Annotated in this window: 96 protein-coding genes, 6 pseudogenes and 1 riboswitch (2 of these 103 cut by a window edge); of the genes and pseudogenes, 74 read left to right on the top strand and 28 right to left on the bottom strand. The window is 70.2% G+C overall.

Translation table 11 applies throughout. The features are described 5' to 3' along the window. Together QQM39_RS11620 and QQM39_RS11615 are read left to right on the top strand one after the other, a co-directional pair. On the top strand, positions 1-1,353 hold the end of the coding sequence (locus QQM39_RS11620) for an AAA family ATPase (protein WP_301996620.1). 2,295 nt of this gene lie to the left of the window's left edge; only the last 1,353 of its 3,648 coding nucleotides appear in the window; its start codon lies beyond the left edge, outside the window; the stop codon is at positions 1,351-1,353. 216 nt (positions 1,354-1,569) lie between these two features. Continuing rightward, the gene (locus QQM39_RS11615) at positions 1,570-2,985 is read left to right on the top strand and encodes a sugar porter family MFS transporter (RefSeq protein ID WP_301996619.1); all 1,416 of its coding nucleotides are present in this window, start codon (positions 1,570-1,572) and stop codon (positions 2,983-2,985) included. Between the two features lie 127 nt (positions 2,986-3,112). Here the strand turns inward: QQM39_RS11615 and QQM39_RS11610 are convergent, their stop codons facing one another. Then, positions 3,113-3,490 carry a hypothetical protein gene (locus tag QQM39_RS11610; protein ID WP_301996618.1) on the bottom strand — a complete coding sequence of 126 codons (378 nt, stop codon included), beginning with the start codon at positions 3,488-3,490 and terminating at the stop codon, positions 3,113-3,115. A 53-nt stretch (positions 3,491-3,543) separates the two neighbouring features. Next, positions 3,544-4,515, bottom strand: a complete 972-nt coding sequence (locus QQM39_RS11605; RefSeq protein WP_301996617.1) for an LLM class flavin-dependent oxidoreductase — start codon at positions 4,513-4,515, stop codon at positions 3,544-3,546. Positions 4,516-4,621: 106 nt separating this feature from the next. Here QQM39_RS11605 and ftsY point away from each other — a divergent pair, with 106 nt between their 5' ends. Continuing rightward, a complete protein-coding gene (gene ftsY / locus QQM39_RS11600) occupies positions 4,622-5,830 on the top strand; it encodes a signal recognition particle-docking protein FtsY (RefSeq protein WP_302003550.1) in 1,209 nt (402 codons plus the stop codon). 124 nt (positions 5,831-5,954) lie between these two features. On the opposite strand, the gene QQM39_RS11595 is transcribed toward ftsY, so the two are convergent. After that, entirely contained in the window at positions 5,955-6,611 is a 657-nt protein-coding gene (locus tag QQM39_RS11595) for a bifunctional DNA primase/polymerase (RefSeq protein ID WP_301996616.1), read from the bottom strand. Between the two features lie 458 nt (positions 6,612-7,069). Here QQM39_RS11595 and QQM39_RS11590 point away from each other — a divergent pair, with 458 nt between their 5' ends. From QQM39_RS11590 to ftsH, 6 genes are all read left to right on the top strand, one after another. After that, a complete protein-coding gene (locus tag QQM39_RS11590; RefSeq protein ID WP_301996615.1) occupies positions 7,070-8,563 on the top strand; it encodes a hypothetical protein in 1,494 nt (497 codons plus the stop codon). A 337-nt stretch (positions 8,564-8,900) separates the two neighbouring features. Then, positions 8,901-10,253, top strand: coding sequence for an ammonium transporter (locus tag QQM39_RS11585; protein ID WP_301996614.1), 1,353 nt, complete (start codon positions 8,901-8,903; stop codon positions 10,251-10,253). Continuing rightward, on the top strand, positions 10,250-10,588 hold the full coding sequence (locus tag QQM39_RS11580; RefSeq protein ID WP_003997576.1) for a P-II family nitrogen regulator: 339 nt from the start codon (positions 10,250-10,252) through the stop codon (positions 10,586-10,588). Before QQM39_RS11585 ends, QQM39_RS11580 begins: the two co-directional genes overlap by 4 nt. Positions 10,589-10,656: 68 nt before the next feature. Further along, the gene (locus tag QQM39_RS11575; RefSeq protein WP_301996613.1) at positions 10,657-13,104 is read left to right on the top strand and encodes a [protein-PII] uridylyltransferase; all 2,448 of its coding nucleotides are present in this window, start codon (positions 10,657-10,659) and stop codon (positions 13,102-13,104) included. Between the two features lie 106 nt (positions 13,105-13,210). Then, positions 13,211-14,764, top strand: coding sequence for a signal recognition particle protein (ffh, locus tag QQM39_RS11570; RefSeq protein ID WP_301996612.1), 1,554 nt, complete (start codon positions 13,211-13,213; stop codon positions 14,762-14,764). Between the two features lie 156 nt (positions 14,765-14,920). Next, positions 14,921-16,858 carry an ATP-dependent zinc metalloprotease FtsH gene (gene ftsH / locus QQM39_RS11565; RefSeq protein ID WP_301996611.1) on the top strand — a complete coding sequence of 646 codons (1,938 nt, stop codon included), beginning with the start codon at positions 14,921-14,923 and terminating at the stop codon, positions 16,856-16,858. A gap of 27 nt (positions 16,859-16,885) precedes the next feature. Here the strand turns inward: ftsH and QQM39_RS11560 are convergent, their stop codons facing one another. Further along, positions 16,886-17,764 carry a class I SAM-dependent methyltransferase gene (locus QQM39_RS11560; RefSeq protein WP_301996610.1) on the bottom strand — a complete coding sequence of 293 codons (879 nt, stop codon included), beginning with the start codon at positions 17,762-17,764 and terminating at the stop codon, positions 16,886-16,888. Positions 17,765-17,963: 199 nt separating this feature from the next. Here QQM39_RS11560 and QQM39_RS11555 point away from each other — a divergent pair, with 199 nt between their 5' ends. The 18 genes from QQM39_RS11555 (at position 17,964) to QQM39_RS11470 (ending at position 31,740) form a co-directional block, all read left to right on the top strand. Then, positions 17,964-18,239 carry a hypothetical protein gene (locus tag QQM39_RS11555; RefSeq protein ID WP_302003953.1) on the top strand — a complete coding sequence of 92 codons (276 nt, stop codon included), beginning with the start codon at positions 17,964-17,966 and terminating at the stop codon, positions 18,237-18,239. 261 nt (positions 18,240-18,500) lie between these two features. Further along, positions 18,501-19,097: a hypothetical protein gene (locus tag QQM39_RS11550; protein WP_301996609.1), complete on the top strand. Its 597-nt coding sequence runs from the start codon at positions 18,501-18,503 to the stop codon at positions 19,095-19,097. Between the two features lie 377 nt (positions 19,098-19,474). Continuing rightward, positions 19,475-19,894 carry a 30S ribosomal protein S16 gene (rpsP, locus tag QQM39_RS11545; RefSeq protein ID WP_030048919.1) on the top strand — a complete coding sequence of 140 codons (420 nt, stop codon included), beginning with the start codon at positions 19,475-19,477 and terminating at the stop codon, positions 19,892-19,894. Between the two features lie 2 nt (positions 19,895-19,896). Beyond that, the gene (locus QQM39_RS11540; protein WP_003973401.1) at positions 19,897-20,136 is read left to right on the top strand and encodes an RNA-binding protein; all 240 of its coding nucleotides are present in this window, start codon (positions 19,897-19,899) and stop codon (positions 20,134-20,136) included. Between the two features lie 108 nt (positions 20,137-20,244). Further along, complete coding sequence (gene rimM / locus QQM39_RS11535; RefSeq protein WP_301996608.1) at positions 20,245-20,790, top strand: ribosome maturation factor RimM; 546 nt, start codon at positions 20,245-20,247, stop codon at positions 20,788-20,790. After that, positions 20,787-21,620 (top strand): tRNA (guanosine(37)-N1)-methyltransferase TrmD, encoded by an 834-nt coding sequence (gene trmD / locus QQM39_RS11530; RefSeq protein ID WP_301996607.1) that lies wholly within the window; start codon positions 20,787-20,789, stop codon positions 21,618-21,620. The genes rimM and trmD overlap by 4 nt, the downstream gene beginning before the upstream one ends. Positions 21,621-21,754: 134 nt before the next feature. Further along, positions 21,755-22,105 carry a 50S ribosomal protein L19 gene (gene rplS / locus QQM39_RS11525; RefSeq protein WP_190098062.1) on the top strand — a complete coding sequence of 117 codons (351 nt, stop codon included), beginning with the start codon at positions 21,755-21,757 and terminating at the stop codon, positions 22,103-22,105. A gap of 60 nt (positions 22,106-22,165) precedes the next feature. After that, positions 22,166-22,933, top strand: a complete 768-nt coding sequence (gene lepB, locus QQM39_RS11520; RefSeq protein WP_301996606.1) for a signal peptidase I — start codon at positions 22,166-22,168, stop codon at positions 22,931-22,933. Then, entirely contained in the window at positions 22,926-24,017 is a 1,092-nt protein-coding gene (gene lepB / locus QQM39_RS11515; RefSeq protein ID WP_301996605.1) for a signal peptidase I, read from the top strand. Before lepB (QQM39_RS11520) ends, lepB (QQM39_RS11515) begins: the two co-directional genes overlap by 8 nt. Beyond that, a complete protein-coding gene (lepB, locus tag QQM39_RS11510) occupies positions 23,905-24,876 on the top strand; it encodes a signal peptidase I (RefSeq protein WP_301996604.1) in 972 nt (323 codons plus the stop codon). Before lepB (QQM39_RS11515) ends, lepB (QQM39_RS11510) begins: the two co-directional genes overlap by 113 nt. An 87-nt stretch (positions 24,877-24,963) precedes the next feature. Then, complete coding sequence (gene lepB, locus QQM39_RS11505; RefSeq protein ID WP_301996603.1) at positions 24,964-25,740, top strand: signal peptidase I; 777 nt, start codon at positions 24,964-24,966, stop codon at positions 25,738-25,740. Then, complete coding sequence (locus QQM39_RS11500; protein ID WP_301996602.1) at positions 25,730-26,266, top strand: NUDIX hydrolase; 537 nt, start codon at positions 25,730-25,732, stop codon at positions 26,264-26,266. Before lepB (QQM39_RS11505) ends, QQM39_RS11500 begins: the two co-directional genes overlap by 11 nt. Positions 26,267-26,322: 56 nt before the next feature. Then, positions 26,323-26,631 carry a DUF2469 domain-containing protein gene (locus QQM39_RS11495; RefSeq protein ID WP_003965949.1) on the top strand — a complete coding sequence of 103 codons (309 nt, stop codon included), beginning with the start codon at positions 26,323-26,325 and terminating at the stop codon, positions 26,629-26,631. Between the two features lie 161 nt (positions 26,632-26,792). Further along, entirely contained in the window at positions 26,793-27,155 is a 363-nt protein-coding gene (locus tag QQM39_RS11490) for a YraN family protein (protein ID WP_301996601.1), read from the top strand. A 1-nt stretch (position 27,156) separates the two neighbouring features. Next, positions 27,157-28,782 carry a YifB family Mg chelatase-like AAA ATPase gene (locus QQM39_RS11485; protein WP_301996600.1) on the top strand — a complete coding sequence of 542 codons (1,626 nt, stop codon included), beginning with the start codon at positions 27,157-27,159 and terminating at the stop codon, positions 28,780-28,782. Then, complete coding sequence (gene dprA / locus QQM39_RS11480; RefSeq protein ID WP_301996599.1) at positions 28,779-29,939, top strand: DNA-processing protein DprA; 1,161 nt, start codon at positions 28,779-28,781, stop codon at positions 29,937-29,939. Before QQM39_RS11485 ends, dprA begins: the two co-directional genes overlap by 4 nt. Positions 29,940-30,244: 305 nt before the next feature. After that, on the top strand, positions 30,245-31,087 hold the full coding sequence (whiG, locus tag QQM39_RS11475) for an RNA polymerase sigma factor WhiG (RefSeq protein ID WP_147994030.1): 843 nt from the start codon (positions 30,245-30,247) through the stop codon (positions 31,085-31,087). A 95-nt stretch (positions 31,088-31,182) separates the two neighbouring features. Further along, positions 31,183-31,740, top strand: a complete 558-nt coding sequence (locus QQM39_RS11470) for a TetR/AcrR family transcriptional regulator (RefSeq protein WP_302003549.1) — start codon at positions 31,183-31,185, stop codon at positions 31,738-31,740. A gap of 296 nt (positions 31,741-32,036) precedes the next feature. On the opposite strand, the gene QQM39_RS11465 is transcribed toward QQM39_RS11470, so the two are convergent. After that, the gene (locus tag QQM39_RS11465) at positions 32,037-32,648 is read right to left on the bottom strand and encodes a M23 family metallopeptidase (protein WP_301996598.1); all 612 of its coding nucleotides are present in this window, start codon (positions 32,646-32,648) and stop codon (positions 32,037-32,039) included. Between the two features lie 272 nt (positions 32,649-32,920). Between QQM39_RS11465 and rpsB the strand changes: the two genes are divergently transcribed. The 6 genes from rpsB to QQM39_RS11435 all read left to right on the top strand — a co-directional run bounded on the left by rpsB (position 32,921) and on the right by QQM39_RS11435 (position 38,254). Then, on the top strand, positions 32,921-33,859 hold the full coding sequence (gene rpsB, locus QQM39_RS11460; protein WP_301996597.1) for a 30S ribosomal protein S2: 939 nt from the start codon (positions 32,921-32,923) through the stop codon (positions 33,857-33,859). A 154-nt stretch (positions 33,860-34,013) separates the two neighbouring features. Then, the gene (tsf, locus tag QQM39_RS11455; protein ID WP_301996596.1) at positions 34,014-34,850 is read left to right on the top strand and encodes a translation elongation factor Ts; all 837 of its coding nucleotides are present in this window, start codon (positions 34,014-34,016) and stop codon (positions 34,848-34,850) included. Between the two features lie 192 nt (positions 34,851-35,042). Then, positions 35,043-35,801, top strand: coding sequence for a UMP kinase (pyrH, locus tag QQM39_RS11450; RefSeq protein WP_301996595.1), 759 nt, complete (start codon positions 35,043-35,045; stop codon positions 35,799-35,801). A 169-nt stretch (positions 35,802-35,970) separates the two neighbouring features. Beyond that, positions 35,971-36,528 carry a ribosome recycling factor gene (gene frr / locus QQM39_RS11445; protein ID WP_062709224.1) on the top strand — a complete coding sequence of 186 codons (558 nt, stop codon included), beginning with the start codon at positions 35,971-35,973 and terminating at the stop codon, positions 36,526-36,528. Continuing rightward, complete coding sequence (locus QQM39_RS11440; RefSeq protein WP_301996594.1) at positions 36,528-37,685, top strand: phosphatidate cytidylyltransferase; 1,158 nt, start codon at positions 36,528-36,530, stop codon at positions 37,683-37,685. Before frr ends, QQM39_RS11440 begins: the two co-directional genes overlap by 1 nt. A gap of 119 nt (positions 37,686-37,804) precedes the next feature. Then, the gene (locus QQM39_RS11435) at positions 37,805-38,254 is read left to right on the top strand and encodes an SRPBCC family protein (RefSeq protein WP_301996593.1); all 450 of its coding nucleotides are present in this window, start codon (positions 37,805-37,807) and stop codon (positions 38,252-38,254) included. Positions 38,255-38,288: 34 nt separating this feature from the next. Here the strand turns inward: QQM39_RS11435 and QQM39_RS11430 are convergent, their stop codons facing one another. Then, positions 38,289-40,856: an NACHT domain-containing NTPase gene (locus QQM39_RS11430; RefSeq protein ID WP_301996592.1), complete on the bottom strand. Its 2,568-nt coding sequence runs from the start codon at positions 40,854-40,856 to the stop codon at positions 38,289-38,291. 174 nt (positions 40,857-41,030) lie between these two features. Between QQM39_RS11430 and QQM39_RS11425 the strand changes: the two genes are divergently transcribed. From QQM39_RS11425 to QQM39_RS11400, 6 genes are all read left to right on the top strand, one after another. Continuing rightward, positions 41,031-41,159, top strand: a complete 129-nt coding sequence (locus QQM39_RS11425; RefSeq protein ID WP_301996591.1) for a hypothetical protein — start codon at positions 41,031-41,033, stop codon at positions 41,157-41,159. A gap of 103 nt (positions 41,160-41,262) precedes the next feature. After that, positions 41,263-42,369, top strand: coding sequence for a 23S rRNA (adenine(2503)-C(2))-methyltransferase RlmN (gene rlmN, locus QQM39_RS11420; protein ID WP_301996590.1), 1,107 nt, complete (start codon positions 41,263-41,265; stop codon positions 42,367-42,369). A gap of 35 nt (positions 42,370-42,404) precedes the next feature. Further along, positions 42,405-42,510, top strand: a riboswitch (TPP riboswitch). A gap of 79 nt (positions 42,511-42,589) precedes the next feature. Next, the gene (locus QQM39_RS11415) at positions 42,590-43,687 is read left to right on the top strand and encodes a thiamine ABC transporter substrate binding subunit (protein WP_301996589.1); all 1,098 of its coding nucleotides are present in this window, start codon (positions 42,590-42,592) and stop codon (positions 43,685-43,687) included. Positions 43,688-43,707: 20 nt separating this feature from the next. Next, positions 43,708-45,339 carry an iron ABC transporter permease gene (locus tag QQM39_RS11410; protein ID WP_301996588.1) on the top strand — a complete coding sequence of 544 codons (1,632 nt, stop codon included), beginning with the start codon at positions 43,708-43,710 and terminating at the stop codon, positions 45,337-45,339. After that, the gene (locus tag QQM39_RS11405) at positions 45,340-46,386 is read left to right on the top strand and encodes an ABC transporter ATP-binding protein (protein WP_301996587.1); all 1,047 of its coding nucleotides are present in this window, start codon (positions 45,340-45,342) and stop codon (positions 46,384-46,386) included. Between the two features lie 25 nt (positions 46,387-46,411). Beyond that, complete coding sequence (locus QQM39_RS11400; protein ID WP_301996586.1) at positions 46,412-47,209, top strand: maleylpyruvate isomerase family mycothiol-dependent enzyme; 798 nt, start codon at positions 46,412-46,414, stop codon at positions 47,207-47,209. Positions 47,210-47,283: 74 nt separating this feature from the next. Here QQM39_RS11400 and QQM39_RS11395 read toward each other — a convergent pair whose 3' ends face one another. The 7 genes from QQM39_RS11395 to QQM39_RS11365 form a co-directional block, all read right to left on the bottom strand. Then, positions 47,284-47,946 carry an LAETG motif-containing sortase-dependent surface protein gene (locus QQM39_RS11395; RefSeq protein ID WP_301996585.1) on the bottom strand — a complete coding sequence of 221 codons (663 nt, stop codon included), beginning with the start codon at positions 47,944-47,946 and terminating at the stop codon, positions 47,284-47,286. A gap of 180 nt (positions 47,947-48,126) precedes the next feature. Next, on the bottom strand, positions 48,127-49,248 hold the full coding sequence (locus tag QQM39_RS11390; protein WP_301996584.1) for an LOG family protein: 1,122 nt from the start codon (positions 49,246-49,248) through the stop codon (positions 48,127-48,129). A 37-nt stretch (positions 49,249-49,285) separates the two neighbouring features. Continuing rightward, positions 49,286-49,705 carry a VOC family protein gene (locus QQM39_RS11385; RefSeq protein ID WP_301996583.1) on the bottom strand — a complete coding sequence of 140 codons (420 nt, stop codon included), beginning with the start codon at positions 49,703-49,705 and terminating at the stop codon, positions 49,286-49,288. Between the two features lie 128 nt (positions 49,706-49,833). Next, positions 49,834-51,255 (bottom strand): hypothetical protein, encoded by a 1,422-nt coding sequence (locus QQM39_RS11380; protein WP_301996582.1) that lies wholly within the window; start codon positions 51,253-51,255, stop codon positions 49,834-49,836. Continuing rightward, on the bottom strand, positions 51,237-51,977 hold the full coding sequence (locus QQM39_RS11375) for an ABC transporter ATP-binding protein (RefSeq protein ID WP_301996581.1): 741 nt from the start codon (positions 51,975-51,977) through the stop codon (positions 51,237-51,239). Before QQM39_RS11375 ends, QQM39_RS11380 begins: the two co-directional genes overlap by 19 nt. Positions 51,978-52,258: 281 nt before the next feature. Next, positions 52,259-53,632, bottom strand: a complete 1,374-nt coding sequence (locus tag QQM39_RS11370; RefSeq protein ID WP_301996580.1) for an aspartate aminotransferase family protein — start codon at positions 53,630-53,632, stop codon at positions 52,259-52,261. A 19-nt stretch (positions 53,633-53,651) separates the two neighbouring features. Further along, positions 53,652-54,167, bottom strand: coding sequence for an Lrp/AsnC family transcriptional regulator (locus QQM39_RS11365; protein ID WP_301996579.1), 516 nt, complete (start codon positions 54,165-54,167; stop codon positions 53,652-53,654). 192 nt (positions 54,168-54,359) lie between these two features. On the opposite strand from QQM39_RS11365, the gene QQM39_RS11360 reads away from it, so the two are divergent. Continuing rightward, positions 54,360-55,799: a gamma-aminobutyraldehyde dehydrogenase gene (locus tag QQM39_RS11360; RefSeq protein ID WP_301996578.1), complete on the top strand. Its 1,440-nt coding sequence runs from the start codon at positions 54,360-54,362 to the stop codon at positions 55,797-55,799. 109 nt (positions 55,800-55,908) lie between these two features. Further along, a pseudogene (locus tag QQM39_RS11355) lies at positions 55,909-57,098 on the top strand (spermidine/putrescine ABC transporter substrate-binding protein). A 239-nt stretch (positions 57,099-57,337) separates the two neighbouring features. Here QQM39_RS11355 and QQM39_RS11350 read toward each other — a convergent pair. Beyond that, a complete protein-coding gene (locus QQM39_RS11350; protein WP_301996577.1) occupies positions 57,338-57,850 on the bottom strand; it encodes an ATP-binding protein in 513 nt (170 codons plus the stop codon). Between the two features lie 910 nt (positions 57,851-58,760). Further along, on the bottom strand, positions 58,761-60,086 hold the full coding sequence (locus QQM39_RS11345) for an MFS transporter (RefSeq protein ID WP_301996576.1): 1,326 nt from the start codon (positions 60,084-60,086) through the stop codon (positions 58,761-58,763). Between the two features lie 776 nt (positions 60,087-60,862). Between QQM39_RS11345 and QQM39_RS11340 the strand changes: the two genes are divergently transcribed. Next, the gene (locus tag QQM39_RS11340; protein ID WP_301996575.1) at positions 60,863-61,474 is read left to right on the top strand and encodes a helix-turn-helix domain-containing protein; all 612 of its coding nucleotides are present in this window, start codon (positions 60,863-60,865) and stop codon (positions 61,472-61,474) included. 197 nt (positions 61,475-61,671) lie between these two features. Here QQM39_RS11340 and QQM39_RS11335 read toward each other — a convergent pair whose 3' ends face one another. After that, positions 61,672-62,541: an IclR family transcriptional regulator gene (locus QQM39_RS11335; protein WP_301996574.1), complete on the bottom strand. Its 870-nt coding sequence runs from the start codon at positions 62,539-62,541 to the stop codon at positions 61,672-61,674. 227 nt (positions 62,542-62,768) lie between these two features. Between QQM39_RS11335 and QQM39_RS11330 the strand changes: the two genes are divergently transcribed. From QQM39_RS11330 to dmpG, 13 genes are all read left to right on the top strand, one after another. After that, positions 62,769-64,091, top strand: a complete 1,323-nt coding sequence (locus tag QQM39_RS11330) for an aromatic ring-hydroxylating dioxygenase subunit alpha (protein WP_301996573.1) — start codon at positions 62,769-62,771, stop codon at positions 64,089-64,091. Next, entirely contained in the window at positions 64,091-64,444 is a 354-nt protein-coding gene (locus tag QQM39_RS11325; protein ID WP_301996572.1) for a bifunctional 3-phenylpropionate/cinnamic acid dioxygenase ferredoxin subunit, read from the top strand. Before QQM39_RS11330 ends, QQM39_RS11325 begins: the two co-directional genes overlap by 1 nt. Further along, positions 64,441-65,658 carry an NAD(P)/FAD-dependent oxidoreductase gene (locus QQM39_RS11320; RefSeq protein WP_301996571.1) on the top strand — a complete coding sequence of 406 codons (1,218 nt, stop codon included), beginning with the start codon at positions 64,441-64,443 and terminating at the stop codon, positions 65,656-65,658. The genes QQM39_RS11325 and QQM39_RS11320 overlap by 4 nt, the downstream gene beginning before the upstream one ends. Positions 65,659-65,907: 249 nt before the next feature. Next, a complete protein-coding gene (locus QQM39_RS11315) occupies positions 65,908-66,465 on the top strand; it encodes a 3-phenylpropionate/cinnamic acid dioxygenase subunit beta (RefSeq protein ID WP_301996570.1) in 558 nt (185 codons plus the stop codon). A 19-nt stretch (positions 66,466-66,484) separates the two neighbouring features. Next, positions 66,485-67,351 (top strand): alpha/beta fold hydrolase, encoded by an 867-nt coding sequence (locus QQM39_RS11310; protein ID WP_301996569.1) that lies wholly within the window; start codon positions 66,485-66,487, stop codon positions 67,349-67,351. Further along, complete coding sequence (gene hcaB / locus QQM39_RS11305) at positions 67,351-68,193, top strand: 3-(cis-5,6-dihydroxycyclohexa-1,3-dien-1-yl)propanoate dehydrogenase (protein ID WP_301996568.1); 843 nt, start codon at positions 67,351-67,353, stop codon at positions 68,191-68,193. The genes QQM39_RS11310 and hcaB overlap by 1 nt, the downstream gene beginning before the upstream one ends. Positions 68,194-68,254: 61 nt before the next feature. Next, positions 68,255-69,838: a long-chain fatty acid--CoA ligase gene (locus QQM39_RS11300; RefSeq protein WP_301996567.1), complete on the top strand. Its 1,584-nt coding sequence runs from the start codon at positions 68,255-68,257 to the stop codon at positions 69,836-69,838. 7 nt (positions 69,839-69,845) lie between these two features. Next, positions 69,846-70,319 carry a GNAT family N-acetyltransferase gene (locus tag QQM39_RS11295; protein WP_301996566.1) on the top strand — a complete coding sequence of 158 codons (474 nt, stop codon included), beginning with the start codon at positions 69,846-69,848 and terminating at the stop codon, positions 70,317-70,319. 252 nt (positions 70,320-70,571) lie between these two features. After that, a complete protein-coding gene (locus QQM39_RS11290) occupies positions 70,572-71,570 on the top strand; it encodes a zinc-binding dehydrogenase (RefSeq protein ID WP_301996565.1) in 999 nt (332 codons plus the stop codon). Positions 71,571-71,579: 9 nt separating this feature from the next. Further along, the gene (locus tag QQM39_RS11285; protein ID WP_301996564.1) at positions 71,580-72,518 is read left to right on the top strand and encodes a 3-carboxyethylcatechol 2,3-dioxygenase; all 939 of its coding nucleotides are present in this window, start codon (positions 71,580-71,582) and stop codon (positions 72,516-72,518) included. A 5-nt stretch (positions 72,519-72,523) separates the two neighbouring features. Next, positions 72,524-73,354 carry a 2-keto-4-pentenoate hydratase gene (locus QQM39_RS11280; protein WP_301996563.1) on the top strand — a complete coding sequence of 277 codons (831 nt, stop codon included), beginning with the start codon at positions 72,524-72,526 and terminating at the stop codon, positions 73,352-73,354. Then, positions 73,351-74,307 (top strand): acetaldehyde dehydrogenase (acetylating), encoded by a 957-nt coding sequence (locus QQM39_RS11275; protein ID WP_301996562.1) that lies wholly within the window; start codon positions 73,351-73,353, stop codon positions 74,305-74,307. The genes QQM39_RS11280 and QQM39_RS11275 overlap by 4 nt, the downstream gene beginning before the upstream one ends. Continuing rightward, positions 74,304-75,329 (top strand): 4-hydroxy-2-oxovalerate aldolase, encoded by a 1,026-nt coding sequence (gene dmpG, locus QQM39_RS11270; RefSeq protein WP_301996561.1) that lies wholly within the window; start codon positions 74,304-74,306, stop codon positions 75,327-75,329. The genes QQM39_RS11275 and dmpG overlap by 4 nt, the downstream gene beginning before the upstream one ends. A 186-nt stretch (positions 75,330-75,515) precedes the next feature. On the opposite strand, the gene QQM39_RS11265 is transcribed toward dmpG, so the two are convergent. Further along, positions 75,516-76,154 (bottom strand): LysE family translocator, encoded by a 639-nt coding sequence (locus tag QQM39_RS11265; protein WP_301996560.1) that lies wholly within the window; start codon positions 76,152-76,154, stop codon positions 75,516-75,518. Between the two features lie 30 nt (positions 76,155-76,184). Here QQM39_RS11265 and QQM39_RS11260 point away from each other — a divergent pair. Further along, positions 76,185-76,727 (top strand): annotated as a pseudogene (locus tag QQM39_RS11260) (ISKra4 family transposase); the annotation flags it as partial. Between the two features lie 536 nt (positions 76,728-77,263). On the opposite strand, the pseudogene QQM39_RS11255 reads toward QQM39_RS11260, so the two are convergent. From QQM39_RS11255 to QQM39_RS11245, 3 genes and pseudogenes are all read right to left on the bottom strand, one after another. Beyond that, positions 77,264-77,449 (bottom strand): annotated as a pseudogene (locus tag QQM39_RS11255) (ABC transporter permease); the annotation flags it as partial. After that, a pseudogene (locus QQM39_RS11250) lies at positions 77,449-77,679 on the bottom strand (sugar ABC transporter substrate-binding protein); the annotation flags it as partial. The pseudogenes QQM39_RS11250 and QQM39_RS11255, both read right to left, overlap by 1 nt. A gap of 24 nt (positions 77,680-77,703) precedes the next feature. Then, complete coding sequence (locus QQM39_RS11245) at positions 77,704-79,056, bottom strand: diacylglycerol kinase family protein (protein WP_301996559.1); 1,353 nt, start codon at positions 79,054-79,056, stop codon at positions 77,704-77,706. Positions 79,057-79,176: 120 nt separating this feature from the next. On the opposite strand from QQM39_RS11245, the gene QQM39_RS11240 reads away from it, so the two are divergent. Then, positions 79,177-79,716 carry a hypothetical protein gene (locus tag QQM39_RS11240; RefSeq protein WP_301996558.1) on the top strand — a complete coding sequence of 180 codons (540 nt, stop codon included), beginning with the start codon at positions 79,177-79,179 and terminating at the stop codon, positions 79,714-79,716. Here the strand turns inward: QQM39_RS11240 and QQM39_RS11235 are convergent. Continuing rightward, positions 79,706-80,866, bottom strand: coding sequence for a serine hydrolase (locus tag QQM39_RS11235; RefSeq protein ID WP_302003548.1), 1,161 nt, complete (start codon positions 80,864-80,866; stop codon positions 79,706-79,708). The genes QQM39_RS11240 and QQM39_RS11235 overlap by 11 nt on opposite strands. A 418-nt stretch (positions 80,867-81,284) precedes the next feature. Here QQM39_RS11235 and QQM39_RS11230 point away from each other — a divergent pair, with 418 nt between their 5' ends. Beyond that, positions 81,285-82,958 carry an RNA polymerase sigma factor gene (locus QQM39_RS11230; RefSeq protein WP_301996557.1) on the top strand — a complete coding sequence of 558 codons (1,674 nt, stop codon included), beginning with the start codon at positions 81,285-81,287 and terminating at the stop codon, positions 82,956-82,958. A gap of 15 nt (positions 82,959-82,973) precedes the next feature. On the opposite strand, the gene QQM39_RS11225 is transcribed toward QQM39_RS11230, so the two are convergent. Together QQM39_RS11225 and QQM39_RS11220 are read right to left on the bottom strand one after the other, a co-directional pair. Further along, positions 82,974-83,672 carry a glycerophosphodiester phosphodiesterase gene (locus QQM39_RS11225; RefSeq protein WP_301996556.1) on the bottom strand — a complete coding sequence of 233 codons (699 nt, stop codon included), beginning with the start codon at positions 83,670-83,672 and terminating at the stop codon, positions 82,974-82,976. 58 nt (positions 83,673-83,730) lie between these two features. Then, positions 83,731-84,792 (bottom strand): adenosine deaminase, encoded by a 1,062-nt coding sequence (locus tag QQM39_RS11220; RefSeq protein ID WP_301996555.1) that lies wholly within the window; start codon positions 84,790-84,792, stop codon positions 83,731-83,733. A gap of 155 nt (positions 84,793-84,947) precedes the next feature. Between QQM39_RS11220 and QQM39_RS11215 the strand changes: the two genes are divergently transcribed. Next, a complete protein-coding gene (locus tag QQM39_RS11215; protein ID WP_301996554.1) occupies positions 84,948-85,808 on the top strand; it encodes a DUF4190 domain-containing protein in 861 nt (286 codons plus the stop codon). A 209-nt stretch (positions 85,809-86,017) separates the two neighbouring features. Here QQM39_RS11215 and QQM39_RS11210 read toward each other — a convergent pair whose 3' ends face one another. Then, complete coding sequence (locus tag QQM39_RS11210; RefSeq protein ID WP_301996553.1) at positions 86,018-86,572, bottom strand: NADAR family protein; 555 nt, start codon at positions 86,570-86,572, stop codon at positions 86,018-86,020. A 199-nt stretch (positions 86,573-86,771) separates the two neighbouring features. On the opposite strand from QQM39_RS11210, the gene QQM39_RS11205 reads away from it, so the two are divergent. The 7 genes from QQM39_RS11205 (at position 86,772) to QQM39_RS11175 (ending at position 94,557) form a co-directional block, all read left to right on the top strand. After that, positions 86,772-88,307 (top strand): gamma-aminobutyraldehyde dehydrogenase, encoded by a 1,536-nt coding sequence (locus QQM39_RS11205; protein ID WP_301996550.1) that lies wholly within the window; start codon positions 86,772-86,774, stop codon positions 88,305-88,307. Between the two features lie 86 nt (positions 88,308-88,393). Further along, a complete protein-coding gene (locus tag QQM39_RS11200) occupies positions 88,394-89,641 on the top strand; it encodes a PotD/PotF family extracellular solute-binding protein (RefSeq protein ID WP_301996549.1) in 1,248 nt (415 codons plus the stop codon). 5 nt (positions 89,642-89,646) lie between these two features. After that, positions 89,647-90,792: an ABC transporter ATP-binding protein gene (locus tag QQM39_RS11195; protein WP_301996548.1), complete on the top strand. Its 1,146-nt coding sequence runs from the start codon at positions 89,647-89,649 to the stop codon at positions 90,790-90,792. Then, on the top strand, positions 90,792-91,721 hold the full coding sequence (locus QQM39_RS11190) for an ABC transporter permease (protein ID WP_301996547.1): 930 nt from the start codon (positions 90,792-90,794) through the stop codon (positions 91,719-91,721). The genes QQM39_RS11195 and QQM39_RS11190 overlap by 1 nt, the downstream gene beginning before the upstream one ends. After that, a complete protein-coding gene (locus QQM39_RS11185; protein ID WP_301996546.1) occupies positions 91,722-92,522 on the top strand; it encodes an ABC transporter permease in 801 nt (266 codons plus the stop codon). It begins immediately after the preceding gene. Positions 92,523-92,569: 47 nt separating this feature from the next. Further along, positions 92,570-93,988 carry an FAD-binding oxidoreductase gene (locus QQM39_RS11180; RefSeq protein WP_301996545.1) on the top strand — a complete coding sequence of 473 codons (1,419 nt, stop codon included), beginning with the start codon at positions 92,570-92,572 and terminating at the stop codon, positions 93,986-93,988. A 116-nt stretch (positions 93,989-94,104) separates the two neighbouring features. Next, on the top strand, positions 94,105-94,557 hold the full coding sequence (locus QQM39_RS11175) for a hypothetical protein (protein WP_301996544.1): 453 nt from the start codon (positions 94,105-94,107) through the stop codon (positions 94,555-94,557). 280 nt (positions 94,558-94,837) lie between these two features. Here QQM39_RS11175 and QQM39_RS11170 read toward each other — a convergent pair. The 3 genes and pseudogenes from QQM39_RS11170 to gabT all read right to left on the bottom strand — a co-directional run bounded on the left by QQM39_RS11170 (position 94,838) and on the right by gabT (position 98,562). Then, a pseudogene (locus QQM39_RS11170) lies at positions 94,838-96,074 on the bottom strand (IS701 family transposase). A 52-nt stretch (positions 96,075-96,126) separates the two neighbouring features. Beyond that, positions 96,127-96,986, bottom strand: a pseudogene (locus QQM39_RS11165) (phosphatase PAP2 family protein). A 241-nt stretch (positions 96,987-97,227) separates the two neighbouring features. Then, positions 97,228-98,562 (bottom strand): 4-aminobutyrate--2-oxoglutarate transaminase, encoded by a 1,335-nt coding sequence (gene gabT / locus QQM39_RS11160; RefSeq protein WP_301996543.1) that lies wholly within the window; start codon positions 98,560-98,562, stop codon positions 97,228-97,230. A gap of 286 nt (positions 98,563-98,848) precedes the next feature. Here gabT and QQM39_RS11155 point away from each other — a divergent pair, with 286 nt between their 5' ends. From QQM39_RS11155 to QQM39_RS11145, 3 genes are all read left to right on the top strand, one after another. Further along, positions 98,849-101,242, top strand: a complete 2,394-nt coding sequence (locus QQM39_RS11155; RefSeq protein WP_301996542.1) for an ATP/GTP-binding protein — start codon at positions 98,849-98,851, stop codon at positions 101,240-101,242. A gap of 188 nt (positions 101,243-101,430) precedes the next feature. Next, complete coding sequence (locus QQM39_RS11150) at positions 101,431-103,110, top strand: PucR family transcriptional regulator (protein WP_301996541.1); 1,680 nt, start codon at positions 101,431-101,433, stop codon at positions 103,108-103,110. Between the two features lie 292 nt (positions 103,111-103,402). After that, positions 103,403-104,848, top strand: coding sequence for an aldehyde dehydrogenase family protein (locus QQM39_RS11145; RefSeq protein ID WP_302003547.1), 1,446 nt, complete (start codon positions 103,403-103,405; stop codon positions 104,846-104,848). A gap of 98 nt (positions 104,849-104,946) precedes the next feature. On the opposite strand, the gene QQM39_RS11140 is transcribed toward QQM39_RS11145, so the two are convergent. Continuing rightward, complete coding sequence (locus tag QQM39_RS11140; RefSeq protein WP_301996540.1) at positions 104,947-107,784, bottom strand: glycoside hydrolase family 3 C-terminal domain-containing protein; 2,838 nt, start codon at positions 107,782-107,784, stop codon at positions 104,947-104,949. A gap of 372 nt (positions 107,785-108,156) precedes the next feature. Here QQM39_RS11140 and QQM39_RS11135 point away from each other — a divergent pair, with 372 nt between their 5' ends. From QQM39_RS11135 to QQM39_RS11115, 5 genes are all read left to right on the top strand, one after another. Next, positions 108,157-109,851 (top strand): extracellular solute-binding protein, encoded by a 1,695-nt coding sequence (locus QQM39_RS11135; RefSeq protein WP_301996539.1) that lies wholly within the window; start codon positions 108,157-108,159, stop codon positions 109,849-109,851. A 26-nt stretch (positions 109,852-109,877) separates the two neighbouring features. After that, positions 109,878-110,921, top strand: coding sequence for a sugar ABC transporter permease (locus tag QQM39_RS11130; protein WP_301996538.1), 1,044 nt, complete (start codon positions 109,878-109,880; stop codon positions 110,919-110,921). Then, on the top strand, positions 110,918-111,853 hold the full coding sequence (locus tag QQM39_RS11125; protein WP_301996537.1) for a carbohydrate ABC transporter permease: 936 nt from the start codon (positions 110,918-110,920) through the stop codon (positions 111,851-111,853). The genes QQM39_RS11130 and QQM39_RS11125 overlap by 4 nt, the downstream gene beginning before the upstream one ends. A 154-nt stretch (positions 111,854-112,007) precedes the next feature. After that, positions 112,008-114,233, top strand: a complete 2,226-nt coding sequence (locus QQM39_RS11120; protein WP_301996536.1) for a sialidase family protein — start codon at positions 112,008-112,010, stop codon at positions 114,231-114,233. Further along, positions 114,233-115,343, top strand: the 5' portion of a protein-coding gene (locus QQM39_RS11115; RefSeq protein WP_301996535.1) for a beta-galactosidase. It continues 908 nt past the right edge of the window; the window shows 1,111 of its 2,019 coding nt (coding positions 1-1,111); the start codon lies at positions 114,233-114,235; the stop codon falls past the right edge of the window. The genes QQM39_RS11120 and QQM39_RS11115 overlap by 1 nt, the downstream gene beginning before the upstream one ends.

Genomic DNA, 115,343 nt, shown 5'->3' with positions numbered 1-115,343 from the left:
GTCGCCGCCGCCGCGCGGGCGCAGGAGGCGCTCGACAAGGCCCTCCAGGACGTCGAGGAGCTGGCCGAACGGCTCGCCGTCGCCGAGGAGATGCCGGTCGAGGAGGAACCCGACACGTCGGTACGGGACCGTCTCGCCGCTGATGGCGCCAACGCCCGGCAGACCGAGATGGAAGCGCGGCTCCAGGTCCGTACGCACGAGGAACGGGTCAAGGGGCTCGCCGGACGTGCCGACTCCCTCGACCGGGCCGCCCGCGCCGAACGCGAGGCACGCGCGCGTGCCGAGCAGCGGCGGGCCCGGCTGCGCAACGAGGCGGCCGTCGCCGAGGCCGTCGCCTCCGGTGCGCGCCAACTCCTCGCGCACGTCGAGGTCTCCCTCGCCCGCGCCGACGAGGAGCGCACCGCGGCCGAGGCCGCCAAGGCACGGCGTGAGCAGGAGCTGGCCGCCGCCCGGAACGAAGGCCGCGACCTCAAGGCCGAACTCGACAAGCTGACCGACTCCGTCCACCGTGGCGAAGTCCTCGGCGCCGAGAAGCGGATGCGGATCGAGCAGCTGGAGACCAAGGCGCTGGAGGAACTGGGCGTCGAACCGGCGGGGCTCGTCTCCGAGTACGGCCCCCACCAGCTCGTACCGCCCTCCCTGGCCGCCGAGGGCGAGCAGCTCCCCGAGGACCCCGAGCACCCCCGCAACCAGCCCAAGCCCTTCGTCCGGGCCGAACAGGAGAAGCGGCTCAAGGCCGCCGAGCGCGCCTACCAGCAGCTCGGCAAGGTCAACCCGCTCGCCCTGGAGGAGTTCTCCGCGCTGGAGGAACGGCACAAGTTCCTCAGTGAGCAGCTTGAGGACCTGAAGAAGACCCGCGCCGACCTGCTCCAGGTCGTCAAGGAGGTCGACGAGCGCGTCGAGCAGGTCTTCACCGAGGCCTACCGGGACACGGCCCGGGAGTTCGAGGGCGTCTTCAGCCGGCTGTTCCCCGGTGGCGATGGACGGCTGATTCTGACCGATCCCGACAACATGCTCACCACGGGCGTCGACGTCGAGGCCCGTCCCCCCGGCAAGAAGGTCAAGCGGCTGTCCCTGCTCTCGGGCGGTGAGCGCTCACTCACCGCGGTCGCCCTGCTCGTGTCGATCTTCAAGGCACGGCCGAGCCCGTTCTACGTCATGGACGAGGTCGAGGCAGCCCTCGACGACACCAACCTGCAGCGGCTGATCCGCATCATGCAGGAGCTGCAGGAAGCCTCGCAGCTGATCGTGATCACCCACCAGAAGCGCACGATGGAGGTCGCCGACGCGCTGTACGGCGTCTCCATGCAGGGCGACGGTGTGTCCAAGGTCATCAGCCAGCGGCTTCGCTGACGCCGCCGGTCGTTCCCGATCGCGAGCACTTCAAACCCATCACTTCAAGAAGTGAACACATTTCACCTAGTCACGTCTCGAAAGTCACAGCAGCTCGACTATTGACTTCGGAACTTGAAGGAATAGTCTCTGCAACGTTCCTTTTACCTTCAGGTATCACTACTTGGAGCGGCTGACCCCCACCCGGCAGCGTTGCCGGTGGCCCGAGGAGTACACGTGACCAGCACAGCGCAGGCACCGACGTCAGGAGCCAGGACGGCTCACCCCGAGCACCTCGGGCACGTCGTCTTCATCACCGCGGCGGCCGCCATGGGCGGCTTCCTCTTCGGCTACGACAGCTCGGTCATCAACGGAGCCAACGGTGGTATCCAGGCCCGGTTCGACCTCAGCTCCGGCGTCACCGGGACCGTCGCCGCCAGCGCCCTGCTCGGCAGCGCCCTCGGTGCCGCTATCGCCGGCCGCATAGCCGACCGCATCGGACGCATCCGCGTCATGCAGATCGCGGCGGTGCTGTTCGCCGTGAGCGCCGTCGGCTCAGGCCTTCCGTTCGCCGCGTGGGACCTCGCCGCCTGGCGTGTCCTCGGCGGCATCGCCATCGGCATGGCCTCGGTCATCGGCCCGGCCTACATCGCCGAGGTCGCCCCGCCCGCGTACCGCGGCAGGCTCGCCTCGTTCCAGCAGGCCGCCATCGTCATCGGCATCGCCGTCTCCCAGCTCGTCAACTGGGCCATCCTCAACATGGCCGACGGCGAGGAGCGCGGGACGGTCGCGGGCCTGGAGGCCTGGCAGTGGATGCTAGGCGTGATGCTGGTCCCCGCCGTGATCTACGGTCTGCTGTCCTTCGCCATCCCCGAGTCCCCGCGCTACCTGATCAGCGTCGGCCGCGTCGACGACGCGAAGAAGGTCCTCGCCGACGTCGAGGGCGGCGTGGACCTGGACGCCCGGGTCGCCGAGATCGACCAGGCCATGCGCAGCGACCACAAGTCCACGTTCAAGGACCTGCTGGGCGGGCGGTTCGGTCTGCTGCCGATCGTGTGGATCGGTATCGGCCTCTCCGTCTTCCAGCAGCTGGTCGGCATCAACGTCATCTTCTACTACTCGAACCTGCTGTGGCAGTCCGTCGGCGTCGACCCGTCGAGCTCGTTCTTCTACTCGTTCGAGACCTCGATCATCAACATCATCGGCACCGTGATCGCGATGATCTTCGTCGACCGCATCGGCCGCAAGCCGCTCGCCCTCATCGGCTCCGTAGGCATGGGCATCTCGCTCGCGGCGGCCGCCTGGTCGTTCTCCTTCCAGAACGGCAACGACCCGCTGCCGACCGCACAGGGCTATGTGGCGCTGATCGCCGCCAACGCCTTCGTCCTCTTCTTCGCCCTGTCCTGGGGCGTGGTCGTCTGGGTCATGCTCGGTGAGGTCTTCCCGAACAAGATCCGCGCCGCCGCCCTGGGCGTGGCCGCCTCGGCCCAGTGGATCGCCAACTGGGTCATCACGATCACCTTCCCGGACCTGTCGGACTGGAACCTGTCGCTGACGTACGTGATGTACGCGGTGTTCGCCTTCCTCTCCATCCCGTTCATCCTCAAGTTCGTGCCCGAGACCAAGGGCAAGAAGCTGGAGGAGATGGGCTGACCGGCCCCCGAACTCGGGGAGAAGGGCCAAGTCCCCGCTGCCCCTCTCCCCGTAACCCGCCGCCGTCCCGGCTCGGCCACTGCCCGAGCCGGGGCGGCGGTTCTCGTACGTCACCCGATCTCGTGCCTCACCAGACGAGGACGCCGGCCCCGATCTCCCGGGCGCGCAGGGCGGTCGCTTCGATGTTGTCCAGCCGCCTCTCGATCCCGCTCCGGTGTTCGGCGAGTTCTCGCGGGCGGCGCGTGGTGGTGGCGATCAGCTCGATGTTCGCGCGCAGCAGCGCGACCTCGTCCAGGAATTCGGCGACTGTGTCCGCCTCGACGAACAAGTTGCTCACGGCCAGCACGGGCATGAACCGGGCACCCAGCGAGCGCACCGTCTCCGAGCCCCACACCGTTTCGCGCCAGGACTCGAACCCGGCCGAGTCGTTGCATCCCTCCGGGACGTCGAGGACCTGCCACTCGCCGTTCGTGTCCCGCACGAACACATCCACGCACAGACTCATGGGCCCAGTGGACCAGCCCAGGACACAGCGGGACCACCGGATATCGGCGCAGGTCAGCCCTCCAGCGCCGGAAGCACCTCCGCCGCGAACAACCGCAGGCTCCGCCACCCCTCCTCCACCGGCATCCCACCCGACAGCGGGTGCAAGACGTAGTTGGCGTGCCCCAGCGCCACACACTCCTCCGGCGTCACGATCCGGTACACGCCCTCGGCGCGCAGCTCCTCCACCGTCGTGGCCGCCGACTTCACGGCGGACCGTACGTCCCCGGACTGCCAGGAGGCGTACGTCCGCGCCTCGTGCAGGAAGTGCCCGCCGTACTCGGCCCAGGCCCGGTCGGGATCCTCGGCCACGTGCAGCAGAGGCGTCTCTGCGGCCGGCATCATCGTCCAGCCCTCGGTGCCGTACTCGACGAGCCGCTCCTTGTAGTACGACTCCAGCTCCGGCAGATGCGCGCTGGGGAAGAACGGCAGGCCGAGCCGGGCGGCCCGGCGGGCGGCGGCCTTCGAGGAGCCGCCGACCAGCAGCAGCGGGTGCGGATCGGTGTACGGGCGCGGAGTGACCCGTACCGTACGGCCCCGGTACTCGAAGGGCTCGCCGGTCCAGGCCTTGAGCAGGGTGTCGAGGAGCTCGTCCTGGAGCTTGCCGCGCCGCTTCCAGTCAACGTCGAACAGGGCGTACTCCTCGGGCCGGTATCCGATCCCGGCGACCGTCACCAGCCGCCCGCCGCTCAGCAGGTCCAGTACGGCGATCTCCTCGGCCAGCCGCAGCGGGTCGTGCAGCGGGCCGATGATCGCCGAGACGGTGACCGCGATCCGGCGCGTCGCGCCGAAGACCGCGGCCGCGAAGGAGAAGGGGGAGGGGAGCCAGTTGTTGTCGGCGCCGTGGTGCTCCTCGGTCTGCACAGTGCTGATGCCGTGCTCGTCGGCGTACGCGGCCATCTCCAGGGCCGCCCGATAGCGGGCGGCGAGCGAGGCGGGGGTCGCGTCGGGCTCGACGAGGTTGAAGCGTACGACCGTGACGGGCATGGGGGTCCCCCTTCACCGGGCGGGTGTGGGGGAGGACGTTAGCTGACGGTGTGTCAGACATCCAGGTCGGCGTAACCCATATTCCATGGCCGATACTGGACGCGTTATGGACATCCTCATCCTTGCTGTAGTCATCGCCGTGGTCGTGCTCGGCGCGCTCGGCGGGCTCATCGTCGGCAGCCGACGCAAGAAGCAGCTGCCCCCGCCGCCCCCAGCCGCCCCCGACATCACCGCCCCTCCGGCCGAGCCGCACGTCGGCGACGAGGCCGAGACACCGCGCGACGAACCGCGCCGGACCATAGAGGAGGTGGACCTTCCCGGCGGCGCCCCGACCGCCGTCGAGGAACCCCCCGTCGTCGAAGAGCTCCCGCCTGTCGAGATCGAGGTCCCGGAGCCCACCGCCGGCCGCCTGATCCGCTTGCGCGCCCGGCTCTCCCGCTCGCAGAACGCCCTCGGCAAGGGGCTGCTCACGCTCCTGTCGCGCGAGCACCTCGACGAGGACACCTGGGAGGAGATCGAGGACACGCTGCTCACCGCCGACGTCGGCGTGCTGCCCACCCAGGAGCTCGTCGACGGGCTGCGTGAGCGCGTGAAGGTCCTCGGCACCCGCACCCCCGAGGAGCTGCGCGGCCTGCTGCGCGAGGAGCTGCTCAAGCTGGTCGGCACCGACTTCGACCGCACGGTCAAGACCGAGCCGGAGACCAGCAAGCCCGGCATCGTGATGGTCGTCGGCGTCAACGGCACCGGCAAGACCACCACCACCGGCAAGCTCGCCCGCGTCCTCGTGGCCGACGGTCGCAGCGTGGTCCTGGGCGCCGCCGACACCTTCCGTGCCGCCGCCGCCGACCAGCTCCAGACCTGGGGCGAGCGCGTCGGCGCCTACACCGTGCGCGGGCCGGAGGGCGGCGACCCCGCCTCCGTGGCCTTCGACGCGGTGAAGGAGGGCAAGGAGATGGGGTCGGACGTCGTCCTCATCGACACCGCCGGCCGCCTGCACACCAAGACCGGTCTCATGGACGAGCTCGGCAAGGTCAAGCGGGTCGTCGAGAAGCACGCGCCGCTGGACGAGATCCTGCTCGTGCTGGACGCGACGACCGGGCAGAACGGCCTGGTCCAGGCCCGCGTCTTCGCCGAGGTCGTCGACATCACCGGCATCGTGCTCACCAAGCTGGACGGCACGGCCAAGGGCGGCATCGTCATCGCGGTCCAGCGTGAGCTGGGCGTGCCGGTGAAGCTGGTCGGCCTGGGCGAGGGGGCCGACGACCTGGCGCCGTTCGAGCCGGAGGCGTTCGTTGACGCCCTTATCGGGGAGTGACCCCACCTCACCTACGAACTTTCGTATGTGCTCGGCCGAAGAAGCGCCCGCCTCCCAAGGTGCAGTTGGGGGACGGGCGCTTCGCTGTGTACGACTGTGACGGGTGTGCCCTGCGCTACCGCCGTTACGCTCGCGACCGATGCGCCACGTAAGCCAGCGTCCCCAGCACCAACCGCGCCGTCGGCGGCTTCGTAGCCGAATCCAGCTCGGGCGGCCGCAGCCACCGCACCGGCCCCAGGCCGCCCCGGTCGGACGGCGGTGCCGTGATGTGCGTACCCGGGCCGAGGCCGCGCAGGTCGAGGTGGGTCGGGTCGTCCCAGCCCATGCGGTAGAGGAGCTCGGGGAGCTCGGCGGCGGCGCCGGGGGCGACGAAGAAGTGGGCGCGGCCCTCCGGGGTGGCGGTGACCGGGCCGAGGGGGAGGCCCATGCGTTCGAGCCGGGTCAGCGCGCGGCGTCCGGCGGGCTCGGCCACCTCGATCACGTCGAAGGCCCGCCCGACCGGCAGCATCACCGCGGCGCCCGGGACCTCCGCCCAGGCCTTGCCGACCTGGTCGAGTGTGGCCCCGGCCGGGACCTCGGGTGCGAAGTCGAGGGGGTGTGCGCCGGGGGCGTGGCAGTCGGAGCGGCCGCACGAGCAGGCGCCCGCCGCGGCTCGCGCGCCGGGCACGACGTCCCAGCCCCACAGTCCGGTGAACTCGGCGACGGTGGTGCACTCCGAGGAGCGGCCGCGTCGTCGCGAGCCGGAGCGGATCTCCCGGATGCCGCCGATCGTGAAGCCCATGCCCCCTCCAACGGGTCCAGCGCGCCGGTGGTTACGGCGCGGATTCGGATCGTGACCCTGTGTGTCCCTGGATCGCCGGTTACCCGCTGTCCCTGCTCGATCAACGCGGCGCCTGGAAGTACTCAGGGTTGTGGGCCCGGCGACACGCGCCCCTGAGTGCTTCGCTCTGCCCACTTCCGGCCGTCCTATGTCAAGTGAATCGCGTAGAGGCCACCGTTAGTTCATTCGAAGGGGTGGCGAATGGTGGCGATTCCGGGATCGCCATGGCTGGGGGCGTGATCGTAGGATTACTGTGAGTGCACGGCCCCTCGGGGCACATGCACGGGTGGGTATGCCGGAGGCAAGTCGGCTTTCCGTTCGAAGGGTGACAACCGCCGGACGAGCGACCGTATTTACCGGCATTCTGATAGGGCTTGGCGCACTCGGTGACAAGTGGTCCAAGGGATGGGGGCGTTCCAGTGAGCGGCAACAGCGGAAGCGGTACGAGTGCCGGTAGCGCATCGCACGCTGACAAGCGCCCGAACGAGCTGCTCACGTCCTGGTTCGTGCGGAGCGGCTGGTCGAAGGGCGAGCTCGCCCGCCAAGTGAACCGCCGCGCCCGCCAGTTGGGCGCCAACCACATCTCCACCGACACCTCGCGCGTACGCCGCTGGCTGGACGGCGAGAACCCCCGCGAGCCGATCCCGCGGATCCTGTCCGAGCTGTTCTCCGAGCGCTTCGGCTGCGTCGTCTCCGTCGAGGACCTCGGCCTGCGCGCCGCCCGCCAGTCACCCTCCGTGTCCGGCGTCGACCTGCCCTGGACGGGCCCGCAGACGGTGGCCCTGCTCAGTGAGTTCTCGCGCAGCGACCTGATGCTGGCGCGGCGCGGCTTCCTCGGGAGCTCGCTGGCCCTGTCCGCGGGCCCGGCCCTCATCGAACCGATGCAGCGCTGGCTGGTCCCCGCGCCCCCGGCGCCGTACCAGGAGCCCCGGCCCATCCCGTCCTCACGCGCGCGTGGCCGCCTGTCCAGGCCCGAGCTGGACCTGCTGGAGTCCACCACCGTGATGTTCCGGCAGTGGGACGCCCAGTGCGGCGGCGGTCTGCGCCGCAAGGCGGTCGTCGGCCAGTTGCACGAGGTGACCGACCTGCTCCAGGAGCCCCATCCGGAGGCCACCACCAGGAAGCTGTTCAAGGTCGCCGCCGAGCTGGCGGAGCTGGCCGGCTGGATGTCGTACGACGTGGGGCTCCAGCCCACCGCGCAGAAGTACTTCGTCCTCGCGCTGCACGCCGCCAAGGAGGCGGGCGACCGGCCGCTCGGCTCGTACATCCTCTCCAGCATGAGCCGCCAGATGATCCACCTCGGCCGGCCCGACGACGCCCTGGAGCTGATCCACCTCGCGCAGTACGGCAGCCGGGACTGCGCGAGCCCGCGCACCCAGTCGATGCTGTATGCGATGGAGGCCCGCGCCTACGCCAACATGGGCCAGCCCGGCAAGTGCAAGCGGGCGGTCCGGATGGCCGAGGACACCTTCGCCGAGGCCGACGAGTGGGACGAGCCGGACCCCGACTGGATCCGCTTCTTCTCCGAGGCCGAGCTGTACGGCGAGAACTCCCACTCCTACCGTGACCTCGCCTACGTCGCCGGCCGCAGCCCGACGTACGCCTCACTGGCCGAACCCGTGATGCAGCAGGCCGTGGACCTGTTCGCGAAGGACGTCGAGCACCAGCGGTCGTATGCGCTGAACCTCATCGGCATGGCCACGGTCCATCTGCTGCGGCGCGAGCCCGAGCAGAGCGCGGTCTACGCCGAACAGGCCATGCGGGTCGCCAAGAAGGTGCGCTCGGAGCGCGTCACCACTCGTATTCGAAAGACGGTCGACACGGCTGTACGCGACTTCGGGGATCTCGCCGAGGTCGTGGACCTCACCGACAAGCTCGCCGTGGAGTTGCCGGAGACCGCGGAGGCGGTCTGAGCTCCAGAGGATTCCCCGGGAATCCCCAGAACCCCGGCCGCGGCCGGCCCTCTCGAACCGCCCGACTCGGCTCCCCCATGCCAGGTCATCGGAAGGCCGACCGCGGCCGGTTCTCTTACCTCCAGTGAAGGTTGCGCCACGATAACGATCGTGCAGCCGAGCATCTCGCAGTTCATCAACGCGTAACACGCAGGGCGCCTTCGTCACGGCGGCGAAACAACGAGGGGCTTCCATCGAAACTCCGCTGCGTCAATCTCTTGGCGCATAACCGGCCCACCCCTCAATCCGCTCAGGCTTCCGCCCGCACGGGGCCGTACCAAACGACGAGGAGACGCCGATGGCACCAGCCATCACGCTTGCCGCAGAGACGGAGCTCTCTGCCGCCAACACAGGTTTCATGCTCATCTGCTCCGCCCTGGTGATGCTCATGACGCCGGGCCTGGCCTTCTTCTACGGAGGCATGGTCCGCGTCAAGAGCACCCTGAACATGCTGATGATGAGCTTCATCAGCCTGGGGATCGTCACCATCCTGTGGGTGCTGTACGGCTTCTCCCTCGCCTTCGGTACCGACTCCGGCAGCCTCATCGGCTGGAACTCGGACTGGATCGGCCTCAGCAGCGTCGACAAGGGCGAGCTGTGGAGCTCGGCGGGAACGACGTACAACATCCCGCTGCTGGCCTTCTTCGTCTTCCAGCTGATGTTCGCGATCATCACGCCCGCCCTGATCAGCGGCGCTCTCGCGGACCGCGTGAAGTTCTCGGCATGGGCGCTGTTCATCGCGCTGTGGGCCACCGTCGTGTACTTCCCGGTCGCCCACTGGGTCTGGGGCGATGGCGGCTGGGCCTTCGACATGGGCGTGATCGACTTCGCCGGTGGTACGGCGGTCCACATCAACGCGGGTGCCGCGGCGCTCGGTGTGATCCTCGTCATCGGCAAGCGCGTCGGCTTCAAGAAGGACCCGATGCGTCCGCACAGCCTCCCGCTGGTCATGCTCGGCGCCGGTCTGCTGTGGTTCGGCTGGTTCGGCTTCAACGCCGGTTCGTGGCTCGGCAACGACGACGGCGTCGGCACGCTGATGTTCGTCAACACGCAGGTCGCCACCGCCGCCGCCATGCTGGCCTGGCTGATCTACGAGAAGATCCGCCACGGCGCGTTCACCACTCTGGGCGCTGCCTCCGGCGCGGTCGCCGGTCTGGTCGCCATCACCCCGGCCGGTGGTGCGGTCACCCCGATCGGTGCGATCGCCGTCGGTGCCATCGCCGGTGTCCTGTGCGCCATGGCCGTGGGTCTGAAGTACAAGTTCGGCTACGACGACTCGCTCGACGTCGTCGGCGTCCACCTCGTCGGCGGTATCGTCGGCTCGATCCTGATCGGCTTCTTCGCCAGCGGTAAGGGTCAGTCGGATGCGACGGGTGTCTTCTACGGCGACCACAAGTTCGACCAGCTGTGGAAGCAGCTCGCCGGTGTCGGTGGTGTCCTCGCCTACTCCCTGATCGTCTCCGCGCTTCTCGCCTTCGTCCTCCACAAGACCATCGGTATGCGGGTCTCCGAGGACGAGGAGGTCGCCGGCATCGACCAGGCCGAGCACGCCGAGACCGCATACGACTTCAGTGGCGCCGGTGGCGGTGCGGCCAAGGCCGCGGTCACGGCCCCGGTCGCCGCAGCTTCGAGCAAGAAGGTGGACGCATGAAGCTCATCACCGCCGTCGTCAAGCCTCACCGGCTCGACGAGATCAAGGAAGCCCTCCAGGCCTTCGGCGTGCACGGCCTGACGGTCACCGAGGCGAGCGGCTACGGTCGTCAGCGGGGCCACACCGAGGTCTACCGCGGTGCCGAGTACACCGTCGACCTGGTCCCGAAGATCCGCATCGAGGTGCTGGCCGAGGACGACGACGCCGAGCAGTTGATCGACGTCATCGTCAAGGCCGCCCGCACCGGCAAGATCGGTGACGGCAAGGTCTGGTCCCTGCCGGTCGAGACGGCCGTCCGGGTGCGGACCGGCGAGCGTGGACCGGACGCGCTCTGAGGGAAGAACTCAGGGAAGAACTCCAAGAGAACGCGCTCTGAGAGAAGAAGAAGGACAGGAGTCGCTGGGTGTCGAGTACGGACGTTCGTAAGGATGCAGAGGACTCGGGACCCAGCGGCTACGCGGCGGCCCGGCTGCACCTCCTCACCGAGGGGGCGCAGTCCGGGCCGCCGCGCCGTTCGGCGCTCGCGGAGCTGACCGACGACTGGCTGACCGGCCTGTTCGCCGCCGGCGCCGAGGGGCTGCGCGGCGTCTCCCTGGTCGCCGTCGGCGGATACGGCCGCGGCGAGCTGTCCCCGCGCAGCGACCTGGACCTGCTCCTGCTGCACGACGGCAGCGACTCGGACGCGGTGGCCGCCCTGGCCGACCGCATCTGGTACCCCGTCTGGGACCTCGGTCTCGCCCTCGACCACTCCGTGCGCACACCGGCCGAGGCCCGCAAGACCGCGGGTGAGGACCTCAAGGTCCAGCTGGGCCTGCTGGACGCCCGGCACATCGCGGGCGACCTCGGCCTCACCGCCGGACTGCGGACGGCGGTCCTCGCCGACTGGCGCAACCAGGCGCCCAAGCGCCTGCCCGAACTCCAGGAGCTGTCCGCCGAGCGCGCCGAGCGCCAGGGCGAGCTGCAGTACCTCCTGGAACCCGACCTGAAGGAAGCGCGCGGCGGCCTGCGGGACGCCACCATCCTGCGCGCCGTCGCCGCCTCCTGGCTGGCCGACGCCCCGCGCGAGGGTCTCGCCGACGCCCGGCGCCGGCTGCTCGACGCGCGTGACGCCCTGCATCTGACGACCGGGCGGGCGACGGACCGGCTCGCGCTTCAGGAGCAGGACCAGGTCGCGGCCGAGCTGGGCCTGCTAGACGCGGACACGCTGCTGCGGCAGGTGTACGAGGCGGCGCGGGTCATCTCGTATGCGAGCGATGTCACGTGGCGCGAAGTGGGGCGTGTGCTGCGCTCGCGCGCTGTGCGGCCGCGTCTGCGCGCCATGCTGGGCGGCGGCAAGCCCACTGCTGAAAGGTCCCCACTCGCCGAGGGCGTGGTGGAGCAGGACGGCGAGGTGGTGCTCGCCCGCGCCGCGCGCCCCGAACGCGACCCTGTGCTCCCGCTGCGTGCAGCGGCCGCCGCCGCGCAGGCCGGACTCCCGCTCTCCCTGCACGCCGTACGGCGCATGGCTGGCTCCGTGCGCCCGCTGCCCACGCCCTGGCCCGCCGAGGCACGTGAGCAGCTCGTGACCCTGCTGGGCTCCGGGCGGCCCACGGTCGAGGTCTGGGAGGCCCTGGAGGCCGAAGGGCTGATCACTCGCTTCCTCCCCGACTGGGAGCGGGTGCGCTGCCGCCCGCAGCGCAACGCCGTGCACATCTGGACCGTCGACCGGCACCTCATCGAGACGGCCGTCCGCGCCTCCGAGTTCACTCGCCGCGTGCACCGCCCCGACCTCCTCCTGGTCGCCGCGCTGCTGCACGACATCGGCAAGGGCTGGCCCGGTGACCACTCGGTGGCCGGCGAGATCATTGCCAAGGACGTGGCCGCCCGCATCGGCTTCGACCGCGACGACGTGACGGTGCTCTCCACCCTGGTACGCCATCACCTGCTGCTCGTCGAGACGGCCACCCGGCGTGACCTGGAGGACCCGGCCACCGTGCGCGCGGTCGCCGAGGCGGTCGGCTCCCAGGGCACCCTGGAGCTGCTGCACGCCCTGACCGAGGCGGACGCCCTGGCCACCGGCCCGGCGGCCTGGTCGTCGTGGCGGGGTTCGCTCGTCGCCGACCTGGTGAAACGGGTCGCGGCCGTGCTGGCCGGGGACGACCTCGACGAGCCCGAGGCCGCCGCGCCCACCGCCGAGCAGGAGCGGCTCGCCATCGAGGCGGTCGCGACGGGCAGCCCGGTGCTGTCGCTGCGCGCGCAGACCGAGCCGCCGACCGAGGAGCAGCCCTCGGGCGACCCGGAGCCGCTCGGCGTGGAGCTCCTCATCGCCGTACCGGACCAGTCGGGCGTGCTGCCCGCGGTGGCCGGCGTCCTGGCGATGCACCGCCTGACCGTGCGCACCGCCGAACTGCGCGCCCTGGATCTGCCGGACGGCGTCGAGGGCTCCGTCCTGCTGCTGGACTGGCGGGTCGCCGCCGAGTACGGCTCCCTGCCGCAGGCCGCCCGGCTCCGTGCCGACCTGGTACGGGCCCTGGACGGCTCCCTGGACATCGCGGGCCGCCTCGCCGAGCGGGACGCCGCCTATCCGCGCCGGCGGGGCGTGGTGCCGCCGGCGGCGAGGGTGTCGGTCCACCCGGCCGCCTCCCGGCTGGCCACGGTGATCGAGGTGCGCGCACAGGACGCGCCGGGGCTGCTGTTCCGGATCGGGCGGGCGCTGGAGGACGCGAGCGTGCGGGTGCGCAGTGCGCATGTGAGCACCCTGGGTGCGAACGCCGTGGACGCGTTCTATGTCACAGGCCCCGAAGGGGCGCCGCTGCCCAGCGAGGAAGCGGCCTCCGTGGCGCGCAAGCTGGAGGAGACGTTGCGGGGCTGAGACCCTGTTCAAAGGCTCTGCACCCAGGGATCCCGGCAACCTGCGCCGCCGGGATACCCTGGAGGGCGATTCCCAGCTGCCACCGACCCCGAGGACCGCGAGCGCCGTGTTCGATACTCTCTCCGATCGCCTCTCAGCGACTTTCAAGAACCTGCGCGGCAAGGGACGGCTCTCCGAGGCGGACATCGACGCCACCGCACGCGAGATCCGCATCGCGCTCCTCGAAGCGGACGTGGCGTTGCCGGTCGTCCGGACGTTCATCAAGAACGTCAAGGAGCGCGCCCTCGGCGTAGACGTCTCCAAGGCGCTGAACCCGGCTCAGCAGGTCCTGAAGATCGTCAACGACGAGCTCGTCACGATCCTCGGCGGCGAGACCCGTCGCCTGCGCTTCGCCAAGCAGCCGCCGACCGTGATCATGCTCGCGGGTCTGCAGGGTGCCGGTAAGACCACCCTCGCGGGCAAGCTCGGCCGCTGGCTGAAGGAGCAGGGCCACTCGCCGCTGCTGGTCGCCGCCGACCTCCAGCGCCCGAACGCCGTCAACCAGCTGAGCGTCGTCGCCGAGCGGGCCGCTGTCGCGGTCTACGCGCCCGAGCCGGGCAACGGCGTCGGTGACCCGGTCAAGGTCGCCAAGGACTCCATCGACTTCGCGAAGTCCAGGGTCCACGACATTGTCATCGTCGACACCGCCGGCCGCCTGGGTATCGACCAGGAGATGATGCAGCAGGCCGCGGACATCCGCGACGCCGTCAGCCCCGACGAAATCCTGTTCGTCGTCGACGCCATGATCGGTCAGGACGCGGTCAACACCGCCGAGGCCTTCCGCGACGGCGTCGGCTTCGACGGCGTGGTGCTCTCCAAGCTCGACGGTGACGCCCGCGGTGGTGCGGCCCTGTCGATCCGGCAGATCACCGGCAAGCCGATCATGTTCGCGTCGAACGGCGAGAAGCTCGACGACTTCGACGCCTTCCACCCGGACCGGATGGCCTCCCGCATCCTCGACATGGGTGACCTGCTCACCCTGATCGAGCAGGCGGAGAAGACCTTCGACCAGGCCGAAGCCCAGAAGATGGCCGAGAAGCTGGCCTCCAAGAAGGGCCAGGACTTCACCCTCGACGACTTCCTGGCCCAGATGGAGCAGGTCAGGAAGATGGGCTCCATCTCCAAGCTGCTCGGCATGCTCCCCGGCATGGGCCAGATCAAGGACCAGATCAACAACCTCGACGAGCGGGACGTCGACCGCACGGCCGCGATCATCAAGTCGATGACCCCGGCCGAGCGCCAGGAGCCGACGATCATCAACGGCTCGCGGCGCGCCCGTATCGCGCGCGGTTCCGGTGTCGAGGTCGGCGCGGTCAAGAACCTGGTCGAGCGGTTCTTCGAGGCCCGCAAGATGATGTCCCGCATGGCTCAGGGCGGCGGCATGCCTGGTATGCCGGGGATGCCGGGCATGGGTGGCGGTCCCGGTCGTACGAAGAAGCAGCCGAAGAAGGCCAAGGGCAAGCAGCGTTCCGGCAACCCGATGAAGCGCAAGCAGCAGGAGCAGGAGGAGGCCGCACGCAGGGCCGCCGCCGCTCAGGCCGGAGGCGCCTTCGGCGTGCCGGGCCAGCAGGCTCCGCAGGACTTCGAGCTGCCGGACGAGTTCAAGAAGTTCATGGGCTGACGGTTCGTCTCGTACGACCTTCTCGTCTCGCTCCGTACGGCCTGCTCGTCTCGTTTCGGGCGACCGTCTCGTCGCGTACGTCGCTGGGGGCGCCCCTCTCCACGGGGGGCGCCCCCAGCGCATGCCACGGCCGGGTATCTGCCGTAACGTCCAGATATGAGCAATGCCGCGCCGCCGCGCAAGGCCCCTGACCAGCCGTGGCGCACCGAGGGCACGCCGGACGAGCCGTCCGGGCGGCCCGGTGGGCGACGGATGCGCGGCCGCTGGTGGAGCCTGCTCCTCACCGCGGTGATCGTGTTCCTGCTCGCCTATACCGGACTGACGTACCTCGACCGGGGCAATGAGCCGACGATCTCCTACACGGAGTTCAGCCGACAGGTCGATGCCGGCAACGTCGACAAGATCTACTCCAAGGGCGACGCGATCCAGGGCGAGCTCAAGAACGCCCGGGACAACCCCGAGGGCGACGGCGACTACACCAAGTTCAAGACGCAGCGCCCCGCCTTCGCGGACGACGACCTCTGGCAGGAACTGAGCAGCCGCGACGTCACCGTGACCGCGCAGCCGGTCGTGAAGGAGCGCGGTCTCCTCTCCAACCTGCTGATCTCACTGGCGCCGATCGTGATCATCGTCGCGGTGTGGATCTTCGTTGTCCGGCGGCTCGGCACGGGCCGGGGCGGCGCGGGCGGCATGTTCGGGCGCAAGGCGCCGCCCAAGCCGGTCGAGCTGCGGCCGGGGACCCAGCGCACGACGTTCGCCGACGTGGCCGGCATCGACGAGGTCAAGGGCGAGCTGGACGATGTCGTCGACTTCCTGGAGCACCCCGACGCCTATCGCAGGATGGGCGCGAAGCTGCCGCGCGGCGTGCTGCTCGCCGGCTCGCCCGGCACCGGCAAGACCCTGCTGGCGCGTGCGGTGGCGGGCGAGGCGGGCGTGCCGTTCTTCTCCGCGTCCGCGTCCGAGTTCATCGAGATGATCGTCGGTGTCGGCGCGTCCCGCGTCCGGGAGCTGTTCGCCGAGGCACGCAAGGTCGCGCCGTCGATCATCTTCATCGACGAGATCGACACCATCGGACGCGTGCGCAGCGGCGGCGCGTCGGTGAGCGGCCACGACGAGCGTGAGCAGACGCTGAACCAGATCCTCACGGAGATGGACGGCTTCTCCGGCTCGGAGGGCGTGATCGTCATCGCGGCGACCAACCGCGCCGACATCCTGGACCCGGCGCTGACCCGGCCCGGCCGCTTCGACCGGGTGGTCAACGTCTCCCCGCCGGACCGCGGCGGGCGCGAGGCGATCCTGCGGATCCACACCCGCGAGATCCCGCTCGCCGAGGACGTGGACCTGACCCGGCTGGCCCGCACCACCCCCGGCATGACAGGTGCGGATCTGGCCAATCTCGCCAACGAGGCGGCCCTGCTCGCGGTCAAGCGGAAGCAGGAGCAGGTGACCGCCTCGGACCTCTCCGAGGCCCTGGAGAAGGTGCAACTGGGCGCCGAGCGCACCCTCGTGATGCCCGAGGAGGACCGCCGCCGCACGGCCTACCACGAGAGTGGGCACGCCCTCCTCGGCATGCTGCAGCCGGGCGCCGACCCGGTCCGCAAGATCACCATCGTGCCGCGCGGCCGGGCGCTCGGGGTGACGATGTCGACGCCCGAGGTGGAGCGGTACGCGCACTCCGAGGAGTACCTGCGCGGCCGCATCATCGGCGCACTGGGCGGCATGGCGGCCGAACAGGTGGTCTACGGGGTCGTCACCACGGGTGCGGAGAACGACCTGGAACAGGTCACCAACATCGCGCGCGGCATGGTCGCCCGCTGGGGCATGAGCGCACGGGTCGGCCGGCTGTCCGCCCTGCCGAGCGACACCCAGCAGGCGTACGGCCTCGCGGCCGCCCCGCAGACCCTCGACGTGATCGACGCGGAGATGCGCCGGATCGTGGACGAGTGCTACGAGGAGGCCTGCCGCAAACTCCGCGACCACTACAGGCAGTTGGAGGCGCTGGCGGAGGCCCTGCTGGAGAACGAGACGCTGGAGGAGGCGGACGCCTACCGGATCGCGGGCATCACCCGGCTGACCAAGGAGGCGGACGCGTAGCGGGCCCGCTCAGTCCCGTATGCGCTTTCATGGCACGCGCGCGATCAGGTACCGGAAGACATTCGGCATCCACACCGTCCCGTCCGGCCGCAGATACGGATGCAGCGCTTCCGTCAACTCCTTGTCCACCTGCACCTGATCGGTCGCCGCGATGGCCGAGTCGAACAGCCCGGTCGACAGCAGCCCGCGTACGGCACTGTCGACGTCCGCGTACCCGAAGGGGCAGGCCACCCGCCCGGAACCGTCGGGCTTGAGGCCCGCGCGCTGGGCGACCTCCTCCAGGTCGTCGCGCAGGGCGGGGCGCCAACTGCCCGTACTGCGCAAGGGGTCGGCCAACTTGGTGGCGACGCGCAGCACGGACGACGTGGCACAGCGCTCCGGCGGACCCCAGCCGGCGAGCACCACCGGTGCCCCCCGCTCGGCGAGCGGCGTCGCGGCCGCGAGCATCTCACCGAGCCCCTCCGCGTCGCCCGCGAGGCACCCGATGGGCTCGAAGGCGGTCACCAGCGTGTACGCGGCCGTCTCCGCGCGCGTCCCGGCGTCGGCCGCCGCTGCCAGGTCGTCGGGCGAGCCGTCGACCAGCCGGGTGTCGGCACGCGCGCGCGTGCCCCACGCCTCGGGCAGCAACCGCTGCCGTGCGAGTGCCAGTCGTTCGGAGGAGGAGGACTCGACACCGGTGACGGCCGCGCCTCTGGACGCCGCCATCACCAGGGCGAGCCCGCTGCCGCAGCCGAGGCCCAGCAGCCGGGTGCCGGGGCCCGCTTCCAGTCGTTCGTAGACGGCTTCGTAGAGCGGAACCAGCATCCGCTCCTGGATCTCGGACCAGTCACGCGCGCGTGCACACAGGTCCACGCGAGGTGCCGACCCCGCGTGAGGCAGGTGCTGTCGCACGAGCGTAGGTGTCATGTAAAGCGCCCCAATCCGCCGAGAGTTACCGCTGCGTCCGATTCCGTCGCCCCCGTGGCATGCGCTCGCGCTCCCCCCCGTATGCCAGGAAACTCCGCGCCCGTCGCCGCGTCCAGAGGTCGCGGAGCCCTGCTTGTGGCTTCCCTGTGTCCGTGGCGAGAATTCACATTCCGGCAATGTGGGCCCATGCGATCTCGCCGTGGTCGAGGCACCCGTTCCGACGCCGCGGGCGGAGGAATTCCCGCGCGGGTACCAGGAGCTGATCAACAGGGCCGAGCCGGCCGACACGCGCGCTGGGGGCGGGCTCCCCGCGATCTTCGAAGAGGACCGGGCGCCGCTGCTGCTCGGCGAAGAAGGCGAGGCCAGGCCGGCCGAGCGCGCGGTGACCGTACGGTGTCTGGTCGCCGAGGGCGGGGCGGTGCCGGACGCCGACGACGGGCCCGGTAACGTCGCGGTCGTGGCGCGCGCTTACTGATATGACGCCCGTGTGGAACGACAGCGGCCGAATCGCCTCTTGCGCATCCGTGAACCACAGCCGCACCGGCGCGTGGACGGGGCGTACGCGCCGGCGCGTACGTCAGACTACGCACCAGCTTGTGACGAGCTGTGAGGCTTCTCCGCAGATCGGCGCACCCGCCCTCGTCAGGGCGCATCATTCGCAACTGACGGGTACGTGCAAATTATTTGGGATGCCCCGGAATCGGAACACAGCGGCACTCCGGCTCGTTGTCATTACGTGAGCACGACACAGACACCACCTGTTCTCGCCGCAGAACTGGCACAGGCGTGGGCCGACATTCAGCGGTACCACCCCGAGCTGCCGGATCTTGCCGCGCCAGAGTCCCTGATTGGGGAGTCGTCGTCCGCGTGCGGTCACGAGCTCTCCTTCGAGCGACTGCTTCACGAGGCAGTCCATGGCATCGCCGCCGCGCGCGGCGTCCGCGACACCTCCCGGGCCGGCCGTTACCACAACCGCAGATTCCTCTCCATCGCCGAGGAGTTGGGCCTGGACCACCCCGAGGAGCCGCACCCGAGCAGCGGCTTCTCCCTGGTCACGCTCAACCCCGAGGCCAAGCGCCGCTACCGCCCGACCATCGAACGCCTCCAGCGCGCCCTGAAGGCCCACACCGCGGCGACCTCCGCCGACACCAGCCGGACCTTCCGCGGCCCGGCGGCCCGCCACGGCTCCTCCGGGGGCGGCGTCCGCGTCAAGGCGGTCTGCGACTGCGGCCGCAACGTCCGGGTCGTTCCGTCGGTGCTGGCGCAGGCGCCGATCGTCTGCGGCGGGTGCGGGAAGCCGTTCCGGATCCCGGAGGTGGCCGGCGCGGCGTGACGGCGCCCTGCCGAGCACCGGCATCTCGTGGCTGCCGGTCGGAAGGCATGGTGCGTCGGGACGTACGGCGCGCGGACACGCGTGGCGTGGGGGTGCCGTTGTAGTGGGCCCGCGGCACCCCCGTCGGCGCCGGATTGCGCGACCGACCTCAACGGCACCTTCACGCCGGGTGCCTCTCAGGCGTGCCCGAGCACACGGCCGCCCCCCCTCGGCCGGAAGGGACCCGCAGGGTGTGGCACAATGGCTAGCTGTACTCGACAGCCGCACAGGAACCCTCTCGCCTCCGGCTGACGCGTCCATCGGGCACTCGGGTACCGCAACCCCACGCGGCATTCTCGCCGTGCCCAACCACGTCAAATCCAGGAGAACCCACTCCCGTGGCAGTCAAGATCAAGCTGAAGCGTCTGGGCAAGATCCGTTCGCCTCACTACCGCATCGTCGTCGCCGACTCCCGTACCCGTCGTGACGGTCGTGCGATCGAGGAGATCGGCAAGTACCACCCGACGTACAACCCGTCGGTCATCGAGGTCGACGCGGACCGTGTCGCGTACTGGCTGGGTGTCGGCGCGCAGCCGACCGAGCCCGTGCTCGCCATCCTGAAGAAGACCGGCGACTGGCAGAAGTTCAAGGGCGAGCCCGCCCCGGCTCCGCTGCTCGTGGCCGAGCCGAAGAAGGCGCGCCCGTCGTTCGAGGCCCTTGGTGGCGACGACGAGGGCAAGGGTGAGGCGATCACCCAGAAGAAGAAGGCGGAGAAGAAGGACGAGGCTGCCGCCGAGTCCGAGTCGGCCGAGGCCTGAGCATGCTCGAGGAGGCTCTCGAGCACCTCGTGAAGGGCATCGTCGACAACCCTGACGATGTGCAGGTCGCCTCGCGCAACCTGCGTCGCGGGCGTGTGCTGGAGGTCCGGGTGCACCCCGACGACCTCGGCAAGGTGATCGGCCGCAACGGCCGCACCGCACGCGCTCTGCGCACCGTCGTGGGTGCCATCGGCGGCCGCGGTGTCCGCGTCGACCTCGTCGACGTGGACCACGTCCGCTGACGCCGAACGCAGCACCGGCTCGGGCCGGGGAGGGCCACTGGGCCGTCCCCGGCCCGTAGTCGTATGAGCCTCGCGGCTCGTAGTCGTTCCGACAGGAGATCTTCGAAAGTGCAGCTCGTAGTCGCACGGATCGGCCGCGCTCACGGCATCAAGGGCGAGGTCACCGTGGAGGTCCGCACCGACGAGCCGGAACTGCGGCTCGCGCCCGGCGCGGTACTCCTCACCGATCCCGCCTCGGTAGGCCCGCTCACCATCGAGACCGGCAGGGTGCACAGCAGCCGGCTGCTGCTGCGCTTCGAAGGGGTCAAGGACCGCACCGCCGCCGAGGCGCTGCGCAACACCCTCCTGATCGCCGAGGTCGACCCGGACGAGCTGCCCGAGGATGAGGACGAGTACTACGACCACCAGCTGATGGACCTGGACGTGGTCACCGCTGATGGCGTGGAGGTCGGCCGTATCACCGAGATCTCGCACCTGCCCTCGCAGGACCTGTTCATCGTGGAGCGTCCCGACGGCAGCGAGGTCATGATCCCGTTCGTCGAGGAGATCGTCACCGAGATCGACCTGGAGGAGCAGAGGGCCGTCATCACGCCACCGCCGGGCCTGATCGACGACCAGGCGGAGATCGACTCCACCCGGGACGACAGCGCATGAGGCTCGACGTCGTCACGATCTTCCCCGAGTACCTGGAGCCCCTGAACGTCTCCCTGGTCGGCAAGGCACGCGCGCGTGGACAGCTGAACGTCCATGTGCACGACCTCCGCACCTGGACGTACGACCGCCACAACACGGTCGACGACACGCCGTACGGCGGTGGCCCCGGCATGGTCATGAAGACCGAGCCCTGGGGGGACGCGCTGGACTCCGTGCTGGCCGACGGCTACGAGACCGGCTCCGGCGCGCCCACCCTGATCGTCCCCACCCCCAGTGGCCGCCCCTTCACCCAGGAACTCGCCGTCGAGCTGTCCGAGCGGCCCTGGCTGATCTTCACGCCGGCTCGCTACGAGGGCATCGACCGCCGCGTCATCGACGAGTACGCGACCCGGATGCCCGTCCATGAGGTGTCCATCGGCGACTACGTCCTCGCCGGCGGCGAGGCAGCCGTACTCGTCATCACGGAGGCCGTGGCCCGCCTGCTGCCCGGCGTCCTGGGGAACGCGGAGTCCCACCGGGACGACTCCTTCGCGCCCGGCGCCATGGCCAACCTCCTGGAGGGACCCGTCTACACCAAGCCACCCGAGTGGCGCGGCCGTGACATCCCCGAGGTGCTGCTCAGCGGCCACCACGGCAAGATCGCCCGCTGGCGCCGCGACGAGGCGCTCAGGCGTACGACGGTCAACCGGCCGGACCTGATAGAGCGCTGCGACCCCAAGGCCTTCGACAAGAAGGACCGCGAGATGCTCTCCATCCTGGGCTGGATGCCCGACCCGGAGGGCGAGCGGTTCGGTCGATTTTGGCGCAGGACAGACGGCGTGGAAGAATAGCTCGCTGTTGTGCGTCGTCCGGCGTGCGCCCCTGCCACAGGGGGACACGACGCCCGCCCCGACACGGACAGCATCCTCACGAAACACCTAGCTCCCGCCTATGACCTGTGGCATGGGCGAAGAAAGCAGACGAAATGTCTCACCTGCTCGACTCCGTCGACTCCGCGTCGCTGCGCAGCGACGTCCCGGCGTTCCGCCCGGGCGACACCGTCAACGTCCACGTCCGCGTCATCGAGGGCAACCGCTCCCGTGTGCAGCAGTTCAAGGGCGTTGTGATCCGCCGCCAGGGCGCCGGCGTGCGCGAGACCTTCACGGTCCGCAAGGTCTCCTTCTCCGTCGGCGTCGAGCGCACCTTCCCGGTGCACACCCCGATCGTCGAGAAGATCGAGCTGGTCACCAAGGGTGACGTGCGTCGCGCCAAGCTGTACTACCTGCGCGAGCTGCGCGGCAAGGCGGCGAAGATCAAGGAGAAGCGCGAGAACTGAGCGCTTCAGGGGGCTCGCCCCCGCGGGGTCCAAAGCGGGGCCGGATAACATCTGGCCCCGATGGACACCGAAGCACAGCCGACGGAGCGCGACCGCTCCTCCCGCCCTTCCGATTCCGAGGAGATCTCGGACACAGAGGGTCAGGAGGGACGGTCGCGCTTCGCGTTGGTGTCGCGGATCACCCAGTGGCTCCCGGGTGGGCGGATCAGCCTGACCCTGCTGGTTTTCCTGGTGTTTCTGCTGGTGCTCAACACGTTCGTGCTGCGGCCGTTCGAGATTCCCAGCGGATCCATGGAGTCCGGCTTGAGGATCGGCGACCGCGTTCTCGTAAATAAGTTGGCGTACCGTTTCGGTGCCGAGCCGCGGCGCGGTGATGTTGTCGTGTTCGATGGAACTGGGTATTTCGGGGATGCCGACTACATCAAACGCGTTGTGGGTGTGGGGGGAGACCACGTGGTCTGCTGCGACAGGGAGGGGAGGGTCCGGGTGAACGGCCGGTCGGTCGACGAGTCGACATTCCTGTACCCCGGCGACAGCCCGTCCACGGTGCCGTTCGACGTCGTCGTGCCCGACGGCACCCTGTTCGTCCTTGGCGACCACCGCAGCGAATCCAGCGACTCCCGCGACCATCTGGGCTCGCCCGGCGGCGGCATGGTCCCGGTCGGCGACGTCATCGGCCGTGCCGACTGGATCGTATGGCCGACCGCCCATTGGACCCACCTGCACCGACCGGACGCCTACGCGCGCGTGCCCGCAGCTGCCGAAGCCGACCCCGGCTGGAGCGCCCCGGAGGCGGAGGCCTCGAATGGGGCGGGCGCGCATGGGTAACCGTGGCAAGCCGCGTGGAGCGCCCACCAGCGCCGCCGACAATCTGCTGCCCACCGGTGCCCGGCGCGCCGCCAGCCCCGCCGGCGGTCGCACGCGTGCGGAGCGGCGCAAGCTCCAGCGCAAGGTCAAGCGGCGCCGCAGGCGCTCCGCGATGAAGGAGATACCCCTCCTCGTCGGCGTTGCCGTCCTCATAGCGCTCGTCCTGAAGACCTTCCTCGTCCAGGCCTTCGTGATCCCCTCCGGCTCCATGGAGCAGACGATCCAGATCGGCGACCGTGTCCTGGTCGACAAGCTCACGCCCTGGTTCGGCTCCAAGCCGCAGCGCGGGGACGTCGTCGTCTTCAAGGACCCCGGCGGCTGGCTCCAGGACGAGCAGACGACGGTGCAGACGGAGGACCCCGTCGTCGTCAAGCAGGTCAAGGAGGCGCTCACCTTCATCGGTCTGCTGCCGTCCGACAACGAGAAGGACCTCATCAAGCGCGTCGTCGGCGTCGGCGGCGACCGCGTCACGTGCTGTGACACGCAAGGGCGGGTCACCGTCAACGGCGTTCCCCTGAACGAGGACTATCTGTATCCCGGCAACGTCCCCTCGAAGACGGAGTTCGACATCACCGTCCCGCAGGGCCGGCTGTGGGTGATGGGCGACCACCGGGCCAACTCCGCGGACTCCCGCTCGCACCAGGACAGGAACTACGGCGGCACGGTCTCCGAGGGCGAGGTGGTGGGGCGAGCCATGGTCATCGCCTGGCCCCTCGGTCACTGGACCTCCCTGGAAGAACCGAAAACCTACGCTTCCGTGTCCGACTCGGCGACCGGGTCGACCGCGTCCGTCCAGCTGTCGCATAGGGTTGCTTACGACGATTCGAACGGAACGATCCAGCTCCCGAGCCCTGCGGAACTCCCGCTCGTTATGGGAGTGGTGGGCCTGCGCCGCGCATGGGGCAGGCGGCGGCACAGAGTAAGGAGTTGGCGTGGGGGATGTGGCGGTTGGCGCACGATCCGGGCACGACGGCGAGGAGCACCGCGGACACCCCGTGGGAGCAGCCGACCCGGCCGCGGACGGCGCTGTGACCTCCGGGAATGACCCCGGAGCGGCCGGCGACGGCGAAGGGTCGGGCGGACAGCCCCCGACCGACGAGCAGGGGTCGGGCGGGGCTTCCCCCAAGTCGAAGAAGCAGCGCTCCTTCTGGAAGGAGCTGCCCATCCTGATCGGCATCGCGCTCGTCCTCGCGCTGCTGATCAAGACGTTCCTGGTGCAGGCGTTCTCGATCCCCTCCGATTCGATGCAGAACACCCTCCAGCAGGGTGACCGCGTCCTGGTCGACAAGCTCACCCCCTGGTTCGGCTCCGAGCCCGAGCGCGGCGAGGTCGTCGTCTTCCACGACCCCGACAACTGGCTGGCGGGCGAGCCCACCCTCGACCCCAACGCGCTGCAGACCTTCCTCAGCTGGATCGGCCTGATGCCGTCCGCGGAGGAGAAGGACCTCATCAAGCGCGTCGTCGGCGTCGGCGGCGACACGATCGAGTGCGAAGGCACCGGCCCGCTGAAGGTCAACGGCAAGGCGCTGAGCGAGACGTCCTATGTCTACCCCGGCAACACCCCGTGCAGCCAGGACGACCAGGGCGGCCAGTTCAAGGTGAAGGTCCCCAAGGGCTCCATCTGGGTCATGGGCGACCACCGGCAGAACTCCCGCGACTCGCGCTACAACCAGTCCGACAAGAACCACGGCATGGTCCCCGTCGACGAGGTCGTCGGCCGCGCCATCGTGATCGCCTGGCCGATCACCCGCTGGGACAACCTGCCGGTCCCGGACACTTTCGAGCAGAACCTGGACGCCCGGTCCGCCGCTCTGACGGTCGCGCCGCAGGGGCTCGCCCTGGCCGGTGCGGTGCCGCTGGTGCTGTGGCGCCGGCAGCGGATCAAGGCGGCCGAGACGCGCTGACCGCTTGGGAAAGCTTTGCCGAGCGTGTGACCTCGGGCGCTCAGGAGGGCTGCCCGGTGTCGGTACCGCCGGGTAGGGTGCGGACCCATGGGTGGCGAGAGCACGACACGTACGGCGCCGCGCGAGAGTGGCGCGAGCAGTGGCCCGGCGGGCGGCCGGACCGGACAGCGGTTGTCCGGGCTGGCCGTGGCGCTGGGCCTGTTGCTGTTCCTCGGCGGGTTCGCCTGGGGAGCGGTCCTCTACCGGCCGTACACCGTGCCCACCAGTTCGATGGCGCCGACGATCGGCGCGGGCGACCGGGTGCTGGCCCAGCGCGTCGACGGCGGTGAGGTACGCCGCGGTGACGTCGTCGTCTTCACCGACAAGACGTGGGTGTCCAACGCGCCCGTCGTCAAGCGTGTGGTCGCCGTCGGCGGGGACACGGTCGCCTGCTGCACCGACGGCAAGCTGACCGTCAACGGCAAGCAGATCGACGAACCCTATCTGGCCAAGGACAGCCTGGCCGAGATCCAGAACTTCCCGACCGTGACGGTCCCGAAGGGCAGGCTCTTCCTGCTCGGTGACGAGCGCAGCGGCTCCCTGGACTCCACCGCCCACCTCACGGACGCCGCCAGCGGCACCGTCGCGCGCAGTGCCGTCTCGGCCCGGGTGGACGCCGTCGTATGGCCCATGAACGGCATGCCGGAGCGCCCCACGGGCTTCGAACAACTCGGCTCGCTGTCGTCGCCGGGGCCGCTGCGGACGGTCGTCGCGCTGATCGTCGTGGGCGGCGTGCTGGTCCTGGGCGGCGGGGCGTACGGGCCGATCGCGAACAGGTTGGGCAAGCGCGCCAGGCCCCGGCCGGAGCCCGCCGGTGCCCGCTGAGGCGCCGGGTGTGGGGGAGAGCCCGTACGGGGACTCCTACGACGGCGGGCTGCGCAAGGTCGCCCGGGTCGTGCTGCTCGACCCTCGGGACCGCATCCTGCTGCTGCACGGCCACGAGCCGGAGGATCCGGCCGACGACTGGTGGTTCACCCCGGGCGGCGGCGTCGAGGGTGAGGAGAGCCGTGCGGAAGCCGCGTTGCGGGAACTCGCCGAGGAGACCGGCATGACGGACGTCGAACTCGGTCCCGTGCTGTGGCGGCGGATGTGCTCCTTCCCGTTCGCGGGACGCCGCTGGGACCAGGACGAGTGGTACTACCTGGCCCGTACGAGCCAGACGGCGACCCGACCCGTGGGGCTGACCGAGCTGGAGCGACGCAGCGTCGCCGGAGCGCGCTGGTGGACGTGTCGGGAACTTGCCCGGGCACATGAGACGGTGTATCCGACCAGACTCGCCGAGCTGCTGCGCACACTGGTCGACGAAGGTCCCCCCGCCGGGCCCGTGACCCTTGACCCCGAAATCGTCTAGGTGCTGACGGGACTGGCGCACAATGGTGGGATCGCACGGCTGAAGGGGAACATGCCATGAGCGCCGAGGACCTCGAGAAGTACGAGACCGAGATGGAGCTCAAGCTCTATCGGGAGTACCGCGATGTCGTCGGTCTGTTCAAGTATGTGATCGAGACCGAGCGGCGCTTCTATCTGACGAACGACTACGAGATGCAGGTGCACTCCGTCCAGGGCGAGGTGTTCTTCGAGGTGTCCATGGCGGATGCCTGGGTGTGGGACATGTACCGGCCGGCGCGGTTCGTGAAGCAGGTCCGCGTGCTCACGTTCAAGGACGTGAACATCGAGGAGCTGAACAAGAGCGATCTTGAGCTTCCGGGTGGGTGAGGTGCGTGACGTTCGGTGGCGTTCCGTGGCGGTCGGTGCGGTGACTTTCGGTGGTGTTCACCCGCAGGGGTGAGCAAGTTATCCACAGTCGCGGACTTGTCCACCAAGATCCCATAGCTCGCTGAGCCTGTCTCATCGTTGGCGCCGGAGGTGGTGCCGACATGAACGCACGCAGTGCACTCGGCAGGTACGGCGAGGACCTGGCCGCGCGGCGGCTGGTCGAGGCCGGGATGACGGTTCTGGAGCGCAACTGGCGCTGTGGCAGGACCGGAGAGATCGACATTGTCGCCAGGGACGGCGACGTGGTGGTCGTCTGTGAGGTGAAGACCCGCAGGACCAGCGGCTACGAGCATCCGATGGCCGCGGTCACACCCGAGAAGGCACAGCGTCTGCGAGGCCTCGCCGAACGCTGGATCCACGCTCACGGAGGGGCTCCACCCGGAGGCGTCCGTATCGACCTGGTCGGCATCGTTCTGCCCGACCGCGGCGCGCCCGTCGTCGAGCACGCGCGGGGGGTGGCCTGACATGGGATTCGCGCGAACCTGCTCGGTGGCCCTCGTGGGCGTCGAGGGTGTGGTGGTCGAGGTTCAGGCGGACCTGGAACCGGGGGTGGCGGCGTTCACCTTGGTGGGGCTGCCGGACAAGAGTCTCTCGGAGAGCCGGGACCGGGTTCGGGCGGCCGTCGTGAACTCGGGCGGCGAGTGGCCGCAGAAGAAGCTCACCGTCGGGCTCAGCCCGGCATCGGTGCCCAAGGCGGGCAGCGGTTTCGATCTGGCCGTCGCGTGCGCCGTCCTCGGTGCCTCCGAGCGGATCGATCCGCGGGTTCTCGCCGACATCGTGATGATCGGTGAGCTGGGCCTGGACGGACGTGTGCGGCCCGTGCGGGGCATCCTGCCCGCGGTGCTGGCCGCGGCGGACGCCGGCTATGAGCAGGTGGTCGTCCCGGAGTGCGCCGCGGCCGAGGCCTCGCTGGTGCCGGGTGTCTCCGTGCTGGGAGTGCGCAGCCTGCGCCAGCTGATCGCCGTCCTCGCGGACGAACCCGTACCCGACGAGGAACCCGACGACCTGGGCCGACCGGATCCGCTGCTCGCGGGACTGCGCGTGCCGGGGACGGGCGCGGCCACGGGCATCCACAGCATGGGAGCCGACCAGGCCGACCATGGGCACGACCTCGCCGATGTGGTGGGCCAGATGTCGGCGCGTACGGCCGTGGAGGTCGCCGCGGCGGGCGGGCATCACCTGTTCCTGGAGGGGCCACCCGGCGCCGGCAAGACGATGCTCGCGGAGCGGCTGCCGGCCATCCTGCCCCGGCTCGGCAGGGAGGAGTCGCTGGAAGTCACGGCCGTGCACTCGGTGGCGGGCCTGCTGCCGCCGGGCAAGCCCATGATCGACGTGGCCCCCTACTGCGCCCCGCATCATTCGGCGACGATGCAGGCGCTCGTCGGCGGGGGCCAGGGCATCGCGCGGCCCGGCGCGGTGTCGCTGTCCCACCGGGGTGTCCTGTTCCTGGACGAGACGCCGGAGTTCAGCAGTCAGGCCCTCGACGCCCTGCGGCAGCCCCTGGAAGCCGGGCACGTCGTCATCGCGCGCAGCGCGGGCGTGGTGCGCTTCCCGGCGAAGTTCCTGATGGTGCTGGCGGCCAACCCCTGCCCCTGTGGCCGCTTCTCCCAGACGGACGACATGTGCGAGTGCCCGCCCTCGGTGATCCGTCGGTATCAGGCGCGGCTGTCCGGGCCGCTGCTCGACCGGGTCGACCTCCGGGTCGAGGTGGACCGTGTCACCCGCGCCCAGCTGACCGAGCGCGGGGCTCGGGGTGAATCCACCGCCACGGTCGCCGACCGGGTACGCGCGGCGCGTGAGCGGACCTCGGCCCGGCTCTCCGGTACGCCGTGGCGGACCAACAGCGAGGTCCCCGGACGTGAGCTGCGCAGCCGTTGGTACGCCTCGATCGGTGCCATGGACGAGGCGGAACGGAACCTGGAGCGCGGCGTACTGACCGCTCGCGGGCTCGACCGCGTCCTGCGCGTCGCCTGGACCGTCGCCGACCTCGTCGGTCACGACCGGCCCGACGCGACGGACGTCGCCCTGGCACTGCAACTGCGCACCGGTGTGCCGCGGGGCGTGCCCATGGCCATCGGGGCACTGACGTGAACGGAAGCGAGGAGCCGGACGACGAACTGCTCGGCCGGGTGTTTCTCAGTCGGGTCGTCGAGCCCGGTGACGAGGTGGCCGGGCGGTGGGTGCGGGAGTACGGCGTCGGGGAAGTGGTGCGGCGGCTGCGGGAGGGGGCGGAGGCCTTGCCGGGGGTGAGTTACAAGCGGTGGGACGGGTTACGGGCCCGGGCGGTGCGGGCCGACCCCGGCCGGGACCTTGCCGTCGCCCGGGAAGCCGGAGTGCGGTTCCTGTGTCCGGGAGAAGTCGAGTGGCCGGGGCAACTCGATGATCTCGGCGACGCGCGGCCCATCGGGCTGTGGGTGCGGGGGCGGGCCAGTCTGCGGATGTGGGCGTTGCGGTCCGTGGCCCTCGTCGGGGCGCGGGCCTGTACCGAGTACGGCGCGCACATGGCGGCCACCCTCGCCGGCGGGCTTGCCGAGCGGGGGTGGGTGGTCGTGTCCGGAGGTGCCTATGGGGTCGACGGCGCCGCTCACCGGGGCGCCCTCGGCGCCGGCGGGGCCACCGTCGCCGTGCTCGCCTGCGGAGTTGACCGGCCCTATCCACGCGGGCACACGCAGCTGATCAACAGGATCGCGGAACAGGGGCTCGTCGTCGGGGAGCTGCCGCCGGGGGACCATCCGACGCCCAGCAGGTTCATCGTGCGGAACCGGGTGATCGCGGCGCTGACACGGGGCACGGTCGTCGTGGAGGCCGCACACCGCAGCGGGTCGCTGGTCACCGCCCGGGCGGCACAGCGGCTGGGGCGTCACACGATGGGTGTGCCCGGCCCGGCCACCAGCGGGCTCTCCGCGGGCGTGCACGAGCTCCTGCGCGGGGACGCCGTGCTGGTCACCGATGCCGCCGAGGTCGTCGAGCTCGTGGGCGACATGGGAGAGCTGGCGCCCGAGCGGCGTGGGCCCGTCCTGCCGCGCGATCTGCTGGAGCCGGGGGCGCGCAGAGTCCTGGCCGCGCTCCCCGGCGCTCGCGCTGCGCGGGCGGACGAGGTCGCACGCGGTGCGCAGACCACCGAGGACGACGCGATCGCGAGACTGTACGAACTCCGCTCACTTGGTTACGTCGAACGACACGGCGACGGCTGGAAGTTGACACGCCAGGCGATGATCTCTGTTCGCGCCGGTCGGAGTCGCTGTTGACCGAGCGTGTTCGGCCGTACGGGGGAACACGGATGCCCTTGAGAATTCCCCCAGTTGGGGTGTTCGGGTGATCACGTAGAGCGAACGATATGACCTGGCGGGGCGTCCAGCGGAACGTATCTGCGTACGGCTTGTGCTTCGCCCTTCGCGCACCGCGACACTGTAGTCACGCTACGCTCACGAGGATTCCGGCGCAGACCGGCCCCTCGACACCGGAAGATACCCAGAACGGCGCCAGCGCGATTACAGACCGACAGCTCCCCCAAACCACCCCCACTTCACGGCAGAACGGCACAAGGCAACGAATGCCCCAGCACACCTCCGGGTCCGACCGGGCGGCGATCCCCCCAGCCGCCCGTGACGGTGGCAGCGTGCGACCGCCCGCTCCCTCGACGCTCGACGAGCTGTGGCGGTCGTACAAGGCGACGGGGGACGAGCGGTTGCGCGAGCAGCTGATCCTGCACTACTCACCGCTCGTCAAGTACGTGGCGGGCCGGGTGAGCGTCGGTCTGCCGCCCAACGTCGAGCAGGCGGACTTCGTGTCGTCGGGGGTGTTCGGACTCATCGACGCGATCGAGAAGTTCGACATCGATCGGGAGATCAAGTTCGAGACGTACGCGATCACCCGGATCCGCGGCGCGATGATCGACGAGCTCAGGGCGCTGGACTGGATTCCGCGGTCGGTGCGGCAGAAGGCGCGGAACGTGGAACGGGCGTACGCGACGCTGGAGGCGCGGCTGCGGCGGACGCCGACGGAGGCGGAGGTGGCCGTCGAGATGGGGATCGCGGTGGACGAACTCCACGCGGTCTTCAGTCAGTTGTCGCTGGCGAACGTGGTGGCCCTGGAGGAGTTGCTGCACGGCGGCGGCGAGGGCGGCGACGGGCTGAGCGTCATGGACACGCTGGAGGACACCGCCGCGGACAATCCGGTGGAGGTGGCCGAGGACCGGGAGCTGCGGCGGTTTCTGGCGCGGGCGATCAACACGTTGCCCGAGCGGGAGAAGACCGTGGTCACGCTCTACTACTACGAGGGGCTCACGCTCGCCGAGATCGGGAACGTGCTGGGGGTGACCGAGAGCCGGGTGAGCCAGATCCACACCAAGTCGGTGCTGCAGCTGCGGGCGAAACTGGCCGGCTTCGGGCGTTGACCTGGCGTGATGGGGGTGGGGTTCGGCGGAGACACTCCCGTCGGCGGTGGCGCGTCCGTAAAGTGGCTGACGTGCCAAGGATTCGAGCGGCCTCCGTGGCCGAGCACCGGTCGATGCAGCGAGCCGCCCTGCTGGACGCGGCTCGTTCCCTGTTGTCCGAGGGCGGGACGGAGGCGCTGACCTTCCCGGCTCTCGCCGAGCGGACGGGGCTCGCGCGGTCGTCCGTGTACGAGTACTTCCGGTCGCGGGCAGCCGTGGTCGAGGAGCTGTGCGAGGTCGACTTCCCTGTGTGGGCCGCGGAGGTCTCGGCGGCCATGGAGCGGGAGTCGACGGCCGAGGGCAAGGTCGAGGCGTATGTGCGCCGGCAGCTCGCGCTGGTCGGGGACCGGCGGCATCGGGCCGTGGTGGCGATCTCCGCGAGTGAGCTGGACGCGGGGGCTCGGGAGAACATCCGGGCGGCGCACGGCGGGCTGGTCGCGATGATCGTCGAGGCGCTGCGGGAGATGGGACACGGGGAGCCTCGGCTGGCGGCGATGCTGCTGCAGGGCGTCGTGGATGCGGCGGTGCGGCGGATCGAGCTGGGGGCGGCGGAGGAGCCTGCGGCGATCACGGATGCGGCTGTGGCCATGGCGTTGCGGGGGGTTCGGGGCTGACGTCGGCGAGGGCTGGGCGGCGGGTGGGCCGCAGGGTCCGGACTTGACGGGCACCCGGCGTTGAGACTGCGGGCGGGGCGTCGCGCAGCCCGGCGCTGACGGGGTGTGCGCCCACCCGTACCGCCCCAGCGGCACGACTGCCCGCAGCTGTGTCGTGTGAGCGGTGCGGAGCTGTCTGCCTGGGTGGGCGCTGTTCGGCGCTGTTCCTGTGGCACGACTGCCCGTAGCTGGGTCAGTGATGCGGAGCGTTCCGGTGGCCGCGGTCTGTGAGCGCCGCCTGTAGACAGCCACCTCGGCTAAGACGGCAACGGCACCCCCAGCACCGGCAGCAACCGCGACGGGCCCTTGTGCAGCAGCCAGGGCGGGAGTAGCGACAGGGGGTCCAGATAGGTGTCATCTCTCCGCAGGCCCCAGTGCACGCACGCAGCCGTGCAGTGCGACCCATGAGCCTCCACCGTCCCCACCACCTCCCCCGCCTCCACCTCGGCGCCCTTCCGCACCGCCGCCCGTACCGGCTCATACGTCACCCGCAACGGTGGATCCCCCGTCCCCGCCAGTTCCACCGACACGACTCCCTTCCCCGCCACCCGGCCCGCGAAGGACACCCGCCCGGCTGCCACAGCCCGTACCGGCGCCCCGGCCGGGGCCGCCAGGTCCACGCCCCGGTGGCCGCGCCCGTACCGTGTCGCCGGGGGTTCCCAGCCGCGGAGGACCGGGGGGCGTAACCCCACGGGCCACGCTCGGCCGACCGTGGGCACCAACGGGTCCGGGGTCGGTGCGGCGGGCGCGCTCGTGGCGGTCGGGGTCAGTCGTGGGGCCGGTGCCAGCAGGACGGTTGCCGTCAGGATCAGCAGCAACACCAGCCGCCCGCATGTCCTCGCCGTCCTCGCGTATCGCATCTCTCGCATGCCGAAACCGTCCCGCATCCCCGCCGATCATCGCCGGGATCTGTGGACAACTCCCCGGTTGTGGACAGCGGCGTCACCCGGGGCCCCGCGGGTCCCGTACACTTCTTCTGGCGATCCGGGTCACCGGGTCGACTTCGCACGCCCCGATACGACCACCGGAAACGGTCCGTATCAGCGCCTCTCGGTCCTTCGTGGCACGGCGCATGTGGGCGTCAGGCGCGGAAGCCGTCCGGCATCCGCGGCACAACCGAGAACATTCAAGGAGTGCGGCCATGGCCGTCGTCACGATGCGGGAGCTGCTGGAAAGCGGCGTCCACTTCGGTCACCAGACCCGTCGTTGGAACCCGAAGATGAAGCGCTTCATCTTCACGGAGCGCAACGGCATCTACATCATCGACCTGCTCCAGTCGCTGTCGTACATCGACCGCGCCTACGAGTTCGTCAAGGAGACCGTCGCCCACGGCGGCACGGTCATGTTCGTCGGCACGAAGAAGCAGGCGCAGGAGGCCATCGCCGAGCAGGCCACCCGCGTCGGCATGCCTTACGTCAACCAGCGCTGGCTGGGCGGCATGCTCACCAACTTCTCGACCGTCTACAAGCGTCTGCAGCGCCTCAAGGAGCTCGAGCAGATCGACTTCGAGGACGTCGCCGCTTCCGGTCTGACCAAGAAGGAACTTCTCGTGCTCTCGCGCGAGAAGGCCAAGCTGGAGAAGACCCTCGGTGGTATCCGCGAGATGTCCAAGGTGCCCAGCGCCGTCTGGATCGTGGACACCAAGAAGGAGCACATCGCGGTCGGCGAGGCCCGGAAGCTCAACATCCCGGTCGTCGCCATCCTCGACACCAACTGCGACCCCGACGAGGTCGACTACAAGATCCCGGGCAACGACGACGCGATCCGCTCCGTCACCCTGCTCACCCGTGTGATCGCCGACGCCGTCGCCGAGGGCCTCATCGCCCGTTCCGGCGTCGCCACCGGCGACAAGGGTGAGAAGGCCGCGGGCGAGCCGCTCGCCGAGTGGGAGCGCGACCTGCTCGAGGGCGAGAAGAAGGCCGACGAGGCTCCGGCCGCCGCTGAGACCCCGGCTGCCGAGGCTCCGGCCGCTGAGGCCCCCGCCGCTGAGGCTCCGGCCGCTGAGGCTCCGGCTGCCGAGGCCCCCGCCGACGAGGCTCCGGCCGCCGAGGCGCCGGCCGCCGAGGGCGAGCAGGCCTGACACCGTCAGCGTTGACGGCGGGAGCGGTGACATAAAGTCCGCTCCCGCCGTTCACCCGTAGGTCGACGGAAGGTCAGCGGCTCCCGCCTTCATGGGGGCCGTAGACCCCGTAGATCCTTCGATCTTCCAGACTTCGAGAAAGATTCACAGACTCATGGCGAACTACACCGCCGCTGACGTCAAGAAGCTCCGTGAGCTCACCGGCGCCGGCATGATGGACTGCAAGAAGGCGCTGGACGAGGCCGAGGGCAACGTCGAGAAGGCCGTCGAGGCGCTCCGGATCAAGGGCCAGAAGGGCGTCGCCAAGCGCGAGGGCCGCTCCGCCGAGAACGGCGCTGTGGTCTCGATCATCGCTGACGACAACTCCTCCGGTGTCCTCGTCGAGCTGAAGTGCGAGACGGACTTCGTCGCCAAGGGCGAGAAGTTCCAGGCCGTGGCCAACGCCATCGCCGAGCACGTCGCCAAGAGCTCCCCGGCCGACATTGAGGCCCTGCTCGCCTCCGAGATCGAGGCCGGCAAGACCGTCCAGGCGTTCGTGGACGAGGCCAACGCCAACCTCGGCGAGAAGATCGTCCTGGACCGCTTCGCGCAGTTCGCCGACGGCTTCGTGATCGCGTACATGCACCGCACGATGCCCGACCTGCCCCCGCAGATCGGTGTCCTCGTCGAGCTGGACAAGCCGAACGCCGAGGTCGCCAAGGGCGTCGCCCAGCACATCGCCGCCTTCGCGCCGAAGTACCTCTCCAAGGAGGACGTGCCGGCCGAGGTCGTCGAGTCCGAGCGCCGCGTCGCCGAGGAGACCACCCGCGCCGAGGGCAAGCCCGAGGCCGCCCTGCCGAAGATCGTCGAGGGTCGCCTCAACGGCTTCTTCAAGGACGCCACGCTGCTCGGCCAGCCGTACGCGCTCGACAACAAGAAGTCCGTCCAGAAGGTTCTGGACGAGGCCGGTGTCACCCTGAAGCGCTTCTCGCGCATCAAGGTCGGCATCTGAGTCCGTACCGCGATCGACGCCCGACCCCGATAGGGTCGAGGGCAAGTCGTCCGCGGACGCCGTCACCGCGCGCGCGTGACGGACGACAGCAGATCTGACGAGGAGGCCATTGCCGCGCATGGGATGCGAAACACACCCCAACCGGCAATGGCCTTCTTCGTATGTGCACCACGTAACAAAGGCGGGATCTCGATGACCACCAAGGCCCAGAAGAGCGACGACGGCAAAGTACGCGGCCGGTATCTGCTGAAGCTGTCCGGAGAGGCCTTCTCCGGCGGCGGGGGCCTCGGCGTCGACCCCGACGTGGTGCACAAGATCGCCCGCGAGATCGCCGCCGTCGTCCGCGACGGGGCGCAGATCGCGGTCGTCATCGGCGGCGGCAACTTCTTCCGCGGCGCCGAACTCCAGCAGCGCGGCATGGACCGGGCCCGCTCCGACTACATGGGCATGCTCGGCACCGTGATGAACTGCCTCGCCCTCCAGGACTTCCTGGAGAAGGAGGGCATCGACAGCCGGGTCCAGACCGCCATCACCATGGGCCAGGTCGCCGAGCCGTACATCCCGCTGCGCGCCGTACGGCACCTGGAGAAGGGCCGCGTGGTCATCTTCGGCGCCGGTATGGGCATGCCGTACTTCTCCACCGACACCACCGCCGCCCAGCGCGCCCTGGAGATCGACGCCGAGGCGCTGCTGATGGGCAAGAACGGCGTGGACGGGGTCTACGACTCCGACCCGAAGGCCAACCCGGACGCCGTCAAGTTCGACTCTCTCGGCTACGGCGAGGTCATCACCCGCGACCTCAAGGTCGCCGACATGACCGCGATCACGCTGTGCCGGGACAACAAGCTCCCGATCCTCGTCTTCGAGCTCCTGGCGGAGGGCAATATCGCCCGCGCCGTCAAGGGTGAGAAGATCGGCACGCTTGTGGGTGAGCAGGGCAGCCAGGGCTGACGCCCGAGAGCAAACCCGTCCGGGCGACGGACGGGACGGACCCTGACCGGGGGATGGACAATGTCCTGCCGGTCGGGAACCGTGCAGGAAGAAGACGCGACGCAGCCGGCCGCCGCCCCCACGCAGGAACCGCAGCCGGGCCTTTACTCAAGACACGCAGGAGCAAGTGGTGATCGAAGAGACCCTCCTCGAGGCCGAGGAGAAGATGGAGAAGGCCGTCGTGGTCGCCAAGGAGGACTTCGCCGCGATCCGCACCGGCCGTGCGCACCCGGCGATGTTCAACAAGATCGTGGCCGACTACTACGGCGCGCCGACGCCGATCAACCAGCTGGCTTCGTTCTCCGTGCCGGAGCCGCGCATGGCGGTCGTGACCCCGTTCGACAAGACCGCGCTGCGCAACATCGAGCAGGCGATCCGGGACTCCGACCTGGGCGTCAACCCGAGCAACGACGGCAACATCATCCGAGTGGTGTTCCCCGAGCTCACCGAGGAGCGCCGCCGCGACTACATCAAGGTCGCCAAGGGCAAGGCCGAGGACGCTCGTGTGTCCATCCGCTCAGTCCGCCGCAAGGCCAAGGACGCCATCGACAAGCTGATCAAGGACGGCGAGATCGGCGAGGACGAGGGCCGCCGTGCGGAGAAGGAGCTCGACGACACCACGCACAAGTACGTCGCTCAGGTGGACGAGCTCCTCAAGCACAAGGAAGCGGAGCTGCTCGAGGTCTGATGAACGACTCTTCCTGGGGGGCGCCGCCACAAGCCCGGCAAGCCGGGTACTGGGGTGCCGCCGAGCGTGGACCTGTCCAGGGGGCTGCCCCGGCGGGTCCCGCGTACGATGCGCCTGAGGCGCAGCAGACTCGCCCCATGCCCATCGTGCCCGACGTACCCGCGTATGGCGGAGACCAGGATGACGACCGGGGGGCCGCTCGGCTGAGCGGCCCCTTGTTCCGCGACCGGCCGCCGCAGACGCGGCCTTACGACACGCCGCAGGCGCGGCCCTCCGAGGCGGCGCCGCAGAATCCGGAGCCCATGCCCGACGCCTCGCAGCCGGCGCCCCAGCCGCAGAAGAAGAACGCGGGGCGCGACCTGGGTGCGGCCATAGGGGTCGGTATCGGGCTCGGTACGGTGATCATCGCGTCGCTGTTCGTCGTCAAGGCCCTGTTCGTCGGCGTCGTCGCGGTCGCCGTCGTCGTAGGCCTGTGGGAGCTGACCAAGCGGCTCGACGAGCGCAAGGGCATCAAGGCGCCGCTCGTTCCGCTCGCACTCGGCGGTGCGGCCATGGTCGTCGCCGGGTACGTCCGGGGCGCCGAGGGTGCCTGGGTGTCGATGGCGCTGACCGCGTTGGCCGTGCTGGTCTGGCGGATGACGGAGCCACCGGAGGGTTACCTCAAGGACGTCACCGCGGGCGTCTTCGCCGCGTTCTACGTGCCGTTCCTGGCGACGTTCGTCGCGATGATGCTGACCGCCGAGGACGGGGCGTTCCGCGTCCTGACGTTCCTGCTCCTGACGGTCGTCAGCGACACCGGGGCGTACGCCGTCGGCTGGCGCTTCGGCAAGCACAAGCTCGCCCCGCGCATCAGCCCCGGCAAGACCCGCGAGGGCCTGCTCGGCGCGGTGAGCTTCGCGATGGTGGCGGGCGCACTGTGCATGGAGTTCCTGATCGACGACGGATCCTGGTGGCAGGGCCTGCTGCTGGGCCTCGCGGTCGCGGCCAGCGCCACGCTCGGTGACCTCGGCGAGTCGATGATCAAGCGGGACCTGGGCATCAAGGACATGGGCACGCTGCTGCCGGGGCATGGCGGGATCATGGACCGGCTGGACTCGTTGCTGCCTACGGCGCCGGTGGTGTGGTTGCTGCTGGTGCTCTTCGTGGGGTCGGGCTGACGAAGCCGTGACCGGAAGCCCTCGCTCTATTCGGGCGGGGGCTTCTTGCGATGGTGCCGTGGGTCCGCAGGTGGGACGATTCCGGTGTACGTCATCGAAGGCACCCAAAGGGGGTCATCATGACCGCCATCCGAGAAGTCATCGACATAGACCGGTCCCCGGACGAGGTCTACGCGTATGTCACGGACCCCTCCCACCTACCGGAATGGCAGTTGAGCGCCGTCTCCGCGGACCTGCTCGACGAGGGGCCCACGCACCCCGGCTCCCGGGTCCGGGTCACCCGGCGCATCGGCAGTCGCGAGATCCCGATGACCGTGGAGTTCACCGAACTCGACCCACCGCACAGCTGGGATCTGCACGGGATCGAGGGCCCCATCAGGCCACGGGCTCACGGTGAGATCGAGCCGCTCGACGACGGCCGCCGTTCCCGCGTGACGATCGACATCGACTTCGAAGGGCATGGCCTCGGCAAGCTCCTGGTGCCCCTCGTCGTCCGCCCTCAGGTCCGCAAGGAGCTGCCGCGTGACGAGCAACTGCTGAAGGACAGGCTGGAGCGCACGACCGACTGACGCGTTTCCGGTGGCTGGAACTCGACCACAGGTCCTAGCTGCCGTGACGACGACGAATCGGAGCACCACCGCCGCTGGTCAGCAACTGCACATGCGCTGACAATTCATCGCGCTGGCACGGGCGCGTAGTAGGTTCACCCGCCATGGCCTGCATGAGTTCACGCGCCTGATCGCGGTACGGGGCGCCGAGTTCGCTGAGAGCTGCCGCTGCCGCGTACCGATCGTCGAACGGGTTTGTTCTGTCGGTCACCAGCTCCCGCAAAACCTCAGCAACGTGAGACAGATATTCGCTGTCGAAGTCCAGTAGCGACTCCGCCGCGTGAATGCGTGTCCCAGCGTCGGCGTGCGGCGAATTCATGATCTCGAACGTGTGCTGGGTCGCGTGAGCCGCCCACTCAGGAGCCATGGTCTGAAGGGTGTCGATGAGGGCCATGCGGTCCACGACGGACTCGAGTCCCAGGTGGCATACCAGCGAGCAGAACAGGTAGGTGTCATCACCTGAATCCGGTGGGCGGCTACAGCCGAGCGTACTGAGCAGGGACCGGATGACCGGCTGCTCGCGGATGTCCAGCGGCTCGTCGGCGACCGGGTAGGGGGCGACCGGCTCCGTGCGGGCGAGGAATTGCGCGACGGGAAATCGCTCCGCGAGGTATGCGCGGGCCAGGGGATTCGGTATCTGACGGGCTGTGCGCCGGCTCGCCGCGGGCAGCCGAGGCAGGACGGACAGGAACGTCTCCAGCTGAGCGGGCGTGTAGGGGCTGCCCTCTGCCATGAGGACACCCGCGACATGTTGATGCCCTGCGCTGCCCTCCAGCAGCCAGGTCAGCAACGCCTCCGCTGCCAGGGGGTGCCGTTGGGCGTAGTGAACGAGTGCGGCGCGGTGGTCGCGGCCCTTGCGTCCGGTGAGGCGTGCGGCCTCGAATGTGAACGCCTGCCATTCCACGGAGCTTCCGTCGAAACTGTCGGGAAGGTCCATGGCGCGCGCCTCCGCCGCAAGGAATTCGGCGAAGCTCGTATGCAGGAACCGGATCGATCCCTCGCCGGACGCGAGGAGCCCACTCGATATCAGCAGGGTCGCGACGTATTCACCCCACCCGGGAATGCCCGTCTGTGCGCGGGGGCCGACTTTCGGGCGCAGCCACTCCAGCGCGACCGTCAAGAGGTCGAACGAGGCCCGCTGATCGGATTCCTCGGAGCGGCCCGCCGGTTCTGAAAGGTGCCGGACCGCTTCAGTGGCGACATGACGCAAGACATCGTCGAGGTTCTCCTGGAGAAACCGGATGGCTTCCAGGGCCCATGAGGCACTGCCCGCGTGCGTACGCAGCTGGCTGAAGACGCCTTCACGCTGGGTGGCCTTCGCATTCGTCAGATAGGTGCGGTACTGGTCGAAGAGAGCGTACTGATTGTTCGGCAGCCTCTGTTCGGGCCACGCTTCGAACACGGCGGCGGCCACCGCCGCCAGCAACGGGACGGCCACCAGGTCGCGCAGTTCCGGGGTGTCGACCTGCTGAAGGAACTCCCGGGCCTGACGACGCCCGGGAACATGGGTCCCGAACCAGCGCTCGGCGAACGTCTCCAGCTGTGAGCGATCGAACGGGACCATGGTGAAGACGAGGAAGCCGCTCTCGATGAAGCGGTCCCGTTCCACCGGATGCAGTGGACGGCACGATGCGATGATCCTGATACGGCCGACCCGGCCTGCCTCGCTTCTGGCGATGGTGGTGAGGTGGAGCGCCAGTCGGTTACGTGCCTCCATGGGGATCTCGTCGAACCCGTCCACCAGGAGCAGCCAGGAGTAGTCCTCCGGGACCAGTGCTTCCGTGGCGTCATCGAATCGCCGCTCATCGTGCTCAGTCCCGGCGAAGACGAGCCGGGACAACGCGCGGTCCACGCCGCCCGGGCCGGCGGTCAGTTGCTCGGCGGTCGCCCAGACCGGGACACAGGCGTTCTGCGCGAGCGTCGCGTCGAGGAGTTCGGCGGACAGACGCCCGGCAAGTCGGGCGAGCAAGGTCGACTTCCCGCTGCCCGGACCGGACTCCAGGAGGAGACGGCAGCCGTCGGGATCCTCGAGGATGTCCTCGATGTGCCCTCGCTTCGGTTCTGCCCCCGGTTCATCGGCAGAGCGGGATTCGTCCAGCAGTTGCTGAACGTGTACGGCCGACAGCGGTCGTCGCGCGCCCGTGCCACTGTGAACGACATAGGGCCACGCCTCTCCTCGCTCCCTCTGTTCCATCAGCAGCGGGAGCAGGAAAGAGGGAACCGGCGACGACGAAGCCCGGACGGCATGCCGGACGGGCTGGGCCGATTCGAGAAGTTCGTTGAGATACCGACGGCTGGGCTGCTCCCCGGCCCAGCGCGACCAGAGCTGTACCAGGGCCCATAGTTTCGGCTCATTGCTCAAGGTGGGTGCCTGGCGGCTTCGCGGCTCGTCCGTCAGCCAGTTACTCAGCCGGCGAGCATCCAGCTCGACCTGGAACTCCTTGCTGAGGATCTTCGCGGTCTCGCGACGGGAGTACGGCATCCTGTGCCGAAGCCGATTCGCCTTGGCCCTGCGTTCCAGGTCGCGCAGGTACTCGTGGAGCGCGTGGTCCGGATACTCCACGTCCCCCCGTCCCCCCTTGACGACCCTTCCGCTGCCCGCTGCGGGCACCGCCGGGCAACCCCTGACCTGCAGGGTAAGAGCGCGACCGCCCGGTCCGCCCGCACTTCCCCAGGATTCGGTCCACCAGCGCGCACCGTCTGGAGGCGAAACGTACGCCGCCACCAGGGAGGAACCATGAGGCGCGACAAACGCCCCACCATCAAGCGCCTGTATCGAGCCGCGCTGTTCGCAGCGGTCCGCGGAGCAGCCGCCGCAGCCGGGTCGTCCATGGTGGCCATCGCGGTGTGGGCATTCCAACGCTGACAGGTGTGCACTGACGATGACCGGCGCAGATGCCCTTGGCGCCGGTCGGGGGCGGCCGTACGACCGCAGGTCACCGGAATTGATCTGCGACACTGGTACAGCCATGCCTAAGCCCGGAGAACTCACTTTCGTCGCCCCGCGCGGAGCCAAGAAGCCGCCGCGGCATCTTGCCGACCTCACGCCCGGTGAGCGCAAGGACGCCGTCGCTGCTATCGGCGAGAAGCCGTTTCGTGCCAAGCAGCTCTCGCAGCACTACTTCGCGCGGTACGCGCACGACCCGGAGCAGTGGACCGACATCCCCGCCGGTTCGCGCGCCAAGCTGCGGGAGGAGCTGTTTCCCGAGCTGATGACCGTCGTACGGCATCTGTCGACCGACCAGGGCGACACGCGCAAGACGCTGTGGCGGCTGTTCGACGGGACGCTCGTCGAGTCGGTGCTGATGCGGTACCCGGACCGGGTCACCATGTGCATCAGTTCGCAGGCGGGGTGCGGGATGAACTGCCCGTTCTGTGCGACCGGGCAGGCGGGGCTGGACCGGAATCTGTCCACCGCCGAGATCGTGCATCAGATCGTGGACGGGATGCGGGCGCTCAGGGACGGAGAGGTTCCGGGGGGACCTGCGCGGCTTTCCAACATCGTCTTCATGGGGATGGGCGAGCCGCTCGCCAACTACAACCGGGTCGTGGGCGCCATCCGGCGGCTCACCGATCCCGAGCCCGACGGGCTGGGGCTGTCCCAGCGAGGGATCACCGTCTCGACGGTCGGGCTCGTGCCGGCCATCCACCGGTTCGCCGACGAGGGCTTCAAGTGCCGGCTCGCGATCTCGCTGCACGCGCCCGACGACGAGCTGCGCGACACCCTGGTACCGGTCAATACGCGGTGGAAGGTGCGCGAGGTGCTCGACGCCGGGTTCGAGTACGTCGAGAAGTCGGGCCGTCGGCTGTCCATCGAGTACGCCCTCATCCGGGACATCAACGACCAGGCCTGGCGTGGTGACCGGCTCGGGCGGCTGCTCAAGGGCAAGCCGGTGCATGTGAACCTGATCCCGCTGAACCCGACACCCGGGTCGAAGTGGACCGCTTCCCGGCCCGAGGACGAGAAGGCGTTCGTCGAGGCCATCGCCGCCCATGGTGTGCCGGTGACCATCCGGGACACCCGTGGGCAGGAGATCGACGGGGCGTGTGGGCAGCTCGCGGCGACCGAGCGGTAGTCTGACCACCGTAAGACCGCCGTAAGTACATCTTCATATTCCGACAGGGGAGCGCCACAGCGCTGAGAGTGCGGCACCGGCCGCAGACCCTCCGAACCTGGCCCAGGTCATTCTGGGTAGGGAGATCGGTCACCACTCGAGCTGTTGCGCCCTGCCCGGAGCCTTTCGGAGGTTCCGGGCAGGGCCGCGTCTCTTCCTGGTCCACCCCAGGAGGAATTCAGTGAGCATCACCAAGAAGGCCACGGTTCTCGCCGTCGGGTTCGGTCTCGTCGCGCTGCCCGCGTTGGCCGCGTGCGGGTCGTCCGACACCGACGGCGACAGCGGTAGCGGGGGCGGTTCCAAGACCGTCACGCTCGTCAGCCACAACTCGTGGGCCGTCTCCAAGAGCGTCCTCGCCGCCTTCGAGAAGCAGTCCGGCTACAAGGTCAAGGTCCTGGAGGACGGCGACGCCGGGCAGGCCGTCAACAAGGCGATCCTCACCAAGGACAACCCGCAGGGCGACGTCTTCTTCGGCGTCGACAACACCCTGCTGTCGCGGGCGCTCGACAACGGGCTGTTCCAGTCGTACGAGCCGAAGGGCTCCGACCTGATCCTGCCCGAGTACCGGGCCGACCAGGACCAGCACCGGGTCACGCCCATCGACACCGGCGACATCTGCGTCAACTACGACAAGGCCTACTTCAGCGAGCACAAGCTGACCCCGCCGACGTCGTACGACGACCTGATCAAGCCCGAGTACAAGAACCTCCTCGTCACCGAGAACGCCTCCACCTCCTCGCCCGGCCTCGGCTTCCTGCTCGGCACCGCCGCGAAGTACGGCGACGACGGCTGGCAGGACTACTGGAAGAAGCTGAAGGCCAACGGCGTCAAGGTCGTCGACGGCTGGGAGCAGGCCTACAACGAGGAGTTCTCCGGGTCCGCCGGCGGCAAGAAGGCCAAGGCCGACCGGCCGCTCGTCGTGTCGTACGCCTCCTCGCCGCCCGCCGAGGTGATCTACGCCGACCCGAAACCGACGACCGCGCCCACCGGTGTCGCGACCGGCACCTGCTTCCGCCAGGTCGAGTACGCGGGCCTGCTGAGCAACGCCGAGAACGCCGCGGGCGGCAAGGCGCTCCTCGACTTCATGCTCACCAAGACGTTCCAGGACGACATGCCGCTCAACATGTTCGTCTACCCGGTCCGGGAGGCCGCGCAGGTGCCGCCGGAGTTCACGAAGTACGGCCCCCAGGCCAAGAACCCCGAGACCATGGACCCGGCGAAGATCGCCGACAACCGTGACGACTGGGTCAAGTCGTGGACCTCGCTCGTACTGAAGTAAAGGCACCCCGTAAGAGGGTCATGCGGAGCGCGGCGGTGCGGCTCGGCCTCGTCGCCGTGCCCGTCGCGTTCTTCGCGGCCTTCTTCGCCTGGCCCGTCGCCGCGATCGTCGCGCGCGGGCTGAAGGCCGACGGCGTCTGGCAGTTCGCGCGCCTCACGGACGTGCTCGGGGAGTCCGACATCCGGCACGTCCTGTGGTTCACCACCTGGCAGGCGCTCGCCTCCACCGCGCTCACCCTGCTGATCGCGCTGCCGGGCGCCTACGTCTTCGCCCGCTTCGACTTCCCCGGCAAACAGATCCTGCGGGCCGTGGTGACCGTCCCCTTCGTGCTGCCGACGGTCGTCGTCGGTACGGCGTTCCTCGCGCTCGTCGGCCGCGGCGGACTCCTCGACGAGCTGTGGGGCGTACGCCTCGACACCACCGTGTGGGCCATCCTGCTCGCGCACGTCTTCTTCAACTACGCCGTCGTCGTACGGACGGTCGGCGGGCTCTGGGCGCAGCTGGACCCGCGGCAGGAGGAGGCCGCGCGGATGCTCGGCGCGTCCCGCTTCACCGCCTGGCGGACCGTCACCCTCCCGGCCCTCGCGCCCGCCGTGGCCGCCGCCGCGCTCATGGTCTTCCTGTTCACCTTCACCTCCTTCGGCGTCGTCCAGATCCTCGGCGGCCCGACCTTCTCGACGCTCGAAGTGGAGATCTACCGGCAGACGTCCGAGATCTTCGACCTGTCCACGGCCGCCGTCCTGACGATCATCCAGTTCCTGGCCGTCGGCGCGATCCTCGCCGTGCACGCCTGGACGGTACGGCGCCGCGAGAGCGCCCTGCGCCTGGTGGACGCGTCGGTGACCGCGCGGCGGCCGCGCGGGGCAGGGCAGTGGGCGCTGCTGGCCGGTGTCCTGGCCGTCATCGTCGTACTCCTGCTGCTGCCGCTGGCCGTCCTCGTGGAGCGGTCGCTGGACGCGCCGGACTTCGGCTACTACCGGGCGCTGGCCAGCGCCGACGGCGGGGTCTTCCTCGTCGCGCCGATCGAGGCGATCGGCAATTCGCTGCAGTACGCCGTCGTCGCCACGCTCATCGCCGTGCTCATCGGCGGGCTGGCCGCGGCGGCGTTGACCCGACGGGACGCGGGCCGGTTCGTGCGGGGCTTCGACGCGCTGTTGATGCTGCCGCTCGGGGTGTCCGCGGTGACGGTCGGGTTCGGGTTCCTGATCGCCCTGGACGAACCGCCGCTGGATCTGAGAAGCACGTGGATCCTCGTGCCGCTGGCCCAGGCGCTGGTCGGGGTGCCCTTCGTCGTACGGACCATGCTGCCCGTGCTGCGGGCCGTGGACCAGCGGCTGCGCGAGGCGGCCTCGGTGCTGGGGGCGTCGCCGTGGCGGGTCTGGCGTGAGGTGGACCTGCCGTTGGTGCGGCGGGCGCTGCTGATCGCGGCCGGGTTCGCCTTCGCGGTGTCGCTCGGGGAGTTCGGCGCGACCGTGTTCATCGCCCGGCCCGACAATCCGACGCTGCCGGTCGCCGTGGCGCGGCTGCTGGGGCGGGCCGGCGAGCTCAACTACGGCCAGGCGATGGCCCTTTCGACGGTACTGATGATGGTGTGCGCGGTGGCGCTGCTGGTGCTGGAGCGGCTCCGTACGGATCGGACGGGGGAGTTCTGAATGACGTCGAGTCCGCAGGGTCTGCTGAGTCTGCTCAGTCTTCGAGGCGCGACCGTACGGTTCGGTGGACGGCCCGTGCTGGACGGCGTCGATCTAGATGTCGCCGAGCACGAGATCGTGTGCGTGCTCGGGCCGAGCGGCAGCGGCAAGTCGACGCTGCTGCGGGTGGTGGCCGGGCTGCAACTCCTCGATGGCGGGCGGGTGTTGCTCGACGGGCGGGATCAGGCCGGGGTGCCCGCGCACAAGCGGGGCGTCGGGCTGATGTTCCAGGACCATCAGCTGTTCCCGCAGCGGGACGTCGGCGGCAACGTGGCCTTCGGGGCGCGGATGCACGGTGCCTCGAAGGGTGAACAGGCCGAGCGCGTACGGGAGTTGCTCGACCTGGTCGGACTGCCGGGGGCCGCCCGCCGTGCCGTCGCCTCCCTCTCCGGCGGGGAACAGCAGCGGGTTGCGCTGGCCCGTGCGCTCGCGCCGCGGCCTCGGCTGCTGATGCTGGACGAGCCGCTGGGCCAGCTCGACCGGTCCCTGAGGGAGCGGCTTGTCGTCGAACTCCGGGAACTGTTCGGGCGGTTGGGCACCACCGTGCTGGCCGTGACGCACGACCAGGGCGAGGCCTTCGCGCTCGCCGACCGGGTCGTGGTGATGCGGGACGGGCGGATCGCCCAGACCGGCACGCCGTTGGACGTGTGGCAGCGTCCGGTGGACGAGTTCGTGGCGCGCTTCCTCGGGTTCGACAACGTGGTCGAGGGCACGGTCGCCGGGGAGGCCGCGGACACGCCCTGGGGGAAGCTCCCGGTCGGCGAGGGCGCCGCGCAGGGGGCGCGGACGCTGCTCGTACGCCCGGCCGGCGTACGGCTCGTGGCCGCCGACGCGGCGCTGCGCTGCACGGTCGCGGCACGCACGTTCAAGGGCACGCATGTCGCCGTGCACCTCCAGCCGGAGGACGCGCCGCGCCTCGAAGCGGCGTGTGCGCTGCGGGACGCGCCCGAGGTCGGGGACACGGTCGGGGTGGAGTTCGACGCGGCGGAAATTGTGCTGCTGGGCTGATCGCCCGGCACCTAAGGTGCGGGGCATGACGCCACTCCCGCACAATCGCTACTGCGACGAAATCGCCCACCAAGTCGGCCTGTTGAGGGCCGTGGTGACCTCCGGCGCCGATCTGTCGGCCACCGTGCCGACCTGCCCGGACTGGTCGCTGGAAGAGCTCGTACGGCACATCGGCGGCGCCCTGCGCTGGGTGGAGCTGACGGTACGGACGCGAGCCGAGGAGGAGGTCCCGGAGGAGCGGGTGCCCGGCTTCGAGGGCCCGGAGGGCGAGGGGGACGCCGTCGCGCTGGACGCCTGGCTGGCGGAGACCGGCGAGATGCTCGTCGGCACGCTGCGGGAGGCCGGGCCGGACGCCAAGGTGTGGGGATGGGCGGGGATCCTCAACGCCGGGTTCTGGGCCCGCCGTATGACGCACGAGATCACCGTCCACCGTGCGGACGCGACCCTCGCCGCCGGACTGCCCTACGAGGTCGCGCCGGACGTGGCCGCCGACGCGATCGACGAGTGGCTGGAGATCGTGGAGTGGGCCCAGCGGACGCTGCCGGACGACCCGGCGCGGGAGCTGCGCCGGCCGGGGAGCAGCATCCATCTGCACGCCACCGACAACACCCCGGAGGTAGGCGCGGAGTGGATTATCGACCTCGGCGAGGACGTCGTCGCCTGGCGGCGCGGCCATGAGAAGGCGACCGTCGCGCTCCGGGGGCCACTCACCGCCGTACTGCTTGCCTTCTACCGTCGACTGCCGCTGGACAGCGCGGAGTTGGAGGTTCTGGGCGAGCGCGAGCTGCTGGAGTTCTGGCTGGAAAGGGCGACGTTCGGCTGACAGACGAATGGCCCGCCCCCGCGACACGGCGAATTCCAGGGGACGGGCCACACGGATGTTGCTCTACGAGCGCGTCAGCGGTCGCTGCTCGCCCCACGGCGACGCAGGCCGAAGAAGACCGCGCCGCCGCCGATCGCGACCAGGGCGATCGCGATGCCGGCGATGAGGCCGGTGTTGGAGCTCGCGCCGGTCTCGGCGAGGTTGGAGTCACCGGCGTCCGCCGGGGCCGGAGCGTTGCTCTCGGTGCCCGCCGGGGCGGTGCTCTCGCTCTCCGAGGGCGTCGGGGTCGGCGTGTCGGTCTCCTCGGCCGGGGTCGAGGCGGAGTCCGACGGGGTCGGGGTGTCGGTCGGAGCCGGCGGCTCCTCCTCCTTCTTGCAGGCCGTGGAGGGGGTCGTCAGGTTCGGCTTGATGTCCTCGTCGACATAGCCGGCGGCCTTGACGTGGATCCGGTACTCCGCGTCCGGCTTCCAGTCCTCGGCGAAGGTGATGGTGACACCTTCGCGCGAGCCCTTGACCTCCTGCTCGCCGACCTTCTTCAGGTCGGCGCCGTTGTTCTGGAGGAACACGCTGACGGTCGCCGGGACACCGCTGGGGTCCACGTCGGTGACCGTGATGACGCCCTTGTCGCCGTCGCACTTGGCTTCGGCGGAGAATTCACTGATGTCGCACGCGAGGGCGTTGCCCGCGAGGCCGAGCGCGAGCGCGACCGAGGCCGAGGCAACACCAAGAGCGCGCACGGAGCGCGCAACAGTACGGCGGTTTATGGACACTTTTGTCCTTACGAGTTGCACAACTGAGGGGGGTTGAACGAGGCGGTGATGTGTCATCACCGTCCCCAGGAGTCTCACAGGTTTATAAGCGTGGCATAAGCAGTGTCAACGCATATGCAGTCCACGGGCGTTGGCTTTGCCCTCTTATTAATCGCTGAGACGTTTCAACGCCGCCGGAGCCTCCTCGATCCGGTCAACCAGGGCGATACGGGACTCCATCGAGCGGTCCCGGGCCAGGGACTTCAGCAGGGGCCACGTCGGCAGCTTCTCGGTCCAGTGGGCGCGGTCGACCAGGACCATGGGAGTGGGCTCACCGCGCGACTCGTAGTAGTTCGGCGTCGCGTTGTCGAAGATCTCCTGTACGGTGCCGGCGGCGCCCGGCAGGAAGACGACGCCCGCGTTCGAGCGGGCCAGGAGGCCGTCCTCGCGGGTGGCGTTGGCGAAGTACTTGGCGATGTGGGAGGCGAACGGGTTCGGCGGCTCGTGGCCGTAGAACCAGGTCGGGATGCCGACGGAGCGGCCGCCCTTCGGCCAACGGGAGCGCACCTCGAAGGCCGCCGTGGCCCACTCGGTGATGGAGGGGGTGAACCCGGGCGCCTTCGCCAGGAGTTGGAGGGCGTCGGTGAGCATCTCTTCGCCGTACGCGGCGGCGTAAGCGCCGAGGTTCGCCGCCTCCATCGCGCCCGGGCCGCCGCCGGTGGCGACGGTGAAGCCCGCGCGGGCCAGCTCCCGGCCGAGCCGCGCCGCACCCTCGTACGCCTCCGTGCCGCGGCGCATCGCGTGGCCGCCCATGACGCCCACCACCCGGGCGCCGGAGAGGAGTTCGTCGAGGGCGTCGGAGACGGAGTCGTCGTGGACCGCGCGGAGCATGGAGGCGTAGATGTCGCCGTCCGCCTTGGTCTGCTGGAACCAGTCGTACGCGCGGGCGTCGGGCGTGTTCTCGTAGCCGTCGGCCAGGGACGCGAAGAGTTCGTCGGGCGAGTAGACCCGGCCCCGGTACGGGTCGAAGGGCAGGCCGGGGAGCGGCGGGAAGACCAGGGCGCCGTCCGCGCGGATCTTCGCGGCCGCGTCCTCGCGCATCGGACAGCCCAGGAAGACGGCGCCGGCCGTGTCCGTGGCGAGCAGTTCGCGCGTACGGTCCGTCAGATCGACGGCCTGGACCCGGAAGCCGGCGAGGGTGCCGCGCGCCGCGACGGTCGCGTCGAACTCCTCCAGCGTCTCTATCTCACGGTCGTTGTGGTGGGCCGCATGGGCGGGCATCGTCTGCACCCGCCCATGCTAGGCACCCCCCGAGGGACGGCGGGCGTCAGCCCTCGATGGCCGACGGGTCCATCCACACGACCTCCCAGGTGTGGCCGTCGAGGTCGTCGAAGGCGCGGCCGTACATGAAGCCCGGGTCCTGGACCTGGTCCGAGGCCGTGCCGCCCGCGGCGACCGCCTTCTCGACCAGCTCGTCGACCTTCTCGCGGCTCTCGGCGCTCAGACAGATCAGCACCTCGCTGGTCCTCGTGGCGTCCGCGATCTCCTTCTTGGTGAAGGTCGAGTAGAACGGCTTGGTGAGCAGCATCGCGACGATGGTGTCGCTGATCACGACGGACGCCGCGTTCTCGTCGCTGAACTGCGGGTTGATGGAGTAACCGAGCTCCGTGAAGAACTTCTTCGAGGCGTCGAGGTCGTTCACGGGCAGGTTCAGGAAGATCATCTGCTGGTACGCGGGGGCGGTCATCGTGGTCTCTCCCATCGGGGTGGCTGCTGTTCGGTGGGGTAGACCGGGGGGCCGGGCGGAACTCATCGCCGGGCGGAGATTTTTTTCCTGCGAGTTTTTCGCCGGGGGCCGGGGCCCGCTCGACCGCTTCACCGTGCCAGGGGCAGCGCGGCCAGCTGGGCCACGATCAGGGTGAGCGGGCCGAAGAAGGCCAGCAGGATGCCGACGCGCAGGGCGGCGGCGCTGCGGAGCATCGCGGTGGGGGCGCCGAGGCGGAGGAGCGCGGCCGTGGTGTCGGCGCGGGCGTGTTTGGCCTCCACGGCGGCCGTGAGGAGGGTGGCCACCGTGCAGCCGGTGACCAGGGTGACGCCGAGGGTGGTGAGGGGGCCGAAGGGCGGGGTGGCCGCGTTGCCGGAGAGGGGCGCCATGGCGTAAACGGCGGAGGTGACGGCGCAGACGATGCCGAGGGGGCGGCCGATGCGGACGGCTTCCTCCATCAGGACACGGCCGGCCAGGAGGCGGAGGGCGCCCGGTCGTGCGGTCTGCAGGAGGCGGCCGCAGAGGTGGGTGAGGCCGGGGGCGGCCAGGGCGAGCCCGAGGGCGGTGAGCAGCCAGCCGACCACGACTCCGGCGGGGCCGGTGGGGAGGGCGGCGGCCATGGCGACGGCGGTGCCGGTCGCCGCGCGGCCGGCGTAGGCCTCGACGGCGAGGCCCCCGGCGAGGACCGCGATGCCCCAGGGGAGGCCGGCGGGGGGTTTGCGGGGGGCGAGGGGGCGTGCGCGGCCCGAATCGGTCGCGGGAGCGGGGTCGGCCACCGCTTCGGTCCAGTCGGCCGGTGGGTTGTCCGTGGTGGGGTCCGGCCTCCGGGCCGGGTCGCCTGCCTGCGGGGTGCCGCCTTCGGGCTGTCGGCGCCCGTTCGCGTGGGCGTTGCCACGCTCGCCGCGCCGCAGGTGGGTGCCGAACCGACCGTACGCCCCGAACGTCTCCCGCGGCCCCGGCCTGCCGTACGCCCCGAAGCGGACGTACGCCCTGCCCGTGCCCTGGGCGGCGGCGGTGGGTCCGAGTTCCCTCGGGCGCAGCGTCAGCGCCACCATCAGCGACGCGATCGCCGGCACCAGGGTCAGCAGCGTCAGCGTGGCCGGCAGGGGCAGGGGGCTGCCCGCCGCCAGGAACTCCGCGGCCGCGCCGTCGAAGGGCATGCCCGTCAGGTCGCCCCTCAGGTGGAGGAAGACCAGCAGGGCCAGCGTGGAGCCGAGGGTGCAGGACAGGGCCGTGGTGGTGGCCGAGACGGCCATCAGACGGGCCGGGCCCAGGCCGATGGCCGCGAGGCCGGGGCGGGGCCTGGTGCCGGGGTCGGTGCGGGCCACGGCCACGGCGAAGTGGACCGTCGCCGCCAGCGGGGGTGCGCACCAGGCCAGGCGCAGGAGCGACGCGGCGGGGGAGTCGTGGGACATCGCGTAGCCCAGGGCGCAGAGCAGCAGGAAGCCCGTACCCGCCGACGCCGCCGCCACCAGCAGGCGGCGCAGCTGTACGGCCGGTTGGGCGCCGTGGGTCAGACGGAGAGCGAGCACGCGGCCCGGCCTTCCGTCTCCGTGGCCGGGGGCAGGTGCACCGTGTTCACGCGCCGTCCGTCCATGAGCGTGACCGTGCGGTCGGCGAGGGTCGCCGGGTCCGCGTCGGGGCTGGCCAGGACGACCGTGATGCCGTGCGAGCGGGCCGCTGTCGTCAGGGTGCGCAGGATGTGCGCGCGGTCGGCGCGGTGCAGGGGGGCGGTCGGCTCGTCGGCGAACAGGACCGTGGGTGAGGGGGCCAGCGCGCGGGCGATGCAGACGCGCTGGCGTTCGGCGTGGACCAGCTGGTGCGGGCGCTTGCGGGCCGACTCGGCGACGTCCAGGCGGTTCAGCCACTCCAGCGCGGCCGCCTTGGCGCGGCGGCGGCTGGTGCCGCGCAGCATCAGGGGAAGGGCGGTGTTCTCCCAGACGTTCAGCTCGGGGACGAGTGACGGTGCCGGGTCGATCCAGCTGAAGCGGTCGCGCCGGAGCCGTTCGCGGTCCGCCGGGCCCATCTTGTGCACCGGGACGCTGTTGAACCAGACCTCGCCCCGCCGCACCGCGGCCAGACCGGACAGACACCGCAGCAGAGTCGTCTTGCCGCTGCCGCGCGGGCCGATGACGGCGAGGACCTCGCCCTCCTGGACCCCGAGCGAGACGCCGCTGAGCGCGGGCGAACCGTCGTTGTGCGTGAAGTGCAGGGCGCGTGCCCAGAGCACGTCGTTGTCCGGCGGGGCCACCATCGCGTACACCTCGGTTCTGATCCGTTTTCCCAGGCCTGATCCCTCGTGCGGGGGAACGAAGGCTGGGCTGATCGGTCACTGGCACGCTAGGCAGCCGCCGCCCGGAGCCCGGACAGCACACGGCCCCGGGCCGCCGTGTCTCACTCGAACGGGCGGCACCGGGGCCGGTGTGTTGATCATTCAGACGGGAGAACGTCTTCCGTCGACCGCCGGGCCGCTGAACGGTCCGGCGATCGGCTCGGAGATCGGCTCGGAGATCGGACCGGCGATCGGTCCGGGCGTCACAGCTTGGTCCACGCCTCCGACAGCGTCGCCCGCAGGATCTGCTCGATCTCGTCGAACGTCTCCTGGTTGGAGATCAGCGGCGGGGCGAGCTGGACGACCGGGTCGCCACGGTCGTCGGCACGGCAGTACAGGCCGTTCTCGTAGAGCTTCTTGGAGAGGAAGCCGTACAGGACGCGCTCGGTCTCGTCGGCGTCGAAGGACTCCTTGGTCGCCTTGTCCTTGACCAGCTCGATGCCGTAGAAGAAGCCGTTGCCGCGGACGTCGCCGACGATCGGCAGGTCGTGCAGCTTCTCCAGCGTGGCGCGGAACGCCCCCTCGTTGTCGAGGACGTGCTGGTTGAGGCCCTCGCGCTCGAACAGGTCGAGGTTGGCCAGGCCGACCGCCGCGGAGACCGGGTGGCCGCCGAAGGTGTAGCCGTGCAGGAACGTGTTGTCGCCCTTGTAGAAGGGCTCGGCCAGCCGGTCCGAGATGATGCAGGCGCCGATGGGGGAGTAGCCCGACGTCATGCCCTTGGCGCAGGTGATCATGTCCGGGACGTAGCCGAACTTGTCGCAGGCGAACATCGTGCCCAGGCGGCCGAAGGCGCAGATGACCTCGTCCGAGACGAGCAGCACGTCGTACTGGTCGCAGATCTCGCGCACCCGCTGGAAGTAGCCGGGCGGGGGCGGGAAGCAGCCGCCCGCGTTCTGCACCGGCTCCAGGAAGACCGCGGCGACCGTGTCCGGGCCCTCGAAGAGGATCTGCTGCTCGATCTGGTCGGCGGCCCAGCGGCCGAAGGCCTCCGGGTCGTCGCCGTGGATCGGGGCGCGGTAGATGTTGGTGTTCGGGACCTTGTGCGCGCCCGGCACCAGCGGCTCGAAGGGGGCCTTCAGGGCGGGCAGGCCCGTGATGGACAGGGCGCCCTGCGGGGTGCCGTGGTAGGCGACCGCACGCGAGATGACCTTGTGCTTGGTGGGCTTGCCGACCAGCTTGAAGTACTGCTTGGCGAGCTTCCAGGCGGTCTCCACCGCCTCACCGCCGCCCGTGGTGAAGAAGACCTTGTTGAGGTCGCCCGGCGCGTGGTCCGCGAGGCGCTCGGCGAGCTCGATCGCCTTCGGGTGGGCGTAGGACCACACCGGGAAGAACGCCAGCTCCTGCGCCTGTTTGAAGGCGGTCTCGGCCAGCTCGACGCGGCCGTGACCCGCCTGGACCACGAACAGACCGGCGAGACCGTCGAGGTAGCGCTTGCCCTTGTCGTCGTAGATGTAGGTGCCCTCGCCCCGGACGATGGTGGGGACGGGGGCCTTCTCGTACGAGGACATACGCGTGAAGTGCATCCACAGGTGGTCGTACGCGGTCCTGCTGAGGTCCTGAGGGGTGTCGGTGCTCACGGTTATCGGGTCCTCACGGTTATCGGGTTCCCCACATGTAGGTCTGCTTCTTGAGCTTGAGATAGACGAAGCTCTCGGTCGAGCGCACTCCGGGGACGGCCCGGATGCGTCGGTTGATGACGTCCAGGAGGTGGTCGTCGTCCTCGCAGACGATTTCCACCATCAGGTCGAAGGACCCGGCTGTCATCACCACGTATTCGCATTCGGACATGGCGGTCAGCGCGTCGGCGACCGACTCCACGTCGCCCTCGACGTTCACGCCGACCATCGCCTGCCGTCGGAAACCCACGGTGAGCGGGTCCGTGACGGCGACGATCTGCATCACGCCCTGGTCGAGCAGCTTCTGGACGCGCTGGCGCACGGCCGCCTCGGACAGGCCGACAGCCTTGCCGATGGCGGCGTACGGCCGGCGGCCGTCCTCCTGGAGTTGTTCGATGATGGCGAGGGAGACGGCGTCCAGCTGGGGACCGCCCGTCCTGGACTCGCGGGAGTCCCTGTGCTCTGCGCTTCGACTGGCCACGACGTCACTGTGCACGACGTCTCGACAGTTCCGCAAGGCCCTGGCGATGAAATTCGTTGTTTACGAGACTGAGACTTGCGGATTTCGCAGCCATGGCGCGATCGGGGGTGTTGAAAACGTGGCTCGGCCGACTAGGGTGGGTGTCTCAGTAACTGGACAACCAGAACTGACAGCCACAAGCAGTGAAGACCTGACAGGAGGCCGGCAGTGAGCACCGAGCTGCGTCGTCTGCGCAACTACATCGACGGTGAGTTCCGGGACGCCGCCGACGGACGGACCACCGAGGTGGTCAACCCCGCGACGGGCGAGGCGTACGCGACCGCGCCGCTGTCCGGGCAGGCGGACGTCGACGCCGCGATGGAGGCCGCCGCCAGGGCCTTCCCGGGCTGGCGTGACACGACCCCCGCCGAGCGCCAGAAGGCCCTGCTGAAGATCGCGGACGCGTTCGAGGAGCGGGCCGAGGAGCTCATCGCGGCCGAGGTGGAGAACACCGGCAAGCCGATCGGGCTCACGCGGTCCGAGGAGATCCCGCCGATGGTGGACCAGATCCGCTTCTTCGCGGGTGCGGCGCGGATGCTCGAGGGCCGTTCGGCCGGTGAGTACATGGAGGGCCTGACCTCGATCGTCCGCCGTGAGCCGGTCGGCGTCTGCGCGCAGGTCGCGCCCTGGAACTACCCGATGATGATGGCCGTATGGAAGTTCGCGCCGGCGATCGCGGCGGGCAACACGGTGGTGCTGAAGCCGTCGGACACGACGCCGGCGTCCACCGTGCTCATCGCCGACATCATCGGCTCGATCCTGCCCAAGGGCGTCTTCAACGTCATCACCGGTGACCGCGAGACCGGCCGCATGATGGTCGAGCACCCGATCCCGGCCATGGCGTCCATCACCGGCTCGGTGCGGGCCGGTATGCAGGTCGCCGAGTCCGCGTCGAAGGACCTCAAGCGGGTCCACCTGGAGCTGGGCGGCAAGGCGCCGGTCGTCGTCTTCGAGGACACCGACATCGCCAAGGCCGTCGAGGACATCTCCGTCGCGGGCTTCTTCAACGCCGGGCAGGACTGTACGGCCGCCACCCGCGTGCTCGTCCACGAGGCCATCCACGACGAGTTCGTGCAGGCGCTCGCGAAGGCCGCCGCCGACACGAAGACGGGGCAGCCGGACGACGAGGACGTGCTGTTCGGCCCGCTCAACAACCCCAACCAGCTCAAGCAGGTCTCCGGGTTCATCGAGCGGCTGCCCGCCCACGCCAAGGTCGAGGCCGGTGGCCATCAGGTCGGTGAGAAGGGGTACTTCTACGCGCCGACCGTCGTGTCCGGGCTGAAGCAGGACGACGAGATCATCCAGAAGGAGGTCTTCGGGCCGGTCATCACCGTGCAGTCCTTCTCGGACGAGGCGCAGGCCGTCGAGTGGGCGAACGGTGTCGAGTACGCGCTCGCGTCGTCGGTGTGGACGAAGGACCACGGGCGGGCGATGCGGATGTCCAAGGCGCTGGACTTCGGGTGCGTGTGGATCAACACGCACATTCCGCTGGTTGCGGAGATGCCGCATGGTGGGTTCAAGAAGTCCGGGTACGGCAAGGACCTTTCGGCGTACGGGTTCGATGACTACACGCGGATCAAGCACGTCATGACGTCTCTGGACGCCTAGTCGTTCGACTGCGGGTGCGTGAGGGGCTGGTCGCGCACCCGCGGCGGAGCCGCATATCGGGCACCGCCCCGCGCCCCTCAGGGCGTTGCTGCGGTGGCGTGCTGCGGCCATGGCCCTCTCGTCGCACAACTCCGCGCCGGCTCGCCGGAACCTGCTGCGCACCCTTGGCGCGGGTGCGCTGCTGGGCGGTCTCGCCGGTTGTGGTGTGCCCGCCGCCTACGTGCCGCCCAGCGAGCGGGCCGCCGCCGATCTCTCCGCCAGCGACAGGCGGCTGACCTGGGCCGACTGGCCGCTGTACATCGATACGGACGACGAAGACGAGAACCGGCGGCCGACGCTGGAGGCCTTCGAGGAGCGCACCGGCATCTCCGTCGAGTACGTCGAGGAGATCAACGACAACGACGAGTTCTTCGGCAAGATCAGTCCCGCCCTGATGAACCACCAGCGCACCGGCCGCGATCTCGTCGTCATCAGCGACTGGATGTGCGCCCGGTTCGTACGGCTGGGCTGGGTGCAGGAGTTGGACCGGGCGCGCCAGCCCCACGTGACCAAGTACCTGGACCCGCTGCTGCGTTCACCGGCCTTCGACCCCGGACGGAAGTTCACCGTGCCGTGTCAGTCTGGCATCACCGGCATCGCGTACAACCGCCGCAGGCTGGGCCGCGAGGTACACAGCGTGTCCGAGCTGTGGGCGAGCGACCTGAAGGGCCGGGTGGCCCTGCTCTCCGGTCTGGACGAGGCGTTCGCCCTGCTCATGCAGGGCAACGGCGTCGACATCACCCGCTGGACGGCGGGCGACTTCCACACCGTCTGCGACCAGGTCGAGGAGCAGGTGCGCAAGGGCCGGATCCGCCGCTTCACCGGCAACGACTACATCAAGGACCTGTCGAGCGGCGACGTCCTGGCCTGCCAGGCGTACTCGGGCGACGCCATCCAGCTCCGGGCCGACGACCCCGACATCCGCTTCGTCGTCCCCGAGGAGGGTGCCGAGCTGTGGTCGGAGTCCCTGATGATCCCCAACCCGGCCCGCCACCAGGCCAACGCCGAGCGGTTCATCGACTACTACTACGAGCCCGAGGTCGCCGCCGAACCGGCCGCCTGGGTCAACTACGTCTGCCCCGTCCCGGCCGCCCAGGACGTGCTCGCGCCGCCGAGGACGAGGAGACGGCCGCCCTGGCCGAGGACCCGCTGATCTTCCCGGACCGGGCGATGCGCGACCACCTCGCCATCGCGCGGGACATCACGTCCGAGGAGCGGGTGGAGTTCGGGCAGCGGTGGAACGCGATCGTGGGGCTGTAGGGAGCCGCTGACTCCGACTTGTGACGAGGATTTTTAGTTGGCACAAAAGAGGGATAGTTGGCATCAAGATCACGGGCGTTCTCAGAGGTGGTGTGGCTGAGCGTTTCAGTTGGCGAGTGAGTGGTTGAGTCAGCGAGTCGAGCTGCGCCAGCCGCCCGCGGAGACGCGTGTGCTGGCCTGCGGCAACACGACAGCAGCGCCGCAGGCCAGTCAGGACGCTCCCGGACGGGACAGCCGGGTCAGCCGTCGATGCACGAGGGCCAGTGGTCTTCTGCCCACTCCGGCCAGCCCGGCCAGCCCGCCGGTGGGGCGGGGATCTCGCCGCCGTCGAGTTCGGCGGCGTCAGGCACCTGGAACTGCTCCCGCCATTGGTCTACCTCGGTCTCGCTCATCGGGAACGTCTGATGCGGTGCCGTCGCCTGGCGGTGGGTGATGCGGGCGAGCTGGACGTCCTTGTCCACGGGCACGTAGACCACCTGGCATGCTGCCCCGACCGACCGTGCCAGCCAGCGCAGTGCCGACCGTTCATCGCGGCCCCAGAGCCCGTAGTCGAGCACGACGCTGGTCCCCAGCCGCAGCGCCTGCAGGGCGACCGAGATGAGCCGCCCTTCGAGCACCCAGCGCTTGCCGTCGGCCATCGGATCGCCGAACAGCGGGATCATCCAGTGATCTGGGGTCAGCCGCAGCGCCTGGTGCGTTGCGGCGAGCTCTTTGGCCCGGGTGGTTTTCCCGGCTCCGGGGAGCCCGACCATCAAGAGCAGGGTGGCGACACGCGGGTCCCGCGTGACGATGGGGCCGGCTGCATGCGGGCATGGGTATGGGTTTTCGTACTGTGAATCGAAACGCTGCGACTGAGACATGACTTCCCTGATCAGGCAGGATGGCCCGGCAGCACAAAAGCAAGCGTGTGACTGCCGACAGGACACTGATCCGGCGGTACGTCAGCAAGGGGCCGCGGTTACGGCAACCTCGGACACCGCCGCTGAGCGGCGGTACGGGTAGTCATGGGAGCGCAGCAGCACATGCCGGCACCATAGCCGACCCGGACGTCGATCCGTCAGCAACCTGCGTGTCAAGCGAACCGGGCTCGGTCCTGCGGCGCCCTGAACGTGGCTCCGCCAATTCAAGCGCTCATCCGCCAACTGAAGTGCTCAGTCACAGGTGGCGGCGCATCACCTCGATGCACGTGGCCCGGGCCGCGTTCGATCGGTCCCGGGATACGGGATTCCGAGGTTCATGCCGGTGTCGGTGGTGATCGGTGACTGCTGCCAAGCGAGGCTCATCTGTGCGCAGGCTTCCGCGCGGGCCGTGGCCACGAGGGTTGCTTCGGGGCCCGCGACCGTCGTGGCCTCGATGGAGCCATGCCTGGTGGAAGGCCATGCGTGCCAGCAGACCGCTGACCTCGTCGGTGAGTTGTTGTCGTACGGCGGGCGAGGACTCCGGCCGGCGCCGTATGCGGTACGGCATCTCTACCGGCTCGACCAAGGCGGGCGCGACGACCTGTTCGGCCCTGACAGGCTGCTTGATTCGAGGCACGCGTTCGCGAGTGGGCGGTCGCCGTCCGACACCGCAACCTGCGACTGGCGGCGATGAACCGGAAGGTGCCCAACCGGCGCGAGTCGCTGCTCGGCGATCTGCCGGTGGGCACGCCGGCCGTGGCTGTCAGAGGTCGAATTCTCCGTCCCGGGTCTCCGGCAGAGCCAGGACACATACCAGGCTGACCAGGCACAATCCGCCCGCGTAGACCCCCAGCGCCAACGGCGACGCCCAGTGGCTGTTCAGCCAGGTGGCGACCAGCGGGGCGAAGCCGCCGCCGAGCGTGTTGGCGAGGATGAATGTCGCGGAGGCACCCGTGTAGCGCAGACGGGCGGGGAACAGCTCCGGCAGGAACGCCGCGATCGGCGCGAACATCAGCATGAACAGCACCAGGCCGACCGTGAACGCCCCCGTGATGACGAGTCCGTTGCGGGTGTTCAGGGCTCCGAACATGGGGAGCGCCCACAGCACGCATCCGATCGCGCCTGCCAGTATCACCGGCCGTCTGCCGACTCGGTCGGCCAGCCGGGCGGCGGGGATGGTCGTGGCGGCGGCAGCGACGGCCCCCACGCTCGCTGCGGCCAGCATCGTGTTCTGGGAGATGCCGAGGGCCTTCGGCCCGTACGAGATGCTGTAGACGATCGTCAGGTAGTAGACCGACGAGCCGCCGATGCCGGCGCCGATGCCGAGCAGAAGCCGGCCGGGGTGTTCCTTGAGCAGGGTGCCGAGCGGGAATCGGGGAGCGGAATCCGTGGCGCGTCCCCGCTCTGCGAACACCGGCGACTCGGTGACCCTCGTACGTACCCAGAGGCCGATGACGATCAGCAGTGCGCTCAGCAGGAAGGGCACGCGCCAGGCCCCGGCTGCGAAGCCGTCGCGCCCGGCGATCGAGAGGGTCGGCAGGATCACGGCGCTGGAGAGCAGGAAGCCCAGCAAGGGGCCGACTTGGGGGATCGACGCGAACATCGCTCGGCGCCCCGGGGGCGCGTGTTCGGCGGCCAGCAGCACCGCGCCACCCCACTCGCCGCCCATGCTGACGCCCTGCAGAAGGCGGAGCGTCACGAGCAGGGCGGGGGCGAGAAGGCCGGCGGTCTCGTACGTCGGCAGCAGCCCGACCCCTACCGTTGCCACGCCCATCAGGAGGAGGGAGATGACCAGTGCTCGTTTGCGGCCCAGCCGGTCGCCGATGGTGCCGAACAGGACGACACCCACGGGGCGCGCCAGGAACGCGGCCGCGAAGGTGAGGAAGGCGGCGAGGGTCTGGACCGTGGCGCTGCCGGACGGGAAGAAGGCAGGGCCCAGGACGAGCGCGGCGGCGGTGCCGTACACCGCGAAGTCGTAGTACTCGACCGTGGTGCCGATGAGGCTCGCGACGGCGACCCGGGACACCGTGCGCGTGTCGCTCGTGCGTGTGTCGGGGAGTGTGGGCGGACTGCTGACGGATTCGGACATGGAGCGGCTCGTTTCCGGTTGGACTGTGGCGTCGGATGCCGGTGATCTACACCACAGCGGGGACGTGGTGCGGAGAAAGGTGACGCCTGGCCGAACGTCGTGCACGCAGTCGTGCCGTCCTTCGGCACGCCGGACGTGGTTGCGGAGGTGCACGTCGTCAAACTGCTTGCCGTGACCGAGGCCGTCGGTTTCTGACCCGCGCTTGGATCGGTGGCCTGCCCGAACGAAACGCCGTGGTGGCGCCCGACGTGAGCCTCGCTCTGCCCATGTCGTGGTTCACGTGCGGCTTGGCTGGCGCGGCCGAAGTGACCAGGAGCACCGGAGGAGTTCCTCCGTCTCCCACCGGGGTCGAGCCGCTCAGGGCGGCTCCTGACATCGAGGAGTGAGAGAAAGTGCAGGCGTAGGCCTGAACCGGGCGGTCCTCCAGGGCCGCCCGGTGTGTGGGGCTGTGGGGATACCACGTGCTTGCGCCGACGCGGACGGAGTCAGCTGTTCCAGCGCTCCAGGACCCGCTGCTGGACATCCTGCCGGGCCCTCGACACCGGTGCGTGCGACGGACAGGTGCCCCTCGACACCGGTGCGTGCGGCGGACAGGTGCCCCTCGATGATGATCTCGGCGCTCGCCGATCTCGCCGCGCTGCTGGAGGCTCTGCGCTGGATCAGCGGCACCGGCCGGCGTTCGGACTGAACGGTCGGCGGGACGTTCCCACCGCCCCAGCCCGCAAGGCGACCTGACCGGCCTCGGCCGCTTTCCGACCTGCGCTTAGAGTGGTGGCGTGTCCCAAGGAAACGCCGTGGTGGCGCGCAACGTGCGCCTTCTGAGAGAGCAGCGGGGTCTGTCCCTGGCCGAATTGGCCCGGCAGGCGGGGCTGGCGAAGCAGACCCTGTCGAATCTGGAGCAGGGGGCGGGCAATCCCACGGTGGACACGCTGTTCTCCATCGCGGCCGCGCTCGGTGTGCCCGTCACCAGGCTGGTGGCGGAGCGCGAACAGATGATGACCGTGCAGCGGGGCGACGAGGTCGTCTGGCAGCGGCACGCGGGCTACGAGTCCCGCACGCTGGACCACATCTACGGATCCGGTGTCATCGAGAACTATCTGGTGCGCATCGGCCGGGAGGCGGAGGGCGCGGGGAAGCTGTCCGAGCCGCACCCGGTGGGCACCCTGGAGCACCTGTACGTCATCAGTGGCAGGGTGCGTGTGGGTCCCGCCGACAGTCCGGTGGAACTGTCGGCCGGCGACTTCGTGCGCTATCCGGGCGACCGCCCGCACGTGTATGAGTCGCTGGACGGCGAGAGCCTGGTGCACATCGTGGTGAGTGTGCCGCGGGTGCAGCCCGGTACGGGCGGTACCACCGTCGCGCGTACCCATGGCGGCGGTCGGCACTGAGCGCCGGGGCGGTGTGCCGTCGATCGGCACGTCTGCTTGGTTCGTACGGGCCGAACCGGGAGCGTGGCCGCTGACGGGCAGGTCGGGCCGGTTGGTGGGTTGGATCCCGTCGCGAAGGCGGCCTCGGTGCCGCATGCTTCGGGGTCGTCGCCAGCAGGATGGCCAGGCGGCCGCTGTAGGAGGGGACTTCGTGCGGGTCAGGCCCCGGAAAGCCCGCCCAGCCCGGCCGGTACCGCCTGCCGTGCCTTGGCCGCGGTGATCGTCCGGCCCGCTTCGAAGGCCACGCGGCGCAGGGCCGGGGCGAACCGGGCGGGGTCGAAGCGCCGGTCCGCGCCGGCGATGGACAGGGCCGCCACGGGGCGACCGGTGGGCCCCATGATCGGTACGGCGACGCAGGTGAGGCCGAGGGTGGCTTCCTGACGGTCGTAGGCGATGCCGTCCTGGCGGATGCGGCGCAGGTCGGCACGGAAGCGGTCGGGGTCGGCGAGGGTGTACTCGGTGCGGGCGGGCAGTCCCGCCGCGATGGCCGCCTCGGCGGCGTCGTGGTCGAACGCCAGGAGTGCCTTGCCGACCGCCGTGCAGTAGGCGGGCAGGCGGGCGCCGATCCGGGAGGGTGAACGGGCCGCACGGTGGCCGTGGAGCTTGTTGACGTAGACGATGTGCGTGCCGTGGAGCACGGCGAGGTGCACGGTCTCGTGGGTCAGCTCGTACAGGTCTGCCAGGTGCGGCAGCAGCCGCTCCTGGAGCAGCGGGGTGGTGGGGCCGTAGGCCCGGCTGCCGATGTCGAAGAGCTGGGCGCCCAGTCGGTAGTCGCTGCCGACCCGGTCGACGAGGTCGTTGCGCTGGAGGATCCCCAGCAGCCGGAAGGTCGTCGACTTGCTCATGCGGGTGCGGCGGGCCAGCTCGCTCACGCCGATCTCCCCGTCCAGCTCGGCGAGGGACTTCAGCAGGGTGAGCGCCTTGTCGACGGCGGTCTGCTGCTCCGGCGCGGTGTCGTCCGGCGCGATGGCCGGCGTGCAGCCGGCTGGGGGCTCGCTGTGGTGCGAAAGGGGGGAGTGGAGTGGCATGGCGGGCTCCGATGACGATCAGGCGACACATTAAAATGGACGCATGTCCAATGTAGGTGACCATTTCGGGGTTGTAAACGGGCGAAGCGTGGGTGCTGTTCCACATCTCGGCACGATGGCTGGGCAGGGCGTCGCCGGGCGACGTCTCCTGTGCCCATGCAGCGACATGGCACCGCGGCTCCGACCGCCTCAGCGCCGCAGATTCCTACGTGCGAGGAGGCCCAGCGATGACATCCACCCCTGTCCGTCCGGCGGACCGTCCGGCTCGTGTCCGTGAGCCGTCCGTCGACGTCGGTGCGTACTTCGACCTGGACCGGGGCCTGATCGACCGGACGATCTTCAGCGACACCGGCCTCTACCGGCAGGAGCTGCGCCGCGTCTTCGCGCCGAGCTGGCTGTTCCTCGCGCACGAGAGCCAGTTCAGCAAGCCCGGCGACTTCTTCACCACGTACATGGGCGAGGACCCGGTCATCGTCACGCTGGGCCGTGACCGGAAGCTGCGGGCCTTCCTCAATGCCTGCCGCCACCGGGGCATGCGGGTCTGCCGCGCCGACGCGGGCGCCACGAAGGCGTTCACGTGCAGCTATCACGGCTGGGCCTACGACACCTCCGGCAAGCTGATCAACGTACCCAACGGCGAGGACTATCCGGCCCACTTCGACCAGGACCAGTGGGGACTGATCGAGGTCGCGCAGCTCGACACGTACAAGGGACTCGTCTTCGCGACCTGGAACCCCGAGGCCCCGCCACTGCGCGAGGCGCTCGGCGGCCTCGCCTGGTACCTGGACGCGATGCTCGACCGCGATCCGGAGGGCACCGAGGTCGTCGGCGGGGTGCACAAGTGGGTGCTGGAGGGCAACTGGAAGCTGGCCGCCGAGCAGTTCGCCTCCGACTGGTACCACGTCAACATCTCGCACGCCTCGGCGCTGATGGTCATGTCGCCGACGGGCAAGGGGCCGAAGGCGGAGATCGTGCAGACGCCGGGACGGCAGTACACCGACCCGCTCGGCCACGGGCACGGCTTCCCCACCCACCCGAAGAGCCGCTTCGACGACCGGGTCGTGCACGGCCACTACGACTACGACGCGCTGCGCGAACGCCTCGGTGACGCCCGCGTCGAGGGGCCGATGACCACCGGTCACGGCACCGTCTTCCCCAACTTCTCCTACCTGCCGGTCAACGGCTCCATCCGCGTCTGGCACCCGAAGGGCCTGGACAAGATGGAGGTCTGGGCGTGGACGATCGTCGACAGGTCGATGCCGGACGAGGTCAAGGACGCCCAACGGATCTACAACCTGCGGACGTTCGGGCCGACCGGCATCTTCGAGCAGGACGACGGCGAGAACTGGAGCGAGGTCCAGGCCACCGCCCACGGCTTCGTGTCCGGCTCCATGACCCTCAACTACCAGATGGGCCTGGGACTTCAGACCCAGGACGGCATCCACCCCGGCACCACCGGACACCTCTACAGCGACGGCGCCGCACGCGGCTTCTACACCCGCTGGCGCGACCTGATGAACACGCCCGCCTGGCACGAGAAGGACAGTTGATGAGCACGAGCACCACCAGCACTGGTATTCGCGTGGCCGCCGATGGCGACATCGAGGACGGCGAGGCGCTGAAGGTACCCGTCGAGACCACCGGTCACGGCGACGCGATCGCCGTTTTCCACGACGGTGGCGCTTACTACGCCCTCGACGACACCTGCTCCCATGGCCAGGCCTCGCTGGCCGAGGGCTGGATCGAGGGCGGCGAGGTGGAGTGTCCGCTGCACAGCGCCCGCTTCTGCCTGAAGTCCGGCGAGCCGCAGTGCATGCCCGCCACCGTCGCCGCGCGCACCCATCGGGTCGAGGTCCGTGAAGGCGGCATCTGGCTGTACCCCGGCCAGGAGGCCACCGCATGAGCGACCTGCGGCGCATCGCCGTCGTCGGTGCGGGCCTGGCGGCCGTCTCGGCCTGCGACGCCCTGCGCACCCAGGGCTACGACGGGGAGCTCGTGCTGTACTCCGCCGAGAGCGGGCTGCCGTACGACCGTCCGCCGCTCAGCAAGGACGTACTGCTGGGCAAGGCCCGGCGCGAGGACGTCCTGCTGCGGCCGGAGCAGTGGTACGAGGAGCAGCGCGTCGACCTGCGCGAGGGCACCCGGGTCCGGGCGATCCGCCCGCACGAGGGCGGCCTGGAGCTGATCGACGGGTCGGTCGTGGGCGCCGACCGGATCGTGCTGGCCACCGGTGGCACGCCCCGCGCGCTGCCCGTGCCCGGCGGCGACGACCCGGCCGTACACCTGCTGCGCACCTGGGAGGACGCCGAGCGGCTGCGGGAACGCCTGCTGCCCGGCGCCCGGGTGGCCGTGGTCGGGGCCGGACTGATCGGCGCCGAGACCGCGGCCGTCGCCCGCGCCCTGGGCTGCCGCGTGACCCTGGTCGACCCGGTTCCGGTGCCGCTGGCCGCGGTGGTCGGGGACGACATCGCGGGTGCGCTGCATCTGCGGCACTCCGCCGAGGGCATCGACGTGGTCACCGCCGGTGTCGAGCGCGTCGAGCGCCGCCCGGGCGGTCTCGGTGTCCTGCTGCACCTCAACGGTTACGGCGGTCCCCTGTCCGCCGACACGGTGGTGGTCGGCATCGGGATCCGGCCGGCCACCGAACTGGCCGAGGCCGCCGGACTCGCCGTGGACAACGGCATCGTGGTCGACGCAGGTCAGCGCACCTCTCACCCGAACGTCTTCGCCATCGGTGATGTGGCACGCCGGGACGGGCATCGCGTACGGCACGAGCACTGGGAGGCCGCCCAGCAGGACGGCGAGGCCGCCGCCCACGGCATCCTCGGCCGCCCTGTTCCGGAGCCCGGCGCCCCATGGTTCTGGTCCGACCGGCACGGCTCGCGACTGGAGGCGGTCGGCACGATGGCTGACGCCGAGCGGACCGTCCTGCGCGGCGCGCCTGACAGCGGTGCCTTCACCGTCTTCGGCCTGCGTGGCGACCGGGTGGTGGCTGCGGCCTCCATCGACCGCGCCCGGGACATCAAGGCCGCTCGCCGTCTCGTCGACCGCCGCATCGTGGTCGACCCGGCGCACCTGGCCGACGAGAGCACCGACCTGCGCGCTGCGCTCCGCTGAGGGCGCCGTGTTTCCGGGGCTGCGCCCCAGACCCCCGATCTGGGGCAGCCACGGGATGTTGTCGGTTCACCGCGGGACGTCTGTGGCTGGTCGCGCCCACGCGGCGGAGCCGCATACCGACACAGCCCCGCGCCCCTCAACCGCGCTGCCCGACCCCCTGCTGTGCCATCCACCGGCACGCGTGCTGCCCCGAACCATCCCCTCCGCGCTGGAATGACAGCCGAGCGCGGACCGCAGGAGGACCCACCGATGAGCACCCACCCCCTGGAGTCGACGGCACCCTCGTCCGTCCCGTACGACGACATCCGGCTCCACTTCGAGGTGCAGCGGCTCTACGCCGTCGAGGCGCAACTGCTCGACCAGCACCGCTACGCCGACTGGCTGGAGCTGTTCGCCGACGACCTGCACTACTGGGCGCCGGTGCGCACCAACCGACTGCGCCGCCAGCAGGCCCTGGCCGACGGCTCGCCCGGCGAGGTGGCCATCTTCGACGAGACCAAGGCGAGTCTCGCGTGGCGGATCCGCCGCTTCGACTCGGGCATGGCGTGGGCCGAGGACCCGCCCTCACGGACCCGGCACCTGATCACCAACGTGACGGTACGGCCGGGCGACAACCCCGCCGAGTACGTCGCCGAGTCGGCGTTCCTCTGCTACCGCAACCGTCTGGAGCGCGAGGTCGACATCTACGCCGGCGGCCGCACCGACGTCCTGCGCCGCACCGAGGACGGCGGCCTGCTGATCGCCCGCCGCACGATCCTGCTCGACCAGAACGTCCTGCTCGCCAAGAACATCAGCACCTTCCTGTGATGACCGACCGGAGACCCACGTGAGCACTGCACAGACTGAAGAGCCGAAGCTCGTCGAGCACACCGTGCAGACGACGCTCGGGACCATCGCGGTCAGCGAGGCCGGCGAGGGCCCGGTGCTGGTGATGCTGCACGGCGGCGGCCCCGGTGCGAGCGCGATGGCGAACTACCACCAGAACCTGGCCGCCCTCACCCCGCACTTCCGGGTCGTGCTGCCCGACCAGCCCGGCTTCGGCGGCAGCTACCGGCCCACCGAGGCGGACCTGGACGCCCGCAGCATCACCGAGATCACGGTCGACGCGCTGCTGCAGACCCTGGACGCCCTCGGCATCGACCGGTTCCATCTGCTGGGCAACAGCCTCGGCGGCGCCGCCGCCATCGCCACCGCGCTCGAAGCCCCCGAGCGGGTGGAGAAGCTGGTGCTCATGGCGCCGGGCGGCGGCTGGTTGCCGTTCGGACCGACCCCGACCGAGGGGCAGAAGGCGATGTTCCGCTACTACAACGGCGAGGGCCCGACGGTGAAGAAGATGCGGGACTTCATCCGCGTCATGACCGCCGAGCCGAAACGCTGGGAGGACACCGTCCAGGCCCGCTACGAGGCCTCCTTGGACGAGTCCCACATCGCCTTCTACCACGCCTACAACGCGGCCTTCGCCAAGCGGCACGGCATGGACCCGCTCTGGCAGCGCGTCCACAAGATCAAGGCGCCGACCCTTCTGCTGTGGGGCCGCGACGACCGTACGATCACCCTCGACGGCGCCCAGCTGATGCTCAAGCAGATCCGAGACGTCCAGCTGCATGTCTTCGGCGGTTGCGGCCACTGGGTGCAGTTGGAGCGGCAGCAGGAGTTCGAGCGCCTCGTCACCGACTTCCTCGGTGCCCGGTGATGGGCGGCTGGCTGGAGGGCGAGGTCGCCCTGATCACCGGCGGCGGCTCCGGCATCGGCCGCGCGGTCGCCCTGCGCTATCTCGCCGAGGGCGGAAGTGTTGCCGTCCTCGGCCGAAGCGCCGACCAGCTCCAGGAAGTCGTCGAGGCAGCGGGGGACCTGGGGCAGCGCGTGCTGACCGTCGCCGGTGACGTGCGTTCCCCGGATGATCTGCACCGTGCGGTCGAGGCGACCGTGGAGCGCTTCGGCAAGCTGGACATCCTCGTTCCGAATGCCGGAATCTGGGACTACCACCGCAGTGTCACCCGGCTGTCCGGCAAGGAGCTGTCAGAGGCGTTCGACGAGGTCTTCGGCATCAACGTCAAGGGCTACGTCCTGGCCGTGGAGGCCGCCTGGCGGGAACTGGTCCGCAGTCGCGGGAGCATCGTCATGACCCTCTCCAACGCCTCCTTCCACACCGACGGCGGCGGCTCCCTCTACACCGCCAGCAAACACGCCTGCCTCGGTCTGCTCCGCCAGTTCGCCTACGAACTGGCACCAAGGGTCCGCGTCAACGGCGTCGCCGTCGGCGGCATGCGCACCAAGCTGCGCGGCCCCGAGAGCCTGGGGCTGCAGGACCGCACGCTGGAGGCGTCCTTCGCCAAGAACGAGGCGTCCGGCGACAAGCAGCCGCCGCTCATCCCCTTGTACGACTCCAGCGTCGAGCCCGAGGATTTCACCGGCCCGTACGTCCTGCTCGCTTCCCGCGCCAACAGCGGCACTGTCACCGGAGCCGTCATCCCCGCCGACGGTGGCATCGCCGTACGCGGCTTCCGCACTCCCGCCGGCGGCGCCGGCCTGTAGAAACCCTCCGCCTCCCGTACGACAGTCGTCGAGTACGACAGCCATTGAAGGAGCCGCCGCCATGGCCGCCGTCGACATCAGCCCCGCAGCCGCGCTGCACCGCAGAGCCAAGTACCCCACGCCCACCGCCCTCCTCTACGAGGGGCAGGAGTTCTCCGCCGCCCAGCTCAGCCGCACCGCCATCGAGCTGGCCGCCGGACTCGCCGAGCAGGGGCTGCGCCGCGGCGACCGCGTCGCCTACCTGGGCTTCAACAGCGTCACCTTCTTCCACGCGCTGTTCGCCGCCGCCCACCTCGGGGCCGTCTTCGTCCCTGTCAACTTCCGCCTCGCCGCGGACGAGGTACGTCACCTCCTCACCGACAGCGGAGCCCACACCGTGATCGTCGAGGAGGGGCACCGAGAACTGGTGGAGTCGGTCCTCGGTGACATCCCCGCCCGCCGCCACATCCTGGTCGACACCGACCCCGCCTGCCCCGCCGCCGTCGCGCCCGCGACCGTGTGGACGCCGCTGTCGGAGCTGCTCGGCCCCGGTCGGCCCGAACGGGAGCCGGTGCCGCTGCACGACGACGATCTCGGCGCCCTGATGTACACCTCCGGCACGACCGGTCGCCCCAAGGGCGTCATGCTCACCCACGGCAACCTGTGGTGGAACGCCGTCAACGTCGACAGCATGGTGGACACCCGCTCCGACGACGTGAACCTGGCCGCCGCCCCCCTCTTCCACATCGGCGGCCTCAACGCCCTCACCCTGCGCACCCTGCTGCGCGGCGGCACCGTCGTCCTGCGCCGCGGCTTCGATCCCGCACAGTGCCTGGAGGACCTCGTCCAGCACCGGGTGAGCACCTTCTTCGCGGTCCCCGCCATGTACGCCGCCCTCGCCCGCACACCCGGCTTCGCCGACGCCGACCTGGGAGCCCTGCGCTCCGCGGTGGTCGCGGGCGCACCCGTCCCGCCGCAGCTGATCAAGGACTACGCCGAACGCGGCATCCTGCTCCAGCAGGCCTGGGGGCTCACCGAGACGGCCCCCTTCGCCACGTACCTGCCCGTCGAGCTGACGCTGGAGAAGGCGGGCTCGGCCGGCGCCCCCATGCCGTACACCGAGATCTGCCTCGCCGATCCCGTCACCGGCGCCAGGATCGCCGAGGCCGACACCCGCGGCGAGATCTGCGTCCGCGGACCCAACGTCACCCCCGGCTACTGGAACAACCCGGAGGCGACCCGCGCCGCCTTCGACGACGCCGGCTGGTTCCACACCGGCGACATCGCCCACCGCGACAAAGAGGGCTTCTACTACATCGTCGACCGGCTGAAGGACATGATCATCAGCGGTGGCGAGAACATCTACCCGGCCGAGGTGGAGCGCGTCCTCGCCGCCTGCCCCGGCGTCCTGGAGGCGGCCGTCATCGGCGTACCCGACCCGAGATGGGGCGAGACCGTCCAGGCCGTTCTCACCTGTGCGCCCGGAACCTCGCTCACGCTGGAAGAGGTACGGGAGTTCGCCGGCCGGCACCTCGCCCGCTACAAGCTCCCCACCCGGCTCATGCTCGTCGCCCAACTGCCCCGCAACGCCAGCGGCAAGCTCGCCAAGGGCGAACTGCGCCGACTGGTCGAGGCGGATGCCGAGCCGGCCGCCGACACGGTGTGAGCCCGTCATGACCACGTCCCTCGAAGTGCAGCCGCCGCCCGAGCCCGCCCTCGGCGGCTGGACGCTGCGCCCGCTCGACGACGCCGGTCACGGTGTCCACGCGTACGCCGTCGCCCCGCGCGGCGGCGGCACACCGGTCGAGCTGCGCCTGCACCGCGTCCAGCACCATCCGCTGCGCGCCTGCTATCCGTACGGCGCGTACGACATCGCCGTTGGGCTGGTCCTGGTCGAGAACGCCGAGAACATGGCCGGTCGGCTGCTGAACGACCTCGTCCCCGCGCTGTTCACCGCCGACCCGAACTGCCGCCGTGTGGTCGCGGCACCGGCCGAGGACGACACCGCCACCCAGCGCGTCTTCGAAGCGGGCGGCTTCCGCCGGGTCGCCGAGGCGGACCTGCCGGACGGCAGCGTCGTGCTGTTCACGGCGGAACCGTCCTGGCTGGCCGACCTCCCTACGGCCTTGGACGACATGCCCCACTGACCCCGCTTCCCCTCAAGTCGGCCGACGGCACAGGCACAAGACCTGGCCGTCGGCCGCGGACGTTCACCCCGGGCGTTTTGAGGGGCGCGGGGAACTGCGCGACCAGCCACGTACGTCCCGCAGCAGACAGAAAACATCACGTGGCAACCCCTGATCGGGGGTCTGGGGCGCAGCCCCAGAAACAACGGAGCCCGTGCTGCACAGCGGCACACGCGCTAGGGCCCAGCACCAGGCCGCGGTCAACCTAATCCCGTGCTTGCCGCTATCGCCATCTCCCAGAGCGCCACCGACCCCCTCTCCGGGCTCGCGCTGCGCGACGACGTACCGGAGCCCGCACCGAAGCCCGGCTGGTCCCGGGTCCGTGTCGTGGCCTCCTCGCTGAACATGCACGACCTGTGGACCCTGCGGGGCGTCGGTCACCCTCCCGAGCGGCTCCCGATCGTCCTCGGCTGCGACGCGGCCGGATACGACGAGGACGGCAACGAGGTGATCGTCCACCCGGTGCTCGGCGACCCGGACGCCGGCCGCGGCGACGAGACGCTGGACCCGAACCGGGCGCTGCTGTCCGAGCAGCACGACGGTGCCTTCGCGGAGTACGTCACCGTGCCGACCCGCAACCTGGTGCCCAAGCCCGCGTGGCTGTCGTTCGACGAGGCCGCCTGTCTGCCGGTCGCCTGGACCACGGCCTACCGCATGCTGTTCACCCAGGCCCGGATCACCGCCGGCGACCGGGTCCTGGTGCAGGGCGCCGGCGGCGGAGTCGCCTCCGCCGCGATCAAGCTCGCGGTGGCCGCGGGCGCCGTCGTATACGCCACCAGCCGCAGCGAGGACAAGCGTGCCGAAGCCGTCACCTGGGGCGCGCGCGCCGCCGTACCCACCGGTGAACGGCTGCCCGAGAAGGTCGACGTCGTCGTCGAGACGGTCGGCGAGGCGACCTGGTCGCACTCGCTGAAGTCCCTGCGGCCCGGCGGCACGGTCGTGATCGCCGGAGCCACCAGCGGCACCAACCCGCCCGCCGACCTGGGCCGCGTCTTCTACCTCCAGCAGCGCATCCTCGGCTCCACCGGCTGCACCCGCGCCGAACTCGTCGCGATGCTTCGCATGCTCGACGCGACCGGAGTCCGTCCGGTGATCGACCGGACTCTGCCCCTCACGGACATCCACAAGGGATTCCAGCTCATGATCGACGGCGGGCTGACCGGAAAGCTCGTCATCCACCCGTCGGCTTCCCGCCCCCAGCCCCAGCAGTAAGGAACGCCCATGCCCGCAGCAGCCGTCGGGCTGTCCCACTCGCCCCTCATCGGCAAGAACGACCCGGACCCGGAGGTCCTGGTCCGTGTCGACGAGGCCGTGGACACCGCGAGGACCTTCATCCGCGCCTTCGACCCGGATTTGGTCGTGCTCTACGCACCCGACCACTACAACGGCTTCTTCTACAAGGAGATGCCGCCCTTCTGCCTGGCCACCGAGGCGCACGCGGTGGGTGACTTCGGTACGGCCGCCGGACCGCTGTCCGTCGACACCGTCGCCGCGAAGGCACTGGCCCAGGGCGCACTCGACCGCGGTATCGACCTCACCGTCTCCGCCCGGATGACCGTCGACCACGGTTTCGCACAGCCGCTGGAGGTCCTCTTCGGCGGCATCGACCAGGTACCGGTCGTGCCCGTCTTCGTCAACGGCGTTGCCACACCGCTGGGTCCGGTGAGCCGCATCAGGGCCCTGGGGACCGCGCTCGGGGAGTCCGCCGCCGTACTCGACCGCCGCGTGCTGTTCCTCGCCTCCGGTGGTCTCTCACACGACCCGCCCGTACCGGTGCTGGACGGGGCGCCACCCCGAGTCGCCGACGCGCTCATCGAGGGCCACCCGCTGACCCCCGAGCAGCGTGCGAAGGGCGAACAGCGGGTCGTCCAGGCGGGCCGCGACTACGCCGCCGGGTCGAGCGCGATGACCCCGATCAACCCTGCCTGGGACAACCGTCTCCTCGACCACCTGGAACGCGGCGAGTTGGCGGAGTTCGACTCCTGGACCGTGGACGGGATGGCCAAGGAGGCAGGCGGCTCCGCCCACGAAGTCCGCACGTGGATCGCCGCGTTCGCCTCCCTCGCCGTCTCCGGACCGTACGAGATGACCTCCCGCTTCTACGAGGCCATCCCCGCGTGGATCGCCGGGTTCGCCGTGGCCACGGCAGAGGGGCGGTAACCGGCATGACGCACAGGTCAGTTGACACCCACGCGGTTGCCCGGGCCGCCAGCCTCCTCGCCGCCGCTCTGGACGAGGGCCGGCCCGTCGCACCCGTACGGGACCTCCTCGGCGAACACGACGTCGCCGCCGCCTACGCCGTACAACAGGAGCTCACCCGTCGCAGGCTGGCGGACGGTGCCGTCGTCGTGGGCCGCAAGATCGGCCTGACCTCACCCGCCGTGCAACGCCAACTCGGCGTCGATCAACCAGACTTCGGCGTGCTCTTCGCCGACATGGACGTCTCGGGTCTGCCCGAGGTGCCGTCCGGGCGGCTGCTCCAGCCCAAGGCCGAGGCGGAGATCGCCTTCGTGCTCAAGGAGGACCTGGCCGACGGCGACCTGACCCCGGCACGGATACGGGCCGCCGTCGATCACGCGGTCGCCGCGCTGGAGATCGTCGACAGCCGCATCGCCGACTGGGACATCTCCCTCACCGACACGGTCGCGGACAACGCCTCCAGCGGACTGTTCGTCCTGGCCGAACACCGGCTCACCCTCGACGAGTTCGAGCCCCGCGAGACCTCCATGCGGCTGTACGCCGACGACGTGCTCGTCTCCGAGGGCTCCGGCGCCGCGTGCCTCGGCGACCCGCTGAACGCCCTGGCCTGGCTGGCCCGCACCGCACGGGAGTTCGGTGAGCCGCTGCGCGCGGGCCAGGTCGTCCTGTCCGGCGCGCTCGGCCCCATGGTCCCCACCCCGCCCGGAACCCGGATCCGTGCCGAGATCAGCTCGCTCGGCGAGGTGACCGCCGCCTTCTCCGAAAAGGCCGCCTCTTCAGAAGAGAGCAACGCATGACGAAGACCAAGGTCGCCATCATCGGATCCGGCAACATCGGCACCGACCTGATGATCAAGATCCTGCGCCTGTCGGACACCTTGGAAGTGGCTGCCCTGGTCGGCATCGACCCGGCGTCCGACGGCCTCGCGCGCGCCGCCCGCCTCAAGGTCCCCACGACCCACGAAGGTGTGGACGGCCTGATCTCGATGCCGCACTTCGACGACATCGAGATCGTCTTCGACGCCACCTCGGCCAAGGCCCACCTGGCCAACGCCCACAAGCTGGCGCCGTACGGCAAGAAGATCGTCGATCTCACGCCCGCGGCCGTCGGACCGTTCGTGGTCCCGCCGGTCAATCTCGACGAGCACCTCAATGCGGGAGCCGACAACCTCAACATGGTCACCTGCGGTGGCCAGGCGACCATCCCCATGGTCGCGGCCGTCTCCGCCGTGACCGACGTCCACTACGCGGAGATCGTGGCCTCCATCGCCTCCAGGTCGGCCGGGCCCGGCACCCGCGCCAACATCGACGAGTTCACCGAGACCACCTCCCACGCCATCGAGACCGTCGGCGGCGCCGCGCGCGGCAAGGCGATCATCATCCTCAACCCCGCCGAGCCGCCACTGATCATGCGGGACACCGTGCTCTGCCTCACCGGTGACGTCGACCAGGACGCCGTGCGCGCCTCCGTCAAGGAGATGGCCGAACGGGTGGCCCAGTACGTGCCCGGCTACCGCCTCAAGCAGGAGGTGCAGTTCGCCCCCGTCGCCGAGGACGAACCGGTGCACACCCTGGTGCCGGACGGCGCCGGTCCGGTGACCACCCGCATCTCGGTTTTCCTCGAAGTCGAGGGCGCCGCCCACTACTTGCCGGCCTACGCCGGAAACCTCGACATCATGACGTCGGCCGCGCTGCGGGTCGCCGAGTCGATCGCCCGGCGCAGCACCCTTCCCGCGGAGGCCCACCGATGAGCCGCAGCCTGTACATCCAGGACGTCACCCTGCGCGACGGCATGCACGCCATCCGGCACCGCATCGACCCCGCCGACGTGAGCCGCGTCGCCGCCGCTCTCGACGCGGCGGGCGTCGACGCGATCGAGGTCGCGCACGGCGACGGCCTGGCCGGCGGGTCGCTCAACTACGGACCCGGCAGCCACACCGACTGGGAATGGATCGAGGCGGCGGCGGACGCGATCGAGAACGCGGTCCTCACCACGCTCCTCCTGCCCGGCATCGGCACCATCGCCGAACTGGAGCGCGCCCACGCCCTGGGCGTCCGCTCGGTCCGCATCGCCACCCACTGCACCGAGGCCGACATCTCCGCCCAGCACATCGCCAAGGCCCGCGACCTCGGCATGGACGTCTCCGGCTTCCTGATGATGAGCCACATGGCCCCGGCCGCCGAACTCGCCGCCCAGGCCCAGCTCATGGAGTCCTACGGCGCCCACTGCGTGTACGTCACCGACTCCGGCGGCCGGCTCACCCTGGACGGCATGCGCGAGCGCGTCCGCGCCTACCGCGACGTCCTCGACCCGGCCACCGAGATCGGCGTGCACGCGCACGAAAACCTGTCCCTGTCGGTCGCCAACAGCGTCGTTGCCGTGGAGGAAGGCGTCACCCGGGTCGACGCGTCCCTCGCCGGACAGGGCGCGGGCGCGGGCAACTGTCCCATCGAGGCCTTCATCGCGGTGGCCAACTTGCAGGAGTGGCAGCACGGTTGCGATCTGCTCGCCCTTCAGGACGCCGCCGACGATCTGGTCCGACCGCTGCGCGACCGCCCGGTCCAGGTGGACCGCGAGACCCTCACCCTCGGCTACGCGGGCGTCTACTCCTCCTTCCTGCGCCACGCCGAGCTCGCCGCCGCACGCTACGGCGTCGACGCCCGCGCGCTCCTGTTGGAGGTCGGCCGCCGGGGCTTGGTCGGCGGGCAGGAGGACATGATCGTGGACATCGCCCTCGACCTCGCGTCGGTCGAGGCGACACCGGTGAGCTGAGCACGGATTGACCGCGGCGTCTTGGACGCCGGCAGAAGGCACGGGAACGGGGTCACGCCCGGTATGGGCGTGACCCCGTTCCTGTGGGTCAGTGTCGCTCTGCGCGGCCATCGTCGACCGGCTCACCTTCGGCGGCAACATCATCGAGACTGGCTAGGGACCGGACGCGTGATCGACGGGGAGGGGTCAATCCTTACGGCCAGTCGCGGCGACGGTGACACCGAGACCGATCATGGTGAGCCCACCGATCCCGCCGACCAGGGAGAGCCGCTGCGGTGAACGGGCGAACCAGTCCCGGGCGGTGGCCGCGACGAGCCCCCACACCATGTCGGAAGCAATGGCAATGATGTTGAAGACCAGGCCGAGCATCAGCATCTGAACCGCGACATGCCCCTGACCACGGTCGACGAACTGCGGCAGTACGGCGGCGAAGAACACGATGGTCTTGGGGTTGGTCACGCCGACCGCGAACCCCTCCCCACACGTCCGCAGACCGCCCTGCGCAGCCCCCACACCTGTGACCGCGGCCTGCAGCGAACCCCGCTCGCGCCACGCCTTGACGCCGAGATACACCAAGTACGCGGCACCAGCCAGCTTGAGCACCGTGAAGGCAAGAACCGAGCGTTCCACCACCGAACCGACTCCGAACGCCACGGCCACGATGAGCACATAGGCGCCGATCGTGTTCCCCAGGACCGTGGTCAGTGCGGCACGGCGCCCCTGCGCCAGCGCCCGTCCGATCACGAACAGCACGCTGGGGCCGGGAATCACGATCAGTAGGAACGACATGGCCGCGAAGGCGAGTAAACGGTCGACAGACACCATGACGCTCATGCAAGCACGGGCTGAGCTCGCCCTTCCAGCCAGTTTCCTCATCCGGTCCGGCCTCCCGGGGGTGGGCCAATCTCCCGCCTCCGACGACTTGGCCGCCGTGTTCCTGTCGCTCGGCACCGCGCTGTTCCTGGTCGGCCTCGCCTGCTTCCACCGTCCCCTGTCCCACAGGATGAGTCCGAGCAGTACCAGCGCGGTGGCGACCAGCGCGACCTGCGGCATCTGCGGGACTGGATCGTGCTGGCCGACGGCGCCCGCCACCAACTCGACCTGATCCACGCCGAAGCCGCTCGCCGCGACATCCGGCTGAGCGTCCGGCTCGACTTCGTCCACGTTGCCGAGTACTGCTGGACGGCCGCGCAAGCATTCCACCCGCCGGGCAGCCGCGAGGCCGAGACCTGAGCCGCGGCAAACTCACCGCGATCCCCGTTGGGACACGCCGACTGCGCGGCCACCAAGATGACCGCGCAGGCCGCTGCCCAGCACCTGTCCGCCGCCCGCCGCGACGTCGTCGCCCTCTGCCACCGCTACCTCGCCAGCCACCCCGACCAGCTCCACTACGTCGCCGTGAAGTGCGAGTGTCTCCGCTGCTGTGAAGAGGCTGGTCACAGGACTTCCGTCCCTGGTGACTTGAAGTGGGGCGGGTAGCACTTTGCGCGGAGCCAAGCATCGAGGGCCGGCGCCACGACATCTCCGTGCGGTACGCCGGTGTCGACGTGGTGGCGGCGGACCCGGCGCTGGAGCCGCGCTCGTAGGCTGCTGAAAGGTGTTCCGCCCAGCAAAGGGCGTATCGCTTCGGGGGAGCAGGACGTATCCATTCAGGCCCTCAACCTGCTTGCCGACATCCGCGAACGCACGCACATCTCCTATGTGCTGATCAGCCCTCACCGTTCATGCGCTTGGGTCTGGAACTCGGCATGAAGGTCGGCGTCGGTGCGCCTGGTGGCGCAACGTGCCGCCGTACGCGGCCTGATACGTGCTAAGGCTCCCCCTGGTCTGCCGCGCAGGCAGTCGATACCGGAGTGCGTTCTGGCGTCCGAGGGCGGCGTGTGTCGATAGCTGTCGCGTAGTCGGCGATGCGCCGCAGCAATTCCAGACGTGTGCAGGGGTGGTGCTGTGACGAGGAAGAACACGAACACCGCGATGGCACCGAGGAAGACACCGACCTCGGGACGGGCCGGCAGACGCAGTGCCAGGGGGCGCTGCTGGGTCCGTCCGTCCTTCTCCTCGCTGGGGCCGGGGGGCGGCGGTGTGGTCACCGCCGGCGCTGCCTGTTGGGTCGTGCTCATCACCGGGTGCCCTTCGAGGCGAATTCGGCGACCGCGGCGACGTTGTCCTTGTTGATGAAGGCGGGGCCGGTCAGGACGGGGGCGGTGCCGCCGCCGCTGAAGTTGCCGTTGGTCTTGTACAGCCACAGGGAGTCGACGGAGAGGTAGCCCTGGAGGTAGGGCTGCTGATCGACGGCGGTGAGGGCGAAGGGGGCGCCGAGGGTGACGACCTGGTCGATGGAGGAGTCCTGCCCGCCGACCGTCCTAGCGTCGCGTCAGATGAACGGCCCCCGCCGATGCACCGCCGTACGCCCCACCGTCGCCGCCAGTTTGCGCAGTCGGCGCCAGTCCAGACGGGGGCCGGGCTGTGGGACGCCGGGGCGTTTGCGTGGGACGCGGACGCGCAGGGCGCCGGGGGTGATGCGGCAGTGGACCGGGGCGGGCAGGACGAGGGCCTCGCCGTCTATGCCGGCCTCGATCTCCGCACGGTCGGCCTCGATGACCACGTCGGGCGCGGTGAGGATGGTGAGGCCGCCCGGCGCGGGGTCGAGCAGCAGTCCGGCGGCCTCTGCCGCGCTGTCCACCCTTATGCCGAGGACGCCGAGGACGGCCGCGTCGAGACGGTCGCGGCGGCCGAGTCCGAAGGGATCGTCCGTGCGGTAGGGGTTGTTGCTGACCAGCAAGGCATGCGGAGCGTCGAGCGTGGTGCCGCCTGCACGGGCCGTCAGCCGCGGGCCCTGCTGACGGGTGAGCAGGTCGGGCAGCAGCTCCAGGCTGGTGCCGATCTTGTCGTCGCGGTAGCCGGGGCTCTGCACGATGGCCGCGTACGCCCCGAAGGAGGCGTTGTTGACGAAGGGCCGGCCGTTCGCGAAGCCGAGGTCGACGCGGAGTTCCACGCCGTCGGTGAGCGCGTCGAGGCAGGTGGAGGGGTCGTCGCGGTCGAGGCCGAGGTCCATGGCGAAGTGGTTGCGAGTGCCGGCGCTGATCACCAGGAACGGGATGTCGTACGCGGCGGCGACCGCCGCGACCAGCGCCTGGGTGCCGTCACCGCCCGCGACGCCCAGCAGGTCGGCGCCGTCCGCCACGGCCTTGCGGGCGAGGGCGGTGACGTCCTGGTGCTGCTCCGGGTCGAGCAGGATGACGCGGGCGCCGAGGCGCTCGGCCTTCTCCTGGAGAGCGAAGCGGACCACCTTCCCGCCGCCCGAGCGCGGGTTCATGATCAGATACGGCCGCTGCGGCGGCGGCGCCTTCCGCTCCCGCATCACCCGCACCCGGGGGCTGCCCGTGCCCCGCAGCGCGTACCGGCCGCTCCAGACGGCCACCGCCCACAGCGCCACGGACGCCAGCAGCGCCCAGAAGAGGGTGGCCGCGAACAGGGCCACGACAGCGGCAGGCACCGCCAGGGCCAGGGCGGCCGCGGCCCAGCGCACCGGTCCGCGCAGGGTCAGCGTCCACCACACGGCGACCGCGCTGAGGCCCAGCCCCGCGGCCCCGGCCACCAGCAGCACAACGCCGCCGATGCCGCCGTAGGCGAGTGGCACGAGTACCGCGAGCCCTGCCGCGGCCAATGCCGTCCGCGCCGCCCACCGTTGTGCTCGGTAGGCCCGCCCGGTCAAGTCCAAGCCCATGATTTCTCCGTCCGCCGCGGACATCGTAGGGCCCGGTCCGTCGCGGACCGGACGGCAGCGGTGAGGGGCCTGCCGGACCCCGCTTTCGAACGTGTTCAACTCCAGGCGTACGCTGCCCCCATGAGCGACAGAGCCGCCCTGCTCAAGGGCATCCGCATCTGGCTGGCCTCCTTCGTCGTCTGCCTGGTGCTCAGCGGCGCCACGGCCTTCCCCCTCGTCCACGAACTGCGCTGGACCGAGGACCTGTTGCGCTCTCTGCCCGTGCCGGAGCACCTCCCCGGCCTTATGGACTGGATCGAACGCGTCCGGCACGGACTCGACACCGCCGACGCCGACTACCCCTTCCTCCTCTACGGCACGGACTGGCTGGCCTTCGCCCACCTCGTCATCGCGGTCGCCTTCTACGGCCCTTACCGCGACCCCGTCCGCAACATCTGGGTCGTCGAGTTCGGGATGATCGCCTGCGCCGGCATCATCCCGCTCGCCCTCATCTGCGGGCCGATCCGCGACATTCCCTTCTGGTGGTCGGTGATCGACATGTCGTTCGGCGTCTTCGGGGTGATCCCGCTGTACGTCGTACGGAAGAAGATCAAGCGACTTGAGGCGCTGACCGAAGCGTCGGCACCTCCGGCCGCCGCTGCCGTCGCCGTCAGCGGTTGAACGCCGGGAACGCGAAGCGCTGGGCGAGGGCCAGGCCGTCGCCCTTCGCGTCGGCCGAGTTGACGGAGTAGACGACCGTCCGGGACAGGTCACGGGTGGCCGCGACGACGGTGTGATAGCCGGGGCGGGCGCCCGTCTTGCCCCATATGGCCTTGCCGTTCAGTTCGTAACGCTCCATCCCCGCACTCATGGTGGCCCCGTCGACGGCCGGGACCGTGAACATCTCCTTCAACTGCGGCTCGGGTACGACCTGACCGCGGAACAGGGCGAAGACCAGCCGATCCAGGTCTGCCGTCGTCGAGATCATGTCGCCGGCCGCGAACCGGTCGGACATGTTCCACTCGGTGACGTCGACCAGCCTGCCGTCGATCCAGTCGTACCCGCGGTTGTGCGGGCCGTGGATACGGGGGTCGGGGCCGGCCGGGAACGAGGTGTGCCGCATGCCGAGGGGGCGGAAGATCCGTACGGCCGCCTGGTGGGCGTACGAGTCGCCGGTGACCTTCTCGATCAGCATGCCGAGCACGGTGTAGTGGATGTTGCCGTACCGCTGGTGCTCGCCGGGCGCGTGGTCGGGGTCGGGACCCTTGGCGACCGACGCGGCCACCACCTCCTGCGAGGTCAGCGTCTCGAAGCGGTGCTCGTAGCCGTCGTCGACGTCCTCGCCGAGGGACGCGCCCGGCTGCAGGCCGCTGGTGAAGTTCAGCAACTGCCGTACGGTGATGGGCGCGAAGTCCTTCGTGAGCAGGCCCGGCAGGTACTGCTGCACGGTCCCGTCGAGGGAGATCCGCCCCTCGGCGGCGAGTTGCAGCACGATCGCCGAGGTCACGATCTTCGTCGTCGAACCGGCGCGGAAGCGGGCGTTCTCCAGCGCGGGCGCTCCGGTTCTCATGTCGCGCACACCGGCCACGCCGTGCCAGCTTCCCTTGCCGCCCACGCGGATCAGCGCGGCCGTCGCGTCCTTGTCGGGCAGTCCGGCGAGTGCCGCGCACAGAGCCCCGACGTCGGGGCCGTCCGCCGGGGCGGCCTCGATCGCCCGCGCGCTGCACGACGACGACGCGGGGCGCGCGGAGGCCGTCCCGGCCAGCGGCAGCGCGGTCAGGGTCAGGGCGAGCGCTGAGGTGAGGAGGGCGGGAAGCGGGCGTACGGGCATCTGCTGCTCCTGAGGCGGGCGGGAGGTCCGATGGACGTCCGGTGGGAGGTCCGTGATCATCGTCGGGCCGTACGGCCCCGGCCGAATCGTCGGTGAGGAGGGGCTCGGACCCTGGGAGACCCCGGAGCAAATGCCGTACACAGCAAGGGCGTTGCCAGGGATCGCCCCTACGGGCCGGGTCCGCGGCCCAGGTCGCCGAAAAAAGTGTTATCGCCGCCCCCTTCACCGCGTCTCCACTCGCGTCCCGCCACCCCCCACCCCCGGGAGCCGCCCCGATGCCCCGCCTGCCGTCCCCGCTGGCGTCCCGTCCGTCGTCTCACCCGTGCCGAAAGCGGAATGTGATCTCCGACATAGCCAACAGTGCTGGTCAGGCTGAGAAGGTGCGTACGGGCAGCAAGTGAGCCGGGAGAGGACGTACGTGGACGAGCGAGCCGGCCGGCAGTGGCGCGCCACCATCGCGGCGGCGCAGGCCGGTGACCGGCATGCGCTGGACGAGCTGGTCGAGGGCTGGCTGCCGCTGGTCTACAACGTGGTCGGGCGCGCCCTGAACGGTCATGCCGACGTCGACGACGTCGTCCAGGAGACCATGCTGCGCGCCGTCGACAACCTCGGCTCGCTGCGCGACCCGGACAGCTTCCGCTCCTGGCTCGTCGCCATCGCCATGCGGCAGATCCGGGACCGGGCGCGCCGCAGGCAGACCGCCCAACTGGACGAGTCGGCCGCGCACGAGGCCACCGACTTCGCCGAACTCACCGTGCTGCGGCTGCAGTTGGAGGGGCAGCGGCGCGAGGTCGCGGAGGCCGTGCGCTGGCTGGACGACGAGGACCGGCAACTGCTGTCGCTGTGGTGGCTGGAGGTCGCGGGAGAGCTGACCCGGCGCGAACTGGCCGCCGCGGCCGGGATCAGCCGGCAGCACGCCGCGGTGCGCGTCCAGCGGGTCAAGGAGCGGCTGGAGACCGCGCGCGGCATCGTACGGGCGCTGGACGGCGCCTGCCCCGACCTGCGCGAGCTGACCGCCCGCTGGAACGGCCGCCCCGACTCGGTCTGGCGCAAGCGGCTGGCCCGGCACATCAGGGGCTGCGGCTACTGCGGCGACTCCCGCGAGGCCGTCGTACCGGCCGAACGGCTTCTCGTCGGTATCGCGCTCGTCCCGATCCCGGTCGGTTTCACCCTCTCCCTGGCCCTCGGCGGCAAGACGGCGGCCGCGGCGACGGCCACGGCGACCTCCGTCGGCTGGTCCGCGAAGGTGATGGCCGCGCTCGCCCAGCCCGCCGTGGCGGTGACGGCCGGCGCGACGATCGTCGCGGGCGGCGCGTACGTCGTCACCCAGACCCCGGACGCGCCGCCGCGCGCGGCCGCCCCCACGGCGGCGAGCACGGCCCGCCCGCCGTCGCCCACGCCGTCGGTGACACCGACAGCCACGCCTTCCCCGTCACCGTCGGCGACGAAGGAGGTCGACCTGTACGGCACGGTCGTCGACGCCGTCGACCAGGCCCCGGACCCGAACGCCGAGCCCGCCGCCCTGCCCCGCCGCCCCGAGTCCGGCGTCACCAGCACCGGGGGCGCGAAGGCCGTCATGCAGCACCGGGGCGAGAACGTGACGCTCAGCGGGCAGGGCTATGTCCTGGTGCGCTGGCAGATCTCCCCGCACGACCGGTCCGGCGGGCTGACCATGCCGACCTGGACCGGTCTGAAGGGCGAGATCTTCCACGTCGCCTCGGGTGGCGGCCGCCGTATGGACGACGTCATCGGGGACGGTTCCGACCGGGGCTACGTCACCGGCATGGGCGGCCCGGACATCGGCTACACGGTGCTGCCCGACGGCACCCAGCAGATGTGGCAGAACGAGTACTTCTACCTCGACGGCACCGTCACCCTGAACCAGAACGAGCGCGGCGCCTCCTACGGCCTGACCGTCATGCCGTCGAGCTGGGACAAGGTGAACGAGGACGTGCGGTACGGCCCCCCGCAGGGCGCCCTCCGCTACGGCCTGGTCCGCGACAACGGCAAGGACACCGCGCCGGTGCCGCAGTACGTCACCCGTGAGACGCCGGCCGATCCGGCGGCGGTGGCTCAGCGCTCGCGTGTGTAGCGCCGGTGACCGTGCCTAGGGCCTGTCCGCCTGGGCGGCGCGCAGGCCGAGGAGGACGGCGACCCGATTGGTCGTGATCGAGTCGACGCCGATGTCCAGCAGGCGGCGCATGGAGCGCCGGGTGTCCGGGGTCCAGGCGGACAGCAGGTAGCCGTCGCGGTGGACGCGCTCGGTGAGGGCGTGGTCGACCAGGCCGAAGCGGTAGTTGAGCCAGCGCGGGCGCACCGCGTCCAGCAGCGCGGGGCGCGGCGGCGCCAGCGTCGTCCAGGTCAGGGCGATCTCGGCGGCCGGGTCGGCGGCGCGCACGGCGAGCATGGCGGGGGCGCCCGCGCAGTAGTACACGCGGTCCTGCGCCCCGCACCCGCGCACGACGTCCACGACCCGGCGTGCCGCCCGCACATCGGGCGTGCCCGGCAGGTCGAGCATCACGCGGCTCCCGTCGCACGCCGCCAGCGCCTCCTCAAGTGTCGGCACCCCGCCCGCCGTCAGCCCCCGCACCTCGGCCGCCGACAGCGCGAGCACCGGCCGGTCCTGCTCCCACAGCCGTTTCAGTGTCTCGTCGTGCAGCAGCACCGGCACGCCGTCCTGGGTGAGCCGTACGTCGATCTCCACCGCGTCCGCGCCCAGTTCGAGCGCGGAGCGCAGGGAGTCGAGCGTGTTCTCGCGGACGCGGTAGGGGTCGCCGCGGTGGGCGACGGCGGTCACGTTCTGCATGGACGTCATTGTGGCGGTCGCCGGTGGGGTGGCGTCAGTCCGGGCGCCATTCCGGGCGTCAGGGGGCGAGCCACGTGCTCGTGTACGTGTCGATCTCGGCCTGGATCCGGGCCTTGCCGGGCGCGTCCAGGAAGGACGCCGCCACGGCGTTCTCGGCCAGGTCGGCCAGGCCCCGCTCGTCGAGGTCGAGGAGGCGTGCGGCGACCGCGTACTCGTTGTTGAGGTCCGTGCCGAACATGGGCGGGTCGTCGGAGTTGATGGTGACGACGACCCCGGCCTTCGCGAACTCCTTGATCGGGTGCTCGTCGATGGTGCGGACCGCGCGCGTGGCGATGTTGGAGGTCGGGCACACCTCCAGTGGGATCCGGTGCTCGGCGAGGTGTGCGAGCAGCTTCGGGTCCTGCGCCGAGCTCGTACCGTGCCCGATGCGCTCGGCGCGCAGATGGTTCAGGGCGTCCCAGACCGTCTCCGGCCCTGTGGTCTCACCGGCGTGCGGCACGGAGTGCAGTCCGGCGGCGATCGCCCGGTCGAAGTACGGCTTGAACTGCGGCCTCGGTACGCCGATTTCGGGCCCGCCGAGCCCGAACGACACCAGGCCCTCCGGGCGCACTCGGTCGTCGGTGGCGAGCCGCACGGTCTCCTCGGCGGATTCGAGCCCCGCCTCGCCGGGGATGTCGAAGCACCAGCGCAGCACGGTCCCGAACTCGGCCTCGGCCGCCTTGCGGGCGTCCTCGATGGCGTCCATGAACGCCTTCTCGTCGATGCCGCGGCGGGTGGAGGAGAACGGGGTGATGGTCAGCTCGGCGTAGCGCACCTGCTGGCGGGCCAGGTCGCGGGCCACCTCGTACGTCAGCAGCCGTACGTCCTCCGGGGTGCGGATCAGGTCCACGACGGACAGGTACACCTCGATGAAGTGGGCGAAGTCCGTGAACATGAAGTAGTCGACCAGGGCCTCGGGGTCGGTGGGGACCTTGGAGTCGGGGTGGCGGGCGGCGAGTTCCGCGACGATGCGGGGGGAGGCGGAGCCGACGTGGTGGACGTGCAGTTCGGCCTTGGGCAGTCCGGCGATGAAGGCGTGCAGGTCGCGCGGGACGCGGGCGTCGACGAGACGGTCGGTCAAGGTTCCTCCCCGGGAACGGCGTCCGCGGCCGGGTGTGCGGGTGGCGGGACGCGGGTGATCGGCTGATCGGTTACTCGGGAGCATCGTAGGCCGGGGCCGTGTCGGCGATGCCCGGGCCTTAGCATGACGGCACGCACGACGGAGGGGGCCCGCGCATGTCCGACGACGCGCAGACGCCGGAGGCGCCGGAAGTATCGGGGAGATCGGAAGCATCAGGGGGGTCGGGGACTTCGTCGGAGAAGGGGCCGAAGACGTCGTTGGACAAGCCGGGGGCGGGGGCGGGGGCGACCGGGCCGAGTGATGCGGTGCCGGGTGGGCCGCAGTCCCGAACCGAGCCGGATCCGTGGGCGCCTCCTGCCGCGGGCGCGCAGGCGGCCCCCGCCATCACGCCGGGCGGTCCCGGGCACACCCTCTCCTCGAACGAGCCGCCGGTCTGGCCTGCTCCGTCCGTGCACGATCAGCAGACCGTCACGTCCATGCCGCCCATGGGCGTGCCGTCCGAGCCACGGGACGCCGTGCCGCCGGCGGCGCCGTGGACGAACCCGTCGGCAGGGCCGGGCCCGGCGATGCCGCCGTACGGCTCGACGGGGAACCCCTTCGCGCCGCCGACCGCGCCCGGTCCCTACGGCGCTCATGATGAGCCCGTTCCGCCGCCGCCCATCGGTCCCGACGGGCCGGGGCAGGTTCCGTACGGCTATCCCGTGGGTCACGGGTACCCGGGGGCGGGGCCTGGTGCCGCGGGCTACTACGGCTGGCCCGGTATGCAGGCCATGCCGAGCAACGGAATGGGCACGGCCGCGCTTGTGCTCGGGATCATCTCCGCTGCGGTCTTCTGTCTGTGGCCGGTGGCGATCATTCTGGGTGTGCTGGCTCTGATCTTCGGTTCGATCGGGCGGGGCAAGGCGCGGCGGGGCGAGGCGACGAATCCGGGGCAGGCACTGGCCGGGATGATCTGTGGGGCGGCGGGGGTGGTGTTGGGGTTGGGGATGGTGGCGCTTGTGATCGCCACGGCGTAGGCACCGCCGGGTTTTCCTCGCCCCCGCCGCCCCTACCCGTCCCATCCCTGGGGCTGCGGCCCCCAGACCCCCGCTTCGGCCCTGAACGGGCCTCGTCCTCAAACGCCGGACGGGCTGAGTACGTCAGCCCCTCCGGCGTTTGAGGAGCGGGGTCGAAGGGGCGGAGCCCCTTCAGGACGGGACGGGTAGGGGCGGCGGGGGCGAACCCCCTACCCCCGCAACCGCTCCCGCGCCTCCATCAACGCGAACCCCAGCAAATTCGGCCCCCGCCACCGCTCCGGATCCCCCGCCCCCTCATCACTCGCCGCCAGCCCGATCCCCCACACCCGATCCACCGGACTCGCCTCCACCAGCACCCGATCCCCGGTACCCACCAAGAACGCCCGCAGATCCGCATGCGCCCCGAACTTGCGGACCGACCCCTCGACGACGATCCGGAACCGCTCCCGCTCCCATATCGCGTCGTCGAACCCCCGCACCAGCCGCCCGGCCTTCTTCGCCGCCGACGGATGCCCCGCCCCCAACACCCCTCGCTCGGCCTCGGCGTCCCCGAACAGCCGCGCCTTCTCGGCCATCATCCAGTGCTCGGCGGTCGCGTACGCCACCCCGTCCACCGTGAACGGGGACGGCCACCACTGGCTCAGGCAGCTCGCACCCACCTGGCCGTCCGGCCTCGGCCGGTGCCCCCAGAAGTGCAGATACTTGACCCTCGCCCCCGCACGGACCTCCCTGATCAGGACATCCCAAGAATCGATCTTCGGCATGCCGCCGAGTCTGGCACGCACCACCGACAATCCGTCCCGCGTTTTTCTGGCCAACTCGACACCTGGTCGACAGATTCCGTCGCGTAACCAAAAGGCAACAACGGAATCACTTGTTGGAGTGCTCCTGCTCTGTCAGGATCGGCACTCAAATCGAGCCTGAGCCACGCCGGCCCCACCGCGGGGACACGGAGGGAGCGACATGCACAACCCGGGCACCGCCACCCCGGAACGATTCCCGGCCCAGGACCGCTTCGCGGAGGGCGCGCAGTACATCGCGGGCCGACCGGCGAAGGGGACCTCGGGTCGTACCCACGCCGTCGTCGACCCTGCGACCGGCGAGGAGGTGTACACGTACGACCTGGCCGGCCCCGATGACGTCGACGCGGCCGTCGCCGCCGCGCGCGAGGCGTTCCCGGGCTGGGCCGCCGCGACCCCGGGCGAGCGCTCCGACGCGCTGCACCGTTTCGCCGCCGTCCTCGCCGACCGGGCCGAGGAATTCGCCCGCGCCGAGTCCCTGCAGTGCGGGAAGCCGCTGAAGCTGACCCGTGAGTTCGACGTGCCCGGCACGATCGACAACACCGCCTTCTTCGCGGGTGCCGCCCGCCACCTCGCCGGCCAGTCCGCCGGGGAGTACTCCGGCGACCACACCTCCTACGTCCGCCGCGAGCCCATCGGCGTCGTCGGCTCCATCGCCCCCTGGAACTACCCCCTCCAGATGGCCGCCTGGAAGATCCTCCCGGCGATCGCGGCGGGCAACACCATCGTGCTCAAGCCCGCCGAGCTCACGCCCCTGACCTCGCTGCTCTTCGCGCGGGCCGCCACCGACGCCGGGATCCCGGACGGGGTCATCAACATCATTACCGGCACCGGGAGAGAAGCCGGTGAGCACCTCGTCGGTCACCCCGACGTCGCCATGACCTCCTTCACCGGCTCCACCGCCGTCGGCAAGCGCGTGGCCGAGATCGCCACCGCCACCGTGAAGCGGATCCACCTGGAGCTGGGCGGCAAGGCGCCCTTCGTCGTCTTCGACGACGCCGACCTCGAAGCCGCCGTCCACGGCGCGGTCGCGGGCGCGCTGATCAACACCGGGCAGGACTGCACGGCGGCCACGCGCGCGTACGTGCAACGGCCGCTCCATGAGGCCTTCGTGGAGCAGACCGCCGCCCTCATGGACACCGTCCGCCTCGGTGATCCGTTCGCGCCGGGCACCGATCTCGGGCCGCTGATCTCCCATGTCCAGCGCGACCGGGTCGCCGGGTTCGTCGACCGTGCGCGCGCCTACGCGCGCGTGGTGACCGGTGGCGAGGCTCCCCAGGGCGACCTCGAGAACGGTGCGTACTACCGTCCCACCCTCGTTGCCGACGCGCCCCAGGACAGCGAGATCGTCCAGTCCGAGATCTTCGGGCCGGTCCTGGTCGTCGTGCCGTTCGACAGCGACGACGAGGGGATCAGGCTCGCCAACGACACCCCGTACGGGCTCGCCGCCTCCGCCTGGAGCCGTGATGTCTACCGCGCGAACCGGGCCACCCGCGAGATCAAGGCGGGCTGTGTGTGGGTCAACGACCACATCCCGATCGTCAGCGAGATGCCGCACGGAGGCTACAAGGCCTCCGGCTTCGGCAAGGACATGTCAACCTACTCCTTCGAGGAGTACACCCAGATCAAGCACGTCATGTTCGACAACACCGCGGTCGCCAGGAAGGACTGGCACCGCACTGTCTTCGGGGACCGATAGCCAGATCAGGCGGGAGCAGCCGGCCGCCCGACCCGCGACCAGGCCTCCCCAACCTTTCCGATCTCTCCCGAAAGGGCACCACGCGCATGGAGCAGTACGAGCCCGACCGCCTGTCCCCGGCCCAGGTGGCCGCCATGCGGCGCAGTATGCGCAACGGCCGGGCCGCCATGACCCGCCGTTCCCTGCTGCGCGCCTCCACGGGCGGCGCGCTCGCGCTGGGCGGACTGGGCACGCTCGGCGCCTGCGGGATCCCCGCGGCCGGCAAGACCCAGGGCGGCACGTCCGCAGAGGACCACTCGGCCGAGGAGAAGGTCGTCAACTTCTCCAACTGGACCGAGTACATGGACGTCGACGACAGCGGCAAGCACCATCCGACGCTGGAGCAGTTCACGAAACGCACCGGCATCAAGGTCAAGTACACCGAGGACATCAACGACAACAACGAGTTCTTCGGGAAGATCAAGCCGCAGCTGGCGGCGGGGCAGGACACCGGGCGCGACATCATCGTCCTCACCGACTGGCTGGCCGGCCGCCTCATCCGCCTCGGCTGGGTCCAGAAACTGGACCCGTCCAACCTGCCGCACGCCTTCGCCAACCTGTCCCAGCAGTTCCGCAGCCCCGACTGGGACCCGGGACGGGCGTACTCCTACCCCTGGCAGGGCATCTCGACCGTCATCGCCTACAACAAGAAGGCGCTCGACGGCGTCGAGGTGAAGACCGTCTCCGACCTGCTCGACAACCCCAAGCTCAAGGGCCGCGTCGGTTTCCTCACCGAGATGCGCGACACCATCGGCATGACCCTGCTCGACATGGGCAAGGACCCCGCCAAGTTCAGCGACGACGACTACGACGCGGCGATCGCCCGCCTCCAGAAGGCCGTCGACAAGAAGCAGATCCGCCGGTTCACCGGCAACGACTACACCTCCGACCTCACCAGCGGCGACTTCGCCGCCTGCCTCGCCTGGGCCGGTGACGTCGTACAGCTCAAGGCCGACAGCCCGGACATCGACTTCCTCATCCCGGACAGCGGCTACATGACGTCCAGCGACAACCTGCTGATCCCCAACAAGGCCCGTCACAAGACGAACGCCGAGCGGCTCATCGACTACTACTTCGAGCCGAAGGCCGCCGCCGAGCTCGCCGCCTACATCAACTACGTCTGTCCCGTGGACGGCGTGAAGGAAGAGCTTGCGAAGATCGACGAGGACGCGGCCGACAACCCGCTGATCCTCCCCGACAAGGCCATGCAGGCCCAGTCCCGTGCCTTCCGCTCACTGAGTTCGAAGGAAGAGACGGCCTACGAAGAGAAGTTCGCGAAGCTCACAGGGGCGTGACACCAATGACGAACGACACCAGCGGCGACGTCCGCCTCTCCGGCATCAGCAAGACCTACGGCTCCTTCACCGCCGTACACCCCCTCGACCTGACCGTGCCGCAGGGCTCCTTCTTCGCCCTGCTCGGCGCCTCCGGCTGCGGCAAGACCACCACCCTGCGGATGATCGCCGGCCTGGAGGAACCTTCCTCCGGCACCGTCCACCTCGGCGACCAGGACGTGACCGCTCTCCCGCCGTACAAGCGGCCGGTGAACACGGTCTTCCAGTCGTACGCCCTCTTCCCGCACCTCGACATCTTCGAGAACGTCGCCTTCGGCCTGCGCCGGCGCGGCATCAAGTCGGTGAAGAAGCAGGTCGAGGAGATGCTCGACCTCGTACAGCTCGGCGAGCAGGCCCGCAAGAAGCCGCACCAGCTGTCGGGTGGCCAGCAGCAGCGCGTGGCCGTGGCCCGGGCCCTCATCAACCACCCCAAGGTGCTCCTCCTCGACGAGCCCCTCGGCGCCCTCGACCTGAAGCTGCGCCGCCAGATGCAGCTGGAGCTCAAGCGCATCCAGACCGAGGTCGGCATCACCTTCGTCCACGTCACCCACGACCAGGAGGAGGCCATGACCATGGCCGACACGGTCGCCGTGATGAACGCGGGCCGCGTCGAGCAACTCGGCTCGCCCACCGATCTGTACGAGAACCCGCGCACGACGTTCGTCGCCAACTTCCTCGGCACCTCGAACTTCATCGAGGCCGAGGTCGACTCCAAGAGCGGCGACGACATCGTGCTGAAGGCGGGCGGCGGCAAGCTCGTCCTCCCCGAGGCGCGGTGCGGCGCGCCCACGTCCACCGGCGGCAAGGTGCTGGTCGGTGTCCGGCCGGAGAAGATCTCCCTCACCCACGCCGACGAGGCGGGCGAGATCCCCGAGGGCCGCAACCGCATCACCGGCAGGATCGCGGACTCCTCCTTCATCGGCGTCTCCACGCAGTACGTCGTCGACAGCCCGGTCTGCCCCGACTTCGAGGTCTACGCCCAGAACATCGACCGGGACGCCCGGCTGGTGCCCGGCGCCGAGGTCGTCCTGCACTGGAACCCGGCGCACACCTTCGGTCTGGACGCCACCCAGGACATCGACGCCGGCATCCAGGAAGAGGCGGCGGTCTGATGGCGACACTCACCGAGGCGCCCCCGCCTCTCTCCCCGACGGCTCCCGAGAAGAAGCCCCCGCGTAGACGCGGCCGTCTCGTCCCGTACTGGCTCCTGCTCCCCGGCATCCTCTGGCTGCTGGTCTTCTTCGCGCTGCCGATGATCTACCAGGCCTCCACGTCCGTGCAGACGGGCTCCCTGGAGGAGGGCTACAAGGTCACCTGGCACTTCGCCACCTACTGGGACGCCCTGTCCGAGTACTACCCGCAGTTCCTGCGCTCGGTGCTCTACGCCGGCTCGGCGACCGTCCTGTGCCTGATCCTCGGCTACCCGCTCGCCTACCTCATCGCCTTCCGCGCGGGCCGCTGGCGGAACCTGATCATGATCCTGGTGATCGCGCCGTTCTTCACCAGCTTCCTGATCCGCACCCTCGCCTGGAAGACGATCCTCGCGGACGGCGGCCCGGTCGTCGGCGCCCTCAACACGCTGCACGTCCTGGACGTCACCAGCTGGCTCGGCATGACCTCGGGCGACCGCGTGCTGGCCACGCCGCTCGCGGTGGTGTGCGGTCTGACGTACAACTTCCTGCCGTTCATGGTCCTGCCGCTCTACACCTCGCTGGAGCGCATCGACCCACGGCTCCACGAGGCCGCGCACGACCTTTACGCCAAGCCGATCACCACCTTCCGGAAGGTCACCTTCCCGCTGTCGATGCCGGGCGTCGTCTCGGGCACGCTGCTGACCTTCATCCCGGCGGCCGGCGACTACGTCAACGCCGATCTCCTCGGCTCGACCGACACCCGCATGGTCGGCAACGTCATTCAGACGCAGTTCCTGCGGATTCTGGACTATCCGACGGCCGCGGCCCTCTCCTTCATCCTCATGGCCGCCATTCTCGTCATGGTGACCGTCTACATCCGTAGGTCCGGCACGGAGGATCTGGTTTAAATGACCTTCGTCAACTGGCTCAAGCGCAATCTCGTCGTCATCGCGGGACTGCTGACGCTCGCTTATCTCCTTTTGCCGAACGTCGTCGTGACGGTCTTCTCCTTCAACAAACCGAAGGGGCGCTTCAACTACGAATGGCAGGAGTTCTCCACGGCCGCCTGGCAGGACCCGTGCGGTGTCTCCGACCTGTGCGGCTCGCTGTCGGTCAGCCTCCAGATCGCGTTCTGGGCGACGCTGGGCGCCACGCTCCTGGGCACGATGATCGCCTTCGCGCTGGTCCGATACCGCTTCCGCGCGCGGGGCGCCGTGAACTCGCTGATCTTCCTGCCGATGGCGATGCCCGAGGTCGTCATGGCGGCCTCGCTGCTCACCCTGTTCCTCAACATGGGCGCCCAGCTGGGCTTCTGGACGATCCTCATCGCCCACATCATGTTCTGCCTGAGCTTCGTCGTGACGGCGGTGAAGGCACGCGTGATGTCGATGGACCCGCGGCTGGAGCAGGCGGCGCAGGACCTGTACGCCGGACCCTTCCAGACGTTCGTCCGGGTCACCCTGCCGATCGCCGCCCCCGGAATCGCGGCGGGCGCGCTGCTCGCCTTCGCGCTCTCCTTCGACGATTTCATCATCACGAATTTCAACGCGGGCTCCACCGTCACCTTCCCGATGTTCGTCTGGGGCTCCGCCCAGCGCGGAACGCCCGTTCAGATCAATGTCATCGGTACGGCCATGTTCGTCGTCGCCGTACTGTTCGTCCTGACCTCCATGGTCATCGGAAACCGCAGAAACAAGCAGAAGGCATAAGCCAAAAGGCATAAGCCCAGGGAAAACCCCTGTAGGGAGTTGAAATCATGGCCCCAAGCGCCATGAACAGATGGACAAAGGCACTCTCTGAAGCCCAGCCGGTCCCGTACTGGCTGGACGACCCCGGCAGGCCCCACCCGGAACCCGCCCTCACCACCGCCGAGACCTGCGACCTGCTGGTTGTCGGCGGCGGCTACAGCGGACTGTGGACCGCGCTCCTCGCCAAGGAGCGCGACCCGCAGCGGGACGTGGTCCTGCTCGAAGGCCGCGAGGTGGGCTGGGCCGCCTCCGGCCGCAACGGCGGCTTCTGCGCCGCATCCCTCACCCACGGGCTGCCCAACGGCCTCGCCCGCTGGCCCGACGAGATCCGCACACTTCAGGAGCTGGGCGCCCGCAACCTCGACGAGATCGAGAAGGCGGTCGCCCGCTACTCCCTGGACTGCGACTTCGAACGCACCGGCGAGATCGACGTCGCCACCGAGACCTACCAGGCGTGGGAACTGCGCGACTGGTACGAGGAGTTGCGGGACAAGGGCCTTGCCGAGGGAATCGAGTTCCTGGACGCCGAGGGGGTACGGGCCCAGGTCGACTCACCGACCTTCCAGGCCGGCCTCTACGACCGCCGCGGCGTCGCCATGGTCAACCCGGCCAAGCTGGCATGGGGACTGAAGCGGGCGTGCCTGGACCTGGGCGTGCGCATCCACGAGCACACCCCCGCCCTCACCCTGAAGCCGTACGGCGCCGGCATGGCCGTACGCACCCCCTACGGCCAGATCCGCGCCCGCAAGGTCGCGCTCGGCACGAACATCTTCCCGAGTCTGGTCAAGCGCGTGCGCGCGTACACGGTCCCGGTCTACGACTACGCCCTGATGACCGAGCCCCTCACCGGGGACCAGCTCGCCTCGATCGGCTGGAAGAACCGCCAGGGCCTCGGGGACTCGGCGAACCAGTTCCACTACTTCCGCCTCTCCGCCGACAACCGCGTCCTCTGGGGCGGCTACGACGCCATCTACCCCTACGGCGGCCGGGTCCGCGCCGAGTACGACGACCGTCCGGAGACCTACGCCAAGCTCGCGGGGCACTTCTTCACCTGCTTCCCGCAGCTGGAGGGCATCCGCTTCACCCACGCCTGGGGCGGCGCGATCGACACCTGCTCCCGCTTCTCGGCGTTCTTCGGGACGGCCCACCAGGGCAAGGTGGCGTACGCGGCGGGATTCACGGGCCTCGGCGTCGGCGCCACCCGCTTCGGCGCGGACGTGATGCTGGATCTGCTGGCGGGGGAGCACACGGAACGCACACAGCTCGAAATGGTCCGCAAGAAGCCGCTCCCCTTCCCGCCGGAGCCCTTCGCCTGGACCGGCATCGCGCTCACCAAGTGGTCGCTGGCCCGCGCCGACGCGCACGGCGGGCGGCGCAATCTGTGGCTGAAGGCGATGGACCGACTCGGCCTCGGGTTCGACAGCTGAATGTGACTCAGGTCACCTTGGATTGGTGGCGAGAACCCGCGTAATGCCCGGCAGGTGACCTCCCTCTCCCTCGTGACGCGACCCGCGTTCACGAAAGAAAAAGGGAGGTCACCGTCATGACAGGGGCGAAGACGGCGGTCGAGTGGCTGGCATCCGTTGCGCCGGATCCCGCAGCCTGTCGCTGGGAGTGGGAGCGCAATCCCCTCGGGGTCGCGCTGCTGCCGGCCGGCAAGGCCTGGGACGTACTCATCCTGCCGGGCGAGCTCGGCTATCCGACGCTCGATGTCCTCACCCGCATCCTCGACCAGCCGGGCCCGGTGCTGGTCGACTTCGGCGACTCGCGCATGGGCTTCTTCGTGCCACCGGGCACGGCCGCCCGCTGGCTCGGCACCGGCATCCGTACGGCCGGGGAGGGCACCTGGATCGTCGTCCCCTACCCGGGCCGCGCCTCCGGCGGCACCCGCTGGCTGGTCCCACCGGACGGAACCGGCACCCTCACCGACCCGGCACTGCTCGAACTGGCCATGCACGAGGCGGCGGCGCGACTGGCCGCGGAGGGGGAGGGCTAGGCCCTGTCGTTTGGATCATCCCGGCGTCGCGGGGTCCGGCACGCACTCCCCACTGCCTTAAGGGCGCGGGGGCACCCCCATCGCCCCCGGCTCGGGTCGGCCGGAAGGCACCGCACCTCACAGCCGGCCTGATCCGAACGACAGGACCTAGTAGTGCTTCGTTAGGTTGTGGGCTGTCTGTGGCTGCTCCGAGGGCTGGGCAGGGGGCGTCCGCAGGTGGTGCAGGTACCGGTCCAGCACCTCAGCAGGTCCTGAAGAACGTCGAGGACCTGGTAGAGGGTCAGGCCGGTGTGTGGACTTTTGGGTCGAGCCGCCTGAGGGTGAGGAATGCCTGGGCGGCGGTGACGAGGGTGACGTGGTGGTGCCAGCCGCGCCAGGTGCGGCCCTCGAAGTGGTCCAGTCCGAGGCCATGCTTGAGCTCGCGGTAATCGTGCTCGATCCGCCAGCGCATCTTGGCCCACCGCACCAGGTCAGCGGCCGGTGTGGCGGCAGGCAGGTTCGATATCCAGTAGTCCGTCGGAGCGTCCTGGCCGTCCGGCCATTCGACGAGGAAGTGTCTGGACGGGCAGGACGCCGTCCCACCGGTTGCGGCCGCCGCCCGCCTCCTGCGCTGCGGCCAGGGACTGCTTGCCCGCGGGCCGCACTGTCAGCACCGCGAACCGCGAAGTCATCGCGCCTTTGCTGCCCTGCCTCCAGGTCACCTCGGTGAACCGCTCCGCACCCGCCTCCCCGGCGAGGACGCAGACGGCTCGCGGTGGGGTGCGGTAGCGGGCAAGGGTGGGCGGTCCGAGCCCGCCATACGCAGGCTGGTGCGGCTCAGCATCCTCCGGGTGGGCGACTTCCTTCCCGTTCAGGGCCAGGACATAGGACAGCCCTCGCTCCTGGAGACCGAGCCGGAAGGGGGTGCTGACGCCGTAGCCGGCGTCGGCGACCACGACCGGCGCCTTCAACTGCCACTGGGCGAGTGTGTCCAGGAGACCGAGCGCGAGACGCCACTTCTCCCGGTGCACCACGTCGTCGGGGACTCCTGCCCTGCGGCATCGGTCCGGCTCGTCCGTCCACTCACGCGGCAGATACAACTGCCACTCCAACGGGCACGAGGCAGTGTCGGTGGCGGCATGGACACTGACCGCGACCTGGCAGTTCGCCCGCTTGCCGACCGCTCCGCAGTACTGGCGGGCCACCCCGACCGACGCCTTGCCGCACTTGGGGAACGAGACATCGTCGATCACCCACACCTCGGGCCTGACAACTCCGGACAGCCGCTCGGCGATCCGCTGCCTGACCGGCAGCGGATCCCACGGCGACTGGTTCACGAACTGCTGCAGGGCCTGCATGTTCCCGTCCGGCAGACGCTCGGCCATCGGCTGGATCGACTTGCGCCGGCCGTCGAGCATCAGGCCCCGCAGATAACACTCGCCCCACCGTCGCTGATCCCGCCGCGGAAACGACCCGAACACATCGGCAACGAACTCCGCCAACTCGCCCCGGAGCCGTTCCACTTCCCCCAACCTCACTCCGGGAAGCTGCCCACGATCAGCCGAGATCACTCAACGTAACGAAGCACTACTAGCCCGCGGAACCCTCGATGCCCCTGGGGCCGGGACCGGTGCGGCGGTCGGGAGTGGCGGCGGGCGTTCGGCGGCTGCTTCGGGCGAGGAACAGCCAGAGCGAAGACAGGAGCACCGCGCACAGGCACCAACTGGCCACGACGTCCAGGGGCCAGTGGTAGCCGCGGCGGACCAGGCCGAAGCCGACGGCGGCGTTGACGACCGCGCAGGCGATGAGGAGCTCGCGGCGGGCGTAGGCGGAGCGGAGCCAGGGAAGGAGGAGCAGCGCCGCGGAGCCGTAGGCGACGGCGGCCGTGGCGGTGTGGCCGGAGGGGTAGTAACCGGTCGCCGGGGGACGGCCGGGGTGCCCGGGCGGTCGGTGAGTTCCTTGAGCGGCACGACCAGGGCCGGGACCAGTGCCATCAGGACGGCCGCCGCGGTGGCCGGCAGCCACCAGCGGTCTGTACCAGTGCGCCGGGACCGCCAGGCGGTGTGGACGAGGACCGCGGCGAGGACCGGGACCGCGACCTGGACATTGCCCAGATCGGCCAGGAGATCGGAGGAGCGGTCCGGGTGGATCAAGGCCCGGCTGACCCGCTCGTCCACACGCACGAGCGGCCCGTCCGCGACGACCTGCCAGGTGATCAGGGCGAAGAGGAGAGCCGGAAGGCCGAGAAGGAGGAAGAGGGAGGTCGGGCGCCCCGGAACAGGGGGGGTGGTTCCGAGGCGCCCGTCCGGATCGGATGGTCGGCCGCCCCGGGGGGTTTGGGGCGGGCGACTGTCCGATCGGTGAGGAGATCCGAAGCCGGAGGCTCCGGTTGTGTGCGCGAGGGCACGACCAGGTCGAAGCTGGGGAGGCCTCGGCCCGATGTCACCCAGAGTCCCCTCTGGGCGGGGTGTATCTCTCATCTGCCTAGAACCTACGACAGCGGAAGGGCGTAAGACAGACGGAATCGCGTCCTGCCATCCACCTCGCACACCTTCTTCACACGCTCTGACTACCGCCGCCCCACCCCCGGAACCGCGGGCGGGGTGAGGGGTGGGGCGGATGGGGTTACCGGGCCGGTCGACCGGCGCTCACCAGTGGTTTTTCCGTGATCCCAGTGGTTTTGCTGTGGCCTCAGATGCGGGCGAAGGCCTGCTCGATGATGTCGAGGCCCTCGTTCAGCAGGTCCTCGCCGATGACCAGCGGGGGCAGGAACCGCAGCACGTTGCCGTAGGTGCCACAGGTCAGGACCAGCAGGCCCTCGGCGTGGCAGGCCTTGGCGAGCGCGGCGGTTGCCTCCGGGTTCGGCTCCTTGGTGGCGCGGTCCTTGACCAGCTCGATGGCGATCATGGCGCCCCGGCCCCGCACCTCACCGACGATGTCGAACTTCTCGGCCATGGCGGTGAGGCGGGCCTTCATGATCGCCTCGATGTTCTTCGCCCTGGCGTTGAGGTCGAGCTCCTTCATCGTCTCGATGGAGCCCAGCGCACCGGCACACGCGACCGGGTTGCCGCCGTACGTGCCGCCCAGGCCGCCCGCGTGCGCTGCGTCCATGATCTCGGCGCGGCCGGTCACGGCGGCGAGCGGGAGGCCGCCGGCGATGCCCTTCGCGGTCGTGATCAGGTCGGGCACGATGCCCTCGTCCTCGCACGCGAACCACTGACCCGTACGGCAGAAGCCGGACTGGATCTCGTCGGCGACGAAGACGATGCCGTTGTCCGAGGCGAACTTGCTGATGGCCGGCAGGAAGCCCTTGGCCGGCTCGATGAAGCCGCCCTCGCCGAGGACCGGCTCGATGATGATCGCGGCGACGTTCTCCGCGCCGACCTGCTTCGAGATCTGGTCGATGGCCTGCGCGGCGGCCTCCGGACCCGCGTTCTCCGGGCCGGTCGGCCAGCGGTAGCCGTAGGCCACCGGCACCCGGTAGACCTCGGGCGCGAACGGGCCGAAGCCGTGCTTGTACGGCATGTTCTTCGCGGTCAGCGCCATCGTGAGGTTCGTACGGCCGTGGTAGCCGTGGTCGAAGACGACGACGGCCTGGCGCTTGGTGTACGCACGGGCGATCTTGACGGCGTTCTCGACGGCCTCGGCGCCGGAGTTGAACAGCGCGGACTTCTTGGCGTGGTCACCCGGGGTGAGCTCGGCGAGGGCCTCGGCGACCTCCACGTAACCCTCGTACGGCGTGACCATGAAACAGGTGTGGGTGAAGTCGGCGAGCTGCGCGGAGGCCCGGCGTACGACAGCCTCGGCGGACGCGCCGACGGATGTCACCGCGATGCCCGAGCCGAAGTCGATCAGGCGGTTGCCGTCGACGTCCTCGATGATGCCGCCGCCCGCACGCGCCGTGAAGACGGGCAGCACGGAGCCCACGCCCTGCGCGACCGCGGCGGTACGACGGGCCTGCAGCTCCAGCGACTTCGGGCCGGGGATGGCGGTGACGACGCGGCGCTCCTGCGGAAGTGCGCTCATGAGGGGCTCCTGGGGGTGTTGCGGACGCTTGTCTTCTCTTTTTCGCAGGCTAGGGCGGGCAGTGGGGGGTGGGCATGCTCCATGTGGGCGTTGTCAGCGCGTCCGGTTGTCCGTGGTGGACATAGCGACGCGCCGGCGGAGGTTACGCGCCGGTGGGGCAGGCCGTGACGAGATCCGGAGCACCTCGGTCCGCTCCGTCGGCCGCGTAAGCGGTGAACTCCCCAGGAGAGGGCGTTAGATTGGCTCGCTGATGGTGGACGGAACGGCTGCTCAGGGGGCAAGGGCGATGGACAGCGACGGGACGCAGGACGCGCGGGGCACGCACGCGACGCCTGTGCCACGTCCGGCGGTGCCACCGGAGGCCCCCGTGGCGCCACCGCGGCCGACGCACGCTCCGGGCACGTCTGTGGCTGACTGGCTGAACGAAGCCCGGCCCGAGACCAGGCCAGGCATCTGGCGCTTCGGATACCGGATGCCGAAGGCCGCTGTGACCACGGAGCGGGTCAATCCCACGACCGTCGCCGGCATGCTGATTCCGCTTGTCGTGGCGCTTGTGGTGTGGTCCTTCTGGCGGCGCGGCGCGCTCCCGTACCAGTTCACGATCCTGCGACTCTTCACGCCGGAAGACTGGTGGTGGGGCGGCACGATGGCCTCGCCCAAGCACTTCGAGGGCCAGGCACTGCAGTACCCGGGCGTGGAGGCCCTGGACGTGTACAACGGCCTCTTCTTCGCCGTGCTCGTCTACATGGTGGGCCGGCTGGGGAGTTGGCCCGCTGTCGTCCGGCACCTTGTGGGCCGCAAACCTCAGCCGACCCGTGGCCTGCTGGCCGCCCTGGGCGCCCTCGTCACCCTGGGCTTCGTCTACCCGGACGCCTTCCCCGGCGTCGGCTGGGATCCCCTGCCCGTCGTGAGCCCGTTGTTCTCCCTCATCGTGCTGATCAGCGGTGGGTACGAGGTCTACAGCTCGCCATGGGCCACCGCGCTCCACACCCTCGTCGTCGCCCTCGCCCTGTGGCCCTTCGCCCGGCTCGGTGGCTGGTGGTCTCTGGTCCGGGCCTGGCTCGCAGCCCGTGGTCGTGCCGCGCAGGACCAGGGCCCGTCGCCTGTCGCCGAACAGCCCCGTGCCCGATGGCCCGAGCTGCGGGAGGCCGACCAGCACCAGGCCGCTGACGTACTCACCGCCGAGGTGCTCGCCGGGCAGATGAACGACGTGGACTGCGCCCGCATCGAGTACGGCTGGGTCCGGTCCCGGAACCAGGGCCGGGTGGCCGCCTTCACCGACGCGGTGCTGCGTCAGGGGGGCGCCGCGTTCACCCACCCCTCCGGCGACCGCGACCTGCCCGGCCGCACCGCGCGGCACGACCTGCTCGCCGGACAGGTGCGCATCGGACGGTGGGCCTCCGCCGACCGCACCCCGCCCGCATACGGCGGCGTGGGCGCTGCCCTCGGGCCGGAGACGCTGGGCACCTCGCTGCTGGTCGTCGGGCCGTCGGGCGCCGGCAAGACTCGGCACGTCATCGCCCCGGTGGCCGAGTCCCTCGCGCTCCAGGCTCTCACCGGCAGGTGCGCGGTGGTCGTGGTGTGCGCCGCGGGCACGGCGGTCGGGGCGGACTCGTCGTACGACGTCGTGGTGCGCATCGGAGACCCCGCGTCCGCGCACGACCTCGACCCGTACGCGGACGCCGAAGACCCCGACGAGGCGGCCGGGTTCCTTGCCGAGGCGCTGGCCGGGGATCTCGACACCGTCGGTGCCGAGCGCGCCGCCACCGTCCTCGCTCAGCTTCTGGGCCCCTACCGGGCCGCATACGGCCGATTCCCTGCCCTGCCCGTGCTGCGGGACCTGCTGGAAGGGGGCCGGCCGGCACTCTCCGATCTGCGTGCCCGGCTGGCCGACGACCGGCACACGGTGATGCGCCGCGAAGTCGAGGCCCGCATCCGGCAGGCCGGCGCCCCCGGTGACCCCGGTCCGGTGCTCGCCGACCGGCTCGCCCTGCTGGACCGGCCCGCCTTCGCCGACTTCTTCGGCTCCGGCAGCGGCACGAACCGTCCGTTCTCGCTGCGAGCTGTCGCCCACCACGCCTTGCGTGTCCGTATCGACCTGCCCGAGCGTGGTCACGAGGAGGTCTCCCGCCTGATCACCAGGCTTGTGCTGGCCCAGTTCGCCGAGGTCGCACGGGCAGGATCACGCGACCACTTCGTCAGTCTTGTCCTCGACGACGCCACGGGCACCGTCACCCCCGAGTCGGTTCGGCGGATTCAGCGCCTGCGCTCGCAGAACGCCGGCGTCGTGCTCGCGCTCCGCACGGTCTCCGATGTGCCGGAGGCCCTCCACGGGCCCTTGTACGGGGCCGTCGGCTGTCGGATGGCTCTGTCCGGCGTGACAACCTGGGACGGGAGCCGTTTCGCCGACGCCTGGGGCACCGAGTGGGTGGAGACCAAGGACGTCGCCCAGCACACCGTGTTCGCCGATCAGCCGATGACCCGGGCCATGCACGCCCTGCGCAAGCTGGTGACCGGCAAGGCGGTGACCACGGAAGCCGTCACCGTCCGCCAGGTCGAACGGGAACGCTGGTCCGCCTCCGAGCTGGCGCACTCGGTACCGCCCGGGCATGCGGTGCTGTCACTGACCACCGTGAACGGCGAACACGCGCCGCCGCTGCTGGTGGATCTGCGGGGCTGACCTCGGTCTCCGGTCGGCAGGGCACGCGGTGACCGTACGGTGAGGCAGAATCGGCACAGGTCGTTCATACACGGCGGCTAAAAGATCACAGGGATCACACAGATGATCACCGTGATCGCGCTGGTCACACCGATCACAGCGATCACCTCGATAGCGATCACACCGATCACCTCGATAGTGAAGGCCTCATGCCCCCGACGCTCGCCTCGCTCGTCCACCACTCCGCGCTCAAGCTGACCGTGCGGGCGGGCGAGGACCGCCTCGACGTGCCCGTGCGCTGGGCGCACGTCAGTGAGCTCGCCGACCCCGTCCCCTACATGGAGGGCGGTGAGCTGCTGCTGATCACCGCGCTCAAGCTGGACGCGGAGAACCCCGAGGCGATGCGGCGCTATGTGCGGCGCCTCGTCGGTGCGGGCGTGGTCGGGCTCGGCTTCGCGGTCGGCGTCAACTACGAGGACATTCCCACGGCACTGGTCGACGCGGCCGAGGCGGAGGGCCTGCCGCTGCTGGAGGTGCCGCGCCGCACGCCGTTCCTCGCCATCAGCAAGGCCGTGTCGGCCGCGATCGCGGCGGACCAGTACCGGGCGGTGACGGCGGGGTTCGCGGCGCAACGGGAGCTGACGAAGCAGGCGTTGACCGCCGGGCCGGAGGGGCTGCTGGCCGCGCTGGCGTCCCAGGTGGACGGCTGGGCGGCACTGTACGACGCGTCCGGTGCCGTGGTCGCGACGGCGCCCGAGTGGGCGGGGCGGCGGGCGGCGCGCCTCACCGCGGACGTGGAGCGGCTGCGGGAGCGGCCAGCGCCGGCGTCGTCCGTGGTCGGCGGGCCGGAGCACGAGGACCGGGTCGAGCTGCACTCCCTGGGCACGGGGCGCCGGCCGCGGGCGGCGCTGGCCGTGGGGACGGCGGCGGCGCCGGGCACGGCGGAGCGGTACGCCGTCCACTCGGCGATCGCCCTGCTGACGCTGACGACCGAGCGGTCGCGGTCGCTGCACGCGGCCGAGCAGCGGGTGGGCGCGGCGGTGCTGCGCATGCTGCTCGCCGGGGAGCCGGACCATGCGCGGGCCGTGGCGGGAGACCTGTACGGCGAACTCCTGGACGCGCCCTTCCGGGTGATCGTCGCCGAGGCGGCGTCGGTGTCGGCGGCGCGGGTCGTGGACTCGGGGGCGCGGGTGGCGCTCACCGATGCGTCCGCCGCGGTGCTGGCCGCCGCGTCCGACACGAACGGCGATCCGCTGGGCACCCTCACCGAGATCGTGGAGTCCGCGGCGGCTCGGGCCGGGGAGGCGGTGCTCGTCGTGCCGGAGGGGGAGGGCGAGGCGGCGCGGCTCGTGGTGCTCGCCGCGGACGGGGGTGCGGCGGTGGCGGCGTGCGCGAAGTACGCGGAGGCGTTGGAGGGGGCGCGGGCGGGGGACGTGTCCGAGCAGGCGGTGGGCGCCGACCAGGACGAGCTGGTCGTGGGGCTCTCGGCGCCGGCCGGGCCCATCGCCGCCGCGGCGGCGTACAAGCAGGCCGCGCAGGCCCTGTCGGTGGCTCGGCGGCGGGGGCGGGTGTGTGTGGAGCATGAGCAGCTGGCGGCGGGGTCGGTGTTGCCGTTGCTCGCGGACGATGCGGTGAAGGCGTTCGCGGACGGGTTGCTGCGGGCGCTGCACGAGCATGACGCGACGGGGCGGGGGGATCTGGTGGCCTCGCTGCGGGCGTGGTTGTCGCGGCACGGGCAGTGGGATGCGGCGGCCGCGGATCTGGGGGTGCATCGGCATACGTTGCGGTATCGGATGCGGCGGGTGGAGGAGATTCTGGGGCGGTCGCTGGATGACGCGGATGTGCGGATGGAGCTTTGGCTGGCGTTGAAGGCGACGTCGGCGGAGTAGGGGGTTTCGCCCCCGCCGCCCCTACCCATTCCCGTCCCCTGGGGGCTGCGCCCCCAGACCCCCGCTTCGGCCCTGAACGGGCCTCGTCCTCAAACGCCGGACGGGCTGAGTGCGTCAGCCCCTCCGGCGTTTGAGGAGCACCACCCACCCCGCCAAACCGGCGCACCCCCCAACCCCCACCACTCCACCCCGGACAAGCGCCCCTCCGCCCCGGCACCCCTACCGTGGACCCCGACACACCAGGACACCCCCAACGCGGAAGGGCCGGGAAATCGACATGCCAACGGACAATGTGGCAGCCACCCACGCCTTCTGGATCGCCGGCCGCCAGGTCAGCGGCGAGGACACCTTCGATGTCACCTCCCCGTGGGACGGGCGGGCCGTCGGCAAGGTCAGTGTGCCGACGGACGCGCAGATCGAGGAGGCCGTGGCCGCCGCGTACGCCGTCCGCGAGGACTTCGCCGCGACGCCGGCCCACGTGCGGGCCGCGGCCCTCGACCACGTCAGCAGGCGGCTCGTCGAGCGCACCGAGGAGATCGCCCGGCTGATCTCCGCCGAGAACGGCAAGCCGATGAAGTGGGCCCGAGGCGAGGTCGGCCGTGCCGTGTCCGTCTTCCGGTTCGCGGCCGAGGAGGCCCGGCGGTTCAACGGGGGAGAGGCCCAGCGGCTCGACACCGACCTCGGCGGTCAGGGGCGCCTCGCCCTCACCCGGCGCTTCCCCAAGGGCGTCGTCCTGGGCATCGCCCCGTTCAACTTCCCGCTGAACCTGTGCGCCCACAAGATCGCCCCGGCCATCGCCGCCGGCGCGCCGATCATCCTGAAGCCCGCCCCGGCCACCCCGCTCTCCGGGCTCGTCATCGGTGAGCTCCTCGCCGAGACCGACCTTCCGGCCGGCTCGTGGAGCATCCTCCCGGTGCCCAACGACCGTATGCCCGCGCTCGTCCAGGACCCGCGGCTGCCCGTGATCTCCTTCACCGGCTCCGAGAAGGTCGGCTACGCGATCATGGACTCGGTGCCGCGCAAGCACTGCACCCTGGAGCTGGGTGGCAACGGCGCGGCCGTCGTGCTCGGCGACTACGCCTCCGACGCGGACCTCGACTGGGCCGCCACCCGCATCGCGACCTTCTCCAACTACCAGGGCGGCCAGTCCTGCATCTCCGTGCAGCGGGTGATCGCGGACGCGTCCGTGTACGACCGGCTCCTGCCGCGTATCGTCGCCGCCGTCGAGGCCCAGGTCACCGGCGACCCGAGCGACGACGCGACCGACGTCGGGCCGCTGGTCAGCGAGGACGCCGCCAAGCGCGTCGAGGCGTGGGTGCGGGAGGCCGTCGACGCCGGCGCGGGCCTCCTCACCGGCGGCAAGCGTGACGGCGCCTCCTACGCGCCGACCGTCCTCACCGACGTACCGGCCGACACGACCCTCTCCTGCGAGGAGGTCTTCGGGCCCGTCCTCACCGTGCGGAAGGTCGACGGCGAGGCCGAGGCCTTCGCCGCCGTCAACGACTCCAAGTACGGCCTCCAGGCGGGCGTCTTCACGCACGACCTCCAGGTCGCCTTCCGCGCCCACCGCGCCCTTGAGGTCGGCGGCGTCGTCATCGGCGACGTGCCCTCCTACCGCGCCGACCAGATGCCGTACGGCGGTGCCAAGCAGTCCGGTGTGGGGCGTGAGGGCGTGAGGTTCGCGATGGACGACTACACCTACGAGCGGGTGCTGGTCCTCACCGGTCTCGCTCTCTAGTAAATGGGATCCATTTTCAGTTAGGCTTTCCGAAAGGGGCCCGGCACCGATGCCTTCCGGTGCCGGGCCCCTTCTTTGCGTCGGCCTCTTCCGGACCCTCAACCGGAGAAGCCGACGTGCGCGAGCCGCACCGGGCCGCGCAGCCTGAGGTGGACGTCCCGGACGCCCTCGGCGATGATCTCGGCGCGCTGCGTCGAGTAGTCGTACGGGCTCCCGTCCGGCGCCTGGGACGTCAGTACGGCGAGCACCGCGCCCCCGTCCAGCGACACCTCGACCACGCCGTCGCCGGACACGGTCGCCGTCACCGCCGTGACGCCGCCTTCGAAGTCGCAGCCCCGGTAGACCAGTTCGCCCGACCTGCCCTGCGCCGGTGTCACCGCGTCACCCGACGCCTTCGTGCGGTCGACGATCGCCACGCCGCTCTGCTCGTCGAAGTCGGCCGCGTCCAGGCCGCGTCGGAGGACCGGACGCGGTGCGGGCGCCTCGCCGTCCAGGAGCACGGTCGTGCGCAGCCGGATGTCCTCGCTGGAGGCGCCGGCCAGGATCTCGTACGGGCCCGGCTCGCGGCGCCATCCGCCCCGCGCCACGTCCCAGAAGCCGAAGGACGACAAGGGGACTTCGAAGGTCAGCGTCGTCTGCTCGCCGGGCTCCAGCCGCACCCGGCTGTGCGCCACCAGCTCCCGTCGCGGGCGCGGCACCGTCGGTTCCACGGCACGGGTGTAGAGCTGGGCGACCTCGTCGGCCGGCACGTCACCGGTGTTGGTGACCGTGAAGGAGACGTGCAGCGTGTCGTCCGTCACGCGGATCTCCAGGCCGGCGTAGGAGAAGGTCGCGTAGGACAGGCCGTGGCCGAACGGGAACAGCGGGGTCCCCTCGAAGTACAGGTAGGTCTGGCGGCCGCCGATCACGTCGTAGTCGAGGAGGTCGGGCAGGTCGGCGTCGTCGGCGTACCAGGTCTGCGGGAGGCGGCCGGCGGGGGAGACGTCGCCGGCCAGGACGCGGGCGAGGGCGGTGCCGGCCGCCTGGCCGCCGTGGGACATCCAGAGGATCGCCGGGAGGGCGGCCGGGTCGACGGCGTAGGGGTACGCCGACACCAGCGCCAGCACCGTGTTCGGGTTGGCCGCGCGGGCGGCGCGCAGCAGGCGCTCCTGGTGGGCGGGGAGGGCGAGCGTCGTACGGTCCTCGGTCTCGCGGCCGTTGATGTGCGGGTCGTTGCCCGCGACCACCAGGACCACGTCCGCCTGCGAGGTGACCCTGGTCACTGCGTCCTCGCCGCTTTCGACGACGATGATCTCGAAGATTTCCGGATTCGCTTCGGCAACCCGCACGCCGTCGGCGGCGACTGAGACGTGGCGACCCGTGCCGAGATGCCGGAGGAGGTGTCCGTTCTCATGGGGTTCCAGGCGGAATGTCTCCTGGACGACCCAGCCTCCGGGCTGGTCGGCGGAGGCGCGGACCCGGCCGTCCTCGGCGACCGAGAGGTAGCGGCCGTCGGGGGCGCGCAGGGTCAGCACGTCCTGGCCCCAGTCGACGAGCGCGAACTCGGTGCCGGTCGGGTCGGTGGTGAGCGGCGGCAGGTCGGTGCGGCCGGCGAGCAGGGCCGGGTCGAGGGCGCCCTCGGCGCCGCGCACCTCGTCGTCGGCGTCCGCCTCGGGGACGTGCAGGAAGGTTCCGGCCGAGGTCTTCAGCAGGATGCGGTCGACGCCCTCCGCGAACTCCACCCGCTCCGCGCCGAACCGCTCGTACACGCCCTCCAGCGGGGTGGAGCGGTGGATGAGCGTGCCGCTGTACCAGTCGAGCTTGCACTCGTCGGCGAGCAGGCCGACCACGGCGAGCCGGGTGTCCGGGGCGAGCGGCAGCAGGCCGCCGCTGTTCTTGAGCAGGACGACCGACTGCTCGGCGGCCTCCTGGGCGAGCGCGCGGTGGGCCGGGGTGTCGAAGTCCCTGGTGAGCGCGTGCGGGTCGTACTCCGGGTCGAACTCGCCGAGGCGGAAGCGGACCGAGAGCTGGCGGCGGACCGCCGTGTCGATGTCCGACTCCGCCAGCAGGCCCTTGTCGAGGGCTCCGCGGACCCGTGCGGTGATCTTCGAGCCGTCGGTGCCGTGGTCGGTGAAGCTGTCGACGCCGGCGAGGATCGCGGCGGCCGTGGCCTCCTCGTGGGTGTCGAAGTAGTGCTCGGAGTCGACCAGGTTGGACGGCGCGCCCGCGTCCGAGCAGACCAGCAGGTCCTCGTCGGTCCAGGCCCGCAGGTGCTCGCGCAGATACGGCGAGACGTGGTTGGGGCGGCCGTTGACCAGGTTGTACGCCGGCATCACCCCGGCCGTCGCCCCGGCCTCGACCGTCTCGCGGAAGGCGCGCAGGTCGTACTCGTGCAGGACGCGCGGGCGCACCGAGGAGGAAGTGACGTCGCGGCCCGTCTCGTTGTTGTGGGCCAGCCAGTGCTTGAGGACGGGCGCGGTGCGCCAGTACGTCGGGTGGTCGCCGCGCAGGCCACGGGTGTAGGCGGTGGCGATGGCCGAGGTGAGCTTCGGATCCTCCGAGTAGCCCTCCTCGTTGCGGCCCCACAGGGGGTGACGCAGGAGGTTGACGGTGGGCGACCAGACGTTCAGCCCCACACGGTCGTCGCGGGCGCGCATCGCCCGGCTCTCCTTGGAGACGGCGTCGCCGACCCGTCGTACGAGATCCGTGTTCCAGGTCGCGCCGAGGCCGACGGCCTGGGGAAACACGGTGGCCGGACCCATCCACGCCACACCGTGCAGCGCCTCCTGGCCGGTGCGGAACGCGGCGATGCCGAGCCGCTCGACGGCCGGGGCGAACTGGTGCAGGAATCCGATCTTCTCGTCGAGCGTGAGCCGCGACAGGAGGTCGTCGATGCGCTTCGCGAACGGCAGTCGCTGATCACGGAAAGGCGGCGTAGGCGGCGTTTGTGCGGTCACGTGGGGATCCCCTTGCGGTGGAGCGGCGAGGCGCTTTCGAAGCGCTTCGATGCTCATTCGATCCGGGGGTGGGTGTCAAGACACCCCGGCGCAACAACTCCGACTCCTGACCGTTATTTCAAGCACTGCGTGAGAACGGGCGGATCCTGCGCGCCCCACAGGAATCTTGGAATCGACCCTTGTGCGCCCCCATGCCTTCACTTAACCTCGCAGCAACATCGAAGCGCTTCGACTACGAGGTCCGCCCGCTAAAGGAGTGCGCAGGCCTCGGCAGTGGCTCGAGGATCGCTTCAGCTCAGCCAGATCCACTTAAGACACCGCAGCCGACGGCCCACCGCCGGGTGTCCAGGTGCGCCATGAAGGGTTGACGCAATGACGCCGAACGCCGCCTCCGCCTCCTCCGGACCCAGCCGGAGAAGCTTCCTCGCCTCTACGGCGGTCGCCACCGCAGCGGTGGCGGGTGGGATGCCGTTGCTCTCCGCCTGCGGTGGGTCGGAGAGCGGGTCGCGGGAGGGTGCCACGTCGGGCAAGGACGCGAAGAAGATCCTTCCGACGTACGTGGCCAGCAACGTGGTGACGCCGGACATCCCGTCGAAGAACGGCTCGTCGATCGGCTTCACCCGCAAGCTGGACATTGCCGGCCTGAAGACGTCGGTGGAGAAGAAGCTCGGCAAGGGCGGCAAGGTCACCGTCATGTCGCCGTTCTGGGGCTCGCCTCCGAAGGGGAACAACCCCTACTACACGGCGATGAACGACCTGATCGGCGTCGACGTCCAGTGGCAGAACCAGGACGGCAACACCTACGACCAGAAGCTCGGCGCGGTCCTCGCCTCCAGCGACGTCCCGGACGTCGTGGTGGTCCCCGGCTGGAACATGGGCGGCAAGATACCCAGCGCCATCATCAGCAAGTTCGCCGACCTGGGCCCCTACCTCTCCGGGGACAAGGTCAAGGAGTACCCGAACCTCGCGGCGATCCCGACGGAGGCCTGGCAGCGCTCCATCTTCGGCGGTGCGCTGCGCGGCCTGCCCATGCCGGCCTCGTACGTCACCAACCTCGTGCCCCTGTACCGCCAGGACCTCTTCGAGAAGGAGGGGTACGAAGTCCCCAGGACCACCGACGAGTTCATGGCACTGGCCAAGGACATCACCAACGCCAAGGCCAAGGTGTGGGCGTGTGGCGACATGAAGTGGACCGCGTTCAACTCCTTCGGGGTGCTCTCGGGCTCGGAGAAGCCGCTCGGCTGGAACCTGGTCGACGGCAAGCTGATCTACCGCATCGAGACCGAGGAGTACCTCGAGGCGCTGGAATGGACGCGCAAGCTGTTCGAAGCCGGGGTCGTCCACCCCGACTTCAAGCTGGGCAAGAGCCAGGCCACCGACCCGCAGACCAAGTTCGCGGCCGGTGAGTTCCTGATGTACAACAACGACATCTCCAGCTGGTACGGCCTGACCGCCTCCCAGGCCACCCAGAACCCGGACCTCAAGGTCTCGGGCATGGACATCTTCGGCGCCGGTGGCAGCAAGCCGCTGCCGTGGGCCGTGCAGCCCGCCAACATCTTCGCCTTCATCAACAAGAATGCCTCCGAGTCCGTCATCCGCGACGCGCTGGCCGTCGCCAACGTGACCGCGGCACCGTACGGCACCAAGGAGCACATGCTCACCAACTACGGCGTCGAGGGCACCCACTACACCCTCAAGAACGGTGTCCCGGTCAAGACCGACAAGGGCAACAACGAGGTCACCAACGCCTACATCATGGTCGCCAGCCCCGCCTCGACCCTCGCCCACCCGGACTTCCCGGACGTCGCCAAGGCGCAGGTGGAGTGGCAGCAGCGGATGGGTGCCCTCACCAAGAAGTCGACCTTCTGGGGCATGCAGATCACCGAGCCTGCCCGGTACACGAACCTCTCCAACGACATGGAGCAGCTGGAGGACGACATCGTCCGCGGCCGCAAGAAGATCAGCGACATGCAGCAGTTCGTCTCGGAGTGGAAGAGCAAGGGCGGCGACAAGCTGCGCGACTGGTACAAGCAGATCCTCGACGAGAACGGCAACGCGGCCAACTGATCCGGGGCTGAGGCAAGGAGAAGGCCGTGTCCCACAGCACGGTGCCTCGGAGCAGTGCCGAGGCGAAGAGTAAGACCCCGCGTGACGAGACTCCGGTGGCGTCCGACGGTGCCACCGGATCGGCGGGGAAGCGCCCGTCGGGCAGGCTGAGCCTCAAGGTCAGGCTCAGACGCGACAGGCTGCTGCTTCTGATGACGCTGCCGGCCGTCGTGCTGGTCCTGCTCTTCAACTACGTACCGATCCTCGGCAACGTCGTCGCCTTCCAGGACTACGACCCGTACATCAGCGACAACGGCGTCGTCTCCATGCTGAACAGCCCCTTCGTGGGCATGGAGAACTTCCAGCGGATCTTCGAGGACTCGGCCTTCTGGAACGCCGTCCAGAACACCCTGATTCTGTTCATCCTCCAGCTCGTGCTGTTCTTCCCGATCCCGATCCTGCTCGCACTGCTCATCAACAGTGTGGTCAGGCCCCGGGTGCGGGCGGTCTCGCAGGCGATCCTCTACCTGCCGCACTTCTTCTCCTGGGTGCTGGTCATCGCCGTCTTCCAGCAGTTGTTCGGCGGCGCCGGGATCTTCTCCCAGCTGCTGCGGCAACACGGGTACGACGGCCTCGACTTCATGACCGACCCGAACACCTTCCCGCTGCTGATCACCGCGCAGAGCGTCTGGAAGGACGCCGGGTGGGGGATCATCGTCTTCCTCGCCGCGCTCGCCTCGGTGCCTCCCGACCTGTACGAGGCCGCCGCGATGGACGGCGCGGGCCGCTGGCGCCGTATGTGGCACGTCACCCTGCCCGCGCTGCGCCCGGTGATCGCCCTGTTGCTGGTGCTGCGCGTCGGTGACGCCCTCACTGTCGGCTTCGAACAGATCCTGCTGCAACGGGACATGGTGGGACCGGGTGCCGCGGAGGTCCTCGACACCTTCGTGTGGTGGAACGGTGTGCGCAACCAGGACTTCGGCTACGCGGCCGCGGCCGGCCTGGTCAAGGGCGTCGTCAGCCTCGGGCTGGTCCTCGCCGCGAACAAGGTGGCCCATCTCATGGGCGAGCAGGGGGTGTACAAGAAGTGACCGCCGTCATCGACAAGCCGGTGCGCGAACCCCGTCGGTGGGCGGCGCCACCCCGGCCGAGCTGGGAGGAAGCGCCCTCCCGGGCCGGCCTCGCCGGCAAGGGCCTCGCCCTGACGCTGGCCTGCCTCGGGATCCTCTTCCCGCTGTGGATCGTCGTCGTCACCAGCCTCTCGTCGCGCAAGACGATCGACGAGGCGGGTGGGCTGGTGATGGTGCCGAAGGACATCACCTTCATCGCCTACCAGGAACTGCTGAACGGGGGACAGGTCACCCGTGCGGCGATCATCAGCATCGTCGTCACTCTCGTCGGCACGGTGTTCTCCATGGCCGTGTCCGTGCTGTGTGCGTACGGGCTGTCCCGGACCGGGTCGCTGGGGCATCGCTGGATTCTGATGACACTGCTGGCGACGATGTTCTTCAGCGCCGGGCTCATTCCGACGTATCTGCTGGTGCAGACCCTGGGGCTGACGGATTCCTATCTGGCGCTGATCCTGCCGAGCGCGGTGTCCGTGTTCAACATCCTTGTGCTGCGCGGGTTCTTCATGGGGATTTCGCAGGAACTCGTCGACAGCGCGCGCATTGACGGCGCCGGGGACTTCCGGATTCTGTGGCAGATCGTCATGCCGTTGTCCCGAGCGGTGATCGCGGTGATCACCCTGTTCTATGCCGTCGGGTACTGGAGCGCCTGGTTCAACGCGTCGTTGTACTTGAACGACCAGGACATGATGCCGTTGCAGAACGTCATGATCCAGCTTGTGCAGAAGCAAGAGGCCCCGGTGGGACTGGGGCAGGCCATCAAGACGGGGCAGCTTTCGGGTCTGGCTGTACAGATGGCGGTCATGGTGATGGCTCTGCTGCCGGTGGCTGTGTTGTCGCCCTTCGTCCAGAAGCACTTCAAGAAGGGCATGCTCACCGGGGCCGTCAAGGGCTGATTGGCGCCTTTTCAACGGGGTGCATCGGTCGGATCGCGGCTGCGGGTTGTTCGTGGCTGGTCGCGCCCACGCGGCGGAGCCGCATATCGACACAGCCCCGCGCCCCTCAGGTGCGCTCCACTCCCCTTCCATTCAGAACAACGAGGTATGTGTCATGCACGCGTCCCGCCCCAGCAGACGAACCGTCCTCGCCGGCACCGCGGCCGCCGCCGCGCTCACCACCCTCCCGTCCCTCACAGCGCACGCCTCCGCCGCCGAGCCCTCTGCCGCCGCCGGCCAGGCGTACCGCTGGCGCACCGCCGTCATGGGCGGCACCGGTTTCGTCACCGGCGTCCTGTTCCACCCCTCCGTCCGCGGCCTCGCCTACGCCCGTACGGACATCGGGGGCGCCTACCGCTGGGACGACCGCACCGCGAACTGGGTCCCGCTGACCGACCACCTCGGCTGGGACGACTGGAACCTCCTCGGCGTCGAGGCCATGGCCGTCGACCCGGCCCACCCCAACCGCCTCTACCTCGCCCTCGGCACCTACGCCCAGTCGTGGGCCTCCAACGGCGCCGTCCTGCGCTCCGACGACCGCGGCGCCACCTGGTCCCGCACCGACCTCACCGTGAAGCTCGGCGGCAATGAGGACGGCCGGGGTACGGGTGAGCGGCTGCTCGTCGATCCGAGGGACGGCAACACGCTGTGGCTGGGCACCCGGCACGACGGGCTGCTGAAGTCCACCGACCGAGGGGCCACTTGGGCCGCCGCCTCCGGTTTCCCGGGCACCCCGAGCGCGAGCGGCCAGGGCGTCACCCTCCTCGTCGCCGCCGGACGCACCCTCTACGCAGGGTGGGGCGACGGCGACGGCACCTCGGGGACGAAGAACCTGTACCGGACCAGCGACGGCACCACCTGGGAAGCCGTCCCCGGCCAGCCCACCGGCACCGCCGCCAAGGTCCCGATCCGCGCCGCCTACGACCGGGGCACCAGCCACCTGTACGTGACGTATGCCAACGCGCCCGGCCCCAACGGCCAGTCCGACGGCAGCGTGCACAAGCTGTGCACCCTCAACGGCAAGTGGACCGAGGTCACGCCCGTGAAGCCGGGCGGGACCACGGCCGACGGGTCCGCCGACGACTTCGGCTACGGCGGTGTCGCCGTCGACGCCCGTCGGCCCGGCACGCTCGTCGTCTCCACCAACAACCGCTGGGCGGCGGTCGACACGGTGTACCGCAGCACCGACGGCGGCCGCACCTGGACGTCCCTGAAGGACACGGCCGTCCTCGACGTCTCCGAGACCCCCTACCTCAAGTGGGGTAACGACAAGCCCAAGTTCGGCTGGTGGATCCAGGCCGTCGCCCTCGACCCGTACGACTCCCGGCACATCGTCTACGGCACCGGCGCGACCCTCTACGGCACCCGGGACCTGAAGAACTGGGCCCCGCAGATCCGCGGCCTGGAGGAGACATCGGTGCGCCAGCTGATCTCGCCGCCGGTCGGCGAGGCGCATCTGATCAGCGGCAACGGGGACATCGGCGTGATGTACCACGAGTCGCTCACGGCCTCCCCCTCGCGCGGCATGGCGTCGAACCCCGTGTTCGGGTCGGCGACGGGACTCGCCCAGGCCGCGGCCAGGCCGGCGTATGTCGTCCGGGCCGGCTGGGGCGACAACGGCAACGGCGCCTACTCGAACGACGGCGGGCAGACCTGGGCGCCCTTCGCGGCCCAGCCCTCCATCGCCAAGGACGCACCGGGGCCGATCGCCACCAATGCCGACGGCAGCGTGCTGCTGTGGGTCTTCGTGCACTGGGACGGCACCAAGTACCCGGCCTACCGCTCGGCGGACAACGGTGCCACCTGGTCCGAGGTCTCCTCCTTCCCGAAGGGCGCCACGCCGGTCGCCGACCCGGCCGACCCGACGCGCTTCTACGCGTACGACACCGACACCGGAACGCTGCTCGCCAGCACTGACAGTGGCCGTACCTTCACCGCCCGGGCGAGCGGACTGCCCTCCGGTGACAGCCAGTTCGAGCTGGTCGCGGCGCCCGGGCGCTCCGGGGACCTCTGGCTCTCCACCAAGGGGAACGGGCTCTACCGGTCCACCGACGGCGGGGCCGGCTTCTCGAAGGTCGCCAGCTGCTGGGCCTCGTACACCCTCGGCTTCGGCAAGGCCGCCGACGGCGCCGACTACCCGGCGATCTACATGGTCGGCTCCACCGAGACGATCACCGCCGTCCACCGCTCGGACGACGAGGCGAAGACCTGGGTGCGGATCAACGACGACCAGCACCAGTGGGGCTGGACCGGCGAGACGATCACCGGCGACCCGCGCGTCCATGGCCGTGTCTACCTGGCCACCAACGGGCGCGGCGTGCAGTACGGGGAGCCGGTCTGATGCCGGAGCGCAACGAACTCGCGGGGAAGGGCCCCTCTGGCCCCTCCCTGTCCGACGCCACCCGTGGCCGCATCCTCTTCGGCGGCGACTACAACCCCGAGCAGTGGCCCGAGGAGACCTGGCACGAGGACGTCCGGCTGATGAAGGACGCCGGGGTCAACTCGGTCACCCTCGGCGTCTTCTCCTGGGCGAAGCTCGAACCCCGGCCCGGGGAGCGGGAGTTCGGGTGGCTGGACCGGCTGATGGACCTGATGCACGAGAACGGCATCGGGGTCGTCCTCGCCACCCCGACCTCCTCGCCCCCGCCGTGGATGGGACGTCTGCACCCCGAGACGCTCCCGCGCGACGAGGACGGCCGGACCGAGTGGTGGGGCTCCCGCCAGCACTTCTCGCACTCCAGCGCCACCTACCGCCGCTACGCCGCCGCCATCACCGAGGACCTCGCCGCCCGCTACGGCGGCCACCCGGCCCTGCGGATGTGGCACATCAACAACGAGTACTGCACCTATGACTGGGGCGACGAGGCCGAGGCCGCCTTCCGCCGCTGGCTGCGGGAGAAGTACGGCACCCTCGACGCCCTCAACGAGGCCTGGGGGACCGCCTTCTGGAGCCAGGGCTACGGCGACTGGTACGAGGTCCTGCCGCCGCGCCGGGCGCACTACATGAAGAACCCCGGCCAGGTTCTCGACTTCAAGCGGTTCACCTCCGACGCGCTGCTGGAGTGCTACCTCGCCGAGCGCGACATCGTCGCCCGGCACACCCCGCACATCCCGGTGACGACCAACTTCATGCCGTTCTGGCAGGGGCAGGACGCGTGGGTCTGGGCCGAGCGGGAGGACGTCGTCTCCGTCGACATCTATCCGGATCCGCGTGATCCGTTCGGCGGGCAGTACGGGGCGCTGGTGCATGACATGACGCGTTCGCAGGCCCGCGGCGGCCCCTGGATGGTCATGGAGCAGGCCGCCGGGCCGGTCAACTGGCGCGGGGTCAACCATCCCAAGCCCGCCGGCCTCAACCGCCTCTGGTCCCTCCAGGCCGTGGCCCGCGGCGCCGACGCCGTCTGCTACTTCCAGTGGCGGCAGTCCCGGCAGGGCTCGGAGAAGTTCCACT

It is taken from the genome of Streptomyces sp. DT2A-34, from assembly GCF_030499515.1.
Classification (GTDB): Bacteria; Actinomycetota; Actinomycetes; order Streptomycetales; family Streptomycetaceae; genus Streptomyces.
The sequence above is the reverse complement of the archived record's forward strand: the minus strand, read 5'-3'. Positions and strand labels throughout refer to the sequence as shown.

Excerpts from the sequence above, each read along its gene's own strand:
- QQM39_RS11320 (WP_301996571.1), top strand. The coding sequence starts at position 64,441 with ATGAGCGACCTGCGGCGCATCGCCGTCGTCGGTGCGGGCCTGGCGGCC.
- QQM39_RS11400 (WP_301996586.1), top strand. The coding sequence starts at position 46,412 with ATGACGCCACTCCCGCACAATCGCTACTGCGACGAAATCGCCCACCAA.
- QQM39_RS11560 (WP_301996610.1), bottom strand. The coding sequence starts at position 17,764 with ATGACACCTACGCTCGTGCGACAGCACCTGCCTCACGCGGGGTCGGCA.
- QQM39_RS11225 (WP_301996556.1), bottom strand. The coding sequence starts at position 83,672 with ATGCAGAACGTGACCGCCGTCGCCCACCGCGGCGACCCCTACCGCGTC.
- QQM39_RS11325 (WP_301996572.1), top strand. The coding sequence starts at position 64,091 with ATGAGCACGAGCACCACCAGCACTGGTATTCGCGTGGCCGCCGATGGC.
- QQM39_RS11485 (WP_301996600.1), top strand. The coding sequence starts at position 27,157 with ATGGGATTCGCGCGAACCTGCTCGGTGGCCCTCGTGGGCGTCGAGGGT.
- QQM39_RS11410 (WP_301996588.1), top strand. The coding sequence starts at position 43,708 with ATGCGGAGCGCGGCGGTGCGGCTCGGCCTCGTCGCCGTGCCCGTCGCG.
- rplS (WP_190098062.1), top strand. The coding sequence starts at position 21,755 with ATGTCTCACCTGCTCGACTCCGTCGACTCCGCGTCGCTGCGCAGCGAC.
- dmpG (WP_301996561.1), top strand. The coding sequence starts at position 74,304 with ATGAGCCGCAGCCTGTACATCCAGGACGTCACCCTGCGCGACGGCATG.
- QQM39_RS11490 (WP_301996601.1), top strand. The coding sequence starts at position 26,793 with ATGAACGCACGCAGTGCACTCGGCAGGTACGGCGAGGACCTGGCCGCG.
- QQM39_RS11540 (WP_003973401.1), top strand. The coding sequence starts at position 19,897 with ATGCTCGAGGAGGCTCTCGAGCACCTCGTGAAGGGCATCGTCGACAAC.
- QQM39_RS11330 (WP_301996573.1), top strand. The coding sequence starts at position 62,769 with ATGACATCCACCCCTGTCCGTCCGGCGGACCGTCCGGCTCGTGTCCGT.
- QQM39_RS11180 (WP_301996545.1), top strand. The coding sequence starts at position 92,570 with ATGGCCCCAAGCGCCATGAACAGATGGACAAAGGCACTCTCTGAAGCC.
- QQM39_RS11240 (WP_301996558.1), top strand. The coding sequence starts at position 79,177 with ATGAGCGACAGAGCCGCCCTGCTCAAGGGCATCCGCATCTGGCTGGCC.
- QQM39_RS11375 (WP_301996581.1), bottom strand. The coding sequence starts at position 51,977 with ATGGTGGCCCCGCCGGACAACGACGTGCTCTGGGCACGCGCCCTGCAC.
- rpsB (WP_301996597.1), top strand. The coding sequence starts at position 32,921 with ATGGCCGTCGTCACGATGCGGGAGCTGCTGGAAAGCGGCGTCCACTTC.
- pyrH (WP_301996595.1), top strand. The coding sequence starts at position 35,043 with ATGACCACCAAGGCCCAGAAGAGCGACGACGGCAAAGTACGCGGCCGG.
- hcaB (WP_301996568.1), top strand. The coding sequence starts at position 67,351 with ATGGGCGGCTGGCTGGAGGGCGAGGTCGCCCTGATCACCGGCGGCGGC.
- QQM39_RS11435 (WP_301996593.1), top strand. The coding sequence starts at position 37,805 with ATGACCGCCATCCGAGAAGTCATCGACATAGACCGGTCCCCGGACGAG.
- QQM39_RS11190 (WP_301996547.1), top strand. The coding sequence starts at position 90,792 with ATGGCGACACTCACCGAGGCGCCCCCGCCTCTCTCCCCGACGGCTCCC.
- ftsH (WP_301996611.1), top strand. The coding sequence starts at position 14,921 with ATGAGCAATGCCGCGCCGCCGCGCAAGGCCCCTGACCAGCCGTGGCGC.
- QQM39_RS11495 (WP_003965949.1), top strand. The coding sequence starts at position 26,323 with ATGAGCGCCGAGGACCTCGAGAAGTACGAGACCGAGATGGAGCTCAAG.
- QQM39_RS11345 (WP_301996576.1), bottom strand. The coding sequence starts at position 60,086 with ATGTCCGAATCCGTCAGCAGTCCGCCCACACTCCCCGACACACGCACG.
- QQM39_RS11595 (WP_301996616.1), bottom strand. The coding sequence starts at position 6,611 with ATGGGCTTCACGATCGGCGGCATCCGGGAGATCCGCTCCGGCTCGCGA.
- QQM39_RS11245 (WP_301996559.1), bottom strand. The coding sequence starts at position 79,056 with ATGGGCTTGGACTTGACCGGGCGGGCCTACCGAGCACAACGGTGGGCG.
- QQM39_RS11275 (WP_301996562.1), top strand. The coding sequence starts at position 73,351 with ATGACGAAGACCAAGGTCGCCATCATCGGATCCGGCAACATCGGCACC.
- QQM39_RS11205 (WP_301996550.1), top strand. The coding sequence starts at position 86,772 with ATGCACAACCCGGGCACCGCCACCCCGGAACGATTCCCGGCCCAGGAC.
- QQM39_RS11215 (WP_301996554.1), top strand. The coding sequence starts at position 84,948 with ATGTCCGACGACGCGCAGACGCCGGAGGCGCCGGAAGTATCGGGGAGA.
- QQM39_RS11405 (WP_301996587.1), top strand. The coding sequence starts at position 45,340 with ATGACGTCGAGTCCGCAGGGTCTGCTGAGTCTGCTCAGTCTTCGAGGC.
- QQM39_RS11150 (WP_301996541.1), top strand. The coding sequence starts at position 101,431 with ATGCCCCCGACGCTCGCCTCGCTCGTCCACCACTCCGCGCTCAAGCTG.
- QQM39_RS11315 (WP_301996570.1), top strand. The coding sequence starts at position 65,908 with ATGAGCACCCACCCCCTGGAGTCGACGGCACCCTCGTCCGTCCCGTAC.
- QQM39_RS11195 (WP_301996548.1), top strand. The coding sequence starts at position 89,647 with ATGACGAACGACACCAGCGGCGACGTCCGCCTCTCCGGCATCAGCAAG.
- QQM39_RS11200 (WP_301996549.1), top strand. The coding sequence starts at position 88,394 with ATGGAGCAGTACGAGCCCGACCGCCTGTCCCCGGCCCAGGTGGCCGCC.
- whiG (WP_147994030.1), top strand. The coding sequence starts at position 30,245 with ATGCCCCAGCACACCTCCGGGTCCGACCGGGCGGCGATCCCCCCAGCC.
- QQM39_RS11295 (WP_301996566.1), top strand. The coding sequence starts at position 69,846 with ATGACCACGTCCCTCGAAGTGCAGCCGCCGCCCGAGCCCGCCCTCGGC.
- QQM39_RS11285 (WP_301996564.1), top strand. The coding sequence starts at position 71,580 with ATGCCCGCAGCAGCCGTCGGGCTGTCCCACTCGCCCCTCATCGGCAAG.
- QQM39_RS11440 (WP_301996594.1), top strand. The coding sequence starts at position 36,528 with ATGAACGACTCTTCCTGGGGGGCGCCGCCACAAGCCCGGCAAGCCGGG.
- QQM39_RS11300 (WP_301996567.1), top strand. The coding sequence starts at position 68,255 with ATGGCCGCCGTCGACATCAGCCCCGCAGCCGCGCTGCACCGCAGAGCC.
- QQM39_RS11425 (WP_301996591.1), top strand. The coding sequence starts at position 41,031 with ATGAGGCGCGACAAACGCCCCACCATCAAGCGCCTGTATCGAGCCGCG.
- QQM39_RS11585 (WP_301996614.1), top strand. The coding sequence starts at position 8,901 with ATGGCACCAGCCATCACGCTTGCCGCAGAGACGGAGCTCTCTGCCGCC.
- QQM39_RS11235 (WP_302003548.1), bottom strand. The coding sequence starts at position 80,866 with ATGCCCGTACGCCCGCTTCCCGCCCTCCTCACCTCAGCGCTCGCCCTG.
- rlmN (WP_301996590.1), top strand. The coding sequence starts at position 41,263 with ATGCCTAAGCCCGGAGAACTCACTTTCGTCGCCCCGCGCGGAGCCAAG.
- QQM39_RS11175 (WP_301996544.1), top strand. The coding sequence starts at position 94,105 with ATGACAGGGGCGAAGACGGCGGTCGAGTGGCTGGCATCCGTTGCGCCG.
- QQM39_RS11120 (WP_301996536.1), top strand. The coding sequence starts at position 112,008 with ATGCACGCGTCCCGCCCCAGCAGACGAACCGTCCTCGCCGGCACCGCG.
- QQM39_RS11155 (WP_301996542.1), top strand. The coding sequence starts at position 98,849 with ATGGACAGCGACGGGACGCAGGACGCGCGGGGCACGCACGCGACGCCT.
- gabT (WP_301996543.1), bottom strand. The coding sequence starts at position 98,562 with ATGAGCGCACTTCCGCAGGAGCGCCGCGTCGTCACCGCCATCCCCGGC.
- QQM39_RS11385 (WP_301996583.1), bottom strand. The coding sequence starts at position 49,705 with ATGACCGCCCCCGCGTACCAGCAGATGATCTTCCTGAACCTGCCCGTG.
- QQM39_RS11465 (WP_301996598.1), bottom strand. The coding sequence starts at position 32,648 with ATGCGAGAGATGCGATACGCGAGGACGGCGAGGACATGCGGGCGGCTG.
- QQM39_RS11580 (WP_003997576.1), top strand. The coding sequence starts at position 10,250 with ATGAAGCTCATCACCGCCGTCGTCAAGCCTCACCGGCTCGACGAGATC.
- ftsY (WP_302003550.1), top strand. The coding sequence starts at position 4,622 with ATGGACATCCTCATCCTTGCTGTAGTCATCGCCGTGGTCGTGCTCGGC.
- QQM39_RS11605 (WP_301996617.1), bottom strand. The coding sequence starts at position 4,515 with ATGCCCGTCACGGTCGTACGCTTCAACCTCGTCGAGCCCGACGCGACC.
- lepB (WP_301996605.1), top strand. The coding sequence starts at position 22,926 with ATGGGTAACCGTGGCAAGCCGCGTGGAGCGCCCACCAGCGCCGCCGAC.
- QQM39_RS11610 (WP_301996618.1), bottom strand. The coding sequence starts at position 3,490 with ATGAGTCTGTGCGTGGATGTGTTCGTGCGGGACACGAACGGCGAGTGG.
- QQM39_RS11185 (WP_301996546.1), top strand. The coding sequence starts at position 91,722 with ATGACCTTCGTCAACTGGCTCAAGCGCAATCTCGTCGTCATCGCGGGA.
- tsf (WP_301996596.1), top strand. The coding sequence starts at position 34,014 with ATGGCGAACTACACCGCCGCTGACGTCAAGAAGCTCCGTGAGCTCACC.
- trmD (WP_301996607.1), top strand. The coding sequence starts at position 20,787 with ATGAGGCTCGACGTCGTCACGATCTTCCCCGAGTACCTGGAGCCCCTG.
- QQM39_RS11350 (WP_301996577.1), bottom strand. The coding sequence starts at position 57,850 with ATGGTCGGGCTCCCCGGAGCCGGGAAAACCACCCGGGCCAAAGAGCTC.
- lepB (WP_301996606.1), top strand. The coding sequence starts at position 22,166 with ATGGACACCGAAGCACAGCCGACGGAGCGCGACCGCTCCTCCCGCCCT.
- QQM39_RS11280 (WP_301996563.1), top strand. The coding sequence starts at position 72,524 with ATGACGCACAGGTCAGTTGACACCCACGCGGTTGCCCGGGCCGCCAGC.
- QQM39_RS11210 (WP_301996553.1), bottom strand. The coding sequence starts at position 86,572 with ATGCCGAAGATCGATTCTTGGGATGTCCTGATCAGGGAGGTCCGTGCG.
- QQM39_RS11265 (WP_301996560.1), bottom strand. The coding sequence starts at position 76,154 with ATGGTGTCTGTCGACCGTTTACTCGCCTTCGCGGCCATGTCGTTCCTA.
- QQM39_RS11135 (WP_301996539.1), top strand. The coding sequence starts at position 108,157 with ATGACGCCGAACGCCGCCTCCGCCTCCTCCGGACCCAGCCGGAGAAGC.
- lepB (WP_301996603.1), top strand. The coding sequence starts at position 24,964 with ATGGGTGGCGAGAGCACGACACGTACGGCGCCGCGCGAGAGTGGCGCG.
- QQM39_RS11335 (WP_301996574.1), bottom strand. The coding sequence starts at position 62,541 with ATGCCACTCCACTCCCCCCTTTCGCACCACAGCGAGCCCCCAGCCGGC.